Origin of the sequence: Permianibacter fluminis, from assembly GCF_013179735.1 — a bacterium.
GTDB classification, from domain to species: Bacteria; Pseudomonadota; Gammaproteobacteria; order Enterobacterales; family Permianibacteraceae; genus Permianibacter; species Permianibacter fluminis.
Genome location: NZ_JABMEG010000001.1, coordinates 2070271 through 2185613, shown reverse-complemented (window position 1 = coordinate 2185613; position 115343 = coordinate 2070271). Strand labels below are relative to the sequence as shown.

Sequence of the window (115343 nt, the reverse complement as noted above, 5' to 3'; positions counted from 1 at the left end):
TTTGCGCCGCTGACGCATGAACCAGCGCGCCGCGCGCCGGATCAGTCGTTGCGATTCGTGCATCGCATCCAGCTGCAAAGCCGCCGGCACTTTGTTGTCGAGTGCTTCCAGCTGCTCCCAGAACTTGTCGACGGCAAAGACTTCCCGCGCCAAGGTAAAGCAGGAAGCGACTTCGGCAAAACTGACGCCAGTTTCATCGACCATCCGGTGAGCGAAATTGGCGCCACCGAAGTTGACCATGTCATTGGCCAACTGCATCGCGATGATTTCATTCTTCAGGCGGTGCTGCAGAATCGGCTCGGCGTATTTGTTGCGCATCAGCGGCGGGAAATAGCTCGCCAACATGTCGCGATAGAACACGTCCTCGACCACTTCCGGCACGTTGAGCTGGTCTTTCAGACTCATCTTGCCGTACGAAGTCAGAATCGCCAGCTCAGCCCGGGTGAGGCCCTTGCCTTTGACCAGCCGCTCCTGCATCTCATCATCGCTCGGCAGGTATTCCAGCGCCCGATCCAAACGCCCTTCCCGCTCCAGCTGATGAATGAACCGGATATGTTCTTTCACCATGCTGGCCGCGCGCGACTCGGTCACCGAAATGCTCTGGCTCTGGCGATAGTTGTCCTTCAACACATTGCTGCCGACATCATCAGTCATGTCCGCCAGCAATTTGTTGCGTTGCTTCTCGGTCATGCTGCCATCGGTCACCAGCGCATTCAGCAGGATCTTGATGTTGACTTCGTTGTCGGAGGTGTTGACGCCACCGGCGTTGTCGATGAAGTCGGTGTTGCCGCGGCCGCCATTCAGCATGTACTCGATACGGCCGAGCTGGGTCATGCCGAGGTTGCCGCCTTCACCGACGACTTTCGCCCGCAGTTCGCGGCCGTCGACCCGAATGGCATCGTTGGCGCGATCGCCGACTTCGTTGTGGCGCTGGCTGGCTGCCTTCACATAAGTGCCGATACCACCATTCCAGAACAGCTCGACTTCCATTTTCAGGATGGTGTGCATCAATTCCGGCGGCGCCATTTCGCTTTGCTTGACGCCCAGCATGGCCTGCACTTCCGCCGACAGCGGAATCGACTTGGCGCTGCGCGGGAACACGCCACCGCCTTTCGAGATCAGCTTCTTGTCGTAATCATCCCAGCTCGAGGTCGGCAGATTGAACAGCCGCTGGCGCTCGACAAAACTCTTGCTGGCATCCGGATTCGGGTCGAGGAAAATATGCCGGTGATCGAACGCCGCCAGCAGTCGGATGTGCTTCGACAACAGCATGCCGTTACCGAACACATCGCCCGACATGTCACCGACACCGGTGACGGTGAAATCTTCGTTTTGAATGTCCTTGCCGATTTCACGGAAGTGGCGCTTGACGCACTCCCAGGCACCGCGTGCAGTGATACCCATGCCTTTGTGGTCGTAGCCGTTCGAGCCACCGGAGGCGAAGGCATCGCCGAGCCAATGGTTGTACTCCAGCGAAATGGCATTGGCGATATCGGAGAACGTGGCAGTGCCTTTGTCGGCCGCAACCACCAGATACGGATCCGCCTCGTCATGCCGGACCACCTGGTGCGGCGCAATGATTTTGCCGGCAACGATATTGTCAGTGATATCGAGCAAGCCACGGATGAACATCTGATAGCAGGCAATGCCTTCCGCCTGGATGATCTTGCGATCGGTTGTCTTCGGCATCTGCTTGCAGAAGAAACCGCCTTTGGCGCCGTTCGGCACAATCACCGTGTTCTTGACCTGCTGAGCTTTGACCAGACCAAGCACTTCGGTGCGGAAGTCATCGCGGCGATCAGACCAGCGCAGACCGCCACGGGCAACCTTGCCGAAGCGCAAATGCACGCCTTCAACACGCGGGCTGTACACCCAAATTTCAAACATCGGCACCGGCTTCGGAATATCCGGAATTTTTGCCGGTTTCAGCTTGAACGAGATATAGGCCTTGGCTTCGCCGTCCTTGCCCGGCTGGAAGAAGTTGGTTCGCAGCGTGGCGTTGATCACATCGAGATACCGGCTGACGATGCGATCCTGATCCAGCGTCGCGACTTTGGCGCGCTCGGCCTTGATTTCATCGAGCAGGGCGTGCGCCTTTTTCTCGTTGGCTTTGCCCGGTTCGAAGCGGGCGTTGAACCATTCAACAATCTTGCGGGCGATTTGCGGATAAGCCGCCAGAGTCTGCTCGATGCTGCTCTGGCTGAAAGTGAAACCGATCTGCCAGAAGTATTTGGCAAAGGCGCGCAGCACACTGACTTCGCGCCAATTCAAGCCGGCGGTGAGCACCAAGCGGTTGAAGCCGTCGTTTTCCGTTTTGCCGGCCCAGGTTTCGGCAAAGGCCTGCTGAAACACATCCTTGACCGCATTCAGATCCAAGGCTGCGGCATTTTGCGGCTGCAAACCAAAATCCATAATCCAGCAGACGCTGCCGTCTTTGCGCTCAACCTCATACGGGGTCTCCCCGATAACGGTCAGGCCCATGTTTTCCAGCATCGGCAGGACATCCGACAACGGCGCCGGATTCAGCCGTTGATAGAGCTTGAAGCGCAGCGCGCCCTGCTCGGCATTCGGCGCTGCATACAGCTGCATCGCCAGCGGATTGCTGTCGGACAGCGATTCGAGATGCTTGATGTCTTCAAGGGCGACCGCGGCACTGTTCTCATCCTGGTAGCCGACATGGAAAGCATCCTGATATTTGGCTGCGAGCTTCTTGCCTTCAGCATCACCGTACTGGGCGACGACGGCTTCTTTGACTTGCTCATCCCAGGATACCGATGCATCACGCAGTTCGGTTTCCATGGCTTTGACATCGTATTTGACCCGACCCGCGTTCTCGACCGGTACGACAAAATGTACGCGCGCCAGAATCGAATCGGAGAACCAGGTGCTGAACCGAATTTCGTCGGCTTTGGCGCCAAGATGCTTGGCCAGAATGGCCTGCATTTTCAACCGCAACTTGGTGTTGTGCAGTTCACGCGGCACATAGACAAAGCAGGAGAAGAAGCGGCCATACGGATCGCGACGAACGAACAAGCGGACAATTGGCCGTTCTTTGATGTAGAGCACGCCCATGCCGATCGCCAGCAATTCTTCTGACGACATCTGGAACAGTTCATCGCGCGGGAAGGTTTCAATGATGTCACGCAGCGCCTTGAAATCGTGGCTGTTCGGCACCAGGCCGGAACGCTCGACAACTTCGAGAATTTTCTTGCGCATGACCGGAATATTGCGCGGACTGCGGTTGTACACCGTCGAGGCATACAGACCAAAGAAGCGGTGTTCGCCCACCACATCGCCTTTGTCGTTGTAACGCTTGATGCCGATGTAATCGATCTGGCCCGGCCGGTGCACGCTCGACAGCGTGCGGGTCTTGGTCAGCACCACCAGCTCTTCGTTGTTCAAGGCCACTTTCTGGGCGTCCGGCGACAGCGTCGACAACACTACCGGTTGCGCGCTCGCATCGTCCTTGCTGAGCAAGCCAAGGCTCGATTTGCGCACCGGGTTCAGTTTGTAATCGCCTTTGATTTTTTCCACGTCGTAGGCGCGGTAGCCCATGAAGATGAAATGATCGTCGAGCAGCCATTTCAGGAAGTCACGCGCTTCGGCAACGGTGGCCGGCGCAATGGCGGGCGGATTCTTGCTGAGCTCGTCGTTGATGCTGTCCAGTTTTTCCCGCATCGACTGGTAGCCGCTGACGGTCAGGCGGACATCGCCGAGTACCCGCAGCAGATCCTGCTCCAGTTGCTTGCGCTCGCCGGCGTCGGCAATGTGATCAATCTCGATAAACATCGGCGTTTCACAGCCGGCGCCGGACAGCGTGGTGATCTTTTCGACTTTCTCGATGCGGCCGTCTTTGCCGCGCTGAATCCGCATCGGCCGGTGCACGTGCAGATGGGCCGTCAAGCCCAGACGGTTCAACTCCATGCGCACGCTGTCGACCAGAAAAGGCATGTCATCGACATTGAGTTCGATGACCGTGTTGCGGGTCTGCCAGCCTTCTTTGCTCTGGCTCGGATTACTGACCCGAACGGCTGCGCGGCCGCTCTGATAGTCCTGCAAGTATTGCCACAGATTGGCGGCAATCGCCGCCAAATCGGCCGCGCTGCGCCGCGCCAGATCCTCTTCCGATACCGAGCTGTAGAACAGCCGGGCAAAATCTCCCGCCAGCGCCACTTGTTTGGCGGGCAAGCGCGCCTTGAGTGCCTGAATGACACCGTCGATGACGACATTCGATTGAGCGGATGAATTTGCTGACGTTGCTTGCGGCATGGAGACAACCTCGGTGTAAGAACATCTGGGTCTGACAACAACCCTGCAGATGAGCAGAAAACGGCCAACTGGCGCCGGCCCGTAAAATGCCGGCAATTCTAGGCCATTGGCGGTGGAAATACACGGTTTGGTGCAACTCATCGCACCACAGTGGTGCGCATAAATATGAGCAATTTTCCCGCGCAAAACGCTTGCTTAGTCTAGTCAACACTCTGCGTTTTTATGCTCGGTCGTGCCGAAGGGAAAAACTGCTGGGTGCAGCGCTGATTGGTCATGCGCTGATCGGGGCTGCAGAAACGACAAAGCCGACCACAGGGTCGGCTTTGTCGTTTTCCGGGGCAACCCGGCTACTTACTTTTTCTTGCGCGGGAACAGATACGCAGCCAGTGCCGGCAACAACAGCACTGCGCCAATCATGTTGACGATGAACATGAAGGTCAGCAGCTTGCCCATGTCGGCCTGGAATTGTAGCGCCGAGACCATCCAAGTGGCCACGCCAATGGCCAGGGTCAGGCCGGTGAAGAACACCGCGCTGCCCGTGACGTGCAGGGTTTCCCGGTAGGCCGACTCGACGCTCTGGCCGGCGCGCAGCAGGCCGCGCATGCGCGAGAAGATGTAGATGCCGTAGTCGACCCCGACGCCGACGCCGAGCGCCACCACCGGCAACGTCGCCACGGTCAGACCGATACCCAGCCCGGCCATCAATGCTTCGGCCAGGAACGACACCAGCACCAGTGGCAGAATGACGCAGATGGTGCCGCGAACGCTGCGGAAAGCAATCAGGCACAACAGAGTCACGGCGGCATAAACACCGAGCAGCATCGGCCACTTGGCGGCGGCCACCGCTTCGTTGGTCGCGGCCATGACGCCGACGGCGCCGGTTGCCAGCCGGAAGGTCAAATCGTCGCGGCTGTTGGCCTTGGTATAGCGTTTGACCTCGTCGATGACCCGGCTGATGGTGTCGGCTTTGTGATCCTGGGTGAAGATCATCACCGGCACGACGTTGCAGTCACTGTTCAGCAGACCGGTCGAGGACGGGATGCGCTGGGTCGCCTGCGCCAACACGTCCTGGTTGCGCGACAGCACCCGCCAGTTCAAGTTGCCCTCGGAAGTTGCCGAGTTCACGATCTTGGCGATATCGGCCAAGCTGACCACCGATTGCACACCTTCGACGTTGCTCATGTGCCAGGCGAACTCGTCGATGGCATTGAGCCGGTCAAAATTCGAACAGGCTTCCTGGATACCGTTGGCGGCCTCTTCACTGCCTTCCGGCGGCTGCTTGACCTCAACAATGACCGAAATCAGATCGACACCGATCGAGAATTTGCTGGTGATGAACGCAGTGTCTTTGTTGTAGCGCGAATCCGGCCGCAGCTGTGGCGCTCCAGCTTGCGAGTCACCGACATACAGTTTTTGCGAGCCCCAGAAGCCGACACCGAACAGCACCAACGCCACCACAATGGTCAGTGCGGCGCGACCGGGGCGGGCGAAGCCGGCAATCGAATCCCAGAACTTGCCCTGAATGGCCTGCTGGCGGGCAAATGCCGCAGCGAAACCGCTGCCCGGACGGGTCCAGCTGAGCAGCAGCGGCAGCAACACCAGATTGGTGAAGATGACCACGCCGACACCAATCGCCGCCGTAATGGCCAACTCGCGAATGATGTCAATTTTGATCAGCAGCAAGGTCAGGAAGCCGAGCATCTCGGCCAGCAAACCGGCAGTACCCGGAACCCAGAGCCGCTCGCAGGCAAGCTTGGCGCAATCGAGCGGAGTTTTACCGCCGACAAATTCGGTGGCAAACACGTTGACCACCTGCACGGCGTGCGACACCCCGATCGCGAACACCAGGAAGGGCACCAGGATTGACATCGGGTCGATGCCGAAACCGAACGTGGTCAGCAAGCCCAGCTGCCAGATCACCGCGATCAAGGAACAAACAATCGACCACGCCGTCAGCTTGCCGGAGCGAGTGAAAATGAACAGCAGCACCGCCGTGATCAGGATGGCAACGGCGAAAAACGCCAGCACACCTTTGGCGCCGTCGCTGACATCACCCATGACCTTGGCAAAGCCAATGATATGGACCTTGACCTTGTCATCCTGGAATTTGCCGCGAATATCGGCTTCCAGCGCCTTGGCAAACTCGATGTAATTGAGCTTCTCGCCGGTTTGCGGATCATTTTCCAGCAGCTGGGCGCTGATCATCGCCGCCGAGAAATCATTGGCAACCAGCCGGCCGATGATGCCGGCCTTGAGTACGTTTTCACGTACCCGCTCCAAATCTTCCGGTACCGGTTTGAAATCGGCCGGCACTACCGGTCCGCCTTCAAAGCCTTCTTCCGTGATCTCGGTGAACCGAGTATTCGGGGTGAACAGCGAGGAAACCTGCGACGGGTCGACGCCCTTTACCGACTGTACGGCTTTGGTGACCGCTTCCAGCCGTTCGAAAAAGGTCGGGGTGAAAATATCACCGGCCTTGCCAGTGTCATCGCCGACCGCTTCCAGCGCGATCAACACCCGGTTGGCGCCGCCAAACGATTGTTGGTACTGGAAATAGGTCTGCATGTATTCGTGCTCTTGCGGCACGTTTTTCTTGAATCCGGCATCGATTTTCAGATGCGCCGCCGACCACAGCATGTACAGCGTAATCAGGCCGAATACGGCCAGTACGATCTTGCGGGCATCAAACAGCGACTTGACCACGCCGCTCAGCGAACCCGCTTGTTGATTGGTGGAACCTGTCTGCATGGCAACCTCTTACTTCGCTTGCTCGGCAGCCAGCGACTGCACGGATACGCCATCTTCGGCGGCGATCAACAATTGTTCGGTACCCACCAGCTCGACGGCCGCAATGGCTTTGCGGTTGCTGCGCTGCTGGCGGGCAAAGCTCAGGCCATCGTCACGGCTGATCAGCATCATGCCGTCCATGCCAACAACAATGACTTCACCGGTGCCCACGGCGATATCGTTCAGTCCGGAATGGACTCCGGTATTGATATGGCTCCAGCTGGCGCCGTTATCGGCCGAGCGGAACAGATTGCCGCGCATGCCGGCAACAATCAGCGCACCTGACGCGGTTTGCCGGGCGGTGAAAAACGTACCTTCATACGGCACATTCAAACGGGTCCAGTTCGCTCCCTGATCGGTGGAGCGGGCGACGAAGCCGGCCTCACCCACCACCAGCAAGCTGTTGTCACGCAGGGTGATCAGCCGATACAGATGCGGAAAGCCAAAATCGGGCAAATCGAAGGCCGCCACCTCTTCCTGCTGCCAGGTCTGGCCGCCATCGTTGGTATGCAAAAACAAGCCATAAGCGCCGACTGCATAGCCAATCGATTCGGTGCTGAAATGAATGTCCAGAATCGGATTGTCCTGATCGCTGCTGGGCTCTGACCGCAGCACATTCCAGCTGTCACCGCGATCGTTGCTGACCAGCAGCACGCCATCGTGGCCGCCGGCAAATACATGGCCATTGCTGCGAGCGACCGCAGTCAGCGTGGCACGGGTCGGAGCCGGTGCCTGTTGCCAGGTTTGGCCCTGATCATCCGAATGCAGAATATGGCCGCGCTCACCAACCGCCACATAACGGCCGTCGGCCAGTTCGGTCAGGTTGAGCATCAAGCTCTTGGTCGCACGCGGCGCCAGCTCCGCCTCATTGGCATGACTGGCAAGCGCCAGCACGCCAACGGCGATGAGGGAAAGAGTTCGGATCACGGTTGTGCTCACAGCAGGGAAATCGAAAACAACAGTATGGCCATTTTAGCCGACCGGAAATGGCAGCGGCCGGTTCGCACCGGCCGCTGCCGCAGTACAGCGCGGGCAGAACTTAACGCCGGCCCTGACGTCGCAGCGCGTCCGGGGTGAAGTCAGACGCCGTCCGCTTGGCATCAAAGTCGTACGGCTCGTCTTCGTTGTCGAGGCCGACAGCCAGGTAACGGCGCGACTGCAGGTCATGAATGACCTCCAGCGTCGACCATTGCACCGGCAGCTCGTAATAGTTGATGGCATGGGCAACCGACACGCGCCAGAGCACATCGCGATCGTCATACATGTCAGCAACCGAGACTTGCCAGCTGTCTTCGTCGAGGAACATCACACGCTTCTTGTAGGCGTGACGCATGCCGTCCTTGAGCGTGGCTTCGACGACCCAAACCCGATGCAGCTCCCAACGAACGTAATCCTGATTGATGTGACCGGCCTTCAGGATCTGATCGTATTTCAGCTGGTTCGAGTCGAGCTTGTAGGAGTTGTACGGAATGTACATTTCCTTCTTGCCGATCAGCTTCCAGTTGTAACGGTCTGGTGAGCCGTTGAACATGTCGAAATCGTCGGTCGTACGCAGGTTGTCAGCGGCGGTACCCGGCGCATCGTAAGCCACGTTAGGTGCGCGACGCACCCGTTGCTGACCGGTGTTGTAGGTCCAGGCCTGACGCGGTTTGGCCACCTGATCCAGGGTTTCATGAACCAGCAAGGCCGTACCGGCCAGACGCGACGGTGAAGTCACCCATTGTTTGAAGAAGAACAACAGGTTGTCACGCTCCAGCTCTTCCGGCGTCATGTTCGGCCGCATGTAAGCTTGATCCAGCTCATCACGGAATTTCACCAGCGTGTAGGCACCATTCGGCATCACGGCGGCTTGGCCGGTATCGCGGGTCACGGTCACACCGCGGAAACGGGTGATGTGATTCCAGATCGCCTCAGTACCGTTGGCCGGAATCGGGAACGGCACGCCGATGGCGGCGCCCTTGAAACCGTTGCCGCTGGCCAGCAGTTCACCAGTCGTCGCATTGCGCTTGATGGCATCATAGACGTATTGCGGTGATGCTGCCGAACGCCGGGTCGGATACACATTCATCTTGAATGTGTCCGGGTAGGTTTTCAGCAGCGCTTGCACGCCAGGCGAAAGCTGATCTTTGTACTGATCGGCATTCTTGCTGGTGATCGTGAACAACACTTTGTCGTTCGGGAACGGATCAACCATGTGCTTGCCTTTGACAAAACCTGCCGGCGGCTTGGTGATACCACCCTCCCACGCCGGGATGGTGCCATCCCGGTTGCCGGCGCGCTCAGCGCCGGTCGGAGTCAGATCCTTACCCAGCCGATCAGCCTGATCCGGGCTGACTTTTGCAGCCGCACTGCCGGCAAATGCCACCAGCAGAGCGGAAAGGACGAGCGTTTTCTTATTCAGTGTCTGCATGTTGCTGATCCCGTCTGACTTAGATGGAGTAGCTCAAATAAGCGGAGATGAAGTCACGATCCGACAGCGGATCCTGATCATCATTGCCAAAGAACGCGGAATAGCTAATATCCCAGCGCCACTTCTGTAGATAATCAAAGGTCACGCCAAACGTCGCGGCCTTCCGATCTTCCATGAAGTTGCTGATCGGCGCCGGGGTATAGCCTTTAACGTCATGCTGGAAAACAAGGCGCGGGGTCACGTTGACACCCCAAAACGCGTCGTTATATTCGGCCCGCACGATCATCCGATAACCCCAAGAGTTAGCCGTGGCAAACTCATTGGTTTCAGTACCTTCGCACTCACCAAATGCACCGGTAGTGGGATAGAGATCTGGGCGTACGTTTCGTTGCACGCAGGTGAATCCGTGGGTGCCTGCGGCATAGCCCAAACCAAAACCTGCTCGGTCCGGATTTCCCGAACGGGAGGTGCCGGCGACTTCGAAACGTAGCTCATCCTGACTCGGCAAATCCGGAATCCAGTTGCCACCAATTTCGGTCAGGAAAGTAAACTGGTCGGCCCCGATCAAACTACCGAACAACTTGGTGAGGGTGATTTGTGCTTGGTAGGTATCGAACAGGCGATAGCCGGAAATTTCCTGACCCGGTAGCGCCGCGCGTTCCGGCGTAATCTGGCTCGTACCAGCAGCAATCAAGCCAACTGGTTCCAAGGTTTTAAACAGCAACTCGACATCATCGATCTGCAGCGGCTCGTCTTGCCGCTGCGACACTTCACCGGCGATCGACCAGCCGCTATCGGTCGAAGTATTGAACGAAATACCCAGCAACTTGATGTCTTCCGGATACTCAAAGAAGCCTTCGACAAGCGTACCGTTGTGAGCGTTCGCCGAAATCACCGGCCGTTTATTGTGGTAATTGATGTAGTAGAAGCCAAACTCAGTGTCACCCAGCATTTCTGACAACCAGCTCAGCTTGACACCGAATTGGCCATGGTCAGAGGCATCACGATCAGCTGTCCGGCAGGCTTGTGTGGTCGCGTTGCTTTCCGGCACTTGGCCAAACAACAAATGAACCATGCCAAGCGAACCATTGCAGGCACTCGGTACCGTCACCAAACCGCCAGGAGTCAGAAGCTGGGCATCTTCATTGATTTCGGTATCGCCGACAAAGTCCTGAGTCGACAGGAAGGTGCCTGGCGAATCAAACACTACCGGCTCCCACTCGAACTGGGCATAGGCCTCGACGCCAACGTTTTCGGCGATCTGATATGAAGCCCAGATAGCTTTGGCCGGGATAAAGGCTTCCTTCAGTTCGGCTCCCGGAACCCGTAGTTTGGCCAGATCGAGCGCGTTGGCTTCGGAAATACTGTGTTGGATCAGGGTGCTTTCACCCCAGTTGAAGACCTGCTCACCAATCCGGACCTGGAAAGGCCTCTCGAACAGGTTGCCGCCCAAATAGAGATAGGTATCCAGTAACCGAGCATCTTCGCCCTGACGGTCTAGGGCCGCATCCGACAATTCCTTGAATTCGCGGTCATCGCGCATCAGCTCATAGTCATAGAGCCAAGTGCCGCGAACGAAAATACCGTAGCCATCAGCATGATGTAGATCAAGCTCATGCAGGCCCTTGATCGCTTTCGAGAAGGTTTCGCCCTTATCAAAGTTCAGGTTGCCATCATCATTATTGTTCGACCAAGCGGTACCTCCGTTGGCTTTGCCAATTTTGGCCTCATCCCGGTCTTCCATCCGCCAGCCGGCGCCGACGGTGAAGGTGGAGTCGAAACTGCCTTCCCAATTACCGGCCGAAATATCCACGGCTTTGGCCGGTTGGGCGGCCGCCATGCTCAACAACACACCGCTGGCTACGGCAGTCAACTTATGCAGACGAGCAGACATCGTTTGCTTTTCCCCTGTTTTTGTCATTGTGAACCTTCCCCGAGATGTGTTGGATGAGTGGTTCGCCGCTGGCCGGCGAAACTGCGCAGACCAGCGAGGCCTGAAAACGCACGGCCGATACTAACAACAGGTTGGAGGTGTCGCAAGCGGCCCGACCTCTTGCCAGAAAAAGGGCATTTTTCGGCCAGAAAATCGCCATTTTGCTGCATCGCAACACGAAAGAAACTGACTGAGGTTCAGCAAATTTCAGGCACGTTCGACAGTAGCGATTGCCTGCCTGCGCTCGAATTGCTCGCGCAGAAATTCACTGCACTGGGCAACGCTGAGTGGTCGGCTGTAATGAAAGCCTTGAATGATGTGACAGCCCAGCTCATGCAGAAAACGCTGCTGCTCAGCCGTTTCCACGCCTTCGGCGACCACGTCCAGTTTCAGGGCGTGCGCCATCCGGATGATGGCGGAGACAATGGCGACATCTTCATCATCGCCCGGGATATCGCGAACAAAGCTCTGGTCGATTTTCAGGGTAGAGATCGGGAAGCGCTTCAGATAGCTGAGTGACGAATAGCCGGTACCAAAATCATCAATGGACAGCTTGACCGACATCGCACGCAACTCGCCCAGCGTGCGCATCACATGTTCTTCGTCTTCCATCAAAAAGCTTTCGGTCAGTTCGAGCTCCAGCCCGGTTGCCGGCATCTGGGTTTCTTCCAGAATGCTCTGCACCAGCTTGGGAAACTGCGACGTGCGGAATTGCCGGCCCGATACGTTCACTGCGATATAGCTCGGGGCAATGCCTTCGCGGTGCCAGATAACATATTGCCGGCAAGCCTCTTTCAGCACCCACTCGCCCAGCGCCAGAATCTGGCCGTTCTCTTCGGCCAGACTGATGAAATCCCCCGGCGAAACCAAACCACGGGTGCCGGACTCCCAGCGCACCAGCACTTCCATGCCGATCACATCGCCGGTGGCCAGCCCGAGCTGCGGCTGAAAGTTCAGGACAAATTCCTGCCGCTCGATGGCGTAGCGCAAATCGCGCTCCATGCCGATGCGCGCCAACGCCTGCTGCTGCATTTCCGCAGTGAAAAACTCGTAGGTATTACGGCCGCTGTCTTTGGCTCGGTACATCGCCGCATCGGAATTGCGGATCAAATCTTCCGGGGTATCGCCGTCGCCGGGAAAAATACTGATGCCGATGGAGCCACCGACCAGACAGTCGTAACCATCGATATTGATGGGCCGCGACAGCACCTTGAGCAGGGTCTGGGCAACCGTGCCGGCATTCTTGGCGCCATAAATCGGTGACAGAATCACGGCGAACTCATCGCCACCAAAGCGGGCGATGGTGTCGCTCTCGCGGACGCAACTGCGCAGTGCGTCGGCCACCGACACCAGCAATTTGTCACCGGCCGAGTGGCCCATGCTGTCATTGATGTTCTTGAACCGATCCAAATCGATAAACAGCAGCGCCAGATTGGTTCCCTCGCGGCGCGCCCGCGACATCGACTGACGCAGGCGATCAACAAACAAGGTTCGATTCGGCAGCTCGGTCAGCGCGTCATAATTGGCCTGATAATTGAGCCGCTCTTCGGCCCGCTTGCGTTCAGTGATGTCGGAGGCGATCAACACATATTCGACGATGTGGCCGGCATCATTGCGCACCGCATTGATGCTGGTCCATTGCGGATAGACGGTGCCATCTTTTTTCCGGCACCAGATTTCGCCCTGCCAGACATTCTGTTTCTGCACCTGGGCAAAAATGTGCTCGTACAACTCGGCTGGCTGCTTGCTGGAAAACAGCAGCCGCGGTGGCTTGGCCATAACGTCATTGGTCACGTAGCCGGTGATGCGGGCAAAAGCGCCGTTGGCCATTCGGATGCGGCGCTCGGCATCCAGCACCAGAATGATGTCAGACGCCGCGTCGAACACCACAGCGGCCTGGCGCAGGCTTTCTTCACGGCGCTTGGCTTCGCTGGCATCGGCCAACAGCACCAGCAAGCCGGCTTGCGGCTGGCCCGGCTCGAGGGCAGAAAACACCAGTTCACACCAGAAACTGCGGCCGTCGTGCCGCTGCAATTCCACCGCCGTTTCGACCTGGGCGTTCTGCATCAGCTTGGGCAAGGTTTGCAGCAAGGCCTGTTCAAACGGACTGGCCGCGCCGAACACTTCTGCAGTGGTCTTGTTCTCGACCCGCTCGCGGGTTGCACCCAACAACAGGCAAAAGCTGTCATTGACCTGAACGACCCGGCGACCGCGCAGCACCAGCATGCCGACCGGCAACCGCGCCAGCAGTGCCGCCGCGGTATCCGGCGCAACCCCTTGCGACTCGGAAAATTCCAGCACCAGTAGTTGGCCAAAGCCGCTGGCTTCGGTCGCAACCGGATAGGCGAAAATCGACAGCCGACGGCCATCAGCCTCGATCAGCCCCTGCCAACTGCGTCCTTCCAGGCAGCGTTGCTTCAATTCCGGCCAAGCGGTGGGGGTCGTGGCAAAGACCGAGCGGTCGAGCGGCGTGGTGGACAGCTGTTCGCTGCTGATATCAAGCAGATGGGAGACGGTCACCCGCTGTGCCAGCACCTGGCCCTTGATGTCGGCCAATAGAGCAGCGGAAGCGACGTCGGGCCCGCGATTCCAGTCTTCAACAAAACGGCGCTGGGAATGGCGCTGTTTGAGCGAACGCAGCAATAGCCACAGCAGAACCATGGCCAGCAGCAGCAAGCCGGCGCTGATGATGCGCAGCACAAGCAAAGAGACTGGAATCGGCAGCCACGGCAGCAAGGCGGCCAACACCAGGCTCAGCAACAGACCTGTAAGCAGTCCCCGCTCCGACGACTGCACGAACATCAAGCACGCTCCTTGTTATTTTTGGCGACGATCGCGTTTTTTGCGGCGACCGCTGGTGCGATAAGGATTTGGGACAATCACTACCGCCTACACAATAGTCGTTGTTTGCACCAACTGTATGCCCTGCCAGGTCAATCGGGTCAAGCGTCGGGGTTGCAGAGCCAGAAAAAAAGCCGTGTCGACGATGTCGACACGGCTTTTGGCTTGCCGGGAGCAGAATCAGCCGCCTGAAGCGATTTCCGCTTTTTTGGCCCAGGTACTGGTCTCGGCAATGCGCTTGGCTGTTGGCTTCAACGCCGCAAACTGTTGCTGCAGCGCAATGGCCGTCGCATCGTCCGCGTTGCCCATCACCCCGACCTTGAACTGGGCGGTCGGCGGTTTGTCCCCCACCCACGCCCGCAGCAGCACTTCATAGAGCTCCGGTTTCTTGATCTTGGCGATCTGGGTGCCGTTGACGCTGATCGTTGTGCCTTTATCCGGGGTGAAATCGATATCAATTTCATCACCCTTGATATAGGTATCCTTGAAGGCATCAACAAACTGCATGATCTCCTTGCCGAGATCAGTGACCAGTTTACGGTCCGAATTGATGGCAATGCGTTCGCGCCACAATTGCCCCAGCCGCCGCCCATACAATTTCTCGGCGCTGATGCGCATGGCGATGCGCTTGCTCCAGATCGAGGTGGCCACCACCTCCGGATTGTTGCTGCGGTGCTCCAGATACAGCGCACCGAGATAAAGGCTGCCGGTCAGCTCGCGGGCTTCTCCGACGCCGTTCAGTACGACCTCGGCCCCCGAGGCCAGCGTATTGGTATTGACCTGATCATCGGCTGATACCGACGCGGTGGCCACCAGTGCCAGCACCATGGCCAGCATCGGCTTTATCCGCGACAGCAGGCCATCTGCATTGCGATTGCTACTCACCCCACTATCCCCCGAAGTGGGTCGGCACCAGCGTTACGCATCCTCGCCATCTGCCAACCTGCTTTCATCCCGATTGCTTCCGTGGCCATCAGGTTTTCACAGCCAACATAACAGCCCCGGCGCAAGCGTCAAGGGCCAGATGCTGGCCTGCATCAAAAAAGCAAGTGCAGAATTACCAGTTCAGCCAGAAACTGACGCGCAGCGGCCACTATTGCCCTTCAGCGCGGCAGCAAAACTGCACGGCCGGGTGCGGGCATCCAGTTGTGGCGCGATCAATTGCGTCCAGGCCAGGGCGCAGGCGGATGGCGATCCCGGCATGCAAAAGACGACCGTGCCATTGGCAACACCGGCAAACGCTCCCGACTGCATGGCGCTGCTGCCAATGTCGGCAAACGACAGCGCCCGGAATTGCTCGCCAAAACCATCGACCATCTTGTCGAGCAATGGCTGAATCGCAGCGGTCGAGCTGTCGCCATCGGTGCGCAGGCCCGTGCCGCCATTGATCAACACGACCTGGGTTTTGCTGTCGGCAATCCACGTGGCGACTTGCGCCCGCAGCTGATACTTGTTGTCCGGCAGCAAGGTTCGCGCCGCCAACACGTGGCCGGCCGCCAGCAACTGGTTCTGCAGATAGTCACCGGCACGGTCGTCAGCCAACTGGCGCGAATCCGATACGGTCAGCACAGCAATTTGCAACGGCAACAACTCGGTGGCATGGCTTTTCATGATCTGACTCCGGCAGCATCGGCGCACCACTGCTGCCATTCCTGTGGGGTATTGAGATTGTAAAATTGCGCGGCTGCGTTCGCCGGTACCGGCAAGGTCTGCGCGCCCAGCTGCTGCAACAGTGCGCGAATGGATCGGTTGCTCTCGGTCCGCAGCATCGCGGCCACCGTTGCCGGCAAAGTCTCTGAAAACGATGCACTGAGCGGCAACACAAAGGGCAACAACCAGTCTTCGTAATGCAACGCGCAGCGCCCGGCTGCGGCCACGCACAACTCCTGCAGCAAGCGTGGCGACAGTGCCGGCATATCGACCGGGACGACCAGCAATTGCTGTGGCTGTGTATACCGCGGATCCTTATTCTGCAGATCCGTATGCTGCAGATCGGTATGCGGCGACTTTGTAGCGCCAGTCAGCACCGTCAAGGCACTGTCGATGCCCGCCAACGGGCCGGCGTCAGCAACGCGATCGGCAAGGCCGCCAACCTCGGCGCCGCTGATCAGCACATCAATGCAGCCCGCTTGCCGCAACAGTGCTTGCATGTGGTCAAGCAAAGTCGGAGCGTTCGCTACCGAATCAGGTTGCGACGCTGGCAAGGGCAACAAGGCCTTGTTCCGGCCCATCCGTGAACTCCGGCCACCGGCGAGGATCAATCCTGTTGTTGGCACCGGCATGGCGGGCAGATTCTCCGGTCTTGTTTTAGTAGCGGTTCTGGATCACGCAGAACTAATTTTGAATTGTGCAAGGACAGCGCTGAATCGCTCGCCAGTGACAACACCATCTAGTTCAGCTCAACCGCCACGGCAGCGCGTCACCGAACAAACTGGCAACCGGCACTCGCACCCCTTCGCGAAAATCGCAGCGGCCTTCATCGAGCACCAGCCAGACATCGCTGTTCAATAGCGGCTTGATCTTGTGCGACTCTTGACCACTGTGGGCGCGTACCCGCAGCAAGCCATCGCCATCGACAGACAATTGCGCTTTCAAAAAATGTCGCCAATCGGCTTTCGGTTTGTGCAGCTCGCCCGACAACGCGGCCCACACTGGCGCTGGCTCGGGCACGCCTTGCATGTGCTGCAATAAAGGCAGGACAAAAAACCGGAAGCCAATCGCCGTCGACACCGGATTGCCCGGCAGGCCAAAAAACAGACTACCGTTCGGCAATCTGGCAAACAAAATCGGTTTGCCCGGCTTGATGCTGATCTTGTGAAAAATCACCTCACCACCGAGCTCACGAACCACCTGCGGAATGAAATCAAAATCACCGGCCGAAACCGCGCCAGTAGTCAGGATGATATCCGGCGTGACGCCATCACCGGGCGTGCCGGCACAGAGCTGTTGCAACTGCCGCAGCACTGCCGACGCCTCATCGGGCAACTGCCCACCGAACTGGCTCAGCATGCCTTGCTGCGCCAGCACGGCACTGAGAAACGGACTGTTGGAATTGCGGATTTGTCCGGCCGCCAGCGGCTGATTCGCGTCCGCGACCAGCTCATTGCCGGTGGCAAAATGGACCACTCGCGGTTGCCGCACAACCGACACCTCAGCGATACCGGTGCTGGCCAGCGCTGCAATGTGGGCCGGACCGATTCGAGTGCCCGGGGCGAGCACCGGCTCGGTCAGCGCAAAATCTTCACCTTGTGCGCGCACATGCTGACCAGAAGCCGGCGCCGCGTTGACGCTTATCCGGGATTGATCGGCGGACAGCTGCACGGTTTCGATCGGCAAGATCGCGTCGTAGCCAACCGGAATCGGCGCGCCGGTCATGATGCGCCAGGCCGTGCCACGCGCGTTCGCGACCACAGCCGGCGGCTGACCGGCCGCCGTCATGCCCTGCACTGGCAGCGTGATGGCGTTGCTTGCCGATGCTTCGCGCAAATCAGTGCTGCAAACCGCAAAGCCATCCATCGCCGAGTTGGCAAAGGGCGGTATGGTCTCCCGACTGAGCACGGCCTTGGCCGCGATGCGGCCGAGCACTTGCGTAAGCCCGACAGATTCCGCGGTCAGCGGCGTGGCGGCCTGCCGCAACAAAGCTTGCGCCGCTGCAAACGACATCATGATGACGCTCCTCAACCGCCGCAGGACGCCAGATGCGGCGTCGCACCGGTGTTGCCGTCATGCAGAAAGTGACTGATTTTTTTCAATTGCAGTTGGCTCTCGATGCGGGTTTTCAGTTGCAGGCGCTGCTCGTCATGCTGCAGCAGATCACGCAGCGACGTGCCGGCATCACCGAACAGACACAAACGCAGATCGCCCAGCGCGGTGACCCGCAGGCGGTTGCAACTGTCACAGAAATCCTTGCTGTACGGCGCAATCAGACCGATTTGCCCTTGATAGTCAGGGTGAACAAACTCGCGAGCCGGGCCGCCATCCCGTGTACGGGGCAGCTCCTGCCAGCCACGCTGATGCAGCGCCAGTACCAGCTCGCTGCCCGGGACATGATGGCGGTCGAAAAACTGCGCGTTGTCGCCGGTCTGCATCAGCTCGATAAAGCGCATGGACACCGGTCGCGTGCGCAGCCAATCCAGGAACCGATCGAGTTGTTGATCATTGATACCGCGCAGCAACACGGCATTGAGTTTGATGGCGGAAAAATCCAGCGTCAGCGCCTGCTCGATGCCCGCGAGAATCTCCTGCAGCTTGTCGTGACCGGTGATCGCGGCGAACGCCCGCGGGTCGAGCGAGTCGACACTGATATTGAGCGAATCCAGGCCGGCAGCGCGCCAGCTGCTGACCTGCTGCTTGAGCTTGTAGCCGTTGGTGGTCATCGCGACGCGGCGGATGCCGGGCACATTGGCCACGGTACGGATCAGCTCCGGCAGATCCTTGCGGACACTCGGCTCACCACCGGTCAGCCGGATTTTCCACATGCCGAGTTCGGCAAACGCGGTGACCAGCCGACGAATTTCATCGGCGCGCAAAAACGCGGCGTGGGCGTCACCCTCATAGCCGTTGGGCAAACAATAATTGCAGCGAAAATTGCAGACGTCGGTAATCGACAGCCGCAGATACGGGAACTGCCGCCCGTAGCGATCCTGAAGCATGAAGCTCTCCTTTCCAAACCGGGAGGCGATGCCGTTTCCCGCATCACCCTGGAGACAGTCGGCGACAACGGCCGGTGCTGTCTCGGCCGGCGGACCAGGTCGCAGTGACGGAAGGTCGGCCGGCTCGGAGTTCTGTTGCAGCGCGACAACGCTTTTCCCAGGAAAACCGGGTCGCATTGACAAACTAGGCTAACTTTCAACCTGAACGCAAATGGCTTTGTTGATCCAGATCAGTCGTCGGACCCACTAGTCGCCCCAAACTTGCATTTAATCCTCATCTTTTATCGGGTCATTGCCGGCGACGCCTACCGAGGCCATCCGCAAGCAACCGGCCCGCCGACGACAGGAGGTCTGCATGGCCGAAACCGGCGCTGTCCAACCGAACATGGCCGAAAGCCCGCGTGAAGAACGTCGCCACGAGCTGCGCGTCTTCCTGTTCCTGACCGTGGTACTGGCGCCGCTGCTGGCGGTTGCCATCGTTGGCGGCACCGGCTTTCTGATCTGGATCTTCCAGATGTTTGCCGGCCCGCCCGGCCCCGCCAACTGAGCCACGCCATGACTGCCTTCAATCGCCGCAGCCTGCTCGGTATCCAGCCCGCTGGTCACACCGCACCGGTACGGCTGCCGTGGACCCTGTCGGAAGCAGCGTTCATCGACGGCTGCAGCCGCTGCCGCGACTGCCTGCCGGTCTGCCCGACCGGCATCATCCAGCGCGGCGACGGCGGCTTTCCGGTACTCGACTTCCGGCACGGCGACTGTACCTTCTGTGGCGCCTGTGTAGACGCTTGCCACGAGCCACTGTTTCAAGCACGCAGCGAAAAACCGTTCGCGCATGTGATGCAGATTGGCGGCAACTGCCTGCCCAAGCAGGGCATCGAATGCCGCAGCTGCGGCGAAAGCTGCGAGGTCCAGGCCATCCGTTTCCAGTTCAATGCCCGCCGGCTGGCCGAACCCGCGCTCGATGCCGAGCTGTGCAATGGCTGCGGCGCCTGTGTCGCGATCTGCCCCGCCGATGCCATTGGCTTGCTCGATTTCACCCCGACTGAACGCAGTACCAGCGCGGTCCTCACATGAACGAGATCGCACATGAATGAGACCGCACATGAACGAGACACTCAGATGAATAGCGAACGCCATATCGCCAGCTTTGTCGTGTACGTGCTGCCGGAACAGATGCCGAGCCTTATCGCGCTGCTGGCGCAGTGGCCGGGCACCGACATCCGTCATCAGGATGCCAGCGGCAAATTTGTCCTGATCAACGAATGCGCCAGCTATGACGGCCTGAACCAGCTGATGAACCATTTGCATGACCAGCGCGGCGTGTTGAATGTCGCGCTGGTTTCGCATTTTGTCGCCGATGAGGCCGAGCTGAACGAACCCGCTGAACTCGAACTGCCCGCCATTTCCGCATCTACCTCACTTCCGCAACGCCATGCCCCCATCGCAACGGAGACCGCACGATGAGCAGCACTCGCCGTGATTTTCTGAAAGCCACTGCCGCCGCCAGTGCCGCCGCCGCCGCTGGCATCAGCGCACCAGCCCAAGCCACCAATCTGATCACTGACTCGGAATACACCCGGTTGAAATGGTCGAAAGCCGCCTGCCGGTTCTGCGGCACGGGCTGTTCGATCATGGTCGCGACCAAGGACAACAAAGTCGTTGCCACCCACGCCGACACGCTGTCGGAAGTCAACCGCGGCCTGAACTGCATCAAAGGCTATTTCCTGTCGAAAATCATGTACGGCAGTGATCGCCTGACCTCCCCGCTGCTGCGCAAAAAGAATGGCAAGTACGACAAGAACGGCGAATTCACCCCGGTGCCATGGTCAGAAGCCTTTGATGTGATGGAGCAGAAATTCAAAGCCGCGCTGAAAGAAAAAGGCCCCGGCGCCGTCGGCCTGTTCGGCTCCGGTCAATGGACCATCTGGGAAGGTTACGCCGCCAACAAACTGTTCAAAGCCGGCTTTCGCAGCAACAACGTCGACCCCAATGCCCGCCATTGCATGGCCTCGGCGGTCGGCGGTTTCATGCGCACCTTTGGCATCGACGAACCGATGGGTTGTTATGACGATATCGAAGCGGCCGATGCATTTGTGCTGTGGGGCTCGAACATGGCCGAGATGCACCCGATTCTGTGGACCCGGGTGACCGACCGCCGGTTGAGCAATCCGCAGGTGAAAGTGCATGTGCTGTCCACCTACGAACACCGCAGCTTTGAACTCGCCGACAACGGCATGGTGTTCGTGCCGCAAACGGATCTGGCGATCCTCAATTACATCGCCAACTACATCATCACCAACAACAAGGTGAACAAGCGCTTTGTCGATCAGCATTGCAGCTTCAAGCGCGGCGTCACCGACATTGGCTACGGCCTGCGCGAAACGCATCCGCTCGAACAAAAAGCCAAGAACGCCAAGAATGCCAACGACATGGCCGATTCGACCTTTGACGAGTTCAAGGAAATCGTCAAACCGTACACGGCCGACTATGTCAGCAAACTGTCCGGCGTTTCGGTCGACAAACTGAAAATGCTGGCCGAGCTGTATGCCGACCCGAAAGTGAAAGTGATGTCGTTCTGGACCATGGGGTTCAACCAGCACACCCGCGGGGTCTGGGCCAACAACATGATCTACAACATCCATTTGCTGGTCGGCAAAATTGCTTCGCCGGGCAACTCGCCGTTTTCACTGACCGGTCAGCCTTCCGCCTGCGGCACCGCGCGTGAAGTCGGCACATTCTCCCATCGCTTGCCGGCCGACATGGTGATCGTCAACCCCGAGCACCGCAAACACACCGAAGAAATCTGGCAGATTCCGGCCGGCACCATCCAGGACAAAAACGGCCTGCACGCGGTCGCACAGAACCGGGCACTGAAAGACGGCAAGCTCAATGCGTATTGGGTGCAGGTCAACAACAATATGCAGGCCGCGGCCAACCTGATGGAGGAAGGCTATCCGGGCTATCGCAATCCGGACAATTTCATCGTGGTCTCGGATGCCTATCCGACCGTCACCGCACAGGCTGCCGACTTGATCTTGCCGTCGGCCATGTGGGTGGAAAAGGAAGGCGCCTACGGCAATGCCGAGCGGCGCACCCAGTTCTGGCATCAATTGGTCAAGGCACCGGGTGAAGCCAAATCCGATCTCTGGCAAGTCGTTGAATTTTCCAAACGCTTCAAGACCGATGAGGTCTGGCCGAAAGAACTGCTCGATGCCAATCCGAAATTCAAGGGCAAGAGTTTGTACGAGGTGCTGTTCCGCAACGGCAAGGTAGACAAGTTTCCGGCCTCGCAGGTTGAAGCCGGTTATGACAATGATGAAGCCAAGCATTTTGGTTTCTATCTGCAGAAAGGCATCTTCGAGGAGTACGCCGAATTTGGTCGCGGCCATGGCCACGATCTGGCGAGCTTTGATACCTACCACAAAGTTCGCGGCATGCGCTGGCCGGTAGTCAATGGCGAAGAAACCCGCTGGCGCTTCCGCGAAGGCAGCGATCCCTATGTCAAGGCCAGCAAGGAAGGCATGGGCTATCACTTTTATGGCAACAAGAATGGTCGCGCCAACATCATCGGATTGCCGTACGAACCTGCTGCCGAATCGCCGGACAAGGAATACCCGTTCTGGCTGTGCACCGGCCGTGTGCTCGAGCACTGGCATTCCGGCTCGATGACCGGACGGGTGCCGGAACTGTACCGGGCGTTTCCGAACGCCGTTTGCTTCATGCATCCGGATGACGCGACTGCACTCGGGCTGCGCCGCGGCGATGAAGTCAATCTGCAATCGCGGCGCGGCGAAATGCGCACCCGCATCGAAACCCGCGGCCGCAACAAGCCACCGAAAGGTCTGGTGTTCGTGCCCTGGTTCGATGCCTCGCAGCTGATCAACAAAGTCACGCTCGACGCGACCGACCCCATTTCGAAACAGACCGACTTCAAGAAATGCGCCATCAAGATCGTCAAGGTGTGAGGAGAACCGTCATGACCCAATTCTTTGTGGCGCTGGTTTTGGCGCTGCCGCTGTTTACCCTGTCGGCACCGAGTCTGGCGGCCGACGCCGCCTACAACGCCTTGCGTGGCTCGGTACCAATCAATGAAGAAGGCAAACCGGCGCCGATGTACACCACGGAAAACAAGGACATCAAACGGCCGCGCGCCTACTCGATGCAGCCGCCGACCATTCCGCACAAAATCGATGGCTATCAGGTCGATCAGTACGCCAACAAGTGCCTGTCCTGCCATTCCCGGGTACGCACTGGCGAGTCACAGGCACCGATGGTCAGCGTCACCCACTATCAGGATCGCGACGGCAATTTCCTCGCTGAGATTTCTCCACGTCGCTACTTCTGTGGCCAGTGCCACGTGGCGCAGGTCGACGCCAAGCCGTTGGTGGTCAATACCTTTGAAGATGTCGATGAAATCCTGAAACGAAAGGCGGCCAAACCTGGGCAGTAACCGTCCGGCAGAGCAAGAACACAGCGCTAGCAGTTGCAGCAGCAAATGCTGACTGCACGGCGCATCAATCGGATTCAGGAGAGATCATGGGAAATTGGCGTCCGGTCGTCTGGTTCAAATCACAGTGGGCGACACTGAGCAAACCGAGCAAGCATTACAGCCTCGGCTTCCTGACGGCCGGCGGCTTTGTCGCCGGCATCATGTTCTGGGGCGGCTTCAACACCGCGCTGGAAGCTACCAACACCGAAAAATTCTGTACCAGCTGCCACGAGATGCGCGACAACGTATTTCAGGAGCTGAAATCAACCATCCACTACAGCAATCGCTCCGGCGTCCGGGCCACTTGCCCGGATTGCCACGTGCCGCACCAATGGACTGACAAAATCGCCCGCAAGATGCAGGCATCCAAGGAAGTCTGGGGCAAGATTTTCGGCACCATCAATACCCGGGAAAAATTTCTGGAAAAACGCCGGGAGCTGGCCGAGCACGAATGGTTACGCCTGAAAACCAATGACTCGCTGGAGTGTCGCAACTGCCACAACTTCCAGTTCATGGATTTCACCCGGCAGAGTCCGCGCGCCCAAGGCATGCATTCGACTGCGCTGGCCTCCGGCGAAAAAACCTGCATTGATTGTCACAAGGGTATCGCCCATCAACTACCCGACATGAGCGGAGTGGAAGGCTGGCAATAACACGTCCACGTGCGTGCTTAGCATAAGCACTGACCGGCATTTTTCTGCATGCGGCAGCGGGGTCGGCGCAGCCGTTCAGGCCGCGCCGTCTGCCAGCGGAATGCTGAAGTGGAACGTGGTGGTCTTTTCCAGCTCGGAACGGAACCCGATGCTGCCACCATGCAACTCCACCAGTTGTTTGCTGATCACAAGGCCCAGGCCGGTGCCGGGCATCCGGGCATTGCCAAGGGCCTCAACCTGCTGAAATTTCTGGAACAGCAAACCCTGCTTGTCGAGCGGAATGCCGGCGCCCTCGTTGTGTACGGCAAAGTGCACCTGCTGGCCATGCGCGGTCACTTCCAGCGTCACGGTAGACCCCTCTCGCGCATGCTTTACCGCATTCGACAGCAAATTCCCGAGCACCTGCAGCAGGCGATGTTCATCGGCCCATAGCTGGCTGTGCCGTGCCGGTTCTGACAAGGTCAGCGCCAGTTTGATGGCAAATTTCTCGGCAAGACCGGCAGCCATCGACAACGCCTTTTCCGCCAGTGCCGACACCGACACCGATTGCCGCAACAGTGTCAGATGACCAGCTTCCATCTTGGTCAGGTCGAGAATGTCATTGACCAAGCGCAGCAACAAATCGGCGTTGCGATTGGCCATTTGAATCAGCTGAGTCGCTGCAGGCGGCAGCTTGGCAAAGTTGTCACTGGCCAGTAGCGCGAGCGACCCACACACCGAGGTCAGCGGCGAACGCAGTTCATGGCTGACCATCGCGACGAATTCGGTGCGGAGCGTATCGAAGTCACGCATCCGATTCAGTTGTTGCCGCAGCTTCAACAAATGCTCCACCTGACGCGCCAAGGCCTGCAGGCTGTGCAATTGCTGCGCGGTCAGCTGGTGCGGTTCGTGGTGTATGACGCAGAGCGTACCGAGTTTGTGTTCACCATCGAGTGACAGCGGCACCCCGGCATAGAAAACAACGTCAGGTGCGCCGGTGGTCAGCGGATTGTCGTGAAAGCGTTGGTCGGCGCGGGCATCCTCGACCACCATGGGCTGGTCACCGAGAATCACATGGGCGCAAAAGGCAAATTCGCGCGGCGTTTCCCGTGCGGCCAAGCCGTGATGCGATTTGAACCATTGCCGATCCTGATCGATCAGGCTGACCAGCGCGATGGGCACACCGGCGATCTGGGCGGCAATCGCGGTCAGATCGTCATACGCCTGCTCTTCCAGTGAATCCAGAATATTGAGTTCGCGCAGGACGCGCAGTCGTTCGGATTCATTGGTGGGGAGCGGGGCTGAAATCATGCTGTCTCGTCGAAGCCGGATTCAAAATGGGCCATGCGTGAAAGTCAGTCTAGCAGTCATTCCGACCCGCCGTGACCTTCGGCACGGTCCGCGACCACGGTCTGCAAATGGCGCATGAAGGCATCGACCAACACCGAGCGATACGCCTTGCGGTGCCGGACCAGATGCCAGCGCGTCTGCAGCGGAAAGCCGATTACCGGCAGGCGTACCAGACCGTCGGCATCGGCCGCGGCAAGCGCATGACGCGAGACGATGCCAAGCCCGAGCCCGCCCGCAACGGCCTGCTTGATCGCTTCGTTGCTGCCGAGCTCCATGCGGATGCGCGGGGCAAAATCATGGCCGGCAAAAAACTGATCACAGGCGATACGGGTGCCGGAACCGGGCTCGCGCAAAATGAACGGTTCATCCTGCAGCGCGCCCAGCAGCAATTGCCGACCCGCCAGGGCATGGCCGGTTGGCGCAATCAGGTCCAGCGGATTGTCGAGAATCGGCGTCTGTTCGATCGGCATGTTCTGCGGTGGCGCACTCATGATGTAGACATCATCAAGCTGCTCGCCGAGTCGCTGGAGAATGCGGTCGCGGTTGGCCACTTCCAGCGCAATCTCAACGCCCGGGTAGGCCTGACAAAAGCTGCCGAGCCAGCGCGGCAAAAAGTATTTGGCGGTGCTGACAATCGCGACACGGAGCCGGCCCTGACGCAGACCGCGCAAATCGGCGAGCTCGGCCTGCACGGCTTCCCAGCGCTGGAACATGTCGACCGCCGCCCGCTGCAGTACGTTTCCGGCCGGCGTCAGCACCAGCTTGCGGCCACGGTTGTCGAACAGCGGCTCGCCGATGCTGTCGGCCAGCGCCTTCAATTGCATCGACACCGTCGGCTGGGTCACGTGCAGCCTGCGCGCCGCCTCGCTGATGCCGCCGTATTCGGCCACCGCCTTGAACAGCTCCAGTTGGCGCAGGGTCACATGCAGGCTCATCGCTTATCCATAACCTATTCACTATTGATTAAATAAGAATAATCGATTTTTACTTATTTGACCGCGTCCGTACCATGCCGCCCCGTTTGCCCCGTCAACGGAGACCGTCATGTCTGCCCTGCTCGACCCCGTCATTCTGTTCTTTGTCCTCGGCCTGTTGGCCGGGGTGGTCGGTTCGAAACTGGACGTGCCCTCGGCCATCGTCCGCTTCCTGTCCATCTACCTGCTGATGGCCATCGGCCTGAAAGGCGGCATTGCGCTCGCCGAGGCCGGGCTCAGCAAGCCGGTGCTGGTGACGCTGGCCGGCGCCATGCTGCTGGCCTTTGCCATTCCCCTGCTCGCGCACCAGATCGTCAAGCGTCTGACCGACCCGTACAACGCGGCTGCACTTGCCGCGACCTATGGCTCGGTGAGCGCAGTGACCTTCATCACCGCCAACCAATTCCTCGGCTATGCCGGCGTACCGTTCGGCGGTCACATGACGGTGGCGTTGGTGGTGATGGAAACCCCGGCGGTGATCATGGGTCTGTGGCTGGCAACCCGGACGCGGCACCAGCTCGGCCACAGTGAAGCGAGTGCCGCGCATGCGCATACGCCACTCGGCATGTTGCGCGAATGCCTGACCGATGGCGGTCAGGTGATTCTGCTCGGCAGCCTGGTGATTGGTTTCGTGGTTGGCCCGACTGGCGCCGAACCGCTGCTGCCGCTGATCAAATGGTTGTTCAAAGGCCTGCTGGCGATTTTCCTGCTCGACATGGGCTGGCAAGTAGCGCAGCACCTGCCGAACGCGCGCAAACAATCACCATGGCTGCTGATTTACGCGGTTGTCGCGCCCATGCTGCACGCGCTGCTCGCGATTGGTTTTGCCTGGGCGACCGGCATGAGCATCGGCGATGCCACCCTGCTCGCCGTGCTCGCTGCCAGCGCTTCCTACATCGTGGTGCCGGCAGTCGTGCGCGATGCGATTCCGGAAGCGAGCCCGGCGGTGTTTCTTGGCATGTCACTCGGCGTGACCTTTCCGTTCAATATCCTGATTGGCATACCGCTGTATTACGGCATGGCGAGTGCAGTGTTGGGCTGAAGCGGCAACTCAAACAAAAACAGTGTAATGATTGCCTGTCTGATCCCCCTCCTTGTCAAGGGCGAAGCAGGGTGAAGCTCAGTGCAGATGCACTGAGCGCCTGCGAAGCGCCAAGCCCTCTGGGATTGGCTGGGCGGGGTTAGGGGTGGTTGAGTGAAGATCGCAAATGATGTCCGAGTACTGGGAGCATTGGACACTTTGCGGACATGAACTAATCGGGTCGTACAACGGACCGCCAAGTGCGCTGAGTTGAACCACCCCCAGCCCCTCCTTGACAAGGAGGGGAGCAATACACAACCCGATCTGTAACGCGTAAAGCCCTGGCTACATTGCTAATCACCTCTCGGCGCCAACAACGGCGCCGCATCGCCCGCCAGCAACTGACCAATGCGCTGGCACCAATGCGGCAAATCAAATGCTTGCTGGTGCACCCAGTCATCGTTGAACAGCGTATGCGCGTAGCGCTCGCCGCTGTCGCAGATCAGCGTCACTACCGAGCCGGTTTCGCCGCGTGCGCGCATCTGCTGCATCAGCTCCAGTGCAGCAATGAATTGGGTGCCGGTCGAGCCACCGACGCGCCGATCCAGCAGCCGCTCCAGCTCACGCACCGCCGCGACGCTGGCAGCGTCCGGCACTTTCACCATGTGGTCGATGAGCTGCGGCATAAACGAAGGCTCACAGCGCGGCCGACCAATGCCCTCGATGCGTGAAGGTTCGGTGCAGGTCAGCGTGCGGCGTTGCTGCTGCCAGCACGCATAAAACACCGAGTGCTCCGGATCGGCGACGCAAAGTTCGGTGTCGTGCCGGCGGTAACGCAGGTAGCGACCGAGCGTGGCGGAGGTACCTCCCGTGCCGGCACTGCACACCAGCCAGCGCGGCAACGGGTGCGGCTCGCGCTGCATCTGCTGAAAAATGGCTTCGGCGATATTGTTGTTGCTGCGCCAATCGGTCACCCGTTCGGCGTTGCTGAATTGATCCAGATAGTGGCCTTTGCGCTCGCTGGCAATGCGGGTGGCGTCGGCATAGACCTGCGCCGGCGACTCGACAAAATGACAGCTGCCACCATAGAAATGAATCGCCCGCACTTTTTCGGGCGAGGTGGTTCGCGGCATCACCGCGACAAACGGCAAACCCAACAGCCGGGCAAAATACGCCTCCGAAACGGCGGTGTTGCCGCTAGAGGCTTCAACCAAGGTGGTGTCGGCGTGGATGTCGCCGTTGCACAAACCAAACAGCAGCAGCGACCGCGCCAGCCGATGCTTCAATGAACCACTCGGATGAGTCGATTCGTCCTTGAAGTACAAATCAATGCTGGGAAAACCGGGCAACGGCAGCGGGATCAAATGGGTATCGGCGGAGCGTTGAAAGTCCGCCTCGATGCGCTCGATCGCTTGCGCCACCCAGAGTCGCTGCGCGGCCCTCACGCCACCCCCAGCTGGCTCAGTTCACGCTCGATTTTGTCCAGCTCTTCAACCGCGACCCGGGTGATCTCGGCCTGCACCTCGGCATTCTCCAATTCAATGGCCTGCTCACCAAAATCGGCCGACAAGCCCTTGCTGTAATCGGCCTTGATGGCCGCGATACGCTTTTGCAATTCGTCACGGCGTTTGATCAGGTATTCGATGCGCTGATTGCGATCTGGCATGGCAGCAACTCCAAAGAGGACGACTCTGACGTTGACTGTAGGCAATGCCGGCGATTCCGGGGCTGATCCGGATCATATTCCCGGTCAAATCCTTCGCCTTCGTACCAATTATCGCGGCAACGGGCTGGCCTGAGTTCCACGCAAACGGCTTGCCGGTCGGCAAAAGCTTGCCGGTACGGTCGCCGCGTCAGCGCAGGAGTCAAACCAAATCAATGCCTTAACGGCATGAACGCGCCAAGTGCGAGCTGGTCCCGTTATTGCTCCAGTAGCAACGCCCGCCGACCGCTGGACAACAGTTTTGCTCGGCGCGGCCGATACCCTGTCAGCCCCGTGTGCGGCGCAGGGAGTTGCCGGCACGTGTCCGTCACTGGATTGGCAACAGCAGCCGTTTCGCCATCACGCTTGAACGGCCGCCGTCATTGCTACACCGCGCAGTCGAGCCGTCGCGCCAGACAGGGAGAACCGCATGAATTTGTCGACTCTGCTCGGATTCGGCCTCGGCCTGATTCTGATCGGGCTGGTCATTGCGCTGACCGCGCACGATGCCCGCGCCTATTTCGACGGCGCCAGCTTGCTGGTGGTAATCGGCGGCACTATCGCTGCCACTCTGGTTTCCTACCCAATGGCGGAAGTGCGCCGCGTGCTGCTGTCGCTGCGTCGGGCCATGCACGAAGAAAAACTCGCGCCCGGGCGCGCCATCGACGAACTGGTCGAAATGGCCAAGCACTGGAACCGTGGCGATGCCCGCGAAGTGGAAAACCGTTTGCAGCACAGCCGCAACGGCTTCCTGCGCACCGGCGTGCAACTGCTGCTCGACAAGGCCCCGCCGGAAGATGTGATGACGCTGCTGCAATGGCGTATCGCCCGCCTAAAAGCCAAAGAGCGCGCCGAGGCGCAGATTTTTCGCTCGATGGCCGCATTCGCGCCAGCGTTCGGCATGGTCGGCACGCTGCTGGGCCTTATCAACATGCTGCAGATCATGGCTGACCGCAATCTGATGGAGATCGGCGCCAACATGGCGCTGGCCCTGATCACCACGTTCTATGGTTTGCTGCTCGCCAATCTGGTGTTCAAACCGGTCGCAATCAAACTGGAGCGGCACACCGAACAGAGGGTGATGCTGATGACCATGGTGATGGAAGGCATTTCGCTGCTGTCGCAACGGCGCAGCCCGGCCGTGCTGCGCGAAACTTTGCAATCGTTTATCTATCACTACGACAACGAACTCGATGCACCGCCGCTGGAAGCTGACGAACCGGATTTCAATGAGGCTCCCGCCAACCGCGTTCGCACCCGACAAGCGGGCGCTTTGATTTAACACTGACGCCCCCTGCGAAGGGGGAGGCCGGAAGGGGGTGATTTCCGTGTCGAATCACCCGCCTTAACCGACATCAGTGAGCTGAACGTTTGTTTTGCACGCCCAGCCCGAATTGATTTCGAAATGAGCACACCAACATGAACGATGGTCATAAATTCGCCCACCTCTCCGCCCTGCACCAGCTCTATGCCATCGAGCACAGCGAAGAGCCGGAAGAAAACTGGGTGCTGTCCTATCTGGATGTGTTCGCGCTGATCGCCACGCTGTTCATCGTGCTGACCGTATTGGCGCAACTGAAACTGGAACAGCAAGTCGCCGAGAACCAGCAGCAGAAAAAGGAGCTGCAACAAAGCCAGCAATCCGTCAGCGCGCTTACTGAACAAATCAGCGCGCTGACTGCGCCCGCCACCGATGCCGCCATCGCCGTGTTGCCGGCAACGCGGCCAACCAGCTCATCGGAAAGCCTGCCGGAATCCCTGACCCGGTTGTTGGCTGAACAGAATTGGGGGGATCAAATCGCCATCAAGGCCCATGATGATTACACCGAACTGCAAATTCGCGATCGGGTACTGTTCACCAGCGCCGCCGCCGAACTGTTGCCGGAGGGCCAGTCCTTGCTGAACCGGCTGGTGCCACTGCTTGGCAAAACGCACGGCACCATTTACATCGAAGGCCACACCGACAATCAACCCATCGACACGCCGCGCTTTCACTCCAATTGGGAGCTCGCCGCTGCGCGCGCCACGAACGTGCTGCAATTCTTCGCCGACCATGGCATTCCCGGCGCCCGTCTGCGTGCCGTCAGTGTCGCCGATACTGCCCCCGTCGCCAGCAACGCCGACGAGGCTGGTCGCGCACAAAACCGGCGGGTGAGCTTGCTGATACGGCAGAACGAATCGAGTCCGGTGCAGGTTGCGACTCGCTGAGCGGGGCAGGTCAGGTCAGGTCAGGTCAGGTCAGGTCAGGTCAGGTCGGGACAGGACAGGACAGGACAGGACAGTGCAAAATGTACGGCTTTCTTTGACAGCAATAACCAAGTGGTGGGACGTACAAGCAGGCGTTGCTTGAAATGAGTTTTGAGCGGGAGGGCGCTAATTTAATGTACTTGGATCAATACAGTTCGATTCAAGGTTCTATTGACGTTGCTGGCATAATGCCCAAGGCCTTGATGGCGACATCCATCCGTGCCACCACGGACTCATCAACGGTCTTGCGCGAATACAGGATGTAAACCGGGTCTTCATGCAACAAATCCGGCAACTGATACAGCGCCTGCTGGTCCGCCGCCTCCAGCCGTGACGGCCACACTTCATCACCCAATAGCAAATCGCCGCGCTTGCCGACCAGCAAGCGTACGCCCTGACTGAACTGCTTGAATTCGATCACCTTGTTCGGCTGTTTCTGCAGTCCTTCGTAATACGTGCCAAACCAGCCTTGACCCGGGCCAATCAACCGCCAGCCCTCGTCGATCAATTGCGGTGCGGTTTTACCCTGTACCCGCGTCTTGTCCGCCACCCGCGCCCAAACCCGGATTCGCTCCGTCCGGTACGGCAAGGAAAAATAGCCGAACGCTTCCCGCTCAGGCACCTTGCTCGCACCGATCACAAGATCAATCTCGCCGTTGCGCAGCATCTCCATCCGTCGCGGCAACGTCACCCGATGATTGGACAGGATGACCTCAATCTGGCAACGCGCCTTGTCTGCTACCCGCATCAAAAACAGATCGTCCTCGTCCGGCACGGAATCATGATTGCGAATCACCCGCAGCGGCGCCCCGCACGATTCCTTCTCGGCCGCCCCAGCAACCATCGGAGACAGTAAAACCAGCAATACGATCGCAAGCCGACTCAACGCCAAACCTCACCTGCTGCCCACAGACAGCGCCAACATTTGCGCAGTGCATGGAGACTAATGTAGCGCAGAACACCGCGGTGAACTGCCCAGCAATACCGAATGGCTGGCGCAGAAAAAGCAAAAGCCGACAGTGACGTCGGCTTTTGTTGGAGTTGGTCGGGGTGGCGGGATTCGAACCCACGACCACTTGCACCCCATGCAAGTGCGCTACCAGGCTGCGCTACACCCCGAATCGCCGTTACGCCCGGAGGGCGCAAAAGCGGACGCGCATGATAGCGGATTTGTTGGGGTTGGTCAGCTTGGGATTGGGATGGATTGGAAGTACGGCGGTGAGCGTGGGAAGATCGGTGGTTTTGTGAGCAATTCGGGATGAATCGATGACCGCGGCTTCGACCTCCGCAACCACCCCTAGCCCCTCCTTGGGAAGGAGGGGGATCAAAAGTGTTATTTCTTCAGGATGATCAGCAACTGTTCGAGATCTTCGATCACCCGCTGGATGGTGTCAGCTTCGGGTTTGTCGTCGCCGGCTTTTTCATTGGTCAGTTGCTGGCGGGCACCGCCGATGGTGTAGCCCTGCTCGTAGAGCAGCGAACGGATTTGCCGGATGAGCACGACGTCTTCGCGCTGGTAATAACGGCGGTTGCCGCGGCGCTTGACCGGTGACAGCTGGGGGAATTCCTGCTCCCAGTAGCGGAGCACGTGCGGCTTGACCAGGCACAGCTCAGCGACCTCACCGATGGTGAAGTAGCGCTTGGCCGGGATGGGCAGGAATTCGTTATTGTTGCTCGCTTCCAGCATACGCTTCTACTCGGGCCTTGAGCTTTTGGCCCGGCCGGAAAGTGACCACCCGGCGGGCGCTGATCGGGATTTCCCGACCAGTCTTGGGGTTACGCCCCGGCCGCTGGTTCTTGTCGCGCAATTCAAAGTTGCCGAAGCCGGAGAGTTTGACCTGCTCACCGCGCTCAAGCGCCCCTCGCAGCTCTTCGAAGAAGGCTTCGACGAGCTCCTTGGCTTCCCGCTTGTTCAGGCCGAGCTCTTCATACAACCGCTCGGCCATCTCTGCCTTGGTCAGTGCCATGAGGCTGGGCTCTCTTGTACTTACTTGTGCAACGGCGCTTATTCGCGCAACTGGGCGCCGCACTGCGCTTTCAGGCCTGCCAGGATGGCATCCATCAGGGTAGCGACATCTGAGTCAGTAAGAGTGCGCGATGGGTGCCGGAAGATCAAGCCCACGGCAACAGATTTTCTACCCAAATCAATACCTTTGCCGCGATAGATGTCAAACACCCTGAGCTCTTCCAGGCTTTCGCCGGCCTGGTCGCGAACGACTTGCAACAAGGCCTCGACGGGCAGACTTTCATCGACCACCAAAGCCAGGTCACGACCAACGCCCGGGAAGCGCGACAGCTCACGGTAACGCGGCACCACGCCCTCAGACAGTGACACAAGTGCCAGTTCGAACACGAACACATCGGTCGGCAGATCCAGCTCCTTGACCTTCTCGGGGTGCAGCGCGCCAAGCAGGCCGATGGCCTTGCCATCGACCACCACCTCGGCGGTCTGGCCCGGATGCAGGGCCGGATGACTGCCGACCCGGAACTCGACCTTACGCTCGCCGCCCATGGCCAGCAGCGCTTCGATATCGCCTTTCAGGTCATAGAAATCGAACGAATCTTGTTTTCCTGAACCAGACCCATGGTTCCACTGCAGCGGCTCGCGCGCACCGGTCACCAGACCCGCGATCACTTTTTCCTGATTCAACTCACCGCCAGCTTGCGGGACAAACCGCAGGCCCATTTCGAACAGCGCCAGGCGGCTGATCTGACGGTTGAGGTTGTAGCGCGCCGCGTTGACGAGGCCGGCCCAGAGGTTGGTCCGCATCACCGCCAGCTCGGGCGTGATCGGGTTCAGCAGCGCCAGCGGTTCCAGCCGCGGCTCCAGCGTCTTCATCAATTTCGGTTCGACGAAGGTGTAGGTGACCACTTCTTGATAACCGCGGTCGGCCAGCAGATCGCGCAGGCGATTTTCCAGCACGCGGTGTTCCGGCATGCGGACCATTTTCGAGTCAGCGTGCGGTACCCGCGCTTCGAGTTTGTCGTAGCCGTGCACGCGCACGAGTTCTTCGATCAGATCGGCTTCAATGCTGATGTCAAAGCGGTGCAGCGGCGCGACGCAGTGCCAGCCGTCAGCGACATTGCTGAGTTGCAAACCGAGGCGCGTCAGAATGCCTTCGACTTGCGCATCCGGCAGCGTGAAGCCAAGCAGGCGAGCGATGCGGGCTCGGCGCAAATGAATCGTCGCCGGCTTCGGCAAATAAGCGTCGCTCTTGGCGTCGACCACCGGACCGGCCTGGCCGCCGCCGAGTTCCAGCAAGAGTTGCGTGGCGCGCTCGATGGCAACGCGTTGCAGGGTCGGGTCAACACCGCGCTCATAACGGTGCGAGGCATCAGTGTGCAGGCCGTATTTGCGGGCGCGGCCAGCGATGGCGATGGGATTGAAGTAAGCGCTTTCCAGTAACACATCGCTGCTGCCATCGGCGATGCCGGAATGCTCGCCGCCCATGATGCCGCCGAGAGCGATGGGCCGTTCGTGATCGGCAATCAGCAGGGTATCGGGCGTCAGCTCTACTTCGCGGCCATCCAGCAGCGTCAGCTTTTCACCAGCCACAGCCATGCGCACGCGGATGCCGCCCTTGATTTCTTTCAAATCAAACGCGTGCATCGGGTGACCGAGTTCGAGCATCACATAGTTCGTGACGTCGACCGCGAGGCTGATAGAACGCACGCCAGAACGACGCAGCTTTTCCTGCATCCACAGCGGTGTCGCGGCCTTGGTGTTCAGGCCCTTGATGATGCGGCCGCAGTAACGCGGGCAGGCTTCCGGCGCCAGCAATTCAATCGAAGGCTTGTCGGTAATCGTCGCCGGCACTTCAGCCATCGCCGGCGGATTGAACGGCAGCTGATTCAGCACCGCCACTTCCCGGGCTATACCGCGCGCGCCGAGGCAGTCACCACGGTTTGGCGTCAGGTTGACTTCCAACACCGCATCATCGAGTTGCAGGTAATCGACAATCGGAGTGCCGACCGGCGCATCGAGCGGCAGCTCCAGCAGGCCACTCGACTCTTCGGCCAAGCCCAGCTCTTTCGCCGAACAGAGCATGCCGCTGGAATCGACGCCGCGCAGTTTCGCGTTTTTGATTTCCATGCCGCCGGGCAATTTGGCACCGACCAACGCCGCCGGGATCTTGATGCCGGGCCGGCAGTTGGCGGCACCGCAAACGATCTGCAAGGTTTCCTTGCCGACATTGACGGTGGCAACGCGCAGCTTGTCCGCGTTCGGGTGCTGCTCAGCCGTCAGTACTTCACCGACGACGATATGGTCGATGCCGGCATTCAGTACTTCCACGCCTTCGATTTCCAGACCGGCCATGGTCAGCTGCTTGATCAGTTCATCACGGCTGACCGCCGGGTTCACCATCTCACGCAACCAGCGTTCGGAGATTTTCATGTGTCGTTTCCTTTCACTGTCATTCCCGCGCAGGCGGGAATCCAGAATTTTGTTGAGTCCTGCACAAAGCAGGCTACTCATATGAAAACATCCTCCCCCTTGATGGGGGAGGATTGAGGAGAGGGTGATCTTTCAGCTCGCGTCAGTAGTTGGCTACGGCGCGGACGGGAGGTTCACCCTCTCCCCGGCCCTCCCCCGTCAAAGGGGGAGGGAGAAAACACATCAATGACTTGCCTGCCAGTTCAGCGGGTGGAATTCGATCAGGCAAACTGCTTCAAAAACCGCAAATCGTTCTCGAAGAACAAGCGCAGATCATTGACGCCGTAACGCAGCATGGTCAGCCGCTCGACGCCCATGCCAAACGCAAAACCGGTGTAACGCTCGCTGTCGATGCCACAGGCTTTCAACACGTTCGGGTGCACCATGCCGCAGCCGAGAATTTCCAGCCAGCCGGTTTGCTTGCAGACGCGGCAGCCTTTGGCGTTGCACATCACGCAGCCGATATCCACTTCCGCGCTTGGCTCGGTGAACGGGAAATACGATGGCCGGAACCGAGTCGGCAGATCCGCTTCAAAGAAATTGCGCAGGAACTCATCGAGAATGCCGCGCAAATCCTGAAACGTGGTGTTCTCGTCGATCAGCAGGCCTTCGACCTGATGGAACATCGGCGAGTGGGTCACGTCGTAATCGCAGCGGTAAACGCGGCCCGGCGCAATGATGCGGATCGGCGGTTGTTGGCTTTCCATGACCCGCACCTGAACAGGCGAGGTGTGCGTGCGCAGCAGGCGGGTCGCATCGAAATAAAACGTGTCGTGCATCGCCCGCGCCGGGTGATGATCCGGAATGTTCAGCGCGCCGAAGTTGTGCCAGTCATCTTCCACTTCCGGGCCTTCGGCTACGGCAAAGCCGATTTGCGAGAAGTAGCCTTCGATGCGGCGCATCGTACGGGTAACCGGATGCAAACCACCTTGGTGATTGCGCCGGCCCGGCAAGGTCACGTCGACGGTTTCACGCGCCAGCTTTTCAGCAATCGCTTTTTCGGTGATTTCGGTGCGCTTGGCTTCGAGCGCCGTTTCGATGCCGGTTTTGACCACGTTGATCTTGGCGCCAAAGGCTTTTTTCTCGTCTGGCGACAGCGCACCCATTTGTTTGAACGCCGCCGTCAGCGAACCGTTCTTGCCCAGGAATTGCGCCTTGACCTGCTCGAGTGTCGGCAAGTCGGTGACCGCGGCAATGGCGGCCTGACCTTGCACCAGTATTTGTTCCAGTTCCATAGCAACCCCTTGGGTTGGTTGTTCAAATTATTGTTGTAGGAGCGAGCTTGCTCGCGATTGCAATTCGACACATAACTGCTTTCGCGAGCAAGCTCGCTCCTACAGAAAAATTGAGTTGGATCGCGTTAGCGATCGCTTAATCAAACTACGAGGCTCGAGCGGCAACTACCCCCTCCCGGCCTCTGCCTTCACAAGGGGAGGAGAAATTCTCTCCCACCGAGATAAGCGCGCTATTCCCCCCCTGCGAGGGGAGCGCCAGGGGGGCATTGTCGAGAGCCTCTCAACACCCACATGGCCTTCGCTCACGGAGAGCAAAAGCCCTACATCATGGCAAAACGCGCACCACGGATGCCAATAATCATGTTGCCTGTTTTGCTGAACCAAGCAAAAAGGGGAAGAGCTTGCGCCCTTCCCCTGTTTTGTCTTGCAGACGGCAAACCAAATGGTTGCCACTGAACCGCAGAAGCAAAACGCTTCGGGTCAGTCTCAGGCGGCGCGGGCAGCTTTGGCTTTTTCGGCCAGAGCAGCAAACGCAACCTTGTCAAACATCGCCAGGTCAGCCAGTACACGGCGGTCCATAGCGATATTGGCTTTCTTCAAACCATCAATCAGACGGCTGTAGGTCGTACCGCACTCACGCGACGCGGCGTTGATACGGACGATCCACAGAGCGCGGAATTGACGTTTTTTCTGACGACGGTCACGGTAAGCGTACTGAGCCGCTTTGATGACCGCTTGCTTGGCTACGCGATAGGTACGCGAACGGGCACCGTAGTAACCCTTGGCCAGCTTCAGAATCTTCTTGTGACGCGCGCGAGCGGTCACACCACGTTTTACTCGTGCCATGACTTAACTCCTTACGCGTACGGAAGCAAACGCTTCATTTCTGGCGCGTCCTGCTCGGACACCATCTTCAAACCACGCAGTTGACGAACGGTTTTGCCGCTCTTGTGCGTGGACAGGTGACGCATACCCGCTTGCTTATGCTTGTAGCCACCTGAACCCGTTTTCTTGAAGCGCTTGGCAGCGCCCCGGTGGGTCTTCATCTTGGGCATTTTACTGCTCCTGATTATCCGGTCTGGCCACGGCACCACGCCGTAGTTGACGCCAGATTCGGACTGGTATTCCCGTTGCCGGGAATTGGGTTTGCAATAACGCCAAGGCGTTCATCGCGAATTTGTTTACATCGGTTCGGTAATGGCGGATCCGTTACGCTTGATCCGCCCTACGTCGCCGTAGCAAGTGTCGAATGTTGCCAGGAGCAACCTCGACCGCCTTACACAAAACAAAGCCCGGTTCGCGAACCGGGCTCGTTTGGTGGAACCCGAATTACTTCGTCTTTTTCTTCGGCGCCAGAATCATGGTCATCATTTTGCCTTCCATTCTCGGGGCAAATTCGACAATTGCATGTTCTGCCACATCCACCTGCAGGCGCTCCAGCATCTGCATGCCGAGTTCCTGGTGGGCCATTTCGCGGCCGCGGAAGCGAACCGTGATCTTGGCTTTGTCACCTTCCTCGAAGAATCGCAGGATGTTACGCAGCTTGACCTGGTAATCACCAACATCCGTACCCGGGCGGAATTTGACTTCCTTGACCTGAATCTGGACCTGTTTCTTCTTGGCTTCGGCTTGTTGCTTGGACTTGGTGTACAAGTACTTGCCGTAATCCATGATTTTGCAGACTGGCGGCACCGCATCCGGCGAAATCTCGACCAGATCCAGACCCGCTTCTTCTGCTGCAGCCAACGCATCGCGAATGGCTACTACACCCATCTGTTGCGCATCGTCACCGATCAAACGCACTTCACGCGCGGTGATTTCTTCGTTGATCCGGTTTTCCCGTTGGGGATTGGTGCGCGCTTCACGGGAGATCCGCGGCCTTGGCGGCGGCTTGGGTCCCGTCCTGATTGGTGGTTTTATTGCTCATTCCTCCAAAATAGAACGGCCGCGCGAGGACACGTCACTGGCAAGCAATTCGGTGAAGGCGGAAACCGTCATCACACCGAGGTCTTTACCATCGCGCCTACGCACGGCCACTGTATTCGTCTCGACCTCACGATCGCCGACGACCAGCAGATATGGCACACGGCTAAGCGTGTGCTCGCGGATCTTATAGCTGATCTTCTCGTTTCTCAAGTCGGAATTGGCCCGGAAGCCCTGATTGTTCAAGGCTTTGGCCAGACCGGCGACGTACTCATGCTGGCGGTCGGTGATGCTCAGGACCGCCACCTGCTGGGGTGCCAACCAGGTCGGGAACAGCCCGGCATGGTGCTCGATGAGCATGCCGATGAACCGCTCCAGCGAGCCCAAGATGGCCCGGTGCAGCATGACCGGGGTGCGTTTGGTGCTGCTTTCGTCGATATATTCGGCGCCCAGACGTTCCGGCATGTTGTAGTCGACCTGCATGGTACCGCATTGCCAGTTACGACCAAGGCTGTCGCGCAGGGTGAACTCGATCTTCGGCCCGTAGAAGGCGCCCTCGCCCGGTTGGTACTCGAATGCCAGATTTTTGGCCTTGAGCGCATCGGCCAGTGCGCCCTCGGCGCGATCCCACATGGCATCGGAGCCAATCCGGTTTTCCGGCCGGGTCGACAGCTTGATGATGACGTCGGTGAAGCCAAAGTCCTCATAGACCGAGTACAGCAGGTCGACGAACGAGATGATCTCGTCGCGCATCTGCTCTTCGGTACAGAAAATGTGGGCGTCGTCCTGGGTAAAGCCGCGCACCCGCATGATGCCGTGCAGCGCACCGGACGGCTCGTTGCGGTGACAGGAACCGAACTCGGCCATGCGCAGCGGCAGATCGCGGTAGCTGTGCAGCGTGGTGTTGAAAATCTGCACGTGACACGGGCAGTTCATCGGCTTGATGGCGTACTTGCGGTTCTCCGATTCGGTGGTGAACATGTTCGGCGAGTACTTGCCCCAATGGCCCGAGCGCTCCCACAAACTGAGGTCGATGACCTGCGGCGTGCGCACTTCCTGATAGTCGGCCTTGCGCAGCCGGTTGCGAATGTAGTTCTCGATTTCCTTGTAGATGATCCAGCCGTTGTTGTGCCAGAACACCATGCCTGGGCCTTCTTCCTGCAGGTGGAAGAGGTCCAGCGCCTTGCCGATTTTCCGGTGATCGCGCTTCTCGGCTTCTTCCAGCCGGTGCAGGTAAGTTTCCAGATCTTTCTTGTTGGCCCAAGCCGTGCCGTAAACCCGCTGCAACTGCTGGTTTTTGGTGTCGCCACGCCAGTAGGCGCCGGACACCCGCATCAGCTTGAACACTTTCAATTTGCCGGTATTCGGCACGTGCGGACCGCGGCAGAGATCTTCGAAATCGCCCTGACGGTACAGCGAAATGTCTTCGTTGCTCGGGATCGAGGCAATGATCTCGGCCTTGTAATGCTCGCCGAGCGATTTGAAGTACTCGACCGCCTCGTCACGCGGCAACAGCCGGCGCGACACCGGGATTTCCTTCGCGGCCAGCTCGGCCATGCGCTTCTCGATCTTCTCCAGATCTTCGGGCGTGAACGGCTTCGGGCTGGCGAAGTCGTAATAAAAGCCGTCCTCGATCACTGGGCCGATAGTGACCTGCACTTCCGGGAACAGCTGCTTGACCGCCTGCGCCAGCAAGTGCGCGGTCGAGTGCCGGATCACCTCAAGGCCTTCCGGGCTCTTGTCGGTGATGATGGCCAGCTCGCAGTCTTCGGTAATGGTGTAGCTGGTATCGACCTCACGGCCGTTGACCTTGCCGGCCAACGCGGCCTTGGCGAGGCCGGCGCCGATGCTCTCGGCAACCTGCATAACCGTGACCGGCGAATCAAACCGGCGCTCACTACCATCGGGAAGACGTACAACAGGCATGTTCCTGTGCTCTTTATTGGGCAAAACAACGAAAAAGGGAGGGGATTATAGGGGGCAGCTCGGGCCCGGCTCAATCGGCGGCTTATAACAGCCGCCGACCGGCACCAGCCCAGACCGTGGGCAAATCAGTTCTTTAGCCCAATCAGGTCTTCGGCTACTTCAGGTTTTAGGCAAGGTCACGCCGGTCTGGCCCTGATACTTGCCGCCACGGTCACGGTAGGAGGTTTCGCAGACCTCGTCCGATTCAAGGAACAACATCTGGGCGACGCCTTCGTTGGCGTAAATCTTGGCTGGCAGCGGCGTGGTGTTGGAAAACTCCAGCGTTACGTGGCCTTCCCACTCCGGCTCCAGCGGCGTCACGTTGACGATGATGCCGCAGCGGGCATAAGTGGATTTGCCGAGGCAGATGGTCAGCACACTGCGCGGAATGCGGAAGTATTCAACGGTGCGAGCCAGCGCGAACGAGTTCGGCGGAATGATGCAGACATCGCTGACCACGTCGACGAAGCTCCCTTCATTGAAGGCTTTCGGATCAACAATCGCCGAATTGATATTGGTGAAGATTTTGAATTCGCGTGCGCAACGCACGTCGTAGCCATAGCTCGAGGTGCCGTAGGAAACGATCTTCTGGCCATTGACCGCCCGCACCTGACCCGGCTCGAACGGCTCAATCATGCCGTGCTGCTCGGCCATCCGGCGAATCCACTTGTCTGATTTGATGCTCATGCTTTGCCCCAACGTAGGATGGGTAGAGCGGCGATGCCGCGAAACCCATCATGTAATTGAATCCAAACCTGATGGGTTTCGCTGGCGCTCTACCCATCCTACAAATTCTGCTTCTTCGTTGAGCCCTTCGGGCTCAACCCGGGTTACGCTTCGCTAACCCAGGCTACGAAAACATCAGGTATTGCTAATCGTAATCACCGGCGCCATCACCGCGTAATTCTTCGCTTCCAGCGACAATTTCGCGCCGATGCGGCGGGCGATATCGCGGTACATGCCAGCGATTTCGCCGTTCGGTTCGGCCGCCACGCTCGGCTTGCCGCCATCGGTCTGTTCGCGGATGCGGATGTCGAGCGGCAGGCTGCCGAGCATTTCGACGCCGTATTGTTCGGCCAGTTTGGTGCCGCCACCGGCACCGAATACATGCTCTGTGTGGCCGCAATTCGAGCAGATATGCATGGCCATATTCTCAACCACGCCGAGTACCGGCACGTTCACTTTCTGGAACATGGCGATGCCCTTGATGGCGTCGGCGAGCGCGATGTCTTGCGGCGTGGTGACGATGATCGCGGCGGTGACCGGCACCTTTTGCGCCAAGGTCAATTGAATGTCGCCGGTACCCGGCGGCAGATCGACGATCAGGTAATCGACGTCTTTCCAGCGGGTGTCGTTGATGAGTTGCTGCAGCGCGCTGGACACCATTGGGCCACGCCAGACCATCGCTTGTTCGGGCTCAACCAAATAGCCTATCGACATCGACTGGATGCCGTGGCTGGTAATGGGCTCAATCGATTTCTGATCAGTCGATTCCGGATGCTGACCGGCCATGCCGAGCATGATCGGCTGCGACGGACCGTAAATGTCGGCATCCAGAATGCCGACGCGGGCGCCTTCAGCAGCCAGCGCCAGCGCCAAATTCACCGCGGTGGTGGATTTGCCGACGCCGCCTTTGCCGGAAGCGACGGCGAGAATGTTTTTGACGCCAGGAATCGGCTTGGCGCCGGTCTTGACCGCGTGCGGCGCAACCGCGCTTTCAATGCGCAGCGCGAGCTGCGGCGCCACGGCGGCCAGATGGGCTTTGAGTTTTTGCTCCAGCTCAGCCCGGTAACCGGCCAGCGGGAAGCCGAATTGCAGGGTCAGGGCGACCCGATCCCCTTGAACGTCACAGGCGCGGACGGCGCCGTGCGCCACCATGTCTTCGCTGATGTAGCGGTCGCGGTACTGGCTGAGCTGGGCTTCTATCGACTGGCGGCTGACGGTCATGGTCCGGGCGGTCTGCTGGGCTGGGTAAAAAGGCGGCCAATGCTAACAAAAGCCGGCCGGCTTGGGCGGGGTCGGGATCAATCGGACGGAGCTTTACCCTGCGTTGTCGGAATATGAGCGGCCGTAGGGAGGATCAAGCGAAGCGGATCCGCCACTCTGACAGCCTCGCAAATGGTGGGTCCGCTTGCGCTTGACCCACCCTACGGTCAGGAATCGCTTTCTGGCTAGCCAATTTGGCCATCCAAAGGCTGAATCAACCCGGCAAAACCGGTATCCTTGCCGCCTTTCCTGCTTTCGATATCGATCCGACTCCATGACCGCCAAGCGCCGCATCCTCGTTACCAGCGCCCTGCCCTATGCCAACGGCTCCATCCACATGGGCCATCTGGTCGAATACATCCAGACCGATATCTGGGTGCGCTTCCAGAAAATGCGCGGCAACGAGTGCTGGTACGTCTGCGCCGACGACACCCACGGCACCCCGGTCATGCTCAAGGCCCAGAGCCTCGGCCTGCAACCGGAAGAAATGATCGCCCGGATGCGCGAAGAGCACCTGGCCGATTTCAGCGCATTCCATATCGCGTTCGACAATTACTACAGCACCCATAGCGAAGAAAACCGCGAGTTCTGCTACGGCATTTACAAGGCGCTGCGCAGCAACGGCCATATCGCCACCCGGACCATTTCGCAGCTGTTCGATCCGGAAAAGCAGATGTTCCTGCCGGACCGCTTCGTCAAGGGCGAATGCCCGAAATGCGGCGCCACCGATCAGTACGGCGATTCCTGCGATGTCTGTGGCGCTACCTACGCCCCGACCGAATTGAAGAACCCGAAATCGGCCGTCAGCGGCGCTACGCCGGTACTGAAAGAGTCCGAGCATTACTTCTTCAAGCTGCCGGATTTCGAAGCGTTCTTGAAACACTGGACCCGCAATGGGCATGTTCATGCCTCGATCGCCAACAAGCTTGATGAGTGGTTCGAAGCGGGTTTGAGCGAGTGGGATATCTCGCGCGATGCGCCTTACTTTGGCTTCGAAATTCCGGATGCCCCGGGCAAGTATTTCTACGTCTGGCTCGATGCGCCGGTCGGCTACATGGCGAGCTTCAAGAACCTGTGCGCGCAGAAAGATCTGGCGTTCGATGATTTCTGGAAAGCCGATTCGACCGCCGAGGTTTACCACTTCATCGGCAAGGACATCGTTTACTTCCACACCTTGTTCTGGCCGGCGATGCTGAAAGGCTCGGGCTACCGGACGCCGACTTCCGTTTACGCGCACGGTTTTTTGACTGTCAACGGCACCAAGATGTCGAAGTCGAAAGGCACTTTTGTCACCGCCCGCACCTATCTGGATCACCTGAATCCGGAATGGCTGCGCTATTACTTCGCCGCCAAACTCGGTGCCGGCGTCGATGACATCGATTTGAATCTGGAAGATTTCGTCAACCGGGTCAATTCCGATCTGGTCGGCAAAGTGGTGAACATCGCCTCGCGCTGCGCCGGTTTTATTCACAAGCAATTCGGCGGCCTGCTGTCGTCGCACAACGCCGAACCGGCACTGCTGAAAGAACTGCAGGACGCCGCCGACGGCCTCGCCAAGGCCTATGAAGATCGCGAATACGGCAAAGCCATGCGCGACATCATGGCGCTGGCCGACAAGGTCAACGAATACATCGCCGCGAAAGCGCCGTGGACGCTGGCCAAGAACCCGGACACCGCGAAAGAGGCGCATGACGTCTGCACGGTCGGCCTCAATGCCTTCCGTCTGCTGGCACTGTATTTGAAGCCGGTGCTGCCGAAACTGGCCGAACAGGCTGAGCACTTCCTGAACATCGATTCGCTGCTGTGGATGGACGCGCAGAGCTTGATGCTGACCCACAAGATCAACGAATTCCAGCCGATGATGGTGCGGGTCGAAGGCGCGAAAGTGGCGGCGATGATCGAAGCTTCGAAAGAGAACTTGCAGCCGACGGCCGCGCCGGCCGCCGCTGAAAACGCCTCCGGCTCTGGCACCACAACTGCCTCGGCACTGATCACCCACGAACCGTTCAAGCCGGTGATCGGCATCGACGATTTTGATCGCATCGATCTTCGCATCGCCCGCATCGACAATGCCGAACACGTCGAAGGCGCCGAGAAGCTGCTGAAGCTGACCCTGAATGTCGGTGCCGAAACCCGCACCGTGTTTGCCGGCATCAAGAGTGCTTACGATCCGGCGTCGTTGATCGGCAAGCACACGGTGATGGTCGCCAACCTGGCGCCGCGCAAAATGAAATTCGGCATGTCCGAAGGCATGGTGCTGGCGGCCGGCCCCGGCGGCAAAGACTTGTGGATTCTGGAACCGCATACCGGTGCCCAACCCGGCATGCGAGTAAAGTGACAGTGACTTAAAAACAGCAAATCGTAGGTTGGGTTCGCGTTACCCGCGCTAGCCAACCTACGAAAAACACGACAACACAGACACGAGCGCCCATGACTGCCCCGATCACCGCCCCTGTTGAAAGCACCGAAACCACTCAGGCTGTTGTTGAACAACCGGTGCCCGCTGACCGCGTGGTCAATGATTACGGCAGCACTTGGCTGCTGTACATCCTGGTCGCCTGCGTTTTTCTGGTGGTGCTCTACCGCACCATTCGGCGCTGGCCAAAATGGCTGATGGTGCCGGTCTGGTCGCTGTTCGCTGCCGGCGCGCTGACCCCAGCGGCATCGACTGGTGACGGCCCCTGGCTCGCGCCCGCCGCCATCGTCGGCATTCTGGGTTTTGATCAGGATGGCATGACCGGCCTGATGCGCGGCGCGGTACCCATTGTGATCAGCTTCCTGATAGTGACAGCGGTGCTCGGGGCCTTGCTGTTTGTGCTGTCGCGGCGGCAAAAACCGGCAGCGGCCTCGACCATCAGCGAGTCCGACGTGGTTACTGCCAGCGCTGACGCCAGCGTCAGCGACGCCGAGCGGCAAGAGCCGAAGCTCTAATCCACAACGGTTGTTGCTTGTGGGAGCGGCTTTAGCCGCGATGGATCCGACTGTTGAGCCAGTAATCGCGGCTAAAGCCGCTCCCACCAACCGCGCCACACGCCACTCTCACGATACCACCCTCATCAAATCACCCACTTCACACACGAACTCGCGGCGCCTTTGGCGCTATCGGCCGCACTGACGCATAATTGTCAGGCCTCTTTCCCGTCGGCCGCTCCGCGCCATGACTGATCTGCTGCTGCTGTTTGTCGCGACCGCCCTGGTCAACAACGTCGTACTGGTCAAATTCCTTGGCCTGTGCCCGTTCATGGGCGTGTCGAACAAGCAGGACACAGCCGTGGGCATGGCGGCGGCAACAACGTTTGTTTTGACGCTCGCCTCGGCGCTGTCCTATCTGGTCAATGCCTGGATTTTGCAGCCGCTCGACATCGGCTATCTGCGCACCCTGAGTTTCATTCTGGTCATTGCCGTGGTGGTGCAATTCACCGAAATGGCGATGGCGAAAACCAGCCCGCTGCTGCACCGTCTGCTCGGCATTTACCTGCCGCTCATCACCACCAACTGCGCGGTGCTCGGCGTCGCCCTGCTCAATGTTCAGGCCGCGCACAGCTTTCTCGAATCGCTGGTGTTCGGCTTCGCCGCCGCGCTTGGCTTTTCGCTGGTGCTGGTGCTGTTTTCCGGGCTACGCGAACGCATCAATGTCGCCGATGTACCGTTGCCGTTTCGTGGCGCCGCCATTGGGCTTATCACGGCCGGCTTGATGTCGTTGGCGTTCATGGGTTTTTCGGGGCTGATCAAATGAGCGGCGTGTTCGCGCTGGTGCTGCTCGGGCTCGTCTTTGGCGCGCTGCTTGGCTACGCCGCCATCCGCTACCGGATCGAGGGCAATCCGCTGGTCGATCAGATCAACGCGGTGCTGCCGCAAACCCAGTGCGGCCAGTGCGGTTATCCCGGTTGCAAACCGTATGCGCAAGCCATTGCCAACGGTGATGCCATCAACAAGTGCCCGCCTGGTGGCGACGCGGGCATCAAAGCATTGGCCACACTGCTCGGTAAAGAGATCACGCCATTGGCGGATGAAGCTGCCGTCAAACCGAAACTGCTGGCCTTCATTCGCGAAGCCGAATGCATTGGCTGCACCAAATGCATTCAGGCCTGTCCGGTCGATGCCATCGTCGGCGCACCGAAACTGATGCACACCGTAATCGCGGCGGAATGCACCGGCTGCGAACTGTGTTTGCCGCCCTGTCCGGTCGATTGCATTGATCTGATTCCGGCACCAACGCCGGCCTGGCAGTGGCCAAAGCCGGCGTTCGATCCGCGCATTCCGATTCGCTTGGTGCACTGATGAGCCGGCAACTGTTTGGCTTTCCCGGCGGCATCGTGCTGGACGATCACAAAGATCGCGCCGCCGAAAATCCGATCGAATGGCTGCCGCTGCCACCGCTGCTGGTGTTGCCACTGAAGCAACATGCCGGGCTGCCGGCGATTCCGGTGGTGACCGAAGGCCAGCGCGTGCATTACGGCCAGTTGCTGGCCAAGCCGGCAGCCGGGCGCAGCGCCGGTGTGCATGCCCCGGCCGATGGTGAAATCAGTTTTATCGGCCTGCATCCGGTACCCGATGACAGCAACCAGTATCAGCCCTGCATCGGCATCTGTACCGATGAAACTGGCGCGCACGAAGAAGAAGAACTGGTCGATGACGTTTGCTTGAGCGATGACGATCTGCGCGAGCGCATTGCCCAGGCCGGCATCGTCGGCCTCGGCGGCGCCGGCTTTCCTTCGGCGCAAAAGCTGACCGAGACTCCAGTCAAATGGCTGATTATCAACGGCGCCGAATGCGAACCCTACATCAGTTGCGATGATCGACTGATGCAGGAACGCGCGCCAGCGATCATCGAAGGTGTGCAGATTCTGGCGCGACTGCTGAAGCCGGAACTCGTGCTGTTTGCCATCGAAGACAACAAGCCAGCTGCCATCACCGCCGTTGCCGAAGCGTGCCATGAAACCAATATCGAGCTGGTGGTCATTCCGACCAAATACCCGAGCGGTGCCCAGAAGCAACTGATTCAGAATCTGCTGGGCTTTGAGATTCCGCGCGGCAAACACTCCGTTGATCTCGGCGTTGTGATGTACAACACCGGCACTTGCTACGCCATCGCCCGTGCCATCGCCCACTCCGAACCGCTGCTGCGGCGTATCGTTACAGTGACCGGTGACGCGGTCGATCGGCCCGGCAATTACGACGTGGCCATCGGCACGCCCATCGAGTATGTGTTGCAGAGCGCTGGCTTGAATCCGAACAAGCTGCGCCGTGTGATCATGGGAGGCCCGATCATGGGCATCGCGCTCAACGAATTGTCGGCACCGGTCAGCAAGCTGACCAATTGCCTGATCGCCGCCGGCCCGGACGAGCTCGATGAAACACTGGCGCCTCGGCCATGCATCCGCTGCGGCGACTGCATGGAAGTGTGTCCGGCCTCGTTGTTGCCGCAACAATTGTTCTGGCACATCGAAAGCGAGCAGCATGAAAAAGCGGCAGCGCTGGATCTCGCTGTTTGCATTGAATGCGGTGCCTGCGCTTATGTCTGCCCCAGCCAAATCCCGCTGGTGCAATATTATCGCCATGGAAAAGCGGTGCTCCGGCAGCAACAACAGGAACGGCTCGCTGCGCAGCAGGCTAAAGCCCGCTTTGATGCCCGCGAGCAACGGCTGCAGCAAAAACAACAGCAGCGGGCGCAGCGCAAGCTTGCCGCAGCACCGGCGCTCACTGAACCGGAACCGGTCACTGTCGCAGCAGTCGTCGTTACTAAAAACGATGCCGAGATCGATGCCAGCAAGCCGGTGATCGCGCAGCACAATGACCGCCTGGCCGATGTCCTTGCTGCCGCCCAGCGCGCCAAGGCAAAGAAGCAGCAAACCGACGCCACTCCACCGGAGTCATCATCATGAAGCACGGCCATGCAAATGAGCGGAATGATGCAATCGAGCAGCACAGCGCTGTGAATCAAAGTAGCGCAATCAAACGAGGCCGCACCGCAGTGCTGCACTCCGGCATTCGCCACCAATCGGGTAATCACTTATGAGTCTGGCCATTTCATCGCCGCATCGCACCCGTGGCGAACGGGTCGGTCAGGTCATGCGCATGGTGATCTACTGCACCGCACCGGGCATGGCAACCTTGATGGCCTTTTTTGGTTGGGGCAGCTTGTTTCAGGTCTGGTTGTGCATCCTCGCCTGCGTTGTCGGTGAGGCCGTAGTATTGAGTCTGCGCGGCCGCGATCCGCGTCACGAGCTGAAAGACTGCAGCGCCATTCTGACCGGCTTGTTGCTCGGCTTGTGTCTGCCACCGTATGCGCCGTGGTGGATCGCCATCAGCGGCAGCCTGTTTGCGATTGTCGTCGCCAAGCAACTGTACGGCGGCCTCGGCATGAATCCGTTCAATCCGGCCATGGTCGGTTATGTGTTTCTGCTGATCTCCTTTCCGATTGCGATGACCTCGTGGACACCGCCGCTGGCCTTGTCCGCGACTCCACCCGGTCTGATCGACAGCATCATGCTGATCGCCACCGGCAACACCTGGGACGGTCAGAGCTTGCAAACGCTGCGTGCCGGCATTGACGGCTTCACGATGGCAACGCCGCTCGATCATCTGCGCACCGACATCGCTCAGGGCCAGATGATTTCCGAGGTGGTCAATCAGCAGGTGTTCGGTGCCTTTGCCGGCTTTGGCTGGGAGTGGGTGAATCTGGCGTTCTTGATCGGTGGCGGTGTGCTGCTGCAGCAGAAGATCATCAGCTGGCACATCCCGATCGGCCTGCTGACTGGCTTGTTCGGCAGTGCGCTGATTTTCTATGTCTGGAATCCGGATGTGTATGCCTCGCCGATGTTTCATCTGCTCACCGGTGGCAGCATGCTCGGCGCTTTTTTCATTGCAACGGATCCGGTCACCGCCTGCACATCAGCACGCGGGCGCTGGTATTACGGACTCGGCATTGGCGTTCTGGTCTATGTGATTCGCACCTTCGGCGGCTATCCGGATGCGATTGCCTTTGCCGTGCTGCTGCTGAATCTGGCGGCGCCGACCATCGATCACTACACCGTGCCACGCGCTTATGGTCAGCCGTCGCGCAAGATCCTGGCACCAGTGCCAAGCGGCACGGCGCCGCGCTCGACAGCCGACAGCGCGACAGCTTCACGTACTCAAAACAAGGACCCGGCATCATGAGCATGGGCCGGCATGCCCTGATACTGGGCGCGTTCACACTGATCTGCACCGGCGCCATTGTTGCCGTCGATATCCTGACGCGGCCGCGCATCGAAGCCGAACAGGATGCAGCGTTTGCTCGCCTGCTCGGTGAAGTGCTACCCATGACTGCCTACGACAACAACATTGCCCAAGATTGCGTTGCGGTGCTCGATACCGACGTGTTTGGCCGCGAAGCTGCAGTGCCGGTCTATCGGGCGCGACGGACCGGCGCACCGGTTGCGCTGGTGTTCACCGCCACCGCACCTGACGGTTACAGCGGCAATATCGATTTGCTGATTGCCATTTATCACGACGGAAAGATCGCCGGCACCCGGGTTACCGCACACAAGGAAACGCCAGGACTCGGCGACAAAATTGAGCGGCGCAAATCCGACTGGATGGATCAATTCCGCGGCCGCTCGCTGCAACAACCGAGTGCCGACAAATGGACCGTGCGCAAGGATGGCGGCGACTTTGATGGCTTTACCGGCGCCACCATCACACCGAGGGCCGTGCTGCACGCCTTGCAACGGGTGCAGCTCTACCACGCCAACCATCGCGACGAATTGTTCAGCGCGGCCAGCAATTGCCATGCGTCCGCAGAGGCGGCAACAAAATGACCGACAGCACGCCACATTCACCAAGCAAGCGCTGGCAATCTGCGTTATGGCAACCGGAATTGTGGCAATCCGGACTGTGGACCAATAATCCGGCGTTGGTGCAGGTGCTGGGCCTGTGTCCGCTGCTGGCAGTCAGCAATACCGCCATCAATGGTCTCGGTCTTGGCCTCGCCACCTTGCTGGTGCTGGTCGGCGCCAATCTGCTGGTCTCGCTGGTGCGACACTGGATTCCGGCTGCGATCCGCATTCCGGTGTTTGTGCTGCTGATCGGCTCGCTGGTTACCTGCATCGAATTGCTGATGCACGCCTGGACTTACTCGCTGTATCAGGCGCTCGGCATTTTCATTCCGCTGATTGTCACCAATTGCGTGATCATCGGCCGCGCGGAAAGCTTTGCCTCGCGTCAACCGGCGCATCGGGCCGTGATCGATGGTCTGGCGCAGGGACTTGGCTTTACCGGCGTGCTGTTTGTGCTCGGCAGCGTGCGCGAGATTCTTGGTTCCGGTCATTGGATGTTCGGTGCCGAACAGGTATTCGGCAGCGTTGGCGCCGCGCTCAGCAGCAAATTTGCCGAGCTGCAACAGCCGATGCTGCTGGCGCTGCTGCCGCCCGGCGCCTTTCTGGGACTTGGTGGCCTGATTGCGCTGAAAAATGTCATTGACCAGCGCCGTCGAAGCCGGCAGGCTGCCAGCGCAACGAGCATGCGCCCAGCCGCGCCCGTTAATGTGTCGAACGAGAGTCGATCGGCAAATGAGACTTGACCGTCGAACGTAAACTGAGTGTTGAACGCTAGCTGAGCGCTAAATCCAAGCTGAGTTTTTAATAGAGCCTGAGCGCTTGGCAACGAACATAATCGCGACCCCATGAATCCTGAAAAACGACTGGCGATATTCACCCGGCTAAGGGCAGAAAATCCCACCCCGACCACCGAGCTCAACTACACCACCCCGTTTGAGTTGCTGGTTGCCGTAGTGCTGTCGGCCCAAGCCACCGATGTCGGGGTCAATAAAGCCACGGCCAAATTGTTTCCGGTTGCCAACACGCCAGCAAAAATTCTGGCGCTCGGCGTTGAGGGATTGAAGGACTACATCAAGACCATTGGCCTGTTCAACGCCAAAGCCGACAACGTCATCAAGACCTGCAAAATCCTGCTGGAACAGCACGGCGGCGAAGTGCCGCGTGACCGCGAAGCGTTGGAAGCACTGCCCGGGGTTGGCCGCAAGACCGCCAACGTGGTGCTGAATACCGCGTTCGGCGAACCGACCATCGCGGTCGACACCCATATTTTTCGCTTGTCGAACCGGATCAACCTGGCGCCCGGTAAAACCCCACTGGCAGTCGAGCAGAAATTGCTGAAAGTGGTGCCGGACGAATTCAAGAAAGACGCCCATCACTGGCTGATCCTGCACGGCCGCTATGTCTGCACCGCGCGCAGCCCCAAGTGCGCGGTATGCGTCATCAATGATCTGTGTGAGTTCAAGCAGAAAACGAAGTTGCTGGAAGAACTGCCGAAACGAACCAAAGCCAGGAAGCAAGCATGAAAACAGGATTAGCGCTGATTGCAGGTTTTGTGCTTGGTGCTTTCAGCATGTATATCTGGCAAAGCCAACCGGCCTCACCTCCAGTGGCCATGGCACAAGCGCCGGCATCAGCCGCTGCCAATACGATCGCCGACAGCCCAGCGCTGACCACAACTGAACATGCCCCAGCAATGCCCAGCGCACCGCCGGCGGCAGCGAGCAGTGAGCCGAGCCAAGCCGCTTCGCCGACGACAAAGCCGGCAACAAAAGCTGCAAACTTTCACTATGGCAGCGCAGCATTGGATGAAATGATGCAGTTGCATCAGACGCAAAACAGCGATTGGCAAAAACCCTACTGGGCGCTGCCACGTGATGAAAGCGATGCCCTGATTGCTGAAGATAAGCTGCAATCTCGCCTATTCAGCAATGAAACAGCCCAATCACACCCGGCCAAATCGATCAGTTGCTGGGCTGAGCTTTGCCGACTCGAATTCGCGTTTACCGATATCCAAGCCATGGCAGCGTTCAACCGCCGCTGGGATGGCAGTGCCTTGGATGGTTCGCACTCGGTTTGGTCATCAGGCTTTGCCGACGCCAATGGCAGCGCATCGTTTATCATTTACGCCGTTCGCAATGAAAGTTTCCCGTGAAGCTATACCGTGACCTGAACACGGCTGAACAGCAGAGGTTCCTGACAGCATGATCTTCGGTTCCGATCGCAATAACCTGCGCAAACTCTGGTTTGAGGTCTATCGCAAGGCCCAGGCCGGCGAGCCGTTGACCGCGCTGGAAGAGCAGATCAAGGCGGTGATCGCGCTGCATCCGGAATACCACAAGGCGCTGGCCCAGCCGGAGCGTTACAGCCAGCAGGATTACCTGCCGGAATTTGGCGAAGTGAATCCGTTTCTGCACATGGGCCTGCACATGGGCCTGCGCGAGCAATTGGCCACTGACCGGCCAAATGGCATCGCAGGGCTTTATGCGCAGCTCTGTCTGCGGCTCGGCGACAAGCATGAGGCCGAACATTGTTTGATGGATTGTCTGGCCGAATCGCTCTGGCAGGCCCAGCGTGACGGCCGGATGCCGGATGAGCAAGCCTATCTGGCGTTGATCCGAACCCGGCTGGCGAATTTGTGAACAGACCGCGCGCCGTCGTCTAATCCCGACAAATTCTCCCGGCTTTTTCGCCGGCCAGCAGCGCGGGTACGGTTGCAGTGACTATGCTTGCTGCAGCCATCCTTCACTTGCCGGCCCTGCGTTGCTTCGTTGCCTGCCCTTGTCGTTACTGCGAACGCTGTTACTGCGAACGCTATCACTGCTCCGGCACGATGTTCGGAACCGTCACCGGCTGGCCGTGATTTTTGCCGCGCTGGCCCTGTTGATGGCGTTCGCCGACGTCGAGCTGGCGCCGCAACTGCTGGAGCGGATGAGCGCAAAATACGGCGACGCGGCACGCACCCGACTGCTCGATTGGCAGCAGTTGCTGGCGCGTCCGCCCAGCGACGTTCGCAGCACCCTCACTACCGTCAACAACTTCTTCAATCAGGTCGAGTTCATCCCCGACGACGAGCACTGGCAGCAAAAAGACTACTGGGCGACGCCAGTGGAATTTCTTGCCAGCAACGGCGGCGACTGTGAAGATTTCTCCATTGCCAAATACATGACTTTGATTGCGTTAGGCGTGCCGGAAGCGCAGCTGCGCATCACCTACGTCAAGGCGGTCGAACTGAATCAGGCGCATATGGTGCTGACCTGGTATGAAAAGCCGGACGCCGAGCCGCTGGTGCTGGACAATCTGATCGGCGACATCCGGCCGGCTTCACAGCGTACCGATCTGGTGCCGGTTTACAGTTTCAACGGCGCCGATCTGTGGCTGGCCAAGGAACGCGGGGCCGGCCAGTTGGTGGGCAGCAGCGAGCGCATTTCACCGTGGCGTGAATTGCTCGCCCGCTTGGCCCGAGATTTCAAGAAGGCGCCATTCCTGGCGCCCGGCAAACCATGATGCGCTGGCGAGCACAGCGTTTGAGGATGGGTATATGTCATTGACTCGACGCCTGCAGATTTCGCTGGCGCTACTGCTGATGCTGGCGCTGGCGGCCAATCTCTGGCTGCAGGTGCAGCGCACCCGCGACTTTCTCGCGCTGCAGTTGCAAAGCCATGCCCAGGACACGGCAACCAGTCTGGCGCTGTCGATGGCGCCGGCGCTGGCCGCACATGACAACGTCACCGCTGAACGCATGATCGACGCGGTATTTGATCGCGGCTATTACCGGCAAATTCTCTGGCTCGATGTCAATGAGCAACCGGTCATCAAACGCGAAAGCACGGTGGCACCGGCGCAGATCCCGGCCTGGTTCAGTCGGGCGCTGCCGATTCAGGCGCCGCAAGCGGGTGCGCTGCTCAGTGGCGGCTGGAGTCAGCAAGGCAAACTGATGATCGAAAGCCACACCGGTTATGCCCAGCTGGCGTTGTGGCGCAGCTTTGTCGATTTGCTGTTTGGTTCGGCCATTGCGTTGATCGCACTGGGCATTCTGGTGGTGTATACCGTGCAGCGCTCGTTGGCGCCGCTGCACCGGATGGCGGATGCCGCGCATCAATTCGTCAGCCGGCGCGCGCCGATGCAATTGCCCTCCGCCGTTGTCCATGAACTGCAGCCGCTGGCGCTGGCACTCGGCCAGATGAGCGAGCAGGTTGCTGCGCAATTCAACGCCCAGGCCGGACAATTGCAGACGCTGCAAACGCAATTGCAGCACGACAGCGTCAGCCATTTGCCGAATCGTCTGGCACTGCTCGACGCGCTGAGCGAATTGGAGCACGCCCATCAAGCTTCGGTGGTGATTGGGCTGCGGCTGAGCAATCTTGGCAATGTCAATGCCGAACGCGGTTACGCCGGCACCAATGCGGCGTTGCTGACACTGGCCGAACATCTTGCTGCGGTGGCAAACCTGCGCTGGTTCCGCTTGTCCGGCAGTGAATTTTTGGCGTTGACGGACAGCAGCAACGCGTTCGGCACGAACGCACCCGGCTGGCTGAATTTGCCCGCGCCTTGGCAGGCCGTCGCGGTGCAATTGACCATCAGTGCAGACGTGCAACCCGGTGCAGTGCTGGCGCGTCTTGATGGCGCCCTGAACGAGGCGAGCCAACGTCAACTGAGCTGGTGGCCGCTGGCAGCCGCTGAAACCTTGCCGGCAGAAGCTTGGCGGCAACGGCTCAATGCTGCCATCGAAACGCCGGTGTTCCAGTTTTTGCCCGCAACAATTGAATCACTCAGCGCCCGCAGCCAACCGGCGGTGGAATGGCTGGCGCGGCTGCCGCAGCCGAATGCCGAAACACTTACTGCCGGTCAATTGCTGGCGCAGGCACGTCGGCTCGGTTTGGAAAATGCACTCGAAGGTGCGCTGTTGACCAGCTTGGCAAAACTGCCGCGCGACCATCGTCATTGGCACGTCAACATCAGCGCCCGTGCACTGACCGAGCCGGGCTTGCGGCAGCAACTCAGCAGCTTGGCCCGGCAGCAGAAAATCAGTCTGGAATTGAGCGAAAGCGAAGCGCTTGCGATCACCGATCTGAGTACGCTGTTGCGGCCACTGCGCAGCGAAGGTATCGGTTTTGGTCTGGATCAGGTCAGCTTGTCGGCAGGCTTGTTGACGGCACTGCCGCGCTGGCGGCCGGATTATCTGAAACTTGGTTTGGGTCTGGCCGGCGCCGGTCCCGACTCGGCGCTGCTCAGCAGTCTGACCCGATTGGCGCAAGCGTTGGATATCGCCGTACTGGTACCCGTTGCCCGTGACGACAATGCCGCTGCGTGGCAGAGCACCGGCGTGGATGGTCTGATGCGGCCGCCGGCATAGGCGATTCGGAAGATAAAACCGCCGCCTGAGAGAACTGTTTTAACTGCTGGCACTTTTCACGCTGCCGACTTTGGCTGGCAAGAGCGGCACGACCTAGACTGAAAACGGGTCGATGTACGACCGATCTCAGGAGGAGGTCGCCATGTTTTCCAGTCGCCATTTGTTTGCCGTCGGAACAGTGTTTGCAATCACGTTGATCAGTTTGCTCGGCAGTACCGTCCGTGCCGATGATCGTTATCAGCGCTATTTTCACGGTGCTTACCGTGCCTGCAGTGATCGCTTCCCACCTGACACCGTCAGTGCCAGTCTGGATTACGCCGCCGCCCGCGAAGATTGCTATGCCGACCAAGTTCGTCGCGCGCTGGCCATGTTGCCACCCGACAGTCCGCAGCTGATGGTCGGCGCGCTGCAGGCCGCGCCCGATTATGCCCACGTGACCTTCGATGCCGCCTTGGCTGCGGGAGTGGATCCTTACTTTGCAGTGACCGCCGCCACCCGCACCTTGCCCGATTACGATCGCACCTTTGCCAGCCGGGCCATTGCGCGTGGTGCCGACCCGAGTCAGGTGACCGAGGCGACCGCGGCCGGACATCGCTACGAAAAGCACTGAACGCCCAGAACAGAAGAATGACTCGGACATTTGTCCCGGTTTGCCAAAGCGCGCCGGCGCGGCATAGACTCGGCGGTACGGTTTGTCTGCTCAGTTGCTGAGCAATCCGTGTTGGCGTCGGCAACCGCCGTCAACGGCGCGTATTCGGCCGTTATGTCCGTCAGGGTTTTCCATCAAAAGATTCGTCACGTTAAGGAGAGAGCACCATGAAGCAAGGTCTTACTGCTGTCGTCGCTTGCTGCGGTTTGTGGTGTGGCATGGCGCTGGCCGGCGATACCGCCAGCAGCTACTTCGCCAATGCTTACAAAGAATGCGACAAGCTTTATCAGGCCGATCAAGCCGCGCCGTCCGCTTCGGGTCAGTTCTCGCGCGAAGCCTGCTACAGCTATCAGGTCCGGGTTGCGCTGGCCGACAACGCCGCGAACCGCAATGAGTATTTCGCCGCTGCGCTGAAGAGTGCGCCGGAATACGTCGCCCAAACCTTCGATGCTGCGCTTGATGCCGGCTTTGATCAGTACGAAGCCATCACGGTCGCCACTACCGCTTATCCGAAAGGTGAAGCCACCTATGCCCAGCGCGCCATTTCCTACGGCGCCGATCCGGCCATGGTGACCGAGGCAACTGCTGCCGGTTACAAGAAAAAATAACGAAGTCTTTTGAAATCAAAGACCTCCCGTTGCTATAACGCCGCCTCTCAGGCGGCGTTATTTTTTTGACAGAAACAGCCGGTTTTATTTCCAGATTTCACTAGCTGGCACAGCAGCTATACTTTGCCGCACGGCAGTACGTGAGCCCGTATTGAGAGCACGGGTCGCGCGTATCCCCTCCTGCCAACAGATCAACCATCGAGGCAAAAAATGAAGAAACGCCACCTGCTGCTCGCCCTGTTGCCCCTGCTGTCGGCTCCCGCCAGCAACGTCCAGGCGGCGGATGATGATTACGCCCGCCTGGCCGCCACGCTCTGTGACTTTGCCCGCGCCAATGACCGCACGCTGTTCCGGAAGAAAATCAAGGATGCGGATCTTCAGCTGCGCCGCGTTTATGGCGGCATTCTGTGCGGCAAGGAAGGGGCCTTCAACGGCGGTTCGCTGCTGCGCACCGCGATCGCCTTCAACGCCACCGACGTCACCGACTTCATTCTGAGCCAGGTCGGCAATGCCGCCGTCAGTGCGCCAGAGCACGATGGCAAAACCATTCTGCAATGGACTGAAGAGCAGGCCGCCAGTGATCCGGCCAAGAAGCCATTTATCGACATGCTGAAAGCGACCAACTGAGGCGCTGTCAGCAGCCAACAAAAAGCCCGCAGATGCGGGCTTTTTGTTGGCTTGCGTTTGCTTGGTTTGTATTGCGACTCAGCGCGGACGTACCTCGCCGAGCCACGATTGACTCGCCTGTATTGCTCGTTCTCGCAGCTCGCGCCACTTGACCGTCATCAGACCCGGAATTTCTGCACCATCTGCTGCAATGCCTCGGCCAGTCGCGCCAGCTCGCGCGCCGCCGCCCGGTTCTGCTCGGCGCCGCTGGAGGTTTGTTCCGACGCCGCCGAAATGGTCATCATGTTCTCGTGCATTTCATGGGTCACGGCGCTCTGCTCTTCGGCAGCGCTGGCAATCTGCGTGCTCATGTCGTTGATGACGCCCATGGCCTGGGTGATGCGCTCCAGCGACTCGCCGGCACGCGCGGTTTCGGTGACCGACGCTTCGGCCTCTTTCTGGCTGCGCGCCATGGTCTGCACCGCTTCACGGGCACCCAATTGCAGGCGTTCGATGGTTTGCTGAATTTCGGCCGTCGATTGCTGTGTGCGCGAGGCCAGCGTGCGCACTTCATCCGCCACCACGGCAAAACCGCGGCCTTGCTCGCCGGCGCGGGCCGCTTCAATGGCGGCATTCAACGCCAGCAAATTGGTCTGCTCGGCGATACCGCGAATGACATCCAGTACCGTGCCGATTTGCGCACTGAAAGCATCGAGCCGGTTGATGACTTCCACCGACTGCTGCACTTCGCCAGCCAGCCGGTTGATCGACTCCATGCTATGCCGCATCACGGCCTGGCCAGAGCTGGTTTCCTTTTCCGCATTGTGCACCTGGGTCAGCGTGCTGTTGGCGCTGCGCGCGACATCCTGTACGGTCGCGGTCATCTCGGTCATGGCAACGACCACTTGCTCGGTCTGGGCGCGCTGCTTGTCGATGGCATCGTGAGTGCTTTCGGAAATGCGCGCCGTTTGATCGGCGGCCGACGCCAGCGAATGGGCGGTACCGGAAATCTGCTGCAGCATGTTGCGCAATTGCGCGGTCAGCCGGTTGACTGACTCGGCCAGATGACCGAATTCGTCCTGACCTTCGACCGGAACCTGTACCGTCATGTCGCCATCGGCGACCCGCTCAATCACCTGCATGGTGTTGTTCAGCGGTTTGCGAATGCTCTGGGTCACCCAGAATGCGATCATCGCCGCGAAGGCCAACGCAATCACCGACGCCACGATGACGATCAGGCGGCTATAGCTGACCGCATTGTCGGCACTTTTCTTGGCGTTGTTCTTGAAGGCGTCGACCTCGGCCATTTCTTCGCGCAGTGCGGCCAACGCTTCGACCAATTGGGCCTCGGCTTCATCGAAGGCCGCTTTGGCCGCAGCGCCCTGCTCCAGTTGCTGCTGATAGATCGCCACGACACTGTTGGGGCCGCTGAGCAAGCCGCGGTAGCTGTGAATGCTGTCGAGCAGATCGCTGTCGGCACCCGCTGCCTTCAATTCCTTGCTGCGCTCATCAACCGACTCGGCAATCGCTTCCAGATCGCGCAGCACCGGTGCCAGCCGATTGACTTGGCGAATCGCCAACGCGTCAATGGCGCTGACGGTACCTTCGCGAATCAGCCGGTTCATTCGACCGGCAGCGGCGCGGATACTACCGCGACCGGTATCGGCCAGCTCGGCCAGCTCACCGTCGAGATCATCACCGCTTTCTTCAAAATTGGTGCGCTGCTTGGCGACTTTCAGCAACGCCGCGATTTCGGCTTCGTGGGCAGTGAAAATGCGCGGCGCCGTGCCAAGGTAGGCCTTGGCTTTATCATCGATGACTTGCAGGGCGGCGCTGATTTTCTTTTCGCCTTCGACCAGCTTGCCGAGCTCGGCGCGGCTGTCTTGATAGCTGCGCTCGGCCTGATCGTAAGCCGCGCGTGCAGCTTGCAGCTCTTCGGTGGTGCGGCCGTTGAAATGCTTGCCGAGTGCGCGCGAGGTTTCCAGCAAATCGGAATTGAGCTCGCCGCCCTTGATCACCATTGGAGCCGCGCGATCAGCAACGGCCGACAAATCGCTCTGGATTTTGGTCAGGCTGCCGATGCTGACAATGGCAATGACCAGCAGGAATGCACAGGTGACGGCAAAGCCGGCGCTAATGCGTTGGGTAACAGTCAGGTTCATGCCTTCGCCTCTTTGGGACAAGACTTCTCGGCACGCCGAATCCCTGGCACGCTTTGAACGATCTACAACGTCGGAGAGTGGTAATGATTGCTAGCTGGCGCTCGGTCAGACAAATCTAGCCCAGCGGTACAAATTTGCCAGTTTCGCGTCAATCGTTGCGGCGCTGGGCCGGCAACAGCTCAATGCGATAGCCATCCGGATCTTCGACAAAGGCCAGCACGGTGCTGCCGCCTTTCATCGGACCCGGCTCACGAACAATTTTGCCGCCAGCCGCACGGATGCGTTCGGCGGCGGCGTACACGTCATCAACGCCGATGGCCAGATGGCCGAAGGCGTTGCCGAGTTCGTAGTGATCGACGCCCCAGTTATGGGTCAGCTCGATCACGCTGCTGTCGCTCTCGTCACCGTAACCAACAAATGCCAGCGTGAAGCCTTTTTGGGGATCGGCGCTATCGGGGTAGTCGCGCCGGCGCAACAGCTTCATGCCAAGAATGTCCGTATAGAAATGCAGTGAGCGGTCCAGATCGCCCACCCGGATCATGGTATGCAGCAGTCGCATGCGAGGGCCGGAATTGGTCAAAAAACGGCCGGCCAATATACCCGAGTCCTGCCTGCCGGTCATGTGCCTAAATGCGTACCAATTGACCGGTCATGGCTGTTCAACGCTCCTCCGCCTTACCGGCTGATGGAAATCTGCACCCGCCGGTTTTTGGCGCGACCGTACTCGCTCTTGTTGTCCGCGGCCGGCTTGCGCTCGCCGTAAGTCACCGTCTGCACCCGCTTGGCATCGATGCCGGACTGCAGCAGGTAATCGCGTACGGCCTCGGCGCGCCGCTTGCCGAGCTGCTGGTTGAACCAGCGCCCACCCATGCTGTCGGTGTGGCCTTCGATGAGCATCAAATCGAGGGTTTTGTCGGCTTTCAGGTAGTCCCGGATCTGATTCAGCCGGGCCCGGGTCTGCGGGGTGAAATCGACCTTGTCATGTTCGAAATAGACCGTCGACTTGGCGATGTCGGCAAACGTGTACGGCAGCAGGCCGGCCAGGCAATCCTGGAATTTCTGGTTGGCGGCGGCAAAGCGTACCGCCGACACCCCAACCGCAACCGGGCTTTGATTGTCGCCATAACGGTCGGTGAAAAACGTCGGAAACCGGCCCTGGCCAAGCTCGGTCAGCAGCCGCCAGGCTGCGGCCTGCTTCAAGGCAACCAGCGTCCGGCCTTCGGTATACGGTGCAATGCCAAGCTCGGCGGCCGGCTCGCCCGTGGACCAGGCGGGCGGCAGCGAGCGCATGGTCACCGGGCCGGGCTGCAAGGGCAACGACCACTCACTCTGCAGTTCAAAACCGAGGTTGCGCTGGCCATTGCTGGCGAAGAAATAGGCGCGGCCGAAGCCGGGGATGTCGTGGCTCAGGGTGCAACGCAGCGCCGAACGCGTGGTCTTCCAGCCGGATTGCTCGATATCGGCTTCATAGCGCAGCAGCTCGGCGCTGACGCTGGCGCTGAGCAGGCCGGCAATGGCGATCAGCCCGAGCGGGAGTGATGTTTTCCGGAACATGCTCATCATGAGCCCTGCCATTGCCGAGACGATTCTTCCGGATTTATCGGCTGACCGTGCCGATTCTTGAGCGGCAGGTATAATTGCCGGCCACTTGCCCGATTCCGCTTTCCGAGTCTGTCCCGAGCATGAGCCTGCGACTGCTCCGCCCCGATGCTTGGTGCCGGCACCGGCGTCAGCTTGGCGCGCGATTGACCCGCTTGCAGGCAAAACATGCTCAGGCCGTAAACGGCAACCGTTTCCCGATCGGTCGGTTCGCGCCTGCCACCCATATGAGTCTGACCCAACCATGAGTTTACGATTGCTCCGCCCCGATGATTGGCACCTGCACCTGCGTGACGGTGCCAAATTGACCAGCACGGTCGCGCACACCGCGAATCAGTTTGGTCGCGCACTGGTGATGCCGAACCTGAAGCCACCGGTGATCACGCTGGCGCAAGCCGCCGGTTACCGTGAACGCATTCTGGCGGCACGACCGGCCGGCAATCGCTTTGAACCGCTGATGGCCTTGTACCTGACCGACAACAGCGATGCCAAGGAAGTGGCCGCGGTCAAACAAAGCGATTTCGCCCTTGCCTACAAACTGTATCCGGCTGGCGCCACCACCAACTCCGATGCCGGCGTCACCGGCATCGAAAAAGTCTATGGTGTGCTGGCAGAAATGGAAAAGCACGGCGTGCCGCTGTGCGTGCACGGCGAGGAAACCGATCACCACGTCGACATTTTTGATCGGGAAAAAGTTTTTATCGATCGCACCCTGATCCCGACCCTGAAACGCTTTCCCGGTTTGAAAGTGGTGTTCGAACACATCACCACCAAGGATGCCGCCGAATTTGTCCGCGACAGCGAGCATCAGGTCGCTGCGACCATCACCGCCCACCATCTGCTGTACAACCGCAACGCGATTTTTCAGGGCGGCATCCGGCCGCACTATTACTGTTTGCCGGTGCTCAAGCGCGAGCACCATCGCGCGGCACTGCTCGACGCCGCCACCAGCGGCAATGCCCGGTTCTTCCTTGGCACCGACAGCGCACCGCATGCCGTTCACACCAAGGAAGCCAGCTGCGGCTGCGCCGGCTGTTACACCGCGCATGCCGCAGTCGAGCTGTACGCCGAAGCGTTTGCCAGTGTTGGCAAGCTGGATCGGCTGGAAGGCTTTTCCAGCCTGTTTGGCAGTGACTGGTATGGCGTCGCCCGGCCAACCGAATACGTGCATCTGCATCAGGAGGAATGGCAGGTTCCAGCGCGTTATGCCTTTGGCAGTGACGAGATTGTGCCGCTGCGCGCCGGTGAAGCGCTGCGCTACAAGCTGGTGGGCTGAGCGTGAGCGACTCCTATCAGGCAAATCCGACAACTTTTTCGCTGGCCAAGCGCTTTCGCGGTTTCTATCCCGTCATCGTCGACGTGGAAACCGGCGGCTTCAATGCCCGCACCGATGCCCTGCTCGAAATCGCCGCCACGCTGATTGAAATCGATCCAGTCACCGGCGCGGTGCAGCGCGGTGACAGCGTGCACTGCCATGTCGAACCGTTTGTCGGCGCCAATATCGAAGCGGCCGCGCTTGCCTTCACCGGAATCGATCCGACGCATCCGTTCCGCTTTGCCGTGAGCGAAAAAGAGGCGCTGAATGAAATTTTCCACAAAGTGCGTGCGGCCCAGAAAAAACACGGTTGCCACCGCACGGTGCTGGTGGGCCACAACGCCTGGTTCGATCTGGCGTTTCTGAATGCCGCCATCGAGCGTACCAGCATCAAGCGCAGCCCGTTTCATCCGTTCACCAGTTTCGATACCGCCACGCTGGCCGGTCTCGCTTACGGGCAAACGGTACTGGCCAAAGCCTGCGCCCACGCTGGCATTGAGTTCGATGGCAACGAAGCGCATTCGGCCGTGTACGATGCCGAACGCACCGCGGATTTGTTTTGCGGCATCATCAATCGCTGGCAGGATCTGGGCGGCTGGCCGCCGCTGGGCGGCATGGCCGCCGAAGAGGAAGAAAAAGTCGAAGGCAGTTGCGACTGACATTCGTCAGCCCGCAATTCAAAGCCGAATGAGCTACACCATTCATCCGTTCAAGGAGACAGATTCATGCGTATCGCCGTGGTATTGCTGCTGGCTGCACTCAGCACCGCCTGCGCCGTCAACCCGGTAACCGGTCGCCGGCAACTGATGCTGGTATCGGAGCAGCAGGCAATCAGCGATTCCAAGGAAGCCTACGTGGCCGAAATGACGCAGCTTGGCCAGAAAGGCAAATTGAGTCAGGACAAGGCGCTGATCAAACGGGTCGAAGCCATCACCGGCAAATTGGTGGCGCAGGCAATCAAGTTCCGGCCGGAAACGGAAAGCTGGGAATGGAGTGTCAAGGTCATCGCCGAACCGGAAACGGTCAATGCGTTTTGCATGGCCGGTGGCCGCATGGCGATGTACACCGGTCTGATCGAAAAACTGGACGCCAGCGATGACGAAATCGCCCAAGTGATGGGCCACGAAATCGGCCACGCACTGTCCAATCACACGGCTGAAAAGATGTCGGTAGCAATGGCGACAAGCACCGGCGTTGCCCTGCTCGGCGTCGCCCAGCGCGACAATCCGCTGGCCGTGTCCGCTGGCGCAATGGCTGCCGCGGTGGCAGTGCAACTGCCCAACAGCCGCACTGCTGAAAGTGAAGCCGACACCATCGGCATCGAGCTGGCCGCGAAAGCCGGCTACGATCCACGCGCCGCTGTCACGCTGTGGAAGAAAATGGCCGAGGTCAGTGGCAGCAGCAACTTCGATTGGCTCAGCACCCACCCGGCGCCGGGCAAACGCCAGGATGCACTCGCCAAACTGGTGCCGAAAATGGAACCGTACTACCGCGACCCGGCACCACGACCGAGTTACACGCTGCGCAATTGATAGTCCGCGCGGAATAAAAAAAACGCCAGCCTCATGCTGGCGTTTTTTTCTTCCGCGCCCAGCCATTCAGCACAATAATTCCGGCGCCTTGTCGCTACGGATCAGGTTCTCTACTTAGACATACGTACTGACTTGAGTCTGGCGCGTCAATTTATCGTTGGGCTTTCAGGTCTCTGTGCGTCGATGGCGATCGCCGATTTGCCGCTGGCAGTTCTGATTGATTCAGCTATACCTGCACAGAGGCCAGCAGGTAGCGGCACCGGTTTGGCATGGCGGCGACCGTGCTCACTGCGCAGTTCGGGTGTAATCGTAGTGGTCGGTGTGAACGCGCCAGCTAAGCGGTAACGGCGTGTTGCCAGTGCCATGACAGCGATGCGAATGTGCTATCTGAAGATGTGGCTATCGGAGGCAGAATGCGCCATTCGCTTTTCTGGTTGCTCGGCTTGTGGTGCGGTCAGGCTGTCAGCGCCGAGCCTTTGCTGGTCGGCATCGAAGAACTCAACTACTTGCCGTACTATGCCTATCAAAACCAGCAATTCAGCGGCTTTGGCCATGACGTGCTGGAGGCGTTTGCTGCTGACAGCGGTCATACATTTCGGTATCGGGCATTGCCCATCAAGCGGCTGTACATTGAGTTTCTGGCCGACCATCTCGATTTCAAATTTCCTGACAATCCTTATTGGCTGGCAACAGAAAAGAACGGCATTGCGATCCAGTACAGTGAGCCGATCATTGAATTTACCGACGGCGTTCTGGTGCGACCAAACCGGGTCGGCAACGGTGTTGACACCCTGAAGATCATCGCCACCGTGCGCGGCTTTACCGCCTTCGATTACCTTGATCGCATCCGCGATGGCCGGGTCAAACTGAGTGAAATGGACACCCTGGAAGCGTTGACCAAAGCCACGCTCAGTGGCCGGGTCGATGGCAGTTATTTCAATGTGGTTGTAGCTGCCCGCCATCTGGCCAAAACCGAGCGGCAACCGGGCGCCTTGGTATACGACCCGTCACTGCCGCACACCGACTCGCACTACCATCTGTCCACCATCAGGCATGGCGACATCCTGGCCGAGTTCAATGCGTTTTTACGCAGTCATCCGGAACTGTTGGCTGAGCTGCGAAAAAAGTGGGAAATTCCCGCACCGTAAACCGCTCTGCAGCATAGGTAAAGGCAAAAAAAAGCCGCTCGAAAGCGGCTTTTTTTGTTTCGACAGCAAGACTTATAGCGACTTGCTTTCGCTCGCCAGGTACTTGGCGACACCTTCCGGCGACGCGGTCATGCCTTTCTTGCCTTTGCTCCAACCAGCCGGGCAAACCTCGCCATGCTCTTCGGTGAATTGCAGCGCGTCAATCATGCGCAGCATTTCGTCGATGTTGCGGCCGAGCGGCAGATCATTGACCACTTGGTGACGAACCACGCCTTTTTTGTCGATCAGGAACGAGCCACGGAACACCACGCCGGCATCCGGATGCTCAACATCGTAAGCGCGGCAAATGTCGTGCTTGACGTCAGCGATCAGCGGATAGCCAACCGGGCCGATGCCGCCCTTTTCAACCGGCGTATTGCGCCAGGCGTGGTGGCTGAACTGGCTGTCGATCGACACGCCGATGACTTCAACGCCACGGCTCTTGAATTCGCTCAGGCGGTGATCAAAGGCGATCAGTTCCGACGGGCAAACGAAGGTGAAATCGAGCGGGTAGAAAAATACCACGGCATATTTGCCTTCGATCGCTTGCTTGAAGTTGTAGCTGTCAACGATCTCGCCATTGCCGAGTACAGCAGCAGCGGTAAAGTCCGGCGCCGGACGACCTACCAATACACCCATGTTGTTCTCCTGAGGTTGTCGTGAAAATCGCTGTTATCAAAGCGGTGACCACTGCCGCCGCAGGTGACAGTGGTCGGGAAAGGGCGGTCATTATAGTGGGCGCTGCCCCACCATTTCCAAGTGCCGCACTGGGGCATTTTTTTGTACGTCCGCACAGTTTGCAGGCAAAACCGGCCTGCTGACCTGCGCTGCCGGACCCCTGCGGTCAGTCAGACGGTACGACGGCGCCAGTTTATGCGAATCAGAATCAATTGACATCAATTCTCATTTGCATACAATAACCACCATCCCGTCGCCGCAGGTCCACCGCCGTGTACGTATGTCTGTGCAAAGCCGTCACTGACCGCCAGATCCGCGAAGCCGTTGAGCAAGGCGCCAGCAGCATGCGGGATCTCGCCCGCGAACTGGGCGTTGCCACCCAATGCGGCAAATGCGGCTGCGATGCCCGCGAGCTGCTCAAATACTGCCTCGACGAGCTGCCGGATCACGTCAAAGCTGCCTGAGTCTCAATTCCGCTATCTCTTCGCATGGCGCCGCCCGCCAGCTGCATCGCTCGCCCAGCAATCCAGACTCTCATTTGCTTCAAGCACTTAGGCTTCGCGCCTGCATTGTCCAGACGCCGCCCCGGGTCTAGACTTCCGGCTCCAGCGCCGTGCCGGACGCATGCTCTCGGGAGATTCCGCCATGAAAGGCGACGTCAAAGTCATCGCTTTCCTGAACAAAGTGCTCGCCAACGAGCTGATCGCCATCAATCAATATTTCCTGCACGCCCGCATGTACAAAAACTGGGGCTACAAAGCGCTGGCCGATCACGAATACCACGAATCGATCGACGAGATGAAACACGCCGACAAACTGATCGAGCGCATTCTGTTTCTCGAAGGCCTGCCGAACCTGCAGGATCTCGGCAAGCTGTTGATCGGTGAAAATGTCGAAGAGATGATCAAATGCGATCTGAAGCTGGAACTGAAAGCGCTGCCCGCACTGAAAGAAGGCATCACCCATTGCGAGGCCGTGCATGACTTCGTCAGCCGCGACGTCCTGAAAGACATTTTGCACAGCGAAGAAGAACACATCGACTGGTTGGAAACCCAACAAAGCCTGATCAAGGAAATGGGCCTGCAGAATTATCTGCAATCGGCCGCGGGTGGCGTTGGCAGCTGAACCGCTGTCGATGAGCAAAAAAAAAGGACGCGTTGATGGCGTCCTTTTTTTTGCTCTGTCGTTTTGCCATTCAATCCAGAAATCGTTCAACCTCATCGGCCTGAGGAATCCGACACTGCTCCGTGCGACCAAACCAGCGATAGCGACGCTGTGCCACGGCGACATAGAGCGGATCCCGCAATCGTTCCGGTATCAGGCGCAACAGGCTCAGCAGCCGCCAACCAGCACCGAGCTGCCAGAGCACGCGCAATATGGCGTCGGTATGGCTGTAAACGCGTCCCTTACTGACAAGCAACATCGTTTCCGGATCCAGCGCCGAAAACCCGGCCTGTTCCAGTAGCTGTTGTCCGATCTTGGTCTGCACCGCCGCAAAGTGGAAGCGCTTGTTCTGGTCTCGGGCCAACAAAAAATTGACCCAACCATTGCAGAGTCGGCAGTGGCCATCAAATACGATGACTTGCGCCGGCAATCCGGAGATGGCAGCCCAATCATGGCCGGGCAAAGCGCTCGCTACCGCCGGTTGCCGACTCATGACGATGCCACCGTATTGTGTTCAAGATAACCGCGATAGTGAACCAGCAGTCCGATACCCGGCAGCTCGGCCCGGACATCAAAATGAAAGCGGCCATCCTGATCGTATTCACGTGCATGCACTATCGGGTGCCAGCGCTGCGCGATGGGCACACCAAGAATGAAGAACTCGCGCAGTCGTAGCTGCAAGCCGGCGTTGTCCGTCTCAATATCAAAAACAAACCGGGTCGGACCAACGCGCTCCATCAGCTGCGACTGATGCTGCCATTGCCGGGACCGCATGCGCTGGGGACCAAAGCGCCGCAGCCATAGCTCAGCATGATTATCGGCGCGAAAAACAACCGTCACCGGAACCTCATCCTGTGCGCGTGGCAAGCCTGCCAATCGAGCGCACAACCAGGCCAAGGGATGTCGCGCGCCACGGATCTGGCAGCGGCCTGTCACGCACCGCTCACCTTGTAGCAGTGGCCCATGCATTGCCTGCACAGCAACCGGCAACTTGGCATAACGTTCGGCCAGAATACGTTGATACAGCGACGGCGGCAGTGATGAATCAGTCATGAGTGGGCCGCTCATCGCAACGGAAATGAATATCCAGATCGCGGGCTTCGGCAACAAACTCCGCCAAGGTAAATTGCTCCAGACACGGCCGGGCGCCGCTGATCATGGCGGCACCGCTGGCAAGTTTTTTCGCAAGAACGGCGGCAGCGATGGTCGGCACAAACGGGCCGTCGCCACTGCCAGCCAGCAACTGCCATTGCTGGCAACGCACTTGCTGCGCGTGATCACGCCCGGCCACGGTCACGACCATACCGCCGGAATCAGAGCCAAACCGTTCGAACCAGCGACTCATTCGGGCCAGGCGGCCGGCATGGCGTGACCAATCTCGCACCCAACCCAATCGCCGTAGCCACGACAATCCGTACAAGCCCAGATGCAGAAATGACAGTTCGAGCCCCGCTGAAAATTGCACCGATTGCACGCCACGATAATGCTCCGGAAACAAACTCAGATCGGGCACGTCGCAATGTGCCAACCAGCGTCTGCCAACGGGCGCAGGAAAGGAATGGCGATGCAGATTTTGCCAACCATACACCGTCCGCCAGCGCCCGCCTTGCCAGATCTGGCTCGGTTTGCCGACGTAACTCAAAATGGCGGCAACAGTCGCCTCGCCCCGTTCGGTACGATTACCGGGCGCGATGGCGATATCAATCCTATCCACCTGCGCCAAATCAGCGCTCAATGCCTGCATGACAGCCGACGAAAGCCCCGGTACCGAACTGGCGCCGCTGATGACTACTCGGTCTTGCGCACGCGCCTCCGCATCCAGTTGGCTGATGCCTGTGACAAAATCGCGACCATCAGCCAGATCGATGTAATGCAGACCGGCAGCGAGACAGGCGCGGGCAACGCGATAGTCCTGCCCCTGAAACGGGCCGCCGGTATGAATCAGCAGCTGGGCGCCTGACTCTTTCAGCTCAGCCGGCAGCGTGGCGGACTGGGCATCGATCACCAGCGGTGTGCAGTGCGCGCTTGCGCCACCGGTGCGCAGCGTCGCCACCAGTTGCTCGGCTTTCTGACCGGAGCGGCCAGCCAGCAGCAATTCCAGGTCCGGCACCCGCGCCAACCGCGCACTCAGCCGACGACCAAAATTGCCGTATGCGCCAAGAATCAAAATCCGATATGGCTTCACGTTTTTTCTACCAGCGTGACACGCAAGGTATCGGCGGCTCCGCAGCACCAAGGCAAAAAAAAGAGCAGGTTTTTTACCTGCTCTTTTTCGAATGCAGCCTGATGATGATGGGCCCTACCGAAGTACCACGCTCAGGCTTCGCCTTTCGCTGCCTTCGCTTTTTCGGTGGCGTCTTTCAGCAGCGGCATCAGCTCGCCTTTGGCAAACATCTCGGTGACGATGTCGCAACCGCCGATCAGTTCACCGTTGACCCACAGTTGCGGGAAGGTCGGCCAGTTGGCGAATTTCGGCAGCTCGGCGCGGATGTCCGGGTTGGCGATCACATCAACGTAGGCGAACGGCTGGCCGCATTGCAGCACCGCTTCGGCGGTGCGGGCCGAGAAGCCGCACATCGGCAGCTTTGGTGAACCTTTCATGTACAGCACGACGGTATTGTCGGCGAGTTGTTTCTGGATTTTCTCGAGGGTGTCCACGGCGCTTGGCTCCACTGACGACAGGAATGGCGGCTATTGTACCCGAGCCGGTCCCGCCGAGTCCTGACCAAACAAAAGGGCTGCCACGCAGCCCTTTTCCCGGTTCCCTGTCACGGAACCACCAACTGACCTGCCCGGGTTACAGGAAGGCCATCAACCCCAGCAAAACCAGGGTCAAACCGACGCCACAGTGGATCACGCCTTTGACGGTCGTCATCGGGCCGAGCTTGCCGGCAATGCCGTTGACTTCCAGCGCGCCGATCAGGGCAATGGCGATCCAAATCTTGATGCTGCCGAGGTCAAACATGCCGAACGGCATGTGGGCACCAGCCCCCATGAAGAACAGCATGGCCAGCGAGAACATCACGTTGGTGCGCGAAGCCAACAGCGCTTTCGGGCCGGCGGCAGCGGCTTCCGGCAGGGCGGCGCCGCCCTGCGCCACTTGCGTAGTCGAGGCGATGACGATCTTCTGGTTCGGCCAGATGATCAGCCAGACGTTCAGGAACATCAGGGTACCGAGCAGCACGCCGAAAAACAGCGTGTCGGTGATGTTGGCACCGCGCAGCGCCAGGATCAGCGCGCCGCTGACGAAGGTCCACAAGGCGCCAAAGCGAAACCAGTTCAGTGCCCGCGGCAACTGCTTCTGGATCATGTTGCTCTTGGTGGCAGCCTCAGCTTCCTTGAAGAATTCGCCTTGAATGAAGTTGAAGTAATACAGCGTGCCGATCCAGACCACGCCGAAGAAAAAGTGCAGCCAACGCAAGCCGATTTCGGCGCCGGCGTGTGAAAACAATGCCTCCATGATGCCCTCCTGTTCTTGTTGATCGCCCGATTGATCGTCCAGTCGAGGCGATGGGACTGTTTTAATGAATGTGCGTACCCGCACAAAGTCGAAGCCGCCCGATTCTAGCGCTCCGGCATGAGGTTTTGCACAGGGTTCATTTGTCGCGTCGCGGTACTTCCCTTAAGATGCGCAGCCTTTTTTCCCCGGCTTACCCTTAGTTTTGCTTGGGGTATTGCCGTTTTTACGCTATCTGCTGGAGATCCCGTCATGGCGTTCGAACTGCCTCCCCTGCCTTACGTCCGCACCGCGCTGGCCCCGCATATCTCGGAAGAGACCCTGAATTTCCATTACGGCAAACACCACCAGACCTATGTTGACAACCTGAACAAGCTGGTGCCGGGCACCGCTTTTGAAGGCAAGTCGCTCGAAGAGATCATGAAGAGCTCGCAAGGTGGCGTGTACAACAACGCCGCCCAGATCTGGAACCACACCTTCTACTGGCACTCGCTGGCGCCTAACGCCGGTGGCGAGCCGACCGGCGCGCTGGCCGACGCCATCAACAAGGCCTTTGGCTCGTTCGCCGCGTTCAAGGAGAAGTTCACTGCCTCGGCACTGGGCAACTTCGGTTCGGGCTGGACCTGGCTGGTCAAGAAGGCCGACGGCTCGGTCGACATCGTCAACACCGGCGCCGCCGGCAACCCGATGCTGGATGGCCACACCCCGCTGCTGACCTGCGATGTCTGGGAACACGCCTACTACATCGATTACCGCAATGCCCGCGCCAAGTACGTCGAGGCATTCTGGGCCTTGGTCAACTGGCAGTTCGCCAGCAAGAACTTCGGCTGATCCGGTCACCACCGGTGGTCGTATCAAAAAAGGGGCCAACCAGGCCCCTTTTTGCTGGCCCCGTTCTGCTTGCCCCGGATAGGTCCGGCCGGCCCCCAAGTTGAAGAGCGGGCATGTGCGAACTAGGCTGTTTACACGGACCCGGATGGTGGCGCGAGAATGGAAGTGGAAATCCTGCTGGTCGAAGACGACCCGAATGATATGGAACTGACCTTGCGCGCGCTGCGCAAGAAGAACCTCGCCAACCATATCGAAGTGGCGCGCGACGGTGCCGAGGCGCTGGAGTTCATTTTCTGCACCGGCGCCCATGCCAACCGCGCCATCCATGAGCAGCCCCGGCTGATTTTGCTGGACTTGAAACTGCCGAAAGTCGACGGCCTGACCGTGCTGCAAAAACTGAAAGCCGATCCGCGCACCGCCAAAATTCCGGTCGTCGTGCTGACTTCCTCCGCGGAGGAACGCGATGTGGTCCGCTCTTATCAATTGGGCGTCAACAGCTTCATCACCAAGCCGGTCGATTTCGGCCAGTTCACCGAAGCCATCGGCCAGCTTGGCCTGTACTGGATGCTGCTGAATACCGCGCCGCGCTGAAATAAAAAACGGAAGCCGGCCATCCACCGGCTTCCGTTTTCGTTTTATGCGCAACCCACAGCCATACCATCGGGTGCGCGGTCGTTCTGGCCCATCCCCTTCACATTCGCTTCGATTCCGTTCCGTACCGTTTGGCTCGGTTTACTCCACCGAGACAATCCGGCGCTCGATTTCCTTGATCATGGCAATGAACTGATCGGCCGGCAGCGGCCGGCTGAAGAAATAGCCCTGCATCATGTCGCAGCCATGCTCGAGCAAAAAGTCCCGCTGTTCGACCGTTTCCACGCCTTCGGCAATCACCTGCATGTCGAGACCATGTGCCATGGCAATGATGGCTTTGGCCAAGGCGGCGTTGTCACGATCACGGGTGACGTCACGGACAAACGAGCGATCAATCTTCAACACATCAAACGGGAACCGTTTCAGATAGCTGAGCGCCGAATAGCCGGTGCCGAAATCATCGACCGACAGGCGCACGCCCATTTCGTTGATCTGGTGCAGCTGGCTGGAGTTGGCCGCGGTTTCGTGCAGCACCAGCCGCTCGGTGATTTCCAGCTCCAGAAGCTCGGCCGGCAGCCCGCTGTCGACCAGTGCATCGCGTACCGTCGTCACCATGCCGGAACCGGTGAATTGCCGGGCCGACACGTTGACCGCCAGCCGCAGCGGCGCCGCAATTTCCTGCTGCCACTGCGCCACCGTGCGACAGGATTCACGCAGCACCCATTCGCCAATCGGCACGATCTGGCCGGTCTCTTCGGCAATGGGAATGAACTGATCCGGCGCCACCAGACCCAGCTCACTGTTCTGCCAGCGCAGCAACACTTCCACCGCGACAATGCTGAGGCTGCGCGCCGATACCACCGGCTGATACACCAGATGAAATTCGCTTTGCGGCAGCGCCCGGCGCAATTGCGTTTCCAGAGTCAGCCGCTGCGCGGCCAGCCGGTTCATTTCCGGGGTGAAGAAGCTGAACGCGTTTTTGCCCTGTTCCTTGCTGCGATACATTGCGGCATCGGCATTCTGCAGCAGGATCTGCGTAGTCTCGCCATCGTCCGGGCAGATGGTGATGCCGATACTGGCCGAGATGAACAGTTCGCGGCCGTGAATATGAAACGGATGCTGCAGCACTTTCAGAATGCGCTGGGCCAGCACCCGGGCACTGTTCGGGCTATCGAGCTCCGGCATCACCAGAATGAATTCGTCGCCGCCGAACCGGGCCAGCGTAGTGGTTTCGCGCAGGCAGCTTTGCAAGCGGCCGGCCGCTTCGATCAGCAGCGCATCACCAGCGAAATGGCCGAGTGTGTCGTTGACGTTCTTGAAGTTGTCGAGGTCGATGAAAAACAGCGCGACCCGGTTGTTGTTGCGGCGGGCATCGGCCAGCGCCACGCTCAGCCGATCAAAGGCCAACAGCCGGTTCGGCAGCTTGGTCAACTCATCAAAGCTCGCCTGCCGCATCAGCTTTTGTTCGTATTCCTTGCGCACCGTGATGTCTTCCAGCATCACCAGAAAGTGCGCTGGATTCAGCACCGCCGCCAAACCGTTCGGGCCGGGCGTGATCTCCGGCTGGATGGGTGACAGCGACACGTATTCCCAAATCGTGTGGCCATCCTTGCGCCGGGTGTGCAGCTCGCCGCGCCAACTGCCGCCATTGTTGAGCGCGTCGCGCAACTGATGGGTGCGCTGGCTCGGCGACTGCTGGGTAATCAGCTCACCCAGATCGATGCCAATCACTTCGCCGGATTCGTAGCCGTGCATCTCGACAAAGCTGCGGTTGACGTATTCGATGTGGCCCGTGCGGTCGACAATGACCACGCCGCTCGGGCTTTGCTCGACCGCCTGCGACAGTTTGCGCAGCTGATCGGCAATGGCTTTTTTCTCGGTCAGATCGATGGCCAGCACGACCAGATAGCCGGACAGCAACTGCACCCGCAAATCGGCCGGGTAGCTGCTGCCATCGGCCCGGTACATATCGGCTTCAAACGACAACTGGGCATGCTGGCCGTCGTAGACCGGCTGCAGCGCGCTGCGCAGCTGTTCGAGCGGCCATTGCAGCAGCAGCGCAAACGACTGGCCCTGCAGGTCCTCCAGCAGATAGCCGCTGTTCTTGCAAGCGCCCTGATTGACGTGCTCGATGCTCAGGCTACTGGCATCAACCCAGTAAATCTCGGCGGCGGCTTCATCCAGAATGCTGCCGTAGCGCTCGGCCTCTTCGGTGGCCGCCGCACGGGCCCGCTCCAGCTCGGCGTCGCGCAGCGCGCGCTCGACCGCCGGCACCAGCCGGGCGATGTCGTCTTTCTGGATAAAGTCTTCGGCGCCGGCCCGCATCATGATCACGGCGTCTTCGGTTTTCAGATGGCCGGACACGACAATGAAAGGAATCGACAGACCGGTTTCGGTCAGGATGGCGAGCGCCCGCTCGGCGCCAAAACTCGGCACGTTGACGTCGGAGATGATCAGCTGCCAGCTCTGCTCGGCCAGCGCCTTGCGAAACGCATCCGCAGTCTCAACGCGGGTAATCGCGGGCGCAAAGCCGCCCCGGCGCAAGGCCAGCAGCAGCAAATCGGCATCATCAGGCGAGTCTTCAACCAGCAATAATTCGAGGCGCTTGCTCATTACTACCCGAAGCGACGTGGGAGGTGTTTCCAGCATAGCCGAGCCGGCTCGAATGCGCCGCCGGCCTTTCCGGCGTCGTGGCCGAACTGGAACCGAATCAGAGTCGGGTCGGTGCCGTTTTCGACGCCACTGAATGTGCGAAGACCGCACAGTTCACGCGCCTATCGGGCGATTTCATCGGCAGACATTTCGCGGATGGGTTTATCTGGTGCGTGCGTTCACAACAATAAACTTTTCCACAGCTTTCCCCACGTCTATTAGCACCTTGCGCTCTTGCTGCAGTCAGGAAAAGGTCATAGAGTGTCGCTACGCTATTGGACCCCAATATATGGGGGGTCCGATCCCGGTGGGCCACCAACGATTGTGCTGAGCAGCAAAAACTGCACCATCCGTCAAGCCCCCGGCAGGATGCCATGACAGGGTTGGCGGCAGTCCCGGTGCGACGCCGGAGTGAGTACTTCGCCACCCCATCGTGATGGTCACCGTCCTGTCTGTTTCACCTTTTGAGTCGCGGTTTTGCACACCGTTTTTGCAGTACTGATTTGCCGATAACAACTGGCAACACCCCTAATAATTTTGGCCATCAGTGGAGGAGCCATGGAACAGCACACACCCATCAGCAGCAGTGCCACGATGAACCCGAGCCAACAGACACCCCAAACCGAATCCGACCTGGCCGCCACCGCCCCGGGTCAAGTGCGCGTCATCAAGCGCAATGGCAAAGTCGTTTCCTTTGATCTGAGCAAGATTGAAGTTGCCGTCACCAAGGCCTTTCTGGCCGTCGAAGGCGGCCAGGCCGCCGGCTCCAGCCGCGTCCACGAAACCGTGCGCGAGCTGGCCCAGCAAATCTGGAACACGCTGCTGCGTCGCCATCCAGGCGGCGGCACCGTGCATATAGAAGATATCCAGGACCAGGTCGAACTGGCCCTGATGCGCAGCGGCGAGCAAAAAGTCGCCCGCGCCTATGTGCTGTACCGGGAAAAACGCGCCGAAGAGCGGGCCGCCAAAGAGCAGGCCGCGCGCGCTGCCGCTGGCGTTACCAGCAATCTGCGAGTCAAGGACAAAACCGGCCAGCTGAAACCGCTGAACATGGCCCGTCTGCAGACCTTGGTGCAGGAAGCCTGCGAAGGCCTGAAAGATGTCGACGCCAACGCCATCCTGAAAGATGCCGTGCGTAACCTCTATGACGGCGTTGCCGAGGCCGACGTCTCGCAAGCGCTGATCATGTCGGCGCGGCCGCTGATTGAGCGTGATCCGGCTTATGCCTACGTCACCGCCCGGCTGTTGCTGGATGTGGTCCGTGCCGAGGCACTGAGCTACCTCAAGATCGCCGAGTTCGCCCAGCAGCACGACATGAACACGCTGTACCCGAAGGCCTTCGAAGCCTTCCTGGCCCGCGGTATCGAGCTGGAACTGGTGTCGCCGGAACTGGCCACCTTTGATCTGGCCAAGCTTGGCGCCGCCATCAAGCCGGAACGCGACATGCAGTTTGACTACCTCGGTATTCAGACGCTGTACGACCGTTACTTCATTCACCACAACAACGTCCGCATTGAACTGCCGCAGGTGTTCTTCATGCGCGTCGCGATGGGCCTGTCCATTCGCGAGCCGCAAAAGAACGAACGCGCCATCGAGTTCTACAACCTGCTGTCGAGCAACGACTACATGTCGTCGACGCCGACGCTGTTCAACGCCGGCACCCTGCATTCACAGCTGTCGAGCTGCTACCTGACCACCGTGCCGGACGATCTCGGCGGCATTTTCGCGGCCGTGCGTGACAACGCGCTGCTGAGCAAATTTGCTGGTGGTTTGGGTAACGACTGGACCCCGGTGCGCGGCCTTGGCGCCCACATCAAGGGCACCAACGGCAAATCGCAGGGCGTTGTGCCGTTCATGAAAGTCGCCAACGACACCGCCGTCGCGGTGAACCAGGGCGGCAAGCGCAAAGGCGCCGTTTGTGCCTATCTGGAAACCTGGCACATCGACATCGAAGAGTTTCTGGAGCTGCGCAAGAACACCGGTGACGATCGCCGTCGTACCCACGACATGAACACCGCCAACTGGGTGCCGGATCTGTTCATGAAGCGGGTCACCGACGATCAAGACTGGACGCTGTTCTCGCCGAACGACGTGCCGGATCTGCATGATCTGTACGGCAAGGCCTTCCAGGAACGCTACGAGCATTACGAGCGGCTGGCCAAAGAAGGCAAGATCAAAGTCTTCAAAACGCTGCCGGCCAAAGACATCTGGCGCAAGATGCTGAGCATGCTGTTTGAAACCGGTCACCCGTGGATCACCTTCAAAGACGTTTGCAACCTGCGCTCGCCGCAGCAGCACGTTGGCGTGGTCCATAGCTCGAACCTGTGCACCGAAATCACCCTGAACACCAATCAGGATGAAATCGCGGTCTGCAACCTGGGTTCGATCAACCTGGTCAACCACATTTTCAACGGCGCGCTGAACCTGGTGAAGCTGGAGCAGACGGTCAAGACCGCGGTGCGGATGCTCGACAACGTCATCGACATCAACTTCTACCCGGTGCCGCAAGCACAAAACTCGAACATGAAACACCGTCCGATTGGCCTTGGCATCATGGGCTTCCAGGACGCGCTGTACATGCTCAAGACCCCGTACGGCACTGACGCCGCGGTGGAGTTTGCTGACCGCTCGATGGAAGCCATCAGCTACTACGCCATCTCGGCGTCGAGCGAACTGGCCAAAGAGCGCGGCAGCTACCAGACCTTTGAAGGTTCGCTGTGGAGCAAAGGCATATTGCCGATCGACTCGGTCAAATTCATCGCCGAAAACCGTGGCAATGATTACGTCAGCGTCGATTTGAGCCAGACCATGGACTGGGGCGCGCTGCGCAGCAAAGTGCAGAAGCAAGGCATGCGCAACTCCAACGTCATGGCCATTGCGCCGACCGCGACCATCGCCAACATCACCGGCGTGTCGCAGTCGATCGAACCGACTTACCAGAACCTGTACGTCAAATCGAACCTGTCGGGCGAATTCACCATCATCAACTTCTACCTGGTCGAAGAGCTGAAAAAGCGCGATCTGTGGGACAACGTGATGGTCAACGACCTCAAGTACTACGACGGCTCGGTGCAGAAAATCGACCGCATCCCGGCCGATCTGAAAGCCCTGTTCGCGACCGCGTTCGAAGTCGATTGCAAGTGGCTGATCGAAGCCGGTTCGCGCCGGCAGAAGTGGCTGGATCAAGCGCAAAGCTTGAACCTCTACATCAATCAGCCGAACGGCAAAAAGCTGGACCTGATCTACCGCATGGCCTGGTACCGTGGCCTGAAAACCACCTACTACCTGCGCTCGCTCGGCGCCACCAGCACCGAGAAATCAACCGTCAGCGATGGCGCGTTGAACGCGGTCTCGTCCAAAGTTGCCGCCCCTGCCCCGCTGATGGCCGCCGATGAACCGGCACCAAAGCTGTGCAGCATCGACAACCCGGAATGCGAAGCCTGCCAGTAAGCAAACCATTTCCTCCCCTCTCACGAGGGGAGGAAGCAATTTTACCCCTCCCCTTTCAGGAGGGGAGGTTGGGTGGGGTGTGGCTTTCCCTTCCTGTTGATCCCCTCCCCCCTCGCGGGGGAGGGTTAGGGAGAGGGGGAACCCCCAGCACGCACCACAACTTGATAAGCACAAAACCAAACACGCAACACCAAAACAAAACGCAATAAAAAAAAGCAGCACAACAAATCACGTTTGCGCCGAATCAAGATCCACTTGAGCGCGCCAACGTAAAAAGACGCAGCACCGTTGCAAAGGCAAGTAATACCCCGCTTATTGAATCAGTGATAAGCGCAATACAACGAATTAGCGAAGTAAGAAAATGTCTAACCCCAAGGATAAAGAGGCTGCCAAAATGTTTAGCTGGGAAGACGCTAACGATACCCCTGCTGCGCCTGCAGCAAAAATGCCGCCCGTGATGCCAACTGCTCCGGCTCAAGCGGCTGCTCCTGCGTATAAAACTGACACCGTGGCACCGGCCACGCCGAAACCGGTCATTGGCAATGCGGTTAATGCCGCCATCGATGCCATCAACACCATGGACGCCTCCGCCGGCTGGGCCGAGCTGGAAATGGGCGCCGCCCGCGTATCCGTTGATGAAAAGCGCATGATCAACTGCCGCGCCGACGTCAACCAACTGGTGCCGTTCAAATACGACTGGGCCTGGCAAAAATACCTCGACGCTTGCGCCAACCACTGGATGCCGCAAGAAATCAACATGGCCAAAGACGTGGCCCTGTGGCGCAGCAAAGACGGCCTGACCGAAGACGAGCGCCTGATTGTCATGCGCAGCCTCGGCTTCTTCTCCACCGCCGACTCGCTGGTCGCCAACAACCTGGTGCTGGCCGTGTACCGCCACATCACCAACCCGGAATGCCGCCAGTACCTGCTGCGCCAATCCTTTGAAGAAGCGATTCACACCCACGCCTACCAATACTGCGTGGAATCGCTCGGCATGGACGAAGGCGAAGTCTTCAACATGTACCGCGAAGTGCCGACCGTGGCCAAAAAAGCCGCGTGGGCACTCAAGTACACCCAAAGCTTGGGCGATCCGGAATTCCACACCGGCAAACCGGAAGACGACCAGCGCCTGCTGCGCAACCTGATCGCGTTCTACTGCGTCATGGAAGGCATGTTCTTCTACTGCGGCTTCACCCAGATTCTGGCCATGGGCCGCCGCAACAAGATGACCGGCGTCTCCGAACAGTTCCAATACATCCTGCGTGACGAGTCGATGCACCTTAACTTCGGCATCGACGTGATCAACCAGATCAAGTTCGAGAATCCGCACATCTGGACCGCCGATTTCCAGAAAGAAGTCGTCCAGATGATCCTCGAAGGCACCGAGCTCGAAGTGCAATACGCCCGCGACACCATGCCGCGCGGCGTACTCGGCATGAACGCCGCGATGATGGAAGACTACCTCCACTTCATCGCCAACCGCCGCTTTGCCCAACTGGGCCTGCCAGAACAATACCCGGGCGCCACCAACCCGTTCCCGTGGATGAGCGAGATCATGGATTTGAAGAAGGAAAAGAACTTCTTTGAAACCCGCGTGATCGAGTATCAGACCGGTGGGGCGTTGAGCTGGGATTGAACAAGCAAGGCAGCTTCGGCTGCCTTTTTACATCTAGAAATCTTTGCGATTTGACAGCCGGATCAATGCCAATCAAATGGGCAATATCTACTCGAAACGCGCAGCGCAGGTTAAAAGTGAGCTCAAAGAGTACACCCCGCTCTCAGTTTTGGAAGTCTTTCATGAGTATTTCCTTATTCCTGACACCGATAGACTATCGATTCTAAAAAGGGCCCCTTGGTGCTGTTATCTTTTGTTGAAGTGGAGTTTCGCTCAGCCCGTTAGTGACGACCGTAAGCCGATAACCCCCGAAATATTTGTACGATTAGCCAATCGACTCTATGAAGCACAATCCGAAGCAGCCGACCTATCATCTGGCAATCTGACGCTGGAGCTACGAAGGTTTCTTACCCCACAAATTCTATATCAAACGACAGATAGCAGCACCATTCTCCAACTTGTTCGACATTACTGCTGGCTGTACAACTCAAAAACCCACTACTTCAGCTCCGTATTCAAGAAAAATTTTGACTTTGAATTAAAGGATTTTTACGAAATAAGCTTCCTTTTAATGTTCATCGCGTCAAGTAAGATAAAGACTGAATCATTCACGCTCAATTTTTCAGAAATAATATCACTGCTTCACCCAAGTTATTCAATTCAGACCATTGCGAAGTACATCGCCGCCATCTCAGTAACACCAGAACAAGCCCATGTCCTCTGCTCAACACTCAATAAGGACAATCACCCAAGCTGGGAGTATTTTGAAGACACTCCGTTTCTTACCAAGCCATGCTTCACTGTTGGAAACAAGTTAATTATCCCAAGCGCGCCAGTCTTTATGGTTGGACTCGCAGATTTCGTCGTGTACCACCTAAAGCTCCGAGAAAAGGAATCCTTCAAGGAAAAACTTGGCGATGTTATGGAGGCGTACCTACTTTCCCTACTGACCGAATATGGCGCCAAATTCATATGCGAACAGGACATAGAGTCGATTTACAAGGCAAATGGCGTTAAGGGGAAGAAAGTTGACGCAATTATTGACTTTGGCGATGCAAAGATATTTACAGATTCAAAAGCCATAGAGCCTGGGGTTTTCGTCAATACAACATCCACCCCAGAAGAACTGAGGGATCGCTTAAGTGGAAGCTTCACGAAAGGACTGATACAAGCTCAGCAATGCGCAGCGACACTTCAAAAAATAGGCGCCCACACCACATCAGTAAAGGATGTCGCTCTGATAGTTACAAATCGAGACCATCACATATCAAGTGGGAAAAAGCTCACGGAAAACATAGATCAATCCATACCAACGAAGTTAATCCATGACATCGGGCATATACCAATCAAGCTTGAGCGCACCTACTTCATAACTATCGCTGATTTCGAGATGATGCTCGAAGGTTGGAAAAGCAAAGGCATAGATCCGATTAGAGTTATCGATGACTGTGAGTCTAGAGATCGCGACCTGTTAACATCGCGACACAACTTTCAGATGCATTTGAGAGACTACGGCCTTGAAAAGGCTTCACCAAATAGAGTGCTCGCTGCAGCCAGGGATGAGCTGGCTAGCTCTATCGCCAAGCAACTTGCAATGATGGATTCCTTTTGGTCTGGGAAGATTGGCTATTACCTAGACTGCCATCATGAATTGGTCGAAATGTTAGTCGTACTGCGTAGCCAGCAAGCGTAGCCCGGATCTTGCGAAGCAAGATCCGGGATCTCTGCTTGATGCCTAAGACAGATCCCGGAACCCGCAACGCTCGTTCCGGGCTACAACTCTTTCCTGCTCTTCCTCATCCATGAGAGCCTCCGCATGCCATGCAAGAACAAAGACCCGCAGGTATACGCCGACAAGCCCTTTGCTTAACCGCACCAAGACAGTTTCGGCTACTTCGGCACCCGCTTTTTGGTGCCCTTGCCATTGTCGACCGTCCAGGTACCGTCGTCGTTATCGTAAATCGTGTATTGCCTGGTGTAGCCATCGCAGTTGAAAAGGCCCGCCCCGACCACCGCGTCATTGATTTCCTCGCAGTGAAAGCCCGATGTCACGATGATCCGGTACGCCTCCATGATGGCCTGCCGTTCAAGCGTAGTCTTCGCCTTCTCAATTGCCGACTTCTCCCGCACCGGTGCCTTGGGCGTTTTGGCCTCTTGCTCTGCCCGCTGCGCTATCTTCCGCTCATAATCGCGACCATGCAGGAAGGAAAACACCGTACCGGCAATGATGAAGAACATCAGCGCCAGGGTGATCATCTCCCTGACGGTCGTCCCTTTCTTCGCCTCACCCTTCGCTCCCACCTTCACCCCACACTTCGAGCACGACGTTTCCCCTTCACCGAGGGGGTAGTGACAGGCACTGCACTGCGCTTCTGCCATTTTGTACTCCTGTTTATCAGAGCTCGATCAGAGCGCATGCGGCGTCAGCACGATCTGATGCACTTCATCCGAAACCACTTCCACCCGGGTCGCCAAATGCCCCCCCTGCTTGTCGTAACCCACTCGCCAGATAACACTTGTCGCGACATACCACCGGCCAGGCCCCACTTCATCGAACTGAAAGAACCCTTGCGCGTCGCAGACCGTCTTGCGCGTCAACTGAATGAATTCGGGCAAGCCCGGCGCCAGGTTCAGCGCCTCAGCTCGCTCCACATCGGCATAACCTCCCTCGCGGTCACCATAAATGAGCTTGATACGCTCTTTGGCATACGCCGTCTGCGGGATGAGCGAAACCTCAAGGCCCGCACACGTCACTATCCCACCTCCCGACTGACGAATGAGCGCACTGCCTTTGATGGTGCCCTTGCCCTTGCCCAACATCGCCCGTGCTTCGTCGGCACTGAAGGCATTACGGACCTGCGCGACTTCCCGAAGCTTTGACGGTGGCATCGGTGCACATCCGATCAGTAGCAACGCCAAAACCCCACACAGCGGCACTCCCCGCTTTACTCCCGCATGCATTCAATGACTCCAACAAAGGCTGGACTGGTTCGGACGAACCAATCATGGCAGCGACATTATTTTGTCAAATCAAATGCGTCAAGCACGCGTAGGATGGGTAGAGGCACAACGTGCCGAAACCCATCGCATTTCCTGCCACGCCGCCCAAACGATGGGTTTCGGCGCTGCGCGCCTCTACCCATACTACAAAATTCGCTTTAATCTTCAAATTTAATGGGGCAGAGCCCTTAAATTTGCATAGCGTTTAAACACAAATCTCAGGCACTGGACATGGATATCACGAAAGAATCGCTAGTCAATCGGTTTCAGAATTTGCACGATGACGAGCTAAGACGACGCCTCGGCTCCGGGGAGCTAACAGAGCTAGCACAAGAAGTAGCTCGGGAAGAGTTGAGCTCTCGCGGAATCACGTATTCACCGGCCGAGATGACGACTGCTGAAGTCGAAGAGAGCGCTGTTGCCGGAGATCTGGTTCCCATTGCAAGGTATCTTGAGCCCGCGGAAGCCACCGTGCTGCAAGCCGTGCTTGATTCCGAAGGCATCCCAGCCTTCTCCCCCGACGCACATATGGCAACCGCCAATTACCTTTTGTCTACCGCTACGGGTGGTGTTCGAATCTTGGTCCCGGAGTCACATCTGCAAGCTGCCCATGAGATTCTCGAAGCGATACGACGCGGCGATTACGCGTTGAGCGATGATGAGGACATCTCGACCTAATTCGGTAGTTAGCACGCGATCCCTGAGTCTTGCGAAGCATGACCCGGGATCGCGGCTTCAACCGACGCGAACATTCCGATGCGAAATTTCGGTACCAACGGACGGATGGTGGATAGAACCCATCGTTTTCCCTACTACGTCAGCTGTTTGATGGGTTTCGCTAGCGCTCCACCCATCTTACGAGTTTGTCAGAAGCTGAAACGGACGCCAGCTGCTGTGGTTTTCAGATCCATGTTGCCGTCATCAAACACATCGTCCCGGGTAGCGCTGGTATAGCTGCCGTACAAACTCCAACGAGGGCTGAAGTGGATCACTGCACCGAGCGTGCCGCCATAGCCACTACCAAAATCGTTGACGTCGGTGTAATGGACCGCAAGGATGGCCTCGAAGCTGCTGCTGAACATGCCGCGCAGGCCAGCCGTCACTCGGTAGCCGTTGTCGTCGGAGGTGTAGCCGGAACTACCCGTGTATTCCACTTCGTTGGCAATGTAGGCCAGCTCAGTGAATACATCGGCATTGGCTGAAAGGTCAAAATGATAACCAACACCGGCACTGGTCTGGGTCATGTCGAAATCGCCATCGGAACCCGACTCGTGATTGACCACCGCATAGAAATTGCTGGTGCCAAATGCCACGGAGCCCTGCACGGAAGCACCGTCAAAGGTGAGATCATCCAGCTCCGAGCTGGCATAGCCCGCCTGAATGTAGCTGTAGCTCAAGTCATCGGCCCGAGCCAACAATGGCAGCAGCGCCGCCACGACCAAGGCTAAACATAATTGCTTCATATCGGTAATCCCATCATTGATTTGGAATGACGCCCTCGGAAGTACTGGGCGCTTGTCGATCACAACAAATTTAAAGTAGCCACAAATCCCGAAATTACCCAGTCAAGCGCCCAAAAATGCGCAGAGGAACGCCGCACTGAGCGCTAACGCCACACCCGCAGGACCTGTAGTGGCGAACTTCACAGCATGAGTTCACACCGCTGCAAGGCTTGCGCCCCCAAATCAGACGCCTTGAATCGGCGCCTTCGCCTTGCGTTGGGAGATACTTTTCGGCTGATTTTCTGATGTAAATGGCGTTTGCCTGCTCTTTGGCAACAAATCTGAAGATGTCCGTTCTGCCATTAATCGTGACTGGGCTCTTTTTTTCGTTTTCTTGTGTCAACCCATCGCCGCCTCAATCGTTTCCAGATGTCGCTAGCCGTATTGTCATGTTGAAAATGGAGTTGAGGCATGCTTGGTCATTTATCGGTCGCTGACGTTTGCAACGTATTGTCACGCCGCGCTGTCCAGTTGCTGGCGCTGGTAATGCCACTTTGGCTGAACGCCTGCGGTGGTGGCTCGTCATCGGACAGTGGTGCGCCAACGCCACCGCCGGTATCCGATATCGCCCACCTGCATATCAGTGACTCCAGCCTAATGGACAATGATGGCAAGGCCGTGAACCTGCGGGGCTGGAACTGGGGCCGTTGGGGCACTGCGCAACCGCAAGATGCCGCCGACAACGTCGCACAGGGTGCGAATGCCGTCCGCATTCCGCTGCGCTGGTGGGGCTATTACTCCAACACCAACAACGACAGTCGTGATGATAGCCAGACCGATACTGTCGGCATCGACGTGCATCACCTGGAGGTGTTGGATGCCATGATTGCGCAGGCTTCTGCAGCGCATTTGTGGATCATCCTGTTTGTTGATTCCGATTGCGGCCAAAACGGCACCCAGACGGCGGATGACATTGCCTATTGCGACCCGGATGGCCAGTACCCGGACGGCCACAATTTCTGGAGCGATCCGGACGCGCGGGCGAAATTCATTCAGGTCTGGCGATTTGTTGCCACGCGCTACAAAGACACGCCATATCTGGCCTTGTTCGAACCACTGCCGGAACCGGATCCGACCGGCGTCGACGACAGTGAAATCACGGCGTTTTACGATCAGATCATCAGTGAAATTCGCGCCGTTGCATCAGGCATTCCGTTTCTGGTCGGCCCACGGCTTTATCAGATGAAAATCGTTGAGCGCGCCTACCATGCGCAGTGGCCTGATGTGGTGTACACCGGCAACTTGTTTGTGCATACCGGTCAGACCCAGGAACAAAATATTGCTGATTTGCAGTTCCGGCTGAGTCAGTTGACCACGCTGCGCAACAATTATCATGTGCCGGTGTTCATCCAGCAGACCGGCGTGGAATCGGGTGAAGACCCCGACATGACGTATCTGAACGCCTTGCTGTCACTGATAAACAGCAACAGCGTCGGCTACACCTACTGGACTTATCGCGATACCTTCAACCCCTACTCTTACGGCGTCAAATATCAGGACGGCAACGGTGGCTGGAGCACCAAGGAGACCGTTCTCGCGACCATCTCCGACTACTTCAAGCAGTGACCGAGTTGAATGTGTGAGGGTTCAAATACTGCAGGGGTCATGCTTGGTAAAATCAGGCCGGGTAAAATCAGGCTCGGTAAAATCCGGTCGCGAAAATTGCGGTCAACGAAACGGCAGCTGTAGCGTTATCGCATTCAGCCCGGATTCAGCGCTGCCGGTGTGCAATCGCGCCGCCCCGCTTGCAGGCCGTTTTTGCTGGAGTTGCGGGCTTTTTTGGGAATAGGTCTTTCAACAGGGAGTGAGCAATGCGAGCAGTGTCTATTTTTCGTGCAGCGATCCAAGCCGTCGTGGCTGGCGCTGTTTTGGTCGGTGCCGCGCAGGCAGCAGACTGGAATGCCAAGGATTTGGACGGCGCCAAAGACCATCCGTTGATTCATCGCTTTGCCGGCTCCTGGTTGGTGGGCTACAAGCAAATCGGTTTTGATGCGACCGTCGTGCCGACGCAATTTGGTCTCGAGGGCATGAACGAACTGATCAAGCCGCTGACCGTGGAAGGCCAGATCACCCGCCTGCTCTACCTCGCCCCGGTCGGCAAGCGCCCCTACGAAGTGCAGAAGAACTACGTGACCGCGCTGAAAGCGGCTGGCTACAAGGAAACACTGAGCTGTGCCGGCGAAGACAAATGCGAGTCCACCTCGTATGGTCTCGACGACGGCATGGACGAAATGACCATTCTGGATTTTCGCCGCGCCACCAATGTCAATCCGGCGCTGAAGGACGTGCTGGCGAACCTCGATAACGGCGGCAATATTTTTGGCGAACACGGCAAGATGCAGCAGATGAGTGTTGGCACGATTTCGGCCGGCGGCAAGACAGCGCATGTACTGGTTTCGACAGACAAGCACTTCTCCGGTGACGTCACCATCACCTACATCCAGATCGTCCAGCCGGAAGACATGCCGCTTGGCCAGGTCAGCGTTGACCTGAATGGCCTGCAAAGCAAGGACAAGATTGCCTCGGAAATTTCTGCCCAGGGCAAGGTCGCGATTTACGGCGTCTACTTTGATACCGGCAAAGCCGACATCAAGCCGGAATCGAAAGCGCAGCTGACCGAGATGGGCAAATACCTGCAGGAAAACCGCGACAAGAAAGTGTTCATCGTTGGCCACACCGACAATCAGGGTACTTTCGCTGCCAACATGAAGTTGTCACTGGACCGCGCCAAAGCCGTGGCCGCGTATTTGACCAAGGAATACGCCATTGACGCAGCGCGGATGGCAGCGCAAGGCGTCGCCAACCTCGCGCCGGTCGGCAGCAACAAGAGTGACGACGGCAAAGCAAAGAACCGTCGGGTGGAGCTGGTCGAGCAGTAAGCCACACCAAGTCATTTTCGATGAAAAAAAACGGTGACGCACGCGTCACCGTTTTTTTGCACTCACCGAAAACGTTCAGCGATAAAACGCCTCGACTTTGCCTTTCAGCGTCACCAGCAGCGGCAAGCCATAACGGTCCAGCGCTTTGCCGGCCGGGATCTTCACCCAGCCTTCACTGATGCAGTACTCCTCGACATCGAAGCGTTCCTTGCCATCCAGACGGATGCCGATATCGTACTGAACCAGTTCCTTCACATGATGCGGGCTGCGCGGGCGGACAGAAAGGCGGTCCGGCAAGGCCGGTCTGGAGTGGGTTTCGCTCATGGCGCAAGTCTTCCGAAAAAATCGTGCGCCATTTTCGGCGACCGCCATGACATATTCAAGCCACCGGCCTGCATGGCGAGTCCCCTGACGGATTGCGCTAAGTCGCCTACCCTGATGGCACCGGCCCGGGTTGATGAGCCCACGGGGTCACCCCGGCCGGCGCTGCAACCCTTGCCAACGGCCTTTGCATTGCGCCACCCACCTGCCAGCCAACAAGGCGCCTGAGCACAAACTACATGCAAATCAGGCGCAAACCGCTCGCAAGGACAGACAGTCCAACAGGAGAAGAAAGCAATGAACATTATTCCGACAGTTTTGCTCGCGGCTTTGCTGGCCATGGCAGCCGGGCAGGCGCATGGTGAAACCGCCGCGCCGCCGGCCAAGCCCGGGTTTGATGCCGCGCTCGCCAAACGGACCGGCGCCGATGAACATGGCATGCGCAAGTATGTGCTGGTCATTCTCAAGACCGGCCCGAATCCGGTGCCGAAAGGACCGGAGCGGGATGAGATGTTCAAAGGCCATTTCGCCAACATGACCCGGCTGGCCGACGCCGGGATTCTGGCTGTCGCCGGTCCATTGGATGGCGTCGACGGCTGGCGCGGTCTGTTCATTCTGGCAGTCGACAACATTGACGAGGCCAAACAGCACGTCGCGACGGACCCGGTGATCATGAAAGGTGAAATGGTTGCCGAATACCATAATCACTACGGCACGGCAGCGCTGATGCTGGTCAATGACGCCCACAAGAAATTGGTGCTGAAGGATTTCTGATGGCCGTATGCTGCCGCTGCGCAGCGGGCACGCTTGGCGATCACTTCACCAGATCGCAAAGAATGAATGAAACCACATCAATGAAAAAGGGCGAACTTCTGTTCGCCCTTTTTGCTTCATGCCGGCTGCACGCCATCGACCGTAACCCGCGACAACCGCAGCGGCTGCCATTGCCAGTAGGTGATGCTGCGCCACAGCCATTCCATCGGACCGTAGCGATAACGGCTCAACCACCAGCGACTGAACAGCGCTTGCGCGGCAATGATGGCAACAACAATCAACAGCTGCGGCGCCCGCGATATCTTGCCGTACTGAGCAAAGCCATAACCGTAAAATATGGTCGTCAACACCAGCGAATGGGTCAGGTAATTGGTCAGTGCCATGCGTCCCATCGGCGCCAGCCATGACAGGGCCCGTTGCCAGAACCGTGCTTGCACAGCCGTGACAAACAAACCGAGATAGCCTGCCGCAAGAATGACCTGGCCAAGCTGGAACAAGCCACCGGCGGCGTTGCCGACGATCAACACATGACGGCTAGCCGGGTGCGCCATGATGCCGACACTGGCCGCACTTATTGCCACGCCCAAACCGATGCCGAGACAAGCCATCGTGCGGAACAAGGTCCGATGCTGATCGGCATGACGGATTTTACCGCTCACCACCAGCCAGTAACCAAACAGAAACAACGGAAACAAATCCAGCAGCGCCATGAAGGCAAAAACCGGCAGCTCTTCTACCACCGCGTCAAAACGAAACGTCGTCGCGACCGCATAGCTTGGCTGGGTGAAAGCGGTAATCTCGGCTTGCTCTTCTTTCTCGCGCTCGGCCTTGGTCTGCGCGCGCTCCTTGGCCAGGTGCTGAAGGCGATCTTCAGCAGACAACGAGTCCAGATCGATCTCAGGTTCGTCAGCCTTGGCGGTGCTGTCGGTCTTGGTGCCATCCGCGCCATCCGTCGAGGGTTCCGTCGCTGAATCGCTTGCAGCCAAATCGATACCGTCTGCTTTGGCTTTCGCCAACAGCTCATCAGCGACTTGCTCGGTCTGCAGCCGTTCTTGCCATTGCCGGGTCATCTCGACGTTGTCATGGCTCAGTGCGTAGTAGCTGCCGAAACTCAGCATGGCAAGGAATGGCAAGGCCATCATGCCGAGACTCAATTTGAGCATCGCGCCCGGGCTGGCCAGTTTTTGCAAGCGTGGCTTGCGCACCAGCATGACCCACCCCAGCAGCAGCATGCCACCGACAGCGTAAGCACGCAGAATGTCGCCGCCCCAGAGCAGCGTGGCATGCAACAGACCAAACGCCAGCAGTGCGGCCATGCGCCGGGAGAACAGCGCAACGAATGGCCGGCCATGCTCCTGTGCCCGCAGCAGCATCACCGCAAAGCCCATCCCAAACAGCAACGAGAACAATTTGTAGAACTTGCCCTCGACCAACACCTTTACCAGCCAGCCGACGGCAAAGTCGCCACCGACCAGACTGCGATCGACATTGCCGATGCTGCTCATCGCCCGGCCGAACCATTCGATGTTCATCAGCAAGATGCCAATCAAGGCAAAGCCGCGAAGAATATCCAGCAGCGCAATGCGCTGGTTGATCGGCACCGGAGTCAGCGTGGTGCTTGCTGCGTGGCCGAGATCGGTCGAAGAAGTCGCCGTCATGGTGAGAATCCGTCCTTGCTAACGTTGAGGCAGCGACTGTACGGACCCAAGCCCTGTATTCGTACCAGCAAGACGTGGCCGGATGTTTCAAAAGGTTGCCGGCAGCAGCACTGACGAAGCGGCATTGCCTACATTTTCGCCGGTGAATTTGATGATGACCTCAATGGCGAACCCGATGAAAAGCCCATCAGCACCTGATGATTCGCCAATAGCCATCGCGGACACGCCGCAACCGAGTATTAGGGTGGCTGTGCCACGACCGCTGCCGCATGTTGCATGCCGGCAAAAGCGCAAGCGTTCACAATTTTGCCCGGGGGCCTGTGCTACCGTCGGTCGATATCTGCCCAGCGATCAGGGCTTCATTTCGGGCGAGCGTGCCAGCGCCACACCCGACGACTCCGGAGGCAGCCCGCTCATGCCGTACATCCAGCATCTGTTCAACGGCGCCATTGTTGGTCACCACCAGTTGACCGATCGGATGACGATAGGCCGGCATGCAGACAACGACATCATCATCGATGATGCCACCGTCAGCGGCCATCATGCCGTGATCGAGAAAATGGCCTATGGCTATCAGATCCGCGATCTGGACAGCACCAACGGTCTGCGCGTGCACGGCGAAAAAACCAGCCTGCACAAACTGCAGCCGGATGAAGTCATCATCATCGGCACGCATACGTTGGCGCTGGTCGACAATTTGCCCGACTCGCTGCAACACACGCTGAAAATCAAAAAGAGCTGGATTCCCGGCATGTATTACACCACGGACTGATCGACGACCGTGTCAGTGCTGCGCACCCTGTTGCTCGAATGGCCACAACGCTGGTTGCGACGCGGCCTGCTGGCGTTTTGGCACGGTATTGGCCGCAGCATGCTCCAGCAACTGCGGCGTCGGCTGGCGCCGCCGCTTGATTGGCGGCTGCTGATCTGGCTGGCCGGTTTTGCCTTGATCGGGTTCGGCGCTCACCTGCCGTGGCTGCAACGTCTGGATCAACAATTGTTCCGGCTTGGCACGGCGTTGCTACCGACTGAGCCGCGTGCCCAGGCCATTGATGTACTGGAATTGTCTTTGCCGGAAATGCAGCAGCTGCTGCGCGATCCTGTCGCCAGTGGCAGCACCACTGCCCTGCTTTATGCGCTGACCGGTCGCCAGCAATCTGTAGCCGTGTTGTTGCCAGAATTGCCCCGCAGCCAGGCCAGCAGCGCGGAACGTTTGCTGCAAGACACGCCGGTTGATGCCCCGATTCATCAGGCCTGGGCTGCGCGCGAACAACTGCGCGCCCGCTTGTCGGACTGGCTGGCATCGCCGCAGGTTTTTCTGGCTCTGCCGGGCCTGCCACCGTATCTCGGCGCCGATGCCCAATTCATCGACGATGCCAGCGGCAATGCCGCAGCGCTGCCGTTCTGGCAACGCCTCAGCGCCGCCAGTGTTCCCGTACATCCGAGCCTTGCGGTCGCCGTCGGTGGTGGCGCGTTTCATTTGTGGCCCATCGATACCGCACGCATTGATGTCGCGACTGCTGAGCCGTTGACGCAGCAATTGTTCTGGCGCCATGGCGACAATCTGTATCCCTCGCTGTCGCTGGCGCTGCTGCGAGCCAGTCGGCCGCCGACAATTACCGCTGGCAGCCACCCACGACGCTGAACCAACTTGCCGACAAAAAAGTGTATGGCTTGAACAGCGATGGCAGCGTCTTCCCGGCGTATCAGCGCCTGAACGGACTGAGCCCACAGATTCAACGCTTCGACAGCAAAACGTTTTTGCAGCGTGGTAATGGCAGCGCCCTGCTGCTGGTCGGGGTTACCGGCGATCCGCTGCTGGAAGATATCGCCGGCACCGTGCAAAGCTTGCAAAGCGGCCGTTATTTCCAGCAACCATGGTGGTCATCGCTGTTGGAAAAAGCCCTTATCGCCGTGCTGCTGCTGTACGCGCTATGGTTGATGCCAAAACTGGGCAACGGCGTGCGCGCGCTGTTAGCAATCTTGCTCCTGTTGGTGCTGGCAACGGCGCAAATCGGCGTCCAGATCACTCAGATGCTGTGGTTGCCACTGGGCGTTGCCATACAGTTTCTGTTGTTTGCCACGCTGATGGTGACGCTGTGGCGCAAGCAGCAGCAGCCTATCGAACAATTGCAGCGGCAGCACCATGATATTGCCGTGCCGTGGAGTCGGCATTTGCTGCAGCAAGGTCAACTGGATCAGGCACTGGACGCGCTGCAATTTTGTCGCACCAGCCCCGACCTGCTGGAGCTGCTGTATGAACTCGGTGGCCAGCATGAACGCAAACGCCGGCCGGCAGCAGCGGTGGCGGTCTATCGCGTGCTGCAGCAGCGCAAGCGCCGCTACAAGGACGTTGCCAAGCGCATCAAGCTGCTGGAACAGCCGCAGGGCATGGCACCGACCGCGCTGGCGCCGAGTTTGAGCAAAACGGTAGTCATTGCCGACAGCCACAGCCAACCGCAATTCGGCCGCTATCAAGTGGAAAGTGAACTGGGCCGTGGCGCCATGGGTGTGGTCTATCTCGGCTTTGATCCGAAAATTTCCCGCCGGGTCGCCATCAAGACGCTCGATTATTCCCGCTATGAAGGCGATGAACTCGTCGCGGTCAAAACCCGATTTTTCCGCGAAGCGGAAGCGGCCGGTCGGCTGCGCCACCCGAATATTGTCAGCGTCTATGACGTTGGCGAAGATCACGATCTGGCGTACATCGCCATGGACTATATCGAAGGCCAGCCACTCAGCGATTTCACCAGCAAGAAAAACCAGCTGCCAGCGGCCGAGGTGCTGACCATCATCGCCGATGTCGCCGACGCCCTGCATTACGCCCACGGTGAGCAGATCATTCACCGCGACATCAAGCCCAGCAATATTCTCTACCAGCGCGAAACCGGCAAAGTCACGGTCACCGATTTTGGCATTGCCCGCATCATTGGCGAGCACAGCACCCAAACCGGTGAAATTCTCGGCAGCCCGCTTTATATGTCGCCGGAACAAATTCTCGGCAAGAAGGTTGACCGCGCCAGCGACATCTTCAGCCTCGGTGTCACGCTGTTTCAGTTACTGGTAGCGGAACTGCCGTTCAGGGGCGACAACATTGCCGAGCTGAGCCGACAGATTCTGCAAGGCAAGCCTGCCAATATTCGTGATCTGTGTCCGGGTTTATCGGCTGGCGTGCGCCGTATCATCAACAAGGCCCTGCAAAAGGAACCACGCGAGCGCTACCGGGATGCCGCAGAAATGGCCAGCGCCTTGCGTGCGGCCAGCTGACGGTTTCCGCTGATTGTGATCACGAAACCTACCCACTTAAGGTTGCAGGAAAAATGCAACCGCGAAGAATGCCTTCGTTAACGCAGGAGAACGACAATGGCAACTCTGACTCAGCTTGTTGATGACGTGGTCGCCAACAAATTTGAACTCCGGCACGGTGGTCTGAACATTGGCCGCCATCCTGACAATGACATCCAGATCGATGACTCGGCCGTCAGCGCCCATCACGCCCGGCTGGAGGGCACTCCGAACGAACACTTTCCGCAATTCAGCGAGTATTACCTGGTGGATCTGGGCAGCACCAACGGCACGTTCGTCAACAACATCAAACTGAGCAAGCGGCATCGTTTGCGCCACAACGATCTGGTCCGGGTCGGCTGGAATACCTTCAAGTTTGTTGACAACGAAGAATCCGATTTGGAAAAAACTTCGCATATGTTGTCGACCAATTCGTGAGCACGTGGCCGCCACGGCAAACCGGCATCATCGCAGGCAGATCTGGCATGACCTGCCGATGAGCATCGGTGCGGCTCGCGACGTTCCAGACCGTTGATTGCGTATGGAGACAAGAAAAAGGGCGAATCCACATTCGCCCTTTTTCTTTGCTGCACTTCCCTTTCGATTCAGCTCCCCAGTTAGCTGATCGCCTGACGCGCAGACCCAAGCCCAGGCACATCCAGAAATCCGACTGACCGGCAGCCAAATGATCGGGTCGTCATATTTATACCCGGATAATATTGATCGATTATTTATATCCGGGTATTATTCCTACCTACTCCATTGAATCGGCCTAAATCATGACGCTACAAGCTCGGCAAACCGCACAACCCCAACCCTCCTTTACCAGTTTCGATGGCCACCAGCGCCTGGCCTCCGGCTCCTTGGCCTCGGTTGCCCTGACCGTGAAACACGCACTTGAACGCGGCGCCACCGGCCCGGTACTGATGTTCGACGACCGCAGCGGTCGCGTCGTTGATGTCGATACTCGCGGTTCGGACGACGAGTTCATCGCTCGACTGGCCGCCATCTCCGGCAACCCAGACCACGCGTCCGATACCGAGACTGTTACCGATACTGTTATCGATACCGAATCGAGCGCAATGAGCGACGGCCCACGCGGACGGGGTCGGCCGAAATTGGGCGTGACCGCCCGAGAAGTGACTCTGCTGCCACGGCATTGGGATTGGCTCGCCGAACAACCCGGCGGTGCCTCGGTTGCGTTGCGCAAATTGGTCGAGGATGCACGGCGCGCGGCCAGTGGCAAAGACCGAACCCGAAAAGCCCATGAGCGCGCTTATCATTTCATCAGCGCAATCGCCGGTGATCTGCCCGGCTTTGAGGAAGCGACGCGGGCCTTGTTTGCCGATGACCGAACCGGGTTCAGCACGCATACCGCCAGCTGGCCCAAGGATGTGCGCGACTACGCCCTGTTGTTGGCATTCGACAAGGCAGCGTAATTTGCCGCGACAAAAACCGACCCACGGCAAGAAATCGCTCGATAAAATGACGCGGCCCCAGCGCGATTGGGGCTCGCGTCACGCGCGCTGGCAGCAGCCGCGCCCGCGCAAATAGATGCCCGTCACATTCGGCTGCGCTACAGCTGTCGCGCTCCCCCGCCCATCGAGACCCTATGACTCAGCCTCTTCGCCTGTTCGGCCTGCTGCTCGTTCTTTGCAGCCCGTTTGCAACGCTGATCGCAGAGGATTCTGCACCGATGACCATGCACCGCCACCAAGCGGGCGAACTGGATAGCAATGGCTGGACCCTTGCGGTGTCTACCGAAGGCAACTTTTCGGTACAGATGCCGATGCCATTCAATGACTTCACCGTGATCGCCGATAAATCGACCGATGCAGTCAGCCGCATCGATGTCATCGGCAGCCAAAGCGAAGAAGGCGTCAGGATTTCGGCCACCCGGGCCCGGTTCAGAAACGTCGGTGCTGGCAGCCAGCAATTTGAAAACGTACGCCGCCTCGGCATGTGGCAAGCCGGCGCGACCAAGCCGATCAGCTTCGACATCAATGGCTATCCGGCAGTGGAGCAACAAGTCGGCAAAGACAGCACGCAGGCCTACGGCCGGACGCTGCTGATCGGTGATGACGTAGTCACACTGATTATCGAGTTCCCCAGTGTGCACAGGAACATCGTCGACAAGCTGTCCCGCTCCTTTTTTGACTCGCTGATTATCTTGCCCTGAGTCGATCGCGACAGCGCCAAACCAAAAAAAGTCGCGCCAGCTGTCAACCGAACCGGATCGGCCGCGTTAGCTTGCGTTCAAAGCGGCAGACGCGACGAGTCAGTACCAAACCGGGCGCAGCGTGCCGAGTTCGCCCTTCTTTACGGACAGCCAGGAATAAAACGATATGGATAGTTGTAATGGTAATCAGGCTTCATCTTCCCTGCGTCATTGTCGTTTACCGAGCATCGCGATTAGCACGCTGTTTGTGCTGTTGGCCGGCTGCCATCCGGAGAAGCCGGCAGCAGAATCTGTCGACGTCGAACCGGGCCAGGCGGAGTCCAAGCAAGCGGCGGCTCACGGCAGGCTGAGCGGGCCGGAAAAAGACATTCGACCGGCGGTCAAACAAGTTGTGGCTGCGGCCATCGCCGGCGATTACAACCAGTTTTGCAATGATGTGAGTGGCGATGCGCCGGTCGCCGTACCGGACCAAAGCATTGCCATTTCGGCTGGCGGCATGCTGCACAGCGACGTCGGTGATATCGACTTCGTCAATGCCGACGCGGCGTCGTTTGCGCTGACGCTCAGCCGGGCCGAGCAGGTGCTGTCGACCAAAATTGAAGTGCGGGATCCGGATACGCAGCAGCGCACTTATGTTATCGGCGTCAATCGCCTTGCGGAAACCGTGGGCACCACCGTCACCAACGAGCAACTGCAGCCACCGCGTTCACTGGGTTGCAGCGGTCCGATCCCACCGGCCTTTGCCATGGACCTGTGGACACCGGTACTGCAATTGATCCACTTTGCGCCGATCACCAGTCATTGCACGGCGATTCCGCTGGAGGACAAAGGCACGATCGAAGTCGGCGTGCGCGACAATCAACTCAAAGTTGGCGATCAGGTTTTTGGCGCACAGCAAGCCCGCAGCAGCGAGGGCATACAGATTTCAGATGACGGCGTGCTGTACAGCTTCACTGCGACTGACAACACCGGTTATGACCTGTATGTGCAGCCCGACGGCAGCTTTGCCATGCTCGGCATTCATCGCGGCGATGAGCACATCAACTGCATCTAAATAGCGATTCCGAAATCCTGACCACATGTTTCCGTTCGTGTTGAGCTTGTCGAAACATGAACGGCGCTGCAGATTTCGAGCAGCAAGGCCTTCGACAAGCTCAGGCCGAACGGTGTCATCCGGCTACCCATTCGGAATGGCCATTTATTGGTGCCGGGCATGTGCAACTTGTCTTGACGCATGAGAGATCAGCAAGCGGGACTTTAAAAAATGAAACCCTGCCAGCGCCTTGGCAAGCGTACCGGCTTGACTGACCGCGCAGTGGTGCGAGGGAATGACTCAGAAGGTATATTTGAACTCGACATTGATCGAGTCTTTGCGCCAGCGCACGGTGTAGCGCAGGCCTTCGACAACGTCGTCAGCTTTGCCGGAATAGCGGCCCTTCAGAAAGATGTAGGCGGATTCGCCTACAGCATCTTTCAGATAATTTTCAAAACGGCGGCGCGATTTGCGGTATTCGTTGGCCGTGCTGGCGTCCTGACTGACGGCAGCGGCAGAACGCGGGCTGGTGTCGCTCACCTGCAGCGCGTCCCAGGCGTCGAACTGAGTCGGACCAATCTGGCTGCTGCTGTTGTTCAGTTCTTCGCCGTTCCAGTCATTTGCGGCAACCGTTTGCAGCGTGACCAGGCTCAGCGATGCCACTTGTAGCGCTTGCCGCAACCAGCGCTGCCACGACAGCGAGCGCTGCAGTTGGCGGGCATTGATGGCTTGGGCGTCCATCAGCAACTCACCGAGCAAGCGCGGTTCGGTCTGCTGCCGCGTGATCGCGGCGGCCAATTGCGCTTCGGTAATCAACTTACGGGCCAGCAACAACTCGCCCAGCCTCGGTACCACTTTTTCACCCGCGCCAGCCACAACCCACCCCACTGACTGCATCGACAGCTGAATCATGGCAGTTCCGGCCTTACCGGTCTGTGAAATGGCCGCAGGTGGTAATATCGAAATTGCTTAGCCCGCCGGGGCTGATATATCCGGGCTTTGAGCCAAACACAGCTTCGACTGTCATACGGCACGCACATAACACCCACACAAGACAGCCCCGCAAGCGCTGCGCCAGTCGCGCGCCGATACCGGGCTCGCTATGATGACAACGCCTAAGCCCTTGCCAATCCTCAGAAAAACCATGCGCAACCGCTCGCTTTCCCTGCTGTTCTGGCTGCTGGCCGGTCTCTATTTGCTGGCCACGGCACTGACCGAAAGCAGTGCGTTGGTGCTACTCAAGCCCCTGCCCATTCTGCTGTTGGCTTTCGCTGCCTGGCGAAATCTGGCCGGGTACTGGCGCACCGGCATGGTGTTGGCGCTGCTCTTTTCGGCGCTGGGTGATGTATTGCTGGCGCTGCGCATTGAAGGCTTCGCCAATTTCGTGCCCGGTCTGTCCGCGTTTCTGCTGGCGCAGCTCATCTACGCGACGCTGTTCTGGTCGCGCCGGCAAGCCAGCCCACTACGGCTACTGCTGGCAGTTGCCTATCTGCTGACGGCCGCCGCACTGGCCTGGCTGATCTTGCCGAGCACCGGCGGTTTGCTGCTGCCGGTCTCGCTGTATCTGCTGGCGATTTCCGCCATGGCGCTCGGCGCGACGTTCTGTGCACTGCCGCTGCCAGGCTTGCTGCTCGGCGCGCTCGTTTTTGTCAGCTCGGACAGCCTGATTGCCATCAACAAATTTGTCATTCCCGTGCCGGCGGCGCAGCTGCTGATCATGCTCACCTATTATCTGGCGCAGTGGCTGATTTGCCGGAGCGTGATCCAGGCACAGCCGCGCGCAACCGGCACCGAACCGTCTGCGACTGGACGCTGAAGCCGGCAGCAATCGCTTACCGTCTTATCCATGTATCAGCAGCGCTACAAAGTTTGCATTGCCCAGCGCTTTGCGCTGCCGTTATCGTTGCGGCCGGAGGGACACCGCCATGCGCTTTGAGCAACTACCGACTGATCTGCAGCAATGGATACGCGATGCGGTCAACAATGGCCATCCGGCCGACAGCATCGTCAGCACACTGGTTACGGCAGGCCATCAACCGGCCATTGCCGAGGCCATTCAACAGCATCTGCAAGCGCTGGCGGAAAGCGGCCAGACCGTGCGACCGCACAGCAGCGCCGTGGTGTCGCAGGTTTCTGCCACCCAGCGCACAAGTGATCGCGATATCCAGATCCTGTTCACGCTCAATGCGCCGCGCATCGTGCTGTTTGGCAGCTTGCTGGCGCCGGAAGAATGCGATGCCTTGATTGAGCAATCGCGCGGTCGGCTCAAGCCGTCCACCGTCGTCAACGGCGACAGCGGCAGCTACGATCAGCACGAAGCACGCACCAGCTACGGCGCCTCGTTCCGGCGCGGTGAAAACCCGTTGATACAACGCATCGAACAGCGAATCGCCGAGCTGCTCAGCATCCCGGCCAGTCATGGCGAGCCAATACAGGTGCTGAACTACGCGCCGGGCGCGCAATACAAACCGCATTTCGACTACTTTGATCCGAAACATCCCGGCAATGAAAAAATCCTGGCGATGGGCGGCCAGCGTTTCGCTTCGCTGGTGATCTATCTCAACGACGTCGCAGCCGGCGGCTCGACGGTGTTTCCGGAGATTGGTCTGGACGTGTTGCCGCGTAAAGGTGGCGCTCTGTTCTTCTCCTACGCCAATCCAGCCGGCGATCTCGACCCCTTGAGCCTGCATGGCGGTAGCCCGGTGGTCACCGGCGAAAAATGGATCGCGACCAAATGGCTGCGGCTCAATGAATATACCGGCCCGGACCGCTGAGCAGAAAAACGGTCCGACGCTTTGCCAGAATGTCTACCCGGCCCAAGCCAACATCTGCCATTGCCGAACCGACGCCAAACTTGCAGTATGCCGACGTAGCGACAGGCAGCGATGTCATCGCGTTTCCGGACCTGTCTGCGGGCGTGTCTTCGGATATGTCATCGGCGGCGTTATCAGATGCACACTCCGGTGCAGGCAGGTCTGACGGTTGCAACGAGGTGTTGGCAGGATCATGACAAGAAAAATCAAACCCCAGAAAATCGTGCTGCTGATTGTCGCGGTCATCGTGCTCTTGCTGGCGATCATCAGTGTCAACACCCTGACTACGCCGAGCCGGCAGCTGCAAATCGCTGCCCGGCCCGGCACTGCTGTCGATGTCAGCAAAGCCGCCGAACGCTTGGCGTCGGCGATTCGCCAGCAAACCATTGCCAGCGCCAGTGACGCCCAATTGAACCAGTCGCAGTTTCTGGCGCTGCACGCGCAGTTGGCGGCGGACTATCCGCTCGTTCACGCCACGCTGAATCAGGAGCGCATCAACGACACGGCGCTGCTGTACACCTGGCAGGGCAGCGACCCGAGTCTGCCGGCGGTAGTGCTGATGGCGCATATGGATGTGGTACCGATCGCACCCGGTACCGAAACGGATTGGCTGCAGCCGCCTTTCGACGGCGTGATCAGCGACGGCTTTGTCTGGGGCCGCGGCGCCTGGGATGACAAGGGCAATCTGATTGCGCAGCTGGAGGCTGTCGAGGCACTGCTGGCGCGCGGCTTCAAACCGGCGCGTACGGTTTATCTGGCCTACGGCGCCGATGAGGAAGTCAATGGCGATCGCGGTGCGAAAACCATCGCGGCCTTGTTGCAGGCACGCGGCGTCAAAGCCGAATTTGTCATCGACGAAGGCATGCTGATCACCGAGGGCATGATCGCCGGTCTGGATGCGCCCGCCGCCATCGTTGGCGTCGCGGAAAAAGGCTATCTGTCGGCCACGCTGACCGTCAGCGCCGACCCCGGTCACTCCTCAATGCCGCCAACCGACAAAGCCAGCGCCGTCACTCAATTGAGCGAAGTGTTGCTGCGCCTGCGCGATCACGAAATGCCGGCAACGATCAGCGGTGTCGCCCAGGAAATGTTCGAAACGCTGGGCCCGGAAATGCACGGTTTGAATCGTGTCGCGCTGACCAATCTCTGGTTGTTCGAACCATTGGTCAAAGCGCAGCTGACCCAGGCGCCGAGCACCAATGCGATGCTGCGCACCACCACCGCGTTTACCATGCTGAACGCCGGCAACAAGGACAATGTGCTACCGGGCCGCGCCGAAGCCACGCTCAATTTTCGCCTGCTGCCGGGTGACAGCAGCGAGGCCGTGCTCGCGCATATCCAGCAGCAAGCCGCGGCCGTCATGCCGGCCGATCAGTTTCACCTCAGCAGATTACCGTTTGGCGGTGAAGCCTCGCCGGTATCGTCAACCGAGGCGCTCGGCTATCGCGCCATCCAACAAGCACTGCGCGAACTGAAGCCTGATACGCTGGTCGCGCCGGGCTTGATGCTGGGCGCCAGCGATTCGCGCCACTTCAGTGTCATCAGCGCCCAGATTTATCGGTTCTCACCGATCCACGCCACGGCCGACGATCTGCCGCGTTTTCACGGCACCAACGAGCGTCTGGCGCTGACCGATCTGGCCACCATGATCCAGTTTTATCAGCGTCTGCTGGAACTCGGCGCTGGCACACCCTGAGTGATGCCGCTCGGCAAGTGACTCTCGGAACGTGTTCGGGAATCACTTGCCGTTTCGCGCGGCGCCGATAGCAAATTGCCTGATTTGCAGCTCACCCGATTTACGGTTGCGCTGAATTACGGACTAATCGGCTTGGCCAAGCCATTGGCAAGCGCCTCATGGATCAGCGTCACGGTCTGCTCGTCGGCAGTCCGGCTCAATTGTTCGATTTGCGCACCCAGCGCTTCCATACGATCACCCAGCGATTCCATTTTGCTGCTGAGCTCGTCAGCGCGCTCATCGAGCGCGGCCATTTGCGCGTGATAACCGGCATCGCCACGGCGCTCGTAGCGGTCATCGCGCAGATCCTCGCGCTCATCGGACAGATCTTCCATGTCGCGGCCATAGTTTTCCATCTCGTCATCCAGTGGCTGCAACTGCTGCTCAAACGGTTGCGTGGCCTGCCACAGTTCCGCCAGCTTGTTGATACTGGCAACGTCGTCAACGACATAGTGCTGGTCGCCATCGCGAAACCACAGATAGCTGCCGTCATGTTGTCGGCGGTAGGCCCGGGCTTTTTTCAGCTCGTCGCTGTGGCCGGAGAAAACGGTGCCGTGCTCGGCCCGCACCAGCGCATAGCTGATCGCCGGCCTGGCATCGTCATGCAGGCTGATATTGCTGTACTTTTCAGCCTGCTCGCCGGGCGTGGCATGGGCACTGCCCAGCAGCAAAACTGCGGTCAGCAGGCAGACACCCATTCGGGAAACAACGCGAAAGCCAGCCGGCACGCGGCGCTGGGCAAATGAAGAAAGTCGTGAGCTCATGATCTCGGCATCCTGTTCTTGGAAAAGTGCGGCATGAAAAAGCAGCAGGAACGTCTCGGCATGCCAGCCGTTCCCCATCCCTTACCAAGACGTGCAGACGCGAAAAATAGTTTGAATGGGCGTGAACGGGCGGCATTACGCCAGCCCAAAAATGGAAAGCCCGCTGCACTGTCTGGCAGTGCAGCGGGCTGCTGCTTTACTGGCTGGCGCTTTGATTGCGCCGCGGCCGCACTCGTCCCACACAGCCCTGAGACTGGCCACGCCTCCGACTGCAGGTTCGGCTTAAGCCGCCAGCCCGAACTCGTCGGCGCCAGCGACAGCCGATCACTTGTTCGCGTTCAAAAACGGAATGGTCGCGTTCGGGATCATCGTGCTCGGCAGTTGTCCGTTCCAGCGCTCGGCCTTGGTCAGCTCGATCAGGTTCAGGTTCTGCGCCAGCGCGCTCGCTTTGGCCTTGATCGCCGTGGCTTCGGCTTCACCGCGCAACCGGGTCGACTCGGCTTCGGCACGCGCGCGCGCTAGATTGGAGTCGGCCTCGCCCTTGGCCTTGGTCACCGCGATCTCGGCATTGACCTTTTCTTTCTCCAGGTTCTGCTTCTCGGTCTGCACCAGCACTTCGGCTTGCATCCGCAGCTCGATGGATTTTTCGTAGGCGTCGGAAAAATCGATGTTCTCGATCTGCACGCTGTCGATCACGATCGGACCGACCACGGCCTTGCGAATGGCGTTGGTCACGTCCTGAACGAACAGCACCCGGCTCTGCACCGCAGAAATGGCCGTGTACTGACCGAACACGTTTTCGATTTGCGTCGGCACCTGCCGATCCACCAACCGGTTGGTGATGCCTTCAATGCTGCCGTACTCGGTATACAACGCGACCACTTCGGTCGGCGGTACATGGAAGCTGACCGAGGCCTTGATTGTGGCCGTCTGCTGATCCTTGCTGTACGCCTGCACACCGGTGTACTGCACGGTCAGGTTCTGGGTGGAGATTTTCTTGATTGTGTCAACGAACGGCACTTTCATGCCGAGACCCGGCTCGGCACTACCAACCACAGCACCGTTACGCAGATGCACGCCACGCTCACCTTGATCCACTGTGTACCAGGAACCCAGCACCAGCATCAGGGCAAAAACGGCGACGATGGCCAGCAACACCAACTTGATCTCAATTCTCATGGAACGTCCTGTCTCTACCTGCATGGTTGAACTACCCACAGCGGCAACATTGCCGCTGACACTTGCTTGCACGCCGCCAGATTGGCAACGGCCGCCATCGACGCCCGGCGCACCGACAGCAAAAACCGGTGCCGCGGGCGAGGCCGATGTCGGCAACCGTACTTTCCCATATTGCTGGATGCGGTGGACCGGAATGTGTATCAGGTTGTTGCGAGCGGCATGGGTTTTGGCACCACCGCCAGCACTTTGCCGACGCTTCTCGAGCCGGATCGCGCTACCACCCCGACCTAACAGCAGCGCGCAACAACGGATTCGCTATAAGCCGGAAAGCTCGGAGCGCAATCGCCTATGCTGGAAACGCTCCGCCTTGGCGACAACACTGGTCGTCATCCGGGAGCGGATTGCAGCTCGCAGACGCCCAGCTTGATGCCATCACTGTTTTCACCGGGCTACCGAGGAGAACCACCATGGCCAACAAAGAACGACGCGGCAACCGGGAACACAAGAAGCCGAAGAAAGTTCGGCAGCCTGAAGTGCACACCGGCCACCACACCAATTTCGTCGAACAGATCAATAACAACGAACAGCATCACGATCATTTGAAGCCATAGGCCTTGTCGAGTGACGTAGCGACTCGATGTTTCTGCGTTCGACGCTCCGGGTCGCTCGGTGGCGCAATGTCATTGAGCTGTCAGCGCTGAAACCCGCAGGTCAGGGACGGCGCGCGGGATTCACACCACTGGCCATGGCGCCTTTGTTTCCTATCCATGCTGCGGGGAGCGCCTCGCCGCCGTTTATTTGTCGCAGTTTCGCGGGACTACTCGGCGTCTGGCAAGCGACTCGTCCAGACGTTGTAACAACCGCGCCCGCCATGCCTCCAAGCTGTGGACCCAGACCCAAGGTGAGCCCATGTCCCCGGCAGCTCTCGCTCTTCATTCCGCCATGCCCGGCTTGCTGATGTTCGCGTTGGCGGGTGTCGTCGGCACGGCACACGCTGATAGCTTGTTTCACAGCGGCCCTGCGCGCGTGCCCATGCTGGAACTGTTTACCTCCGAAGGCTGCAGCTCTTGTCCGCCGGCGGATGCCTGGCTGACACAGCAATTGGACAATCCGAAACTGTGGCAGTCGGTCGTGCCAATCGCATGGCACGTCGATTATTGGAATGCGCTCGGCTGGCCAGATCGGTTCAGCCAAGCGGCCTACAGTCGTCGTCAACGTGAGTACGAAGCCAGTGGTCACTTGTCACAGGTTTACACCCCTGGGCTGGTTTACGCCGGGCAAGAATGGCGCGGCTATTTCAAGCAGGCAGACGTGCCGCCCCTAACCGATGCATCTGCCGGTGAATTGACTCTGCAGCTGCATGATCGTCAGCTGCAAGTGACGTTCGCCGCACCGGCCGTCTCCACGCAGTCCATTGCCCATGTCGCGCTGCTCGGATTTGGTCTGGAGTCAGCGATTGCCCGGGGCGAAAACACCGGCAAGCATTTGCGCCATGACTTTGTTGTCCTTGCTCACCAAACACTGTCACCGAAGTCGCCGATCAGACAGGACGAAGCGGGATTCGCCTCGCTTGGCCCAGAGTCGGAAAACGAAAAACTAACGCGTACATCGTCAGCGCCTGCATCGACATCTCAGGCGATGGCATTCAGAGTCTGGCAAGGCACCCTGCCGGCAACCGCACAAACTGCCAAACGCTATGCATTGGTCAGCTGGATTTCTGTTGGACGTGATCCCACGCCACTGCAAAGCACCGGCGGCTATCTCCGCTGAGTAAAATCGGCGCTACCTGCCATTGCAAGCTCATTTCGCCTTGCAATGTTGACGACTGGGCGGACATCAAATACCTCGTCGCCGCCACCTGATTTTGTACTGCTGCAGCGCACTCAGGCCGCAGCCGCTGCAGACGCTGGAGCGGGTCTACCCGGCCAGGTCAGCAGCAGCAAGCCGGCGGACATCAGCACGTGCAGCCCCTGCTCGCTGCTGATGCCGGCAAACGACAGCCGTGCCGACAGCACCGCAAATGCCGCAATCAGCAAGGCCGTGCCGAGCCAGAACGGCCGCGCGCGCCGACGCCAGGCAGTCAGCACAATCAGCACGATGGCCACGGCGGGCAGCAATTGCGACCACAGCGGCAGATTGAGCACACTGACCATCACCAGCCCCACACCGCCGCCAAAAATCAGGCTCAAGGCCGCTGCCCGCGGATGTCTGGCGGCGAGACTCTGCGGCCAATAAAACGATGCAGCCAGCAACGGCACGCCGGCAACGGTGGCAATCAGGCTGAAAAAATCGTGTGGGCCAACGGCAGCGGCAACGCCGGAAAAACTCAGCACGCCGAGTGCGGCAGCAACACCGATGCTGGCGACCGCGAGCGCAATACCGGGCTGCGCCTGTCCGGCTGGTGCTGACCACGCCCGCCAGCCAATCAGCAAGCAACTCAGGGCCAGCAGCAAATCAGAAATGGCGTCGGCGTTCATGATCCGGAAATCTCCGCAGGATTGGCATTGGCCGAGGCACGAGATTGTTGCTGCAACGTGCGCAGCAACCACAGCAGCGAAATCAGCGCCAGTGCCAGGACCGCAACTTTGGCCACGACCGGGGCAAGCCAACCGAACCAATCCGGCATCAACAGGAACAGCGCCGCGAACAGCACGAGCCGTACCGGCTCCACCCGCCGGGCCAGCGCGCTGCCTTCCAGCACGCCGCCCAAGCTGACAGCGGCCAGCAGAATCAGACCAGCATAGAACGCACGCATCGCCAGATTCAGCTCCGGCGCCACCGCAATGAAATGGGTGGCGTAAATCACCATCACGCCGTATTGCAGAATGGCGTAGCCGCGCAAACCGGCACTGCTCGGCCGCGCAAAGCGCCGGCAATCACGGGTATCCAGATGCGGTACGGGTTCATTCCAGCCGCCCGGTGGCGCGAACACGGCCGCGAGCTTGCCGCGCCAGCCAACGGCCGCGCGCATGCTCTGCCAGATGTCGCGATAGACATTCAGATTGCCCCAGAGCGGGTTGTAACTTGCCAGCGGTTTGCGCACGCCGTACACCACTTTCTCGTCATCGCGCTCATCGACAAAACTGCCGAACAGCCGATCCCAGATGATGAAAATGCCGCCGTAATTCTTGTCGATGCAGTAATCGTTCTGGCCGTGATGAACACGGTGATTGGATGGCGTCACCAACACCCGATCGATCCAGCCGAGTTTGCCGATCAATTCGGTATGCACCCAATACTGGTACAGCAAATCAATCAGGCCAGCGACGGCAAACACCAGCGGCGGCACGCCGATCACCGCCATCACCAGATAGAACGGCCAACCGAACAGCGCACCGGTCGAGGTTTGCCGCAGCGCCGTGGTCAGATTGAAATACTCGGAAGAGTGATGCACCTGATGGGCCGCCCACATCAGATTCACTTCGTGGCCAAAACGGTGTACCCAGTAATACAGAAAATCGTACAGCACGACCGCCAGCAGCCAGACCCAGAGGCTGTCGGTCGGCAATTCCAGCGCGCGATAGCGCTCGTACACCAGCACGTACAGCCCCAGCGTCAGCGTCTTGGTAAACGCGCCGGCCACCTGACTCAGCACGCCAAAGTGCAAGCTGGTGATGGCATCGGCCACATCGTAGCTCGGCAGGCGTTTCCGGTAGGCAAACCAGGCCTCAACCAGAATCGACAACATGAAGACAGGAATGGCGTAAACGATGGGGTTCATAATCAGACCGTGGTCGCAGGAAGTTCGGCGCTCGAACAGCGTCGCTTGGAGTGTGCCGCGAATTGCCGGACAGGGGAAGTATCCGGCCAACGCGAACCGATATCGATAGCCGATATCGGCCTTGGCGAATTTGGTTTAACCTGACCACCCTGCACCGTCGCCCGGTTATTGCCCGTTCACCGTCATGAAATCCTCGCCTTTTGACGTCATCATCATCGGCGCCGGCGCCGCTGGCATGTTTGCCGCCTTCACTGCTGGTCAGCGCGGCCGGCGCGTGTTGCTGATTGACCACAGCAGCAAGATTGGCGAAAAAATCCGCATCTCCGGCGGCGGCCGCTGCAACTTCACCAACCTGCATGCCAGCCCGGCCCAATACCTGTCGCAAAATCCGCACTTCTGCCGGTCGGCGCTAGCCCGCTACACCCCGCAGGATTTTCTGAAATTGCTGCAGCAGCACAGTATTCGCTATCACGAGAAAACACTGGGCCAATTGTTCTGTGACGACAGCGCCCAGCAAATCATCGACATGCTGGTCAGCGAATGCCGCGACGGCGACGTGCAGTGGTCGACCGGCACCACGGTCAATCACATTGAGCAAGCACCAACCGGTCGCTTTCACCTGCAAACCAGCCGCGGTCTGTTCGACACCGAATCCCTGATCATTGCCACTGGCGGGCTGTCGATTCCGCAAATCGGCGCCACCGGTTTCGGCTACGACGTTGCCCGACAATTTGGCCTGCGCATGGTGGAGCCCAGCCCCGGACTGGTCCCGCTCGCCTTTCCGGCGCCGGATTGGCAACAATATGCCGACTTGTCCGGGCTGTCGGTCGATGCCGAGGTCAGTTGTCAGAAAACCCAATTTCGCGAAGCCATCCTGATCACCCACAAAGGCATCAGCGGCCCCGCCATCCTGCAGATTTCCTCGTTCTGGAAGCCCGGCCAAATGCTGAGCATCGATCTGGCCCCGCACGACGATTTGCGCAGCCGGCTGCAGGAACGGGCCCACAGCGAGCAACTGCTCAGCAATGCGCTTGCCGAATGGCTACCCAAACGCTTTGCCCAGCTCTGGTGTGACGAACGCGGCATCAACCTGCCACTGAAACAACTCGGCAGCAAAGCGCTGGAGAAAATTGGCGAGGAGTTGCATCACTGGCTGGTCAGGCCCGCCGGCACCGTTGGCTACAAAAAAGCCGAAGTCACCCTGGGCGGCGTCGACACCCGCGATCTGTCGTCAAAGACCATGATGGCAAACGATGTGCCGGGCTTGTTTTTCATCGGAGAAGTGGTCGATGTCACCGGCTGGCTCGGTGGCTACAATTTTCAGTGGGCGTGGGCGTCGGCGCACGCTGCCGGCAGCGTGGCATGAGCCGCGCATCGGCAGATGCATCTCGTAAACCAGGCAGCAAGCAAATGCGGAGTATGGATGTGAACGAGATCATGAATAGCGCTGCGAGCAAACAAGCGCGGTCCAAAACGTCGCTGCTTGTCGGAATGAATGGCTCACGCTCGCATGCGATGGGTAAGGCACAATGAACCGTACGCATCCGACGCTGGCTGCAGCCGTTGACACCATTCTTGCGGCCGTTGGCGACACGCTGAAAGTTGCCACCCCGCTGGGGCTCGGCAAACCCAACCGCTTGATCAATGCCTTGTATGCGAGAGTCAAGGCCGAACCGGAGCGGCTGTCGATGGCGCTGTACTCGGCGCTGTCGTTGCAGCGGCCGCAGGGCAAGAGTGAACTGGAACGACGATTTCTGGCGCCGTTTGTTGCGCGCCATTTTGGCAACGACTATCCGGATCTGGATTACCTGACGGACCGCGCAGCAAATCGGTTGCCCGCCAATGTGCGCATCCACGAGTTTTATTTTTCGGCGGGCAGCCAGCTTGGCCGCGCCGACGGTCAGCGTCATTACATCAGCCAGAACTACACCCACGTTGCCCGCGATCTGGCTGCCGCTGGCGTCAATCTGATTCTGTTGCAGATTGCCAAACGCGGCGATCAATACAGCCTGTCGACCAACCCCGATGTCGCGCTGGACCTGATTGATCGGCTGGCGGCACGCGGCAAGCGGCCCTATGTTGTCGGCGTGGTCCATCAGGACATGCCGTTTCTGGCCGGCGATGCCCGGGTCGATGCCGCGCTGTTTGATCTGCTGCTGGATGACGGCGAAAGCCATCCATTGTTTGCCGTGCCACGTGAACCGGTTACCGTGGCCGAACACGCGCTCGGCCTGCACGCCAGCACGCTGGTGAAAGACGGTGGCACGCTGCAAATTGGTATCGGTGCGCTATCGGATGCGCTGGTCAACGCGCTGCTGCTGCGCCATCAGCGCAACGACCTCTACCAACGCGCGTTGGCCGCATGCGGTTGTGACCGGCAGTCAGCATTGGTGACCGAGTTTGGCGGCACGGAGCCGTTTCAGGACGGCCTGTACGGTGCCACCGAGATGGTGATGGATGGCTTCATGCATCTGCGTCGCGGCGGCGTGCTGAAGCGCTTGGTCTATGACGATTTGAAACTGCAATACCTGCTCAACAGCGGCCAGCTGCGCGATCCGCTGGCGGCCGACAGCCTCGATTGCCTGCTGGCCAGTGGCGCATTGCCTGCCCAACTGGATGCGGCGGCGCTGAGCTGGTTGCAGCAATTCGGGCTGATCGATGCCGGCGTGCAAAGGCATGCGGATCAGCTGCTGTTGCCGGATGGTCAACACATCGGTCTTGATTTGACTGAGCCACGCAATGCCAATGCACTGGCCACCCATATGACCGGCCGCCGCCTGCGGGGTGGTCAGTATCTTGCCGGCGCGTTCGCGCTGGGTTCGAAACCGCTGTACGACTGGATGAATCAGCTGCACGGCAGTGACTGGACCGGTCTGGAAATGCAGCGGGTCTCGCGCATCAATGAATTGTACGGTGGCAGCGAAACGCTGGAACGGGTACAACGCCGCGATGCCCGCTTCTTCAACACCTGCATGATGCAGACGCTGCTCGGTGCGGCGGTCTCCGATGCCTTTGCTGATGGTCAGGTGTTGAGCGGTGTCGGTGGCCAATACAACTTTGTCGCGATGGCGCATGCGCTGCAGGATGGTCGTTCGATTCTGTTGCTGCGGGCCACCCGCAGCAGCCATGGCAAAACGGTTTCCAATATTGTCTGGAATTACGCGCACACGACCATACCGCGCCATCTGCGTGACATTGTCATCACCGAATACGGCATTGCCGACTTGCGCGGGCAGTCCGATGAAGAAGTGATCAAGCGACTGCTCGCCATCAGCGATGCCCGCTTTCAACCGGCGCTGGCGCTGCAGGCCAAGAAAGCCGGCAAACTGGACCCGGCTTTTGTCTTGCCCGCCAGCTGGCGCAACAACACGCCGGAACGGCTGGCTGCCGCACTGGCACCGCTGCAAAGCCTTGGTGAGTTCGGCCGGTTCCCATTTGGCTGTGACTTCGACGCCACCGAGCAGAGGCTGATCAGTGCATTGAGCTGGCTGAAACAACATACCGCCAGCACCGGTGGCAAACTCCAGACCCTGCTGCGCAGTCTGCTGCCCCAATCGCCGGTGGCCGAAACCGTCCCCTGTCTGGCCCGGATGGCGCTTTCCTCACCGCGCAGTCTGACCGAGCATATACAGGCTCGTTTGCTGCGCTACGCGCTGGCAAAAACCGGCTGAGTCGGCTCTGCACCCCATTTAAACCAGAACCTGAACCAGAACCTGAATCAACACCGAGGATCGCCTTTATGGCAGAGCAGCGCGTCGTGTTCGATTTTGCCATTTCATTCAGCAATGGTGGCGGCATACAAGGCCAAGGCTTCCGGCTGGACATCATCGGTGACGACATCAGCGATGATGCGCTGGCCACGTATATCGTTCAGGATCTGCGTTTGTTGATGGTCAGCAAGGTCGACATTCTGAAGAAGCGCATCATTGCCGAAGCCCACAAGCGCGGCGAGCTGGACCACACCGCGGCGATCGACAACGAGGCAGCCGCCAACGCGCTCTTTATCGATCTCAGTCACCGCATCGAGCACGGCATGATTACCTACAAAGGCCTTCCCGCGCCGCTGATTTGTGATCATCTGTCACGCGAGCAATCGCGGCAGCATTACGCCGCCGGCACTGAATTTCAGATCGGCCGCATCGATATGGTGGCCAATACCGGCACCTATCTCGACACGCCGTATCACCGTTATGCCGACGGCATCGATCTGGCCGGCATGCCGCTGACCCGCATTGCCAATCTGCCGGGATTGGTGGTGCGGGTGCAGGGCAGCAGCGATCGCGCGATTGACTGGCCCAGCTTTGCCGCAAGCGATGTCGCGGGCAAAGCGGTGCTGGTGCACACCGGCTGGAGCCGACACTGGCGCACGGATCAGTATTTCGAAGGCCACCCGTTTCTGACCGAGCGAGCCGCCGTGTATCTGCGCGACTGTGGCGCAGCGCTGGTCGGTATCGACTCCTTGAACATTGATGACATCAGCACTGGCCAGCGTCCGGTGCATTCAACGCTGCTCGCCGCGGGTATCCCGATTGTCGAGCATTTGACCGGGCTGGAAAATCTCCCCATCGACGGCTTCCGGTTCAGTGCCGTGCCACCGAAAATTTGCGGCATGGGCACCTTCCCGGTGCGCGCCCATGCCTGGCTGCCTGTTAGTTGATCGGCGTCGCGCCCGGCGATTTTCTTCTGCAAAGGCAAACTGACTTGCTGACCGCCTGAGAATGCATTTCAGCAATCGGCTGCTCGGCACCCATCAACGTGCTGAGCAAAACACCTTGCACCGCAGCATGACGTTTCGGCATTTTTTCCCACCATATAGGGCTGACCCGGTGACGCCGGCATGCGTTACACTCGAGCGCAATTTGCCGCTTGGCGCAACCCGTCACTGTTCGAGCCGACTCCATGAATCGACGTCACTTCCTGCGTACTGCAGCCGCCACCAGCACCCTGGCGGCGCTGCTTCCTGTCCCGGCGCTTGCAACCGCTGCAGGCAACAGCAAAACGTATTTTGATCCGGAACGGGTCGCTGCCATTCGGCGCCGCATAGCGCCGATCAGTTCTCAGGAATTTCGTGCCCGGCAAGAACAGGCGCGCCGCCTGATGACCGAGCACAAACTCGACGCACTGTTGGTCGAAGCCGGCACCAGCTTGCAGTATTTCACCGGCCTGTCCTGGTGGCCCAGTGAGCGGCTGTTTGCGATGGTGCTGCCGCGCACCGGTGAGCCGTTTTTTATTTCGCCGAAATTCGAGGAAGGCCGCGCCCGCGAGAAATTGGGCGACGTCCGAGTGTTGACCTGGGAAGAGCACGAAGATCCGTATGCCCAGCTGAAACAGGGTTTCAAGGATGCCGGCCTGCTGACGGCCACCCTCGGCATCGACGAAACCACCCGCTTCTTCATCATCGACAAACTGCAGCAGGCACTGCCGCAGCTGAAATTGCAAAACGGTATCGCGGTGACGGCCGGCTGCCGCAGCGTCAAATCGGCCAGTGAAATCGCCCTGATGCAAGTGGCCAATGACATCACCGCCGACGTCTACAAAAAAGCCCAGTCGTTGCTGCGCGAAGGCATGGGCGAGCGCGAACTCGCGGAACTCATCAGCCAGCTGTACGGTGAGTTTGGCGTCACTGGTGATGCGCTGGTGCTGTTTGGTCAGGCCTCGGCGTATCCGCATGGTCTGGTGAAAGAGTCGTTTCTGAAAGCGGGCGATATCGTGTTGCTTGATGGCGGTTGCGAGGTCGAAGGTTATGGCTCCGACATCACTCGCACGATGGTGCTCGGCACAGCCAGCGACAAAATGAAAACCGTCTGGGACATTGTTCGTCGCGCCCAGGATCTGGCGCTGAAAACCGCCCGCCCCGGCCTGCCGGCCGAACAAGTCGATGCTGCCGCCCGGCAATTCATCGCCGAGCAGGGCTACGGTCCCGGCTATCAACATTTTACCCATCGACTGGGACATGGCATCGGCATGGATGGCCACGAATGGTTTTATCTGGTCGGTGGCAACAAACGGCCACTGCAGGTCGGCAATATGTTCAGCAACGAACCCGGCATCTATCTGATCGGCGAGTTCGGTATCCGGCTGGAAGATGAAATGCTGATCACCGAAGACGGTGCCCGCCTGCTGCTGCCACAGGCAAAAAGTCTCGATGTCATTTTTTAAGCTGGCGTCTGCATAAGCGCGATGCAGTCGCTGACAGCGATGTGAATCACAACCATGAGTTACAACCGATGAAGCAACGCCATCTTATCACCGCATTAATAGCGTCATTACTTGCCACCCCAGAAATTCAGGCAAACTCAATGATCGCCTACGCTTGGAGCGAAGTAGCATTCACCGCAGAAAGTGGCACACATGTAGAAGCAAGCGTGGACAAAAAAGGCAACTTAACCAGGCTCATAGTTGTTAAGCACGGAAAGACATTCAAAGCTGGCGACTCTGTATTGAGCAAAATTACCGACGCCGGCTTGAATGATATCGCAATATATGAAGAGCCTGGCTACGAGCAAGTTACGGTGCAAGTCAAGGCCAACATCTTCGATCAAATCACAGGGAATGCAACTGCAGATATCGTTTGGTCAATTCGAATAGTTGAAGGAAAGCTATATAATATGGAGTATGACGAGGAGCCTGCAAAGTGAGCCCGACTCAGTCGGGTTATAGCTCGGTGGTCAACTGCGCTCCGGCCGTACAAGCCTTCGCCGGGCGCGCTGACGCGCGCCGGTCACCTCGGCGATCACTATCGTGAGAACCCTGTCATGAGAACGCGATAATGAGCCGTTTATCTCCAAGCGTATTGCTGCTGCTTGCTGCACTCGGCCCGCTTTCCGCAGGCGCCGACAGCACGCTCTACCGACATGCCACGCTGATTGACGCCACCCAGCCGACCGCCCAGACCGATATGGCACTGCGGATAGTCGACGATCGCATTGAGCAGGTTGTTCCGGATGCCGACGTTGATCGACTGGCACTGACCGCTGATCACAGTGTTGATCTCAGCGGCCGCTATGTGATGCCGGGACTGGTTGATACTCATGTCCACGTAGCGACCTATCCGAATGTCATGCTGGCGAAAGCACAGCTGGAACTGTATGTGATGAGTGGCATCACCACGGTTCGCGACATGGCCGGTGACAACCGGTTGTTGGCGGAGCTGCGGCGGGAGTTGCTGCTGGGCGAGATCCCCGGACCCGAGTTGTATTACTCGGCGCTGATGGCCGGTGACAGTTTTTTTGTTGACCCACGCACACAGGCCGCCGCGCAAGCGGAAACCGCCGGACAGGTACCGTGGATGCAGGCTATCAACGCGAAAACCGATGCCGCACTGGCCGTTGCGCAAGCCAAAGGCAGCTATGCCAGTGGCATCAAACTGTATGCCAACATGCCAGCCAGTGACATCCGCCGCATCAGCGCGGAAGCGGACAAGCAGCACATGATGATCTGGTCACACGGCACCGTGTTTCCGGCACGGCCGAGTGAGCTGCTCGATGCCGGTGTGCAGCGGCTCAGCCATATCTACATGCTGGGTTATGAAACCGCCGACGATATGCGCGGCACCAGCTATCAAAAGCGACCACCGGTCGACTTCGCGACCCTAACGCCAGAGCATCACAAGCTGCAAGCCTTGCTGAAGAAACTGCAAGCGAAACACGGCATGCTGGACGCAACGCTGTACGTCATCAACTACGCCGCGAACAACGAGCAGATCCCGGCCGAGCATCGCGTGGGTCTGCCGGCGCAATTCCAGTTCTCGCTGAAAATGGCGCGTGCAGCCGAGCAAGCCGGCATTCTGCTGACCACCGGTTCGGATGTTTACGTCGGCTTGGAATTCGGCGCACCGGGACTGTGGCCGGAACTGGAAACCTGGCAGCAGGATGCCGGTTTTACGCCGCAACAGATCATCAAGGCCGCGACGCTGAACGGCGCCATCTTGCTCGGCAAGGAAACAGACATCGGCACGCTGACCGCCGGCAAGCTGGCCAACTTTATTGTGCTGCGCGACAACCCGCTGACTGATATCCGGGCGATCAAAAGCATCGAAACCACGGTGCTGCACGGTAAAGCCTTGCAACGTTCCGATTACCACCTGACCGACGAAATCTGGAAAGCCTTGCGCGAATAGCGCCGTGACGAAACCGCAAGGTGGCAGCCGATGAGTTTCACCAGCGTTGACGGTTTAACCAGCATTGAACAGTGGTCAGCCAGCGGCAGCTACATGCGCTGGCAAAATCAGCAGATCTTTGTTCGCAGCGCCGGTGCTGGTGAAGCGCTGCTGCTGATTCATGGCTTCCCGACCGCCAGCTGGGATTGGCAGCAGGTCGCCGCCGGGCTACAGCACCGGTTCCGGATCATTTGTTTTGACATGATCGGCTTTGGCCTGTCC

105 protein-coding genes, 1 tRNA gene, 1 pseudogene and 1 riboswitch (2 of these 108 only partly in view) are annotated in these 115343 nt (G+C 58.9%); of the genes and pseudogenes, 59 read left to right on the top strand and 48 right to left on the bottom strand.

Annotation, left to right across the window (positions count from 1 at the left end; translation table 11 throughout):
* From HPT27_RS09485 to moaA, 11 genes are all read right to left on the bottom strand, one after another.
* On the bottom strand, positions 1-4269 hold the 5' portion of the coding sequence (locus tag HPT27_RS09485) for an NAD-glutamate dehydrogenase (protein WP_172242252.1). It extends 792 nt beyond the left edge of the window; the window shows 4269 of its 5061 coding nt (coding positions 1-4269); its start codon is at positions 4267-4269; its stop codon lies off the left edge, out of view.
* Positions 4270-4620: 351 nt separating this feature from the next.
* The gene (locus HPT27_RS09480; protein WP_172242249.1) at positions 4621-7017 is read right to left on the bottom strand and encodes an efflux RND transporter permease subunit; all 2397 of its coding nucleotides are present in this window, start codon (positions 7015-7017) and stop codon (positions 4621-4623) included.
* Positions 7018-7026: 9 nt separating this feature from the next.
* Positions 7027-7983, bottom strand: a complete 957-nt coding sequence (locus HPT27_RS09475; protein WP_172242246.1) for a WD40/YVTN/BNR-like repeat-containing protein — start codon at positions 7981-7983, stop codon at positions 7027-7029.
* A gap of 112 nt (positions 7984-8095) precedes the next feature.
* A complete protein-coding gene (locus HPT27_RS09470; protein ID WP_211197915.1) occupies positions 8096-9466 on the bottom strand; it encodes a DUF1329 domain-containing protein in 1371 nt (456 codons plus the stop codon).
* A gap of 19 nt (positions 9467-9485) precedes the next feature.
* Positions 9486-11360: a DUF1302 domain-containing protein gene (locus HPT27_RS09465; RefSeq protein WP_172242243.1), complete on the bottom strand. Its 1875-nt coding sequence runs from the start codon at positions 11358-11360 to the stop codon at positions 9486-9488.
* Between the two features lie 246 nt (positions 11361-11606).
* Positions 11607-14201 (bottom strand): putative bifunctional diguanylate cyclase/phosphodiesterase, encoded by a 2595-nt coding sequence (locus HPT27_RS09460; protein WP_172242240.1) that lies wholly within the window; start codon positions 14199-14201, stop codon positions 11607-11609.
* 219 nt (positions 14202-14420) lie between these two features.
* Positions 14421-15125, bottom strand: coding sequence for a chalcone isomerase family protein (locus HPT27_RS09455; protein WP_172242237.1), 705 nt, complete (start codon positions 15123-15125; stop codon positions 14421-14423).
* A 180-nt stretch (positions 15126-15305) separates the two neighbouring features.
* Positions 15306-15851, bottom strand: coding sequence for a molybdenum cofactor biosynthesis protein B (moaB, locus tag HPT27_RS09450; protein ID WP_172242234.1), 546 nt, complete (start codon positions 15849-15851; stop codon positions 15306-15308).
* Positions 15848-16522 carry a molybdenum cofactor guanylyltransferase gene (gene mobA, locus HPT27_RS09445; protein WP_268935737.1) on the bottom strand — a complete coding sequence of 225 codons (675 nt, stop codon included), beginning with the start codon at positions 16520-16522 and terminating at the stop codon, positions 15848-15850. Before mobA ends, moaB begins: the two co-directional genes overlap by 4 nt.
* Before the next feature lie 112 nt (positions 16523-16634).
* Positions 16635-17906: a molybdopterin molybdotransferase MoeA gene (locus HPT27_RS09440; protein WP_172242231.1), complete on the bottom strand. Its 1272-nt coding sequence runs from the start codon at positions 17904-17906 to the stop codon at positions 16635-16637.
* A gap of 11 nt (positions 17907-17917) precedes the next feature.
* Positions 17918-18892 (bottom strand): GTP 3',8-cyclase MoaA, encoded by a 975-nt coding sequence (gene moaA, locus HPT27_RS09435; protein WP_172242228.1) that lies wholly within the window; start codon positions 18890-18892, stop codon positions 17918-17920.
* A riboswitch (molybdenum cofactor riboswitch) is annotated at positions 18886-19034 on the bottom strand. It overlaps the preceding gene by 7 nt.
* 213 nt (positions 19035-19247) lie before the next feature.
* Here moaA and napE point away from each other — a divergent pair.
* The 6 genes from napE (at position 19248) to HPT27_RS09405 (ending at position 24034) form a co-directional block, all read left to right on the top strand.
* On the top strand, positions 19248-19439 hold the full coding sequence (napE, locus tag HPT27_RS09430; protein ID WP_172242225.1) for a periplasmic nitrate reductase, NapE protein: 192 nt from the start codon (positions 19248-19250) through the stop codon (positions 19437-19439).
* A gap of 8 nt (positions 19440-19447) precedes the next feature.
* A complete protein-coding gene (gene napF / locus HPT27_RS09425; RefSeq protein WP_172242222.1) occupies positions 19448-19966 on the top strand; it encodes a ferredoxin-type protein NapF in 519 nt (172 codons plus the stop codon).
* 45 nt (positions 19967-20011) lie between these two features.
* Positions 20012-20356, top strand: a complete 345-nt coding sequence (locus tag HPT27_RS09420; protein WP_172242219.1) for a chaperone NapD — start codon at positions 20012-20014, stop codon at positions 20354-20356.
* Positions 20353-22857 (top strand): periplasmic nitrate reductase subunit alpha, encoded by a 2505-nt coding sequence (gene napA / locus HPT27_RS09415; RefSeq protein ID WP_172242216.1) that lies wholly within the window; start codon positions 20353-20355, stop codon positions 22855-22857. The genes HPT27_RS09420 and napA overlap by 4 nt, the downstream gene beginning before the upstream one ends.
* A gap of 11 nt (positions 22858-22868) precedes the next feature.
* Positions 22869-23342 (top strand): nitrate reductase cytochrome c-type subunit, encoded by a 474-nt coding sequence (locus HPT27_RS09410; protein ID WP_172242213.1) that lies wholly within the window; start codon positions 22869-22871, stop codon positions 23340-23342.
* 86 nt (positions 23343-23428) lie between these two features.
* Positions 23429-24034, top strand: coding sequence for a cytochrome c3 family protein (locus HPT27_RS09405; protein ID WP_172242210.1), 606 nt, complete (start codon positions 23429-23431; stop codon positions 24032-24034).
* A 75-nt stretch (positions 24035-24109) separates the two neighbouring features.
* Here HPT27_RS09405 and HPT27_RS09400 read toward each other — a convergent pair whose 3' ends face one another.
* Both HPT27_RS09400 and HPT27_RS09395 read right to left on the bottom strand, forming a co-directional pair.
* A complete protein-coding gene (locus HPT27_RS09400) occupies positions 24110-25324 on the bottom strand; it encodes a GAF domain-containing sensor histidine kinase (protein ID WP_172242207.1) in 1215 nt (404 codons plus the stop codon).
* Between the two features lie 56 nt (positions 25325-25380).
* Positions 25381-26298, bottom strand: a complete 918-nt coding sequence (locus tag HPT27_RS09395; RefSeq protein ID WP_172242204.1) for a LysR family transcriptional regulator — start codon at positions 26296-26298, stop codon at positions 25381-25383.
* 109 nt (positions 26299-26407) lie between these two features.
* Between HPT27_RS09395 and HPT27_RS09390 the strand changes: the two genes are divergently transcribed.
* Positions 26408-27379, top strand: coding sequence for a sodium-dependent bicarbonate transport family permease (locus HPT27_RS09390; protein ID WP_172242201.1), 972 nt, complete (start codon positions 26408-26410; stop codon positions 27377-27379).
* 332 nt (positions 27380-27711) lie between these two features.
* Here the strand turns inward: HPT27_RS09390 and HPT27_RS09385 are convergent, their stop codons facing one another.
* Together HPT27_RS09385 and HPT27_RS09380 are read right to left on the bottom strand one after the other, a co-directional pair.
* Positions 27712-28803 carry a PLP-dependent cysteine synthase family protein gene (locus tag HPT27_RS09385; protein WP_172242198.1) on the bottom strand — a complete coding sequence of 364 codons (1092 nt, stop codon included), beginning with the start codon at positions 28801-28803 and terminating at the stop codon, positions 27712-27714.
* The gene (locus tag HPT27_RS09380) at positions 28800-29024 is read right to left on the bottom strand and encodes a hypothetical protein (RefSeq protein ID WP_172242195.1); all 225 of its coding nucleotides are present in this window, start codon (positions 29022-29024) and stop codon (positions 28800-28802) included. Before HPT27_RS09380 ends, HPT27_RS09385 begins: the two co-directional genes overlap by 4 nt.
* A 466-nt stretch (positions 29025-29490) precedes the next feature.
* Here HPT27_RS09380 and HPT27_RS09375 point away from each other — a divergent pair, with 466 nt between their 5' ends.
* Together HPT27_RS09375 and HPT27_RS09370 are read left to right on the top strand one after the other, a co-directional pair.
* A complete protein-coding gene (locus tag HPT27_RS09375; RefSeq protein ID WP_172242192.1) occupies positions 29491-30342 on the top strand; it encodes a motility protein A in 852 nt (283 codons plus the stop codon).
* Between the two features lie 137 nt (positions 30343-30479).
* Positions 30480-31268: an OmpA/MotB family protein gene (locus tag HPT27_RS09370; RefSeq protein WP_172242189.1), complete on the top strand. Its 789-nt coding sequence runs from the start codon at positions 30480-30482 to the stop codon at positions 31266-31268.
* A 199-nt stretch (positions 31269-31467) separates the two neighbouring features.
* Here the strand turns inward: HPT27_RS09370 and HPT27_RS09365 are convergent, their stop codons facing one another.
* The 12 genes and pseudogenes from HPT27_RS09365 to apbC all read right to left on the bottom strand — a co-directional run.
* Positions 31468-32103: a substrate-binding periplasmic protein gene (locus tag HPT27_RS09365; RefSeq protein ID WP_172242186.1), complete on the bottom strand. Its 636-nt coding sequence runs from the start codon at positions 32101-32103 to the stop codon at positions 31468-31470.
* 246 nt (positions 32104-32349) lie between these two features.
* Positions 32350-32426 (bottom strand) — tRNA-Pro (locus tag HPT27_RS09360).
* 214 nt (positions 32427-32640) lie between these two features.
* Positions 32641-32994 (bottom strand): MerR family transcriptional regulator, encoded by a 354-nt coding sequence (locus tag HPT27_RS09355; protein WP_172242183.1) that lies wholly within the window; start codon positions 32992-32994, stop codon positions 32641-32643.
* The gene (gene ihfA / locus HPT27_RS09350) at positions 32972-33274 is read right to left on the bottom strand and encodes an integration host factor subunit alpha (RefSeq protein ID WP_172242180.1); all 303 of its coding nucleotides are present in this window, start codon (positions 33272-33274) and stop codon (positions 32972-32974) included. The genes HPT27_RS09355 and ihfA overlap by 23 nt, the downstream gene beginning before the upstream one ends.
* A gap of 38 nt (positions 33275-33312) precedes the next feature.
* Positions 33313-35703 carry a phenylalanine--tRNA ligase subunit beta gene (gene pheT, locus HPT27_RS09345; RefSeq protein ID WP_172242177.1) on the bottom strand — a complete coding sequence of 797 codons (2391 nt, stop codon included), beginning with the start codon at positions 35701-35703 and terminating at the stop codon, positions 33313-33315.
* A gap of 260 nt (positions 35704-35963) precedes the next feature.
* Positions 35964-36977 carry a phenylalanine--tRNA ligase subunit alpha gene (gene pheS, locus HPT27_RS09340; RefSeq protein WP_172242174.1) on the bottom strand — a complete coding sequence of 338 codons (1014 nt, stop codon included), beginning with the start codon at positions 36975-36977 and terminating at the stop codon, positions 35964-35966.
* Between the two features lie 486 nt (positions 36978-37463).
* A complete protein-coding gene (gene rplT, locus HPT27_RS09335) occupies positions 37464-37823 on the bottom strand; it encodes a 50S ribosomal protein L20 (RefSeq protein WP_172242171.1) in 360 nt (119 codons plus the stop codon).
* A gap of 11 nt (positions 37824-37834) precedes the next feature.
* Positions 37835-38032: a 50S ribosomal protein L35 gene (gene rpmI, locus HPT27_RS09330; RefSeq protein ID WP_172242168.1), complete on the bottom strand. Its 198-nt coding sequence runs from the start codon at positions 38030-38032 to the stop codon at positions 37835-37837.
* Between the two features lie 274 nt (positions 38033-38306).
* The gene (infC, locus tag HPT27_RS09325; protein ID WP_172245244.1) at positions 38307-38849 is read right to left on the bottom strand and encodes a translation initiation factor IF-3; all 543 of its coding nucleotides are present in this window, start codon (positions 38847-38849) and stop codon (positions 38307-38309) included.
* Between the two features lie 51 nt (positions 38850-38900).
* Positions 38901-40826: a threonine--tRNA ligase gene (gene thrS, locus HPT27_RS09320; protein WP_172242165.1), complete on the bottom strand. Its 1926-nt coding sequence runs from the start codon at positions 40824-40826 to the stop codon at positions 38901-38903.
* A 159-nt stretch (positions 40827-40985) separates the two neighbouring features.
* Complete coding sequence (gene dcd / locus HPT27_RS09315) at positions 40986-41552, bottom strand: dCTP deaminase (RefSeq protein WP_172242162.1); 567 nt, start codon at positions 41550-41552, stop codon at positions 40986-40988.
* Between the two features lie 174 nt (positions 41553-41726).
* Positions 41727-42815 (bottom strand): annotated as a pseudogene (apbC, locus tag HPT27_RS09310) (iron-sulfur cluster carrier protein ApbC); the annotation flags it as partial.
* 310 nt (positions 42816-43125) lie between these two features.
* On the opposite strand from apbC, the gene metG reads away from it, so the two are divergent.
* The 16 genes from metG (at position 43126) to HPT27_RS09230 (ending at position 57908) form a co-directional block, all read left to right on the top strand.
* The gene (gene metG, locus HPT27_RS09305) at positions 43126-45189 is read left to right on the top strand and encodes a methionine--tRNA ligase (protein WP_172242156.1); all 2064 of its coding nucleotides are present in this window, start codon (positions 43126-43128) and stop codon (positions 45187-45189) included.
* Positions 45190-45281: 92 nt separating this feature from the next.
* Entirely contained in the window at positions 45282-45782 is a 501-nt protein-coding gene (locus tag HPT27_RS09300) for a hypothetical protein (RefSeq protein WP_172242153.1), read from the top strand.
* A 226-nt stretch (positions 45783-46008) separates the two neighbouring features.
* Positions 46009-46587 (top strand): electron transport complex subunit RsxA, encoded by a 579-nt coding sequence (gene rsxA, locus HPT27_RS09295; protein WP_172242150.1) that lies wholly within the window; start codon positions 46009-46011, stop codon positions 46585-46587.
* The gene (gene rsxB / locus HPT27_RS09290) at positions 46584-47132 is read left to right on the top strand and encodes an electron transport complex subunit RsxB (protein ID WP_172242147.1); all 549 of its coding nucleotides are present in this window, start codon (positions 46584-46586) and stop codon (positions 47130-47132) included. The genes rsxA and rsxB overlap by 4 nt, the downstream gene beginning before the upstream one ends.
* Positions 47132-48736 (top strand): electron transport complex subunit RsxC, encoded by a 1605-nt coding sequence (gene rsxC / locus HPT27_RS09285; RefSeq protein WP_172242144.1) that lies wholly within the window; start codon positions 47132-47134, stop codon positions 48734-48736. Before rsxB ends, rsxC begins: the two co-directional genes overlap by 1 nt.
* Before the next feature lie 130 nt (positions 48737-48866).
* Entirely contained in the window at positions 48867-50012 is a 1146-nt protein-coding gene (gene rsxD / locus HPT27_RS09280; RefSeq protein ID WP_172242141.1) for an electron transport complex subunit RsxD, read from the top strand.
* Positions 50009-50653 (top strand): electron transport complex subunit RsxG, encoded by a 645-nt coding sequence (gene rsxG / locus HPT27_RS09275; RefSeq protein WP_172242138.1) that lies wholly within the window; start codon positions 50009-50011, stop codon positions 50651-50653. The genes rsxD and rsxG overlap by 4 nt, the downstream gene beginning before the upstream one ends.
* Positions 50650-51414 carry an electron transport complex subunit E gene (locus tag HPT27_RS09270; protein ID WP_172242135.1) on the top strand — a complete coding sequence of 255 codons (765 nt, stop codon included), beginning with the start codon at positions 50650-50652 and terminating at the stop codon, positions 51412-51414. The genes rsxG and HPT27_RS09270 overlap by 4 nt, the downstream gene beginning before the upstream one ends.
* Positions 51415-51516: 102 nt before the next feature.
* On the top strand, positions 51517-52194 hold the full coding sequence (nth, locus tag HPT27_RS09265; RefSeq protein WP_172242132.1) for an endonuclease III: 678 nt from the start codon (positions 51517-51519) through the stop codon (positions 52192-52194).
* Positions 52191-52823 (top strand): hypothetical protein, encoded by a 633-nt coding sequence (locus HPT27_RS09260; protein ID WP_172242129.1) that lies wholly within the window; start codon positions 52191-52193, stop codon positions 52821-52823. The genes nth and HPT27_RS09260 overlap by 4 nt, the downstream gene beginning before the upstream one ends.
* A 49-nt stretch (positions 52824-52872) precedes the next feature.
* The gene (locus HPT27_RS09255; RefSeq protein WP_211197913.1) at positions 52873-53310 is read left to right on the top strand and encodes a DUF1841 family protein; all 438 of its coding nucleotides are present in this window, start codon (positions 52873-52875) and stop codon (positions 53308-53310) included.
* Between the two features lie 139 nt (positions 53311-53449).
* Positions 53450-54175, top strand: coding sequence for a transglutaminase-like cysteine peptidase (locus HPT27_RS09250; protein WP_235950861.1), 726 nt, complete (start codon positions 53450-53452; stop codon positions 54173-54175).
* 34 nt (positions 54176-54209) lie between these two features.
* On the top strand, positions 54210-56024 hold the full coding sequence (locus HPT27_RS09245; RefSeq protein WP_172242126.1) for a bifunctional diguanylate cyclase/phosphodiesterase: 1815 nt from the start codon (positions 54210-54212) through the stop codon (positions 56022-56024).
* Between the two features lie 142 nt (positions 56025-56166).
* Positions 56167-56634: a hypothetical protein gene (locus HPT27_RS09240; RefSeq protein ID WP_172242123.1), complete on the top strand. Its 468-nt coding sequence runs from the start codon at positions 56167-56169 to the stop codon at positions 56632-56634.
* Between the two features lie 206 nt (positions 56635-56840).
* A complete protein-coding gene (locus HPT27_RS09235) occupies positions 56841-57281 on the top strand; it encodes a hypothetical protein (protein WP_172242120.1) in 441 nt (146 codons plus the stop codon).
* Between the two features lie 210 nt (positions 57282-57491).
* Positions 57492-57908 (top strand): DUF3718 domain-containing protein, encoded by a 417-nt coding sequence (locus tag HPT27_RS09230; protein WP_172242117.1) that lies wholly within the window; start codon positions 57492-57494, stop codon positions 57906-57908.
* Positions 57909-58066: 158 nt separating this feature from the next.
* On the opposite strand, the gene HPT27_RS09225 is transcribed toward HPT27_RS09230, so the two are convergent.
* The 3 genes from HPT27_RS09225 to HPT27_RS09215 all read right to left on the bottom strand — a co-directional run bounded on the left by HPT27_RS09225 (position 58067) and on the right by HPT27_RS09215 (position 61612).
* Positions 58067-60049 (bottom strand): HAMP domain-containing methyl-accepting chemotaxis protein, encoded by a 1983-nt coding sequence (locus HPT27_RS09225; protein ID WP_172242114.1) that lies wholly within the window; start codon positions 60047-60049, stop codon positions 58067-58069.
* Between the two features lie 148 nt (positions 60050-60197).
* Positions 60198-60608, bottom strand: a complete 411-nt coding sequence (gloA, locus tag HPT27_RS09220; protein WP_172242111.1) for a lactoylglutathione lyase — start codon at positions 60606-60608, stop codon at positions 60198-60200.
* Between the two features lie 116 nt (positions 60609-60724).
* Positions 60725-61612, bottom strand: a complete 888-nt coding sequence (locus HPT27_RS09215) for a flagellar protein MotY (protein WP_172242108.1) — start codon at positions 61610-61612, stop codon at positions 60725-60727.
* A gap of 280 nt (positions 61613-61892) precedes the next feature.
* Here HPT27_RS09215 and pyrC point away from each other — a divergent pair, with 280 nt between their 5' ends.
* The 4 genes from pyrC (at position 61893) to HPT27_RS09195 (ending at position 65643) form a co-directional block, all read left to right on the top strand.
* Positions 61893-62924 carry a dihydroorotase gene (gene pyrC, locus HPT27_RS09210; protein ID WP_172242105.1) on the top strand — a complete coding sequence of 344 codons (1032 nt, stop codon included), beginning with the start codon at positions 61893-61895 and terminating at the stop codon, positions 62922-62924.
* A 2-nt stretch (positions 62925-62926) separates the two neighbouring features.
* A complete protein-coding gene (gene rnt / locus HPT27_RS09205; protein WP_328820630.1) occupies positions 62927-63622 on the top strand; it encodes a ribonuclease T in 696 nt (231 codons plus the stop codon).
* Positions 63623-63688: 66 nt separating this feature from the next.
* Positions 63689-64495: a M48 family metallopeptidase gene (locus tag HPT27_RS09200; protein ID WP_172242102.1), complete on the top strand. Its 807-nt coding sequence runs from the start codon at positions 63689-63691 to the stop codon at positions 64493-64495.
* A gap of 413 nt (positions 64496-64908) precedes the next feature.
* Positions 64909-65643 carry a substrate-binding periplasmic protein gene (locus HPT27_RS09195; protein ID WP_172242099.1) on the top strand — a complete coding sequence of 245 codons (735 nt, stop codon included), beginning with the start codon at positions 64909-64911 and terminating at the stop codon, positions 65641-65643.
* A gap of 72 nt (positions 65644-65715) precedes the next feature.
* On the opposite strand, the gene HPT27_RS09190 is transcribed toward HPT27_RS09195, so the two are convergent.
* Entirely contained in the window at positions 65716-66321 is a 606-nt protein-coding gene (locus HPT27_RS09190; RefSeq protein ID WP_172242096.1) for a peroxiredoxin, read from the bottom strand.
* A gap of 311 nt (positions 66322-66632) precedes the next feature.
* Here HPT27_RS09190 and HPT27_RS09185 point away from each other — a divergent pair, with 311 nt between their 5' ends.
* Both HPT27_RS09185 and bfr read left to right on the top strand, forming a co-directional pair.
* Positions 66633-66824 (top strand): bacterioferritin-associated ferredoxin, encoded by a 192-nt coding sequence (locus HPT27_RS09185; protein WP_172242093.1) that lies wholly within the window; start codon positions 66633-66635, stop codon positions 66822-66824.
* Positions 66825-67005: 181 nt separating this feature from the next.
* Positions 67006-67485, top strand: coding sequence for a bacterioferritin (gene bfr, locus HPT27_RS09180; protein ID WP_172242090.1), 480 nt, complete (start codon positions 67006-67008; stop codon positions 67483-67485).
* Between the two features lie 70 nt (positions 67486-67555).
* On the opposite strand, the gene HPT27_RS09175 is transcribed toward bfr, so the two are convergent.
* From HPT27_RS09175 to HPT27_RS09155, 5 genes are all read right to left on the bottom strand, one after another.
* Positions 67556-68017: a thiol-disulfide oxidoreductase DCC family protein gene (locus HPT27_RS09175; protein ID WP_172242087.1), complete on the bottom strand. Its 462-nt coding sequence runs from the start codon at positions 68015-68017 to the stop codon at positions 67556-67558.
* Entirely contained in the window at positions 68014-68577 is a 564-nt protein-coding gene (locus HPT27_RS09170) for a DUF4166 domain-containing protein (RefSeq protein WP_172242084.1), read from the bottom strand. The genes HPT27_RS09175 and HPT27_RS09170 overlap by 4 nt, the downstream gene beginning before the upstream one ends.
* Positions 68570-69709 carry a saccharopine dehydrogenase family protein gene (locus HPT27_RS09165; RefSeq protein WP_172242081.1) on the bottom strand — a complete coding sequence of 380 codons (1140 nt, stop codon included), beginning with the start codon at positions 69707-69709 and terminating at the stop codon, positions 68570-68572. Before HPT27_RS09165 ends, HPT27_RS09170 begins: the two co-directional genes overlap by 8 nt.
* A gap of 131 nt (positions 69710-69840) precedes the next feature.
* The gene (gene grxD / locus HPT27_RS09160; protein WP_172242078.1) at positions 69841-70182 is read right to left on the bottom strand and encodes a Grx4 family monothiol glutaredoxin; all 342 of its coding nucleotides are present in this window, start codon (positions 70180-70182) and stop codon (positions 69841-69843) included.
* Between the two features lie 139 nt (positions 70183-70321).
* Positions 70322-70984, bottom strand: coding sequence for a urate hydroxylase PuuD (locus HPT27_RS09155; RefSeq protein ID WP_172242075.1), 663 nt, complete (start codon positions 70982-70984; stop codon positions 70322-70324).
* A gap of 249 nt (positions 70985-71233) precedes the next feature.
* On the opposite strand from HPT27_RS09155, the gene HPT27_RS09150 reads away from it, so the two are divergent.
* A complete protein-coding gene (locus HPT27_RS09150) occupies positions 71234-71812 on the top strand; it encodes a superoxide dismutase (RefSeq protein WP_172242072.1) in 579 nt (192 codons plus the stop codon).
* 159 nt (positions 71813-71971) lie between these two features.
* Positions 71972-72403: a response regulator gene (locus tag HPT27_RS09145; protein ID WP_172242069.1), complete on the top strand. Its 432-nt coding sequence runs from the start codon at positions 71972-71974 to the stop codon at positions 72401-72403.
* Positions 72404-72544: 141 nt separating this feature from the next.
* Here the strand turns inward: HPT27_RS09145 and HPT27_RS09140 are convergent, their stop codons facing one another.
* Complete coding sequence (locus tag HPT27_RS09140; RefSeq protein WP_172242066.1) at positions 72545-75016, bottom strand: EAL domain-containing protein; 2472 nt, start codon at positions 75014-75016, stop codon at positions 72545-72547.
* A 597-nt stretch (positions 75017-75613) separates the two neighbouring features.
* Here HPT27_RS09140 and HPT27_RS09135 point away from each other — a divergent pair.
* From HPT27_RS09135 to gapS1, 3 genes are all read left to right on the top strand, one after another.
* Positions 75614-78505, top strand: coding sequence for a ribonucleoside-diphosphate reductase subunit alpha (locus tag HPT27_RS09135; RefSeq protein WP_328820622.1), 2892 nt, complete (start codon positions 75614-75616; stop codon positions 78503-78505).
* 394 nt (positions 78506-78899) lie between these two features.
* Positions 78900-80141, top strand: a complete 1242-nt coding sequence (locus HPT27_RS09130) for a ribonucleotide-diphosphate reductase subunit beta (RefSeq protein ID WP_211197912.1) — start codon at positions 78900-78902, stop codon at positions 80139-80141.
* A gap of 76 nt (positions 80142-80217) precedes the next feature.
* Positions 80218-81813, top strand: a complete 1596-nt coding sequence (gapS1, locus tag HPT27_RS09125) for a GapS1 family protein (protein ID WP_172242063.1) — start codon at positions 80218-80220, stop codon at positions 81811-81813.
* A 197-nt stretch (positions 81814-82010) separates the two neighbouring features.
* On the opposite strand, the gene HPT27_RS09120 is transcribed toward gapS1, so the two are convergent.
* Entirely contained in the window at positions 82011-82499 is a 489-nt protein-coding gene (locus HPT27_RS09120; protein WP_172242060.1) for a hypothetical protein, read from the bottom strand.
* A 27-nt stretch (positions 82500-82526) separates the two neighbouring features.
* Entirely contained in the window at positions 82527-83009 is a 483-nt protein-coding gene (locus HPT27_RS09115) for a hypothetical protein (protein WP_172242057.1), read from the bottom strand.
* 342 nt (positions 83010-83351) lie between these two features.
* On the opposite strand from HPT27_RS09115, the gene HPT27_RS09110 reads away from it, so the two are divergent.
* Positions 83352-83798, top strand: a complete 447-nt coding sequence (locus HPT27_RS09110) for a putative signal transducing protein (protein WP_211197911.1) — start codon at positions 83352-83354, stop codon at positions 83796-83798.
* Positions 83799-83986: 188 nt separating this feature from the next.
* Here the strand turns inward: HPT27_RS09110 and HPT27_RS09105 are convergent, their stop codons facing one another.
* A complete protein-coding gene (locus HPT27_RS09105) occupies positions 83987-84583 on the bottom strand; it encodes a hypothetical protein (RefSeq protein ID WP_172242054.1) in 597 nt (198 codons plus the stop codon).
* 450 nt (positions 84584-85033) lie between these two features.
* Here HPT27_RS09105 and HPT27_RS09100 point away from each other — a divergent pair, with 450 nt between their 5' ends.
* Positions 85034-86188, top strand: coding sequence for a glycoside hydrolase family 5 protein (locus HPT27_RS09100; RefSeq protein WP_172242051.1), 1155 nt, complete (start codon positions 85034-85036; stop codon positions 86186-86188).
* Positions 86189-86433: 245 nt separating this feature from the next.
* Positions 86434-87501, top strand: a complete 1068-nt coding sequence (locus HPT27_RS09095; RefSeq protein ID WP_172242047.1) for an OmpA family protein — start codon at positions 86434-86436, stop codon at positions 87499-87501.
* Between the two features lie 75 nt (positions 87502-87576).
* On the opposite strand, the gene HPT27_RS09090 is transcribed toward HPT27_RS09095, so the two are convergent.
* Entirely contained in the window at positions 87577-87825 is a 249-nt protein-coding gene (locus tag HPT27_RS09090; protein ID WP_172242044.1) for a DUF3297 family protein, read from the bottom strand.
* Positions 87826-88119: 294 nt separating this feature from the next.
* Between HPT27_RS09090 and HPT27_RS09085 the strand changes: the two genes are divergently transcribed.
* Complete coding sequence (locus HPT27_RS09085) at positions 88120-88596, top strand: YciI family protein (protein WP_172242041.1); 477 nt, start codon at positions 88120-88122, stop codon at positions 88594-88596.
* Positions 88597-88712: 116 nt separating this feature from the next.
* Here HPT27_RS09085 and HPT27_RS09080 read toward each other — a convergent pair whose 3' ends face one another.
* Together HPT27_RS09080 and HPT27_RS19465 are read right to left on the bottom strand one after the other, a co-directional pair.
* Complete coding sequence (locus HPT27_RS09080; protein ID WP_172242038.1) at positions 88713-90254, bottom strand: DUF418 domain-containing protein; 1542 nt, start codon at positions 90252-90254, stop codon at positions 88713-88715.
* Between the two features lie 87 nt (positions 90255-90341).
* On the bottom strand, positions 90342-90470 hold the full coding sequence (locus HPT27_RS19465) for a hypothetical protein (RefSeq protein WP_268935736.1): 129 nt from the start codon (positions 90468-90470) through the stop codon (positions 90342-90344).
* Positions 90471-90669: 199 nt separating this feature from the next.
* Here HPT27_RS19465 and HPT27_RS09075 point away from each other — a divergent pair, with 199 nt between their 5' ends.
* The 7 genes from HPT27_RS09075 (at position 90670) to HPT27_RS09045 (ending at position 96772) form a co-directional block, all read left to right on the top strand.
* On the top strand, positions 90670-91026 hold the full coding sequence (locus HPT27_RS09075) for an FHA domain-containing protein (protein WP_172242035.1): 357 nt from the start codon (positions 90670-90672) through the stop codon (positions 91024-91026).
* A gap of 9 nt (positions 91027-91035) precedes the next feature.
* Positions 91036-91899, top strand: a complete 864-nt coding sequence (locus HPT27_RS09070; protein ID WP_172242032.1) for a hypothetical protein — start codon at positions 91036-91038, stop codon at positions 91897-91899.
* A 20-nt stretch (positions 91900-91919) separates the two neighbouring features.
* On the top strand, positions 91920-93521 hold the full coding sequence (locus tag HPT27_RS09065; RefSeq protein WP_172242029.1) for a serine/threonine-protein kinase: 1602 nt from the start codon (positions 91920-91922) through the stop codon (positions 93519-93521).
* A gap of 96 nt (positions 93522-93617) precedes the next feature.
* Positions 93618-93977 carry an FHA domain-containing protein gene (locus HPT27_RS09060; RefSeq protein ID WP_172242026.1) on the top strand — a complete coding sequence of 120 codons (360 nt, stop codon included), beginning with the start codon at positions 93618-93620 and terminating at the stop codon, positions 93975-93977.
* Positions 93978-94318: 341 nt separating this feature from the next.
* The gene (locus tag HPT27_RS09055) at positions 94319-94978 is read left to right on the top strand and encodes a DUF2239 family protein (RefSeq protein ID WP_172242023.1); all 660 of its coding nucleotides are present in this window, start codon (positions 94319-94321) and stop codon (positions 94976-94978) included.
* Positions 94979-95235: 257 nt separating this feature from the next.
* Positions 95236-95718 carry a hypothetical protein gene (locus tag HPT27_RS09050; protein WP_172242020.1) on the top strand — a complete coding sequence of 161 codons (483 nt, stop codon included), beginning with the start codon at positions 95236-95238 and terminating at the stop codon, positions 95716-95718.
* 166 nt (positions 95719-95884) lie between these two features.
* Complete coding sequence (locus HPT27_RS09045; RefSeq protein ID WP_172242017.1) at positions 95885-96772, top strand: hypothetical protein; 888 nt, start codon at positions 95885-95887, stop codon at positions 96770-96772.
* A gap of 279 nt (positions 96773-97051) precedes the next feature.
* On the opposite strand, the gene HPT27_RS09040 is transcribed toward HPT27_RS09045, so the two are convergent.
* Positions 97052-97663 carry a hypothetical protein gene (locus HPT27_RS09040; protein WP_172242014.1) on the bottom strand — a complete coding sequence of 204 codons (612 nt, stop codon included), beginning with the start codon at positions 97661-97663 and terminating at the stop codon, positions 97052-97054.
* Positions 97664-97895: 232 nt separating this feature from the next.
* Here HPT27_RS09040 and HPT27_RS09035 point away from each other — a divergent pair, with 232 nt between their 5' ends.
* The 3 genes from HPT27_RS09035 (at position 97896) to HPT27_RS09025 (ending at position 101260) form a co-directional block, all read left to right on the top strand.
* Complete coding sequence (locus HPT27_RS09035; RefSeq protein WP_172242011.1) at positions 97896-98567, top strand: lysoplasmalogenase; 672 nt, start codon at positions 97896-97898, stop codon at positions 98565-98567.
* A 109-nt stretch (positions 98568-98676) separates the two neighbouring features.
* Positions 98677-99525: a 2OG-Fe(II) oxygenase gene (locus tag HPT27_RS09030; RefSeq protein ID WP_172242008.1), complete on the top strand. Its 849-nt coding sequence runs from the start codon at positions 98677-98679 to the stop codon at positions 99523-99525.
* 232 nt (positions 99526-99757) lie between these two features.
* On the top strand, positions 99758-101260 hold the full coding sequence (locus tag HPT27_RS09025; protein WP_172242005.1) for a M20 family peptidase: 1503 nt from the start codon (positions 99758-99760) through the stop codon (positions 101258-101260).
* 116 nt (positions 101261-101376) lie between these two features.
* Here the strand turns inward: HPT27_RS09025 and HPT27_RS09020 are convergent, their stop codons facing one another.
* Both HPT27_RS09020 and HPT27_RS09015 read right to left on the bottom strand, forming a co-directional pair.
* Complete coding sequence (locus tag HPT27_RS09020) at positions 101377-102063, bottom strand: hypothetical protein (protein WP_172242002.1); 687 nt, start codon at positions 102061-102063, stop codon at positions 101377-101379.
* A 324-nt stretch (positions 102064-102387) separates the two neighbouring features.
* On the bottom strand, positions 102388-103242 hold the full coding sequence (locus HPT27_RS09015; RefSeq protein WP_235950860.1) for a prohibitin family protein: 855 nt from the start codon (positions 103240-103242) through the stop codon (positions 102388-102390).
* Between the two features lie 467 nt (positions 103243-103709).
* Between HPT27_RS09015 and HPT27_RS09010 the strand changes: the two genes are divergently transcribed.
* On the top strand, positions 103710-103853 hold the full coding sequence (locus HPT27_RS09010; protein WP_172241996.1) for a hypothetical protein: 144 nt from the start codon (positions 103710-103712) through the stop codon (positions 103851-103853).
* A gap of 298 nt (positions 103854-104151) precedes the next feature.
* Complete coding sequence (locus HPT27_RS09005) at positions 104152-105012, top strand: DUF1223 domain-containing protein (RefSeq protein WP_172241993.1); 861 nt, start codon at positions 104152-104154, stop codon at positions 105010-105012.
* A 113-nt stretch (positions 105013-105125) separates the two neighbouring features.
* Here the strand turns inward: HPT27_RS09005 and HPT27_RS09000 are convergent, their stop codons facing one another.
* Both HPT27_RS09000 and HPT27_RS08995 read right to left on the bottom strand, forming a co-directional pair.
* On the bottom strand, positions 105126-105719 hold the full coding sequence (locus tag HPT27_RS09000) for a hypothetical protein (protein WP_172241990.1): 594 nt from the start codon (positions 105717-105719) through the stop codon (positions 105126-105128).
* Complete coding sequence (locus HPT27_RS08995; protein ID WP_172241987.1) at positions 105716-106963, bottom strand: sterol desaturase family protein; 1248 nt, start codon at positions 106961-106963, stop codon at positions 105716-105718. Before HPT27_RS08995 ends, HPT27_RS09000 begins: the two co-directional genes overlap by 4 nt.
* Positions 106964-107147: 184 nt before the next feature.
* Here HPT27_RS08995 and HPT27_RS08990 point away from each other — a divergent pair, with 184 nt between their 5' ends.
* The 7 genes from HPT27_RS08990 to HPT27_RS08960 form a co-directional block, all read left to right on the top strand.
* Positions 107148-108329: a BaiN/RdsA family NAD(P)/FAD-dependent oxidoreductase gene (locus tag HPT27_RS08990; protein WP_172241984.1), complete on the top strand. Its 1182-nt coding sequence runs from the start codon at positions 107148-107150 to the stop codon at positions 108327-108329.
* 163 nt (positions 108330-108492) lie between these two features.
* The gene (locus HPT27_RS08985) at positions 108493-110634 is read left to right on the top strand and encodes an acetyl-CoA hydrolase/transferase C-terminal domain-containing protein (protein ID WP_172241981.1); all 2142 of its coding nucleotides are present in this window, start codon (positions 108493-108495) and stop codon (positions 110632-110634) included.
* A 68-nt stretch (positions 110635-110702) separates the two neighbouring features.
* Positions 110703-111620 carry a cyclase family protein gene (locus tag HPT27_RS08980; RefSeq protein WP_172241978.1) on the top strand — a complete coding sequence of 306 codons (918 nt, stop codon included), beginning with the start codon at positions 110703-110705 and terminating at the stop codon, positions 111618-111620.
* Positions 111621-111862: 242 nt separating this feature from the next.
* Complete coding sequence (locus tag HPT27_RS08975; RefSeq protein ID WP_172241975.1) at positions 111863-113122, top strand: M24 family metallopeptidase; 1260 nt, start codon at positions 111863-111865, stop codon at positions 113120-113122.
* Between the two features lie 68 nt (positions 113123-113190).
* A complete protein-coding gene (locus HPT27_RS08970) occupies positions 113191-113601 on the top strand; it encodes a hypothetical protein (RefSeq protein ID WP_172241972.1) in 411 nt (136 codons plus the stop codon).
* Between the two features lie 131 nt (positions 113602-113732).
* On the top strand, positions 113733-115082 hold the full coding sequence (locus HPT27_RS08965) for an amidohydrolase family protein (RefSeq protein ID WP_172241969.1): 1350 nt from the start codon (positions 113733-113735) through the stop codon (positions 115080-115082).
* Positions 115083-115112: 30 nt separating this feature from the next.
* Positions 115113-115343 carry the 5' portion of an alpha/beta fold hydrolase gene (locus HPT27_RS08960; RefSeq protein WP_172241966.1) on the top strand. 693 nt of this gene lie beyond the right edge of the window, so only the first 231 of its 924 coding nucleotides appear in the window; its start codon is at positions 115113-115115; the stop codon falls past the right edge of the window.

Coding starts and splice junctions, on each gene's coding strand:
- HPT27_RS09390 (WP_172242201.1), top strand. CDS start 26,408: ATGTCTGCCCTGCTCGACCCCGTCATTCTGTTCTTTGTCCTCGGCCTG.
- HPT27_RS09095 (WP_172242047.1), top strand. CDS start 86,434: ATGCGAGCAGTGTCTATTTTTCGTGCAGCGATCCAAGCCGTCGTGGCT.
- HPT27_RS08990 (WP_172241984.1), top strand. CDS start 107,148: ATGAAATCCTCGCCTTTTGACGTCATCATCATCGGCGCCGGCGCCGCT.
- HPT27_RS09130 (WP_211197912.1), top strand. CDS start 78,900: ATGTTTAGCTGGGAAGACGCTAACGATACCCCTGCTGCGCCTGCAGCA.
- HPT27_RS09255 (WP_211197913.1), top strand. CDS start 52,873: ATGATCTTCGGTTCCGATCGCAATAACCTGCGCAAACTCTGGTTTGAG.
- HPT27_RS09110 (WP_211197911.1), top strand. CDS start 83,352: ATGGATATCACGAAAGAATCGCTAGTCAATCGGTTTCAGAATTTGCAC.
- metG (WP_172242156.1), top strand. CDS start 43,126: ATGACCGCCAAGCGCCGCATCCTCGTTACCAGCGCCCTGCCCTATGCC.
- gloA (WP_172242111.1), bottom strand. CDS start 60,608: ATGCGACTGCTGCATACCATGATCCGGGTGGGCGATCTGGACCGCTCA.
- HPT27_RS19465 (WP_268935736.1), bottom strand. CDS start 90,470: ATGGCTATTGGCGAATCATCAGGTGCTGATGGGCTTTTCATCGGGTTC.
- HPT27_RS09380 (WP_172242195.1), bottom strand. CDS start 29,024: ATGCCAGATCGCAATCAGCGCATCGAATACCTGATCAAACGCCGTGAC.
- HPT27_RS09020 (WP_172242002.1), bottom strand. CDS start 102,063: ATGAGCTCACGACTTTCTTCATTTGCCCAGCGCCGCGTGCCGGCTGGC.
- rpmI (WP_172242168.1), bottom strand. CDS start 38,032: ATGCCCAAGATGAAGACCCACCGGGGCGCTGCCAAGCGCTTCAAGAAA.
- rsxC (WP_172242144.1), top strand. CDS start 47,132: ATGAGCCGGCAACTGTTTGGCTTTCCCGGCGGCATCGTGCTGGACGAT.
- mobA (WP_268935737.1), bottom strand. CDS start 16,522: ATGCCGGTGCCAACAACAGGATTGATCCTCGCCGGTGGCCGGAGTTCA.
- rplT (WP_172242171.1), bottom strand. CDS start 37,823: ATGGCACGAGTAAAACGTGGTGTGACCGCTCGCGCGCGTCACAAGAAG.
- HPT27_RS09200 (WP_172242102.1), top strand. CDS start 63,689: ATGCGTATCGCCGTGGTATTGCTGCTGGCTGCACTCAGCACCGCCTGC.
- HPT27_RS08985 (WP_172241981.1), top strand. CDS start 108,493: ATGAACCGTACGCATCCGACGCTGGCTGCAGCCGTTGACACCATTCTT.
- HPT27_RS09370 (WP_172242189.1), top strand. CDS start 30,480: ATGAACGATGGTCATAAATTCGCCCACCTCTCCGCCCTGCACCAGCTC.
- HPT27_RS08980 (WP_172241978.1), top strand. CDS start 110,703: ATGGCAGAGCAGCGCGTCGTGTTCGATTTTGCCATTTCATTCAGCAAT.
- HPT27_RS09000 (WP_172241990.1), bottom strand. CDS start 105,719: ATGAACGCCGACGCCATTTCTGATTTGCTGCTGGCCCTGAGTTGCTTG.
- rsxD (WP_172242141.1), top strand. CDS start 48,867: ATGAGTCTGGCCATTTCATCGCCGCATCGCACCCGTGGCGAACGGGTC.
- HPT27_RS09075 (WP_172242035.1), top strand. CDS start 90,670: ATGCCGTACATCCAGCATCTGTTCAACGGCGCCATTGTTGGTCACCAC.
- HPT27_RS09260 (WP_172242129.1), top strand. CDS start 52,191: ATGAAAACAGGATTAGCGCTGATTGCAGGTTTTGTGCTTGGTGCTTTC.
- HPT27_RS09080 (WP_172242038.1), bottom strand. CDS start 90,254: ATGACGGCGACTTCTTCGACCGATCTCGGCCACGCAGCAAGCACCACG.
- HPT27_RS09040 (WP_172242014.1), bottom strand. CDS start 97,663: ATGATTCAGCTGTCGATGCAGTCAGTGGGGTGGGTTGTGGCTGGCGCG.
- HPT27_RS09025 (WP_172242005.1), top strand. CDS start 99,758: ATGACAAGAAAAATCAAACCCCAGAAAATCGTGCTGCTGATTGTCGCG.
- HPT27_RS09480 (WP_172242249.1), bottom strand. CDS start 7,017: ATGCAGACAGGTTCCACCAATCAACAAGCGGGTTCGCTGAGCGGCGTG.
- HPT27_RS09395 (WP_172242204.1), bottom strand. CDS start 26,298: ATGAGCCTGCATGTGACCCTGCGCCAACTGGAGCTGTTCAAGGCGGTG.
- napE (WP_172242225.1), top strand. CDS start 19,248: ATGGCCGAAACCGGCGCTGTCCAACCGAACATGGCCGAAAGCCCGCGT.
- HPT27_RS09100 (WP_172242051.1), top strand. CDS start 85,034: ATGCTTGGTCATTTATCGGTCGCTGACGTTTGCAACGTATTGTCACGC.
- HPT27_RS09115 (WP_172242057.1), bottom strand. CDS start 83,009: ATGCCACCGTCAAAGCTTCGGGAAGTCGCGCAGGTCCGTAATGCCTTC.
- HPT27_RS09225 (WP_172242114.1), bottom strand. CDS start 60,049: ATGAACCTGACTGTTACCCAACGCATTAGCGCCGGCTTTGCCGTCACC.
- rsxG (WP_172242138.1), top strand. CDS start 50,009: ATGAGCATGGGCCGGCATGCCCTGATACTGGGCGCGTTCACACTGATC.
- ihfA (WP_172242180.1), bottom strand. CDS start 33,274: ATGGCACTGACCAAGGCAGAGATGGCCGAGCGGTTGTATGAAGAGCTC.
- HPT27_RS09005 (WP_172241993.1), top strand. CDS start 104,152: ATGTCCCCGGCAGCTCTCGCTCTTCATTCCGCCATGCCCGGCTTGCTG.
- moaB (WP_172242234.1), bottom strand. CDS start 15,851: ATGAAAAGCCATGCCACCGAGTTGTTGCCGTTGCAAATTGCTGTGCTG.
- rsxB (WP_172242147.1), top strand. CDS start 46,584: ATGAGCGGCGTGTTCGCGCTGGTGCTGCTCGGGCTCGTCTTTGGCGCG.
- HPT27_RS09400 (WP_172242207.1), bottom strand. CDS start 25,324: ATGATTTCAGCCCCGCTCCCCACCAATGAATCCGAACGACTGCGCGTC.
- HPT27_RS09270 (WP_172242135.1), top strand. CDS start 50,650: ATGACCGACAGCACGCCACATTCACCAAGCAAGCGCTGGCAATCTGCG.
- HPT27_RS09035 (WP_172242011.1), top strand. CDS start 97,896: ATGCGCAACCGCTCGCTTTCCCTGCTGTTCTGGCTGCTGGCCGGTCTC.
- HPT27_RS09190 (WP_172242096.1), bottom strand. CDS start 66,321: ATGGGTGTATTGGTAGGTCGTCCGGCGCCGGACTTTACCGCTGCTGCT.
- HPT27_RS09155 (WP_172242075.1), bottom strand. CDS start 70,984: ATGGAGGCATTGTTTTCACACGCCGGCGCCGAAATCGGCTTGCGTTGG.
- moaA (WP_172242228.1), bottom strand. CDS start 18,892: ATGCTTCAGGATCGCTACGGGCGGCAGTTCCCGTATCTGCGGCTGTCG.
- HPT27_RS09140 (WP_172242066.1), bottom strand. CDS start 75,016: ATGAGCAAGCGCCTCGAATTATTGCTGGTTGAAGACTCGCCTGATGAT.
- HPT27_RS09355 (WP_172242183.1), bottom strand. CDS start 32,994: ATGCTGGAAGCGAGCAACAATAACGAATTCCTGCCCATCCCGGCCAAG.
- HPT27_RS09405 (WP_172242210.1), top strand. CDS start 23,429: ATGGGAAATTGGCGTCCGGTCGTCTGGTTCAAATCACAGTGGGCGACA.
- HPT27_RS09215 (WP_172242108.1), bottom strand. CDS start 61,612: ATGATGAGCATGTTCCGGAAAACATCACTCCCGCTCGGGCTGATCGCC.
- HPT27_RS09245 (WP_172242126.1), top strand. CDS start 54,210: ATGTCATTGACTCGACGCCTGCAGATTTCGCTGGCGCTACTGCTGATG.
- HPT27_RS09015 (WP_235950860.1), bottom strand. CDS start 103,242: ATGAGAATTGAGATCAAGTTGGTGTTGCTGGCCATCGTCGCCGTTTTT.
- HPT27_RS09060 (WP_172242026.1), top strand. CDS start 93,618: ATGGCAACTCTGACTCAGCTTGTTGATGACGTGGTCGCCAACAAATTT.
- thrS (WP_172242165.1), bottom strand. CDS start 40,826: ATGCCTGTTGTACGTCTTCCCGATGGTAGTGAGCGCCGGTTTGATTCG.
- pheS (WP_172242174.1), bottom strand. CDS start 36,977: ATGGAACTGGAACAAATACTGGTGCAAGGTCAGGCCGCCATTGCCGCG.
- HPT27_RS09460 (WP_172242240.1), bottom strand. CDS start 14,201: ATGTTCGTGCAGTCGTCGGAGCGGGGACTGCTTACAGGTCTGTTGCTG.
- HPT27_RS09300 (WP_172242153.1), top strand. CDS start 45,282: ATGACTGCCCCGATCACCGCCCCTGTTGAAAGCACCGAAACCACTCAG.
- HPT27_RS09410 (WP_172242213.1), top strand. CDS start 22,869: ATGACCCAATTCTTTGTGGCGCTGGTTTTGGCGCTGCCGCTGTTTACC.
- HPT27_RS09145 (WP_172242069.1), top strand. CDS start 71,972: ATGGAAGTGGAAATCCTGCTGGTCGAAGACGACCCGAATGATATGGAA.
- HPT27_RS09240 (WP_172242123.1), top strand. CDS start 56,167: ATGTTTTCCAGTCGCCATTTGTTTGCCGTCGGAACAGTGTTTGCAATC.
- HPT27_RS09465 (WP_172242243.1), bottom strand. CDS start 11,360: ATGTCTGCTCGTCTGCATAAGTTGACTGCCGTAGCCAGCGGTGTGTTG.
- nth (WP_172242132.1), top strand. CDS start 51,517: ATGAATCCTGAAAAACGACTGGCGATATTCACCCGGCTAAGGGCAGAA.
- HPT27_RS09440 (WP_172242231.1), bottom strand. CDS start 17,906: ATGATGTCGTTTGCAGCGGCGCAAGCTTTGTTGCGGCAGGCCGCCACG.
- HPT27_RS09235 (WP_172242120.1), top strand. CDS start 56,841: ATGAAGCAAGGTCTTACTGCTGTCGTCGCTTGCTGCGGTTTGTGGTGT.
- HPT27_RS09170 (WP_172242084.1), bottom strand. CDS start 68,577: ATGACTGATTCATCACTGCCGCCGTCGCTGTATCAACGTATTCTGGCC.
- HPT27_RS09090 (WP_172242044.1), bottom strand. CDS start 87,825: ATGAGCGAAACCCACTCCAGACCGGCCTTGCCGGACCGCCTTTCTGTC.
- HPT27_RS09030 (WP_172242008.1), top strand. CDS start 98,677: ATGCGCTTTGAGCAACTACCGACTGATCTGCAGCAATGGATACGCGAT.
- pheT (WP_172242177.1), bottom strand. CDS start 35,703: ATGAAAATCTCCGAACGCTGGTTGCGTGAGATGGTGAACCCGGCGGTC.
- pyrC (WP_172242105.1), top strand. CDS start 61,893: ATGAGTTTACGATTGCTCCGCCCCGATGATTGGCACCTGCACCTGCGT.
- HPT27_RS09085 (WP_172242041.1), top strand. CDS start 88,120: ATGAACATTATTCCGACAGTTTTGCTCGCGGCTTTGCTGGCCATGGCA.
- napF (WP_172242222.1), top strand. CDS start 19,448: ATGACTGCCTTCAATCGCCGCAGCCTGCTCGGTATCCAGCCCGCTGGT.
- HPT27_RS09175 (WP_172242087.1), bottom strand. CDS start 68,017: ATGAGTCGGCAACCGGCGGTAGCGAGCGCTTTGCCCGGCCATGATTGG.
- HPT27_RS09010 (WP_172241996.1), top strand. CDS start 103,710: ATGGCCAACAAAGAACGACGCGGCAACCGGGAACACAAGAAGCCGAAG.
- HPT27_RS09195 (WP_172242099.1), top strand. CDS start 64,909: ATGCGCCATTCGCTTTTCTGGTTGCTCGGCTTGTGGTGCGGTCAGGCT.
- HPT27_RS09375 (WP_172242192.1), top strand. CDS start 29,491: ATGAATTTGTCGACTCTGCTCGGATTCGGCCTCGGCCTGATTCTGATC.
- HPT27_RS09050 (WP_172242020.1), top strand. CDS start 95,236: ATGACCATGCACCGCCACCAAGCGGGCGAACTGGATAGCAATGGCTGG.
- HPT27_RS09150 (WP_172242072.1), top strand. CDS start 71,234: ATGGCGTTCGAACTGCCTCCCCTGCCTTACGTCCGCACCGCGCTGGCC.
- HPT27_RS08975 (WP_172241975.1), top strand. CDS start 111,863: ATGAATCGACGTCACTTCCTGCGTACTGCAGCCGCCACCAGCACCCTG.
- HPT27_RS08970 (WP_172241972.1), top strand. CDS start 113,191: ATGAAGCAACGCCATCTTATCACCGCATTAATAGCGTCATTACTTGCC.
- HPT27_RS09120 (WP_172242060.1), bottom strand. CDS start 82,499: ATGGCAGAAGCGCAGTGCAGTGCCTGTCACTACCCCCTCGGTGAAGGG.
- HPT27_RS09230 (WP_172242117.1), top strand. CDS start 57,492: ATGAAGAAACGCCACCTGCTGCTCGCCCTGTTGCCCCTGCTGTCGGCT.
- rsxA (WP_172242150.1), top strand. CDS start 46,009: ATGACTGATCTGCTGCTGCTGTTTGTCGCGACCGCCCTGGTCAACAAC.
- dcd (WP_172242162.1), bottom strand. CDS start 41,552: ATGAGCATCAAATCAGACAAGTGGATTCGCCGGATGGCCGAGCAGCAC.
- HPT27_RS09045 (WP_172242017.1), top strand. CDS start 95,885: ATGGATAGTTGTAATGGTAATCAGGCTTCATCTTCCCTGCGTCATTGT.
- HPT27_RS09105 (WP_172242054.1), bottom strand. CDS start 84,583: ATGAAGCAATTATGTTTAGCCTTGGTCGTGGCGGCGCTGCTGCCATTG.
- HPT27_RS08995 (WP_172241987.1), bottom strand. CDS start 106,963: ATGAACCCCATCGTTTACGCCATTCCTGTCTTCATGTTGTCGATTCTG.
- HPT27_RS09055 (WP_172242023.1), top strand. CDS start 94,319: ATGACGCTACAAGCTCGGCAAACCGCACAACCCCAACCCTCCTTTACC.
- HPT27_RS09420 (WP_172242219.1), top strand. CDS start 20,012: ATGAATAGCGAACGCCATATCGCCAGCTTTGTCGTGTACGTGCTGCCG.
- HPT27_RS08965 (WP_172241969.1), top strand. CDS start 113,733: ATGAGCCGTTTATCTCCAAGCGTATTGCTGCTGCTTGCTGCACTCGGC.
- gapS1 (WP_172242063.1), top strand. CDS start 80,218: ATGGGCAATATCTACTCGAAACGCGCAGCGCAGGTTAAAAGTGAGCTC.
- napA (WP_172242216.1), top strand. CDS start 20,353: ATGAGCAGCACTCGCCGTGATTTTCTGAAAGCCACTGCCGCCGCCAGT.
- bfr (WP_172242090.1), top strand. CDS start 67,006: ATGAAAGGCGACGTCAAAGTCATCGCTTTCCTGAACAAAGTGCTCGCC.
- HPT27_RS09470 (WP_211197915.1), bottom strand. CDS start 9,466: ATGCAGACACTGAATAAGAAAACGCTCGTCCTTTCCGCTCTGCTGGTG.
- HPT27_RS09135 (WP_328820622.1), top strand. CDS start 75,614: ATGGAACAGCACACACCCATCAGCAGCAGTGCCACGATGAACCCGAGC.